We start from the raw sequence: 115,343 nt of genomic DNA on the forward strand, positions 1-115,343 counted from the left end.
ACGCTCCACGAATTTGGCTACGAATTCGTCATGAACGCCCGACTGGACGTAAAGCCGGTTGGCGGAAACGCAGGTCTGGCCGGCATTGCGAAACTTGGCCTGGATCGCACCGTCGACGGCAGCATCGACGTCGGCATCATCAAAGACAATGAAAGGCGCATTGCCACCCAACTCTAGACCGACTTTCTTTATCTGGTCCGAGCACTGGCGCATGAGCAATCGGCCGACCTCGGTCGAACCGGTGAAACTGATCTTGCGGACCTTGGCGTTCGAGCAGAGTTCGCGGCCGACCGTATTGCCTTCGGAGGCGTAGATGAGGTTGACGACGCCTTCGGGAAAGCCGGCAAGATGGGCCAGAGCAAACATTGCACCTGCCACGAGGGGCGTCTGTTCAGCAGGTTTGAGCACGATGGTGCAGCCGGCGGCGAGAGCCGGCGAGATCTTGCGCGCAACCATTGAGGCGGGGAAGTTCCAGGGCGTGATCGTTCCAACGACGCCGATCGGCTGTTTGATCACCAGCATGCGACGGTCTGTAGAGGGCGGCGAGATCGTCTCACCATAGATGCGATTAGCCTCTTCGGCGTACCATTGCAGATATGCGGCCGCATGCGCCACCTCAGACTTCGCTTCGGCTAGCGGCTTGCCCATCTCCGCAGTGAGGATCGCTGCAAGATCGTCGGTGTGGTCGACGATCAGTTGGTGCCAACGCCAGAGGATGTCGCTGCGCTCGCGCGCGGTCAGTGCGGCCCATTCAGGTTGCGCCACATGAGCTTTGTCGATCGCCGCGCGCGTCTCCTCAACACCCATGTCGGGCAGTTCCCCGAGCACCTCGCCGGTCGAAGGGTTTGATACCTCGAAGGTCCGCTCGCTTACTGGCATGCCAAGAGCCGGCACCCGGTCAATGGCTCCGAACAGCTCGCGCGATTTCAGGTGGCGAAGCATTGGCTCGTACAAGGGCAACGCGAATCCTCCTCGATGCAATTGGCGTGTCACACGACTTTTTGGTTTATCCGCTGGCCTAGGATTTCGCATAGGGCCTCAGTGAGGGGCCACTAGACCCACTCGAATCCACTCAACCGAAACTGATGTCAGTTGAGCGAAACAGTCCGACCATTTCTCGAAACAAGGAGATCGAATCCATGTCGTTGCTCGCGCACTGGAGGGCAAATCGTGTCCTGCCCCGCTGTCAAATATTCCAACTGGTTTTTGCAGTCCAACCGCCCGTGAACGCGCTGGAGCACTGCGCGTCTTTTTTGCGGAAATAGAAGTGCCGAGGTCAGATTTGAAGCTGCCGCAGCGCTCAGTTCAGCAGGGCTATCCCTGATCTATGGCCTTGCTTTGATGGTGGGAGCGCTCTTTGCGGACCATGTCGTACGACTCGATATACGCCATCTCCAGGAGGTATCCTAGGAACTGCAGCCTGTGAGACCCCGCGATCTGATTCAGTTCGCTGAGCATTGCGCTGATGAAGGCAAGCGCCTTGGCCCGGTCGGATCTCAATCCCTTGTCGATCATCGTACGTCCCCACTTCCGCAGATTGCTCCTATATGGAGCGCGCTCTATTCAGTTCAGATGCTTCTGGATGCATGCTTCGATAGGCACGTCCATGCCGATGTCGAGGATTGGCGCGCTGTGCGTGAGCCACCCAATAGAAATGAGGTCGACCCCGGTTGCCGCTACGGCTGGTGCCGTTGCCGGCGTTATGCGACCCGAGGCCTCGGTGGCCGCGCGGCCGTCGACCATTGCCACCGCTCGGGTCAGTTGCTTGACGGACATATTGTCCAGCAGGATGGCGTCGACCCCGGCGCCTAGCGCGATCTCGAGCTGGTCGAGCGTGTCGACCTCGACCTCGACCTTGACCATATGGCCGACCGCGGCGCGCGCCCGCTCAATGGCCGTGCGGATGTCGCCGGCAATGGCAATGTGTTTGTCCTTGATGAGCACGGCATCATCCAGCCCGAAGCGGTGGTTGGCGCCGCCGCCGGCGCGCACGGCGTATTTTTCCAGCGCGCGTAGGCCGGGCGTCGTCTTTCGCGTGCAGACGATCCGTGCTTTCTGACCGCGCACCGCCTCGACGATCTCGGCCGTTGCCGTTGCAATGCCGCTGAGATGGCTGAGAAAATTGAGCGCTGTACGCTCGGCCGCAAGCATTCCCCGCGCCGGTCCACTCACCCTTGCAATGGTTTCACCCGCCGCGATCCTGCTGCCGTCCAGACGTCCAAAACGTATGTCGATCGACGGATCAACAAGCATGAAAGCGTAGGCTACCAGATCAAGACCGGCAACAACGCCAGACTGCCTGGCTCTGAACGCAAAGGCGGCCTTGCAGTCAAAGGGTATAATCGCATCGCTGGTAAGGTCACCGGCTTTGCCCAGATCCTCAAGTAGAGCGCTACGCACGATCGGCTCGATCACGATCCCGGGAAGGGGTGGAGGTGACGTCATCAGGCACTCCGTTCCGCGGGCCGCAGAATAAGTTCGGCCGCAACCGTCATTGCTGAGGCGAAGGTCAAGCGCGAAGACCGGGCCTGCGCGCTGCGTGTGGGGAAGTCCGACCTGTAATGCGAGCCGCGGCTTTCCTGGCGCCGAAGCGCCGCAACCGCGATCATCAGCGCGATCAAGGCGGGATCGGAAGCGGCAGTGTTGCGAACCGCGATCGGCAGCAGCGTTTCCACGGTGTCGGATAGTGCTTGCTCGTCCCGTATAACACCGAGCCCATTGGAGACCGCGTGGCGGACGGAGGAGGGGTCGGGCCGCGGGGGTGACGTTGCAACAAGCCTTGGCCACTGCCAGCCTGCAGGAGCGGCAGCTACGCTTTGCGCGACCCACAACGGGGTCGTCACGGCCTCGGTCAGCGAGTTGCTGGCAAGCCGGTTCGCCCCGTGCAGACCGGTGCAGGCAACCTCACCGCAAGCCCACAAGCCCGGCACCGTGCTGCGGCCCGCGGCATCCACGGCCACGCCGCCCATGTGATAATGTGCCGCTGGGCGAACCGGGATGGGCTCGACTGCCGGATCGATTCCGGCGTCCCGGCAATGCCGGGCAACAGCTGGGAAGCGCTTGGCGAATCTGGGGCCAAGGGACTGCCGGGCGTCAAGGTAAACACGGTGTCCGGTGGCAAGCTGCTGCCACACGGCCCGAGCCACGACATCGCGCGATGCGAGTTCGCCGCCAGGCGTGTCGCACAGAAAGCGGTGCCCGCACTCGTCGATCAGCACTGCGCCTTCGCCGCGAACCGCTTCGCTCACCAACGGCATCGGCCGCTGCGAAACGTCGAGCGCGGTCGGGTGGAACTGGATGAATTCCAGATCGGCGAGTTCCGCACCAGCGCAGGCGGCGAGCGCCAGGCCGTGCCCGAATGAGCCGGGCGGGTTAGTCGTGTCTCTGAACAGGGCGCCTATACCGCCGGTCGCAAGAACGACGCGGCGGGTCGGAAAGACAATCGCCTGTGCACCTTTTGCCGCCAGCACGCCGCTGATGGCACCATTTTCCACAATTAGCCGGCAGGCTTCCATGCCTTCCAGAATTGTGATCAAAGGCGTTCGCCTCACAGCGGTGACGAGCGCGCGTACAAGCTCACGGCCCGTAGAGTCACCCCCGGCATGGACGATCCGGCGACGGGAATGCGCTGCCTCGAGCCCGAGCCGCAGTGTCCCGTCCGACGTGCAGTCGAAGGCGACGCCCAGGTCCATCAAATTCTCGATGGCTCGGTCCGCCGCATTCAAAACGCGTCTGGCCACACTCTCGTCGCAGAGGCCATCACCTGCAGCAAGCGTGTCTGCAAGATGCAGGCCTGGACTGTCGTCAGCGCCGAGGCTTGCCGCCAGCCCGCCTTGTGCCAGTGTGCTGGAGGCTTCGGTCCCGAGCCGCGTCGGGGACAGAAGGTAGACGGGACGCGGCGCCAGATGAAGCGCGGTCATCAGCCCGGCAACGCCAGCGCCGATGATCACGGGCGCTCCCCTGATGTCGCCGACCTCCGGCGTCATACGGCAAGCATCCGCTCGACAGCGCGCCGGGCCCGATCCACAACTGGAGGATCGATGGTGACGACGTGGCGGGTTTCTTCCAGCGCCGTGCGAATGTTGGCGAGCGTGATACGCTTCATATGCGGACAGAGATTGCAGGGGCGCACGAACTCGACGTCGGGGTGCTCGATGGCGACGTTGTCGCTCATCGAGCATTCGGTCATCAACACGACGCGCGCAGGCTTGTGCCGTCCGACATAGTCCGACATCGCCGCCGTCGAGCCGGCGAAATCCGCAACCGCGACAACTTCCGGCGGGCATTCGGGATGGGCAAGCACGGTAACGCCAGGATAGGCATCGCGCAGCTCGCGAATGTCGGCTGGCGTGAAGCGCTCATGCACTTCGCAATGACCGTTCCAGGCGATGATCTCGACCGAAGTCTGTGTCGCGATATTTCTGGCCAGGTATTCGTCGGGCAGCATGATCACCCGCTCAACGCCAAGCGACTCCACCACAGCCAACGCGTTGCCGGAGGTGCAGCAGATCTCCGACTCGGCCTTCACGGCAGCGGACGTGTTGACGTAGGTCACGACCGGCACACCAGGGTAGCGTTGCCGCATCAGCCGCACGTCGTCCGCCGTGATCGAGTCCGCCAGCGAGCAGCCGGCGCCAAGATCCGGAATGAGCACCGTCTTGTCCAGATTGAGCAGCTTCGCCGTCTCAGCCATGAAATGCACGCCGGCGAGCACGATGATGTCTGCATCGACGGTCATTGCCTTGCGGGCCAGCGCCAGGCTGTCGCCGACGATATCGGCCACGCAGTGGAAAATCTCGGGTGTTTGGTAGTTGTGGGCCAGGATGACGGCGTTGCGATCGCGCTTTAGCGCCAGAATGGCGTCGACGTCGTCGCTGAAAGCCGCCCATTCCACTGGGGGGATGATGCGCTGGACGCGCTGATACAGGGACGCGGCCGAAGGTATCGTCCCGCTCACCGGCGCCTCCCGTTTATAATCCATTCGACTATAAGGGGTATATATCTAGGTTGACTATAAGAGTGTCAACCCCGGGCCAGAGGCAATTTTGTCCCCGCCACGGCTGTTTCGTCCAGCACGGCATGGCGGAACTGATAGAGCTTGGCCGGGCGGCCGCCGGTATCCAGGGACGTCTCGCCAGTCTCCTCGACCAGCTCTTGCTGCTCGATGAGCCGGCGAAAGTTAGGCTTGTTGATCAGCCGGCCTGCCAGGGCTTCCACGGTCCGTTGCAGCTGCAGCAGCGTAAACACCGGCGGCATCAGCTCGAAGACGACTGGCCGGTATTTGATCTTCGAGCGCAAGCGCGCAAGGCCCGTGGCCAGGATGCGGCGATGGTCGGCAACCATCGTTATCCCGGCTGTTGAGTCGGATGCGATCGACCGTTCGTCGCGGGTGGCCTCTGCCACCAGACCCGCCTCGTAAAGCAGCTCATAGCGCTGGAGCGCCAACTCTTCATTCCAGGGCCGGTCCTCGAACGCGAAAGCAATGGCAGCCCGCCGCCGTCGTTCACGGACAATCGCAGCGTCCTCAACTGCAGCCGCCCAGGCAAGCAGACGCGGCGTCAGAACATCCGCAATCAGTTTCGGTGTTCCGAGGCGGTGGTCCTCCCACGGAAAATAATCGTACCAGCTCCGCCAGGCACAGGTGGATGCGCCGGTGGCATGTTCCTTCCGGGTCAAAGCGAGATAGCTGATGGAAATGACGCGCTGCTGGCGCCCGTCGGCGCGGTCGGCATCAGCGAACGTATAGAGCTGCTCAATATAGCCGAGGGGATGACCAGTCTGCTTCTCGACCCACGCCCTTAGACCTGACTGCAGCGATCGATGCTCCAGCGCGAACGGCCCCGAGGGCAGGCAATCCCCCTGTCGGATGGTGAGGACCGCTGGTTCACCATCATTGACGGACACGACAACGGCAATCAGCTCCGCTTCGACTTGCTTGGCCTTGGCGGCGGCCCTACCGTTGCGTGTTGCTTTTGGGCGATCTTCCATGGTTGCCTGGGTTGGGCAGAGTTTTCCCTGCGAAACATCCTAATCGATTTAACCAGCGTGTAACAGGCCATTTCGCCTGTCAACTCGGCTGCTCTATGAAAGGCTTAGACCTTCGGTCTACACCCGGCATGTTTCAGAAGCGACGTCCGCGGCACCTGACCCTGGGGCAGCGCAAGTAAGCCGCGCTCGGCGGTCCGAGAGGCTCTGCCATTGTGGAGTGACCGGGGCCTCAAGTAACCCTGCACGGGGGCGGGAATCCTCGAAGATAGCGGGCGCCGGCTACGTGGCTCGACCCCACGTATTATTGGCAGAGATAGAGCTTAAAATTGGACGCCGATCGAGGGTCAGTTTTGGAAACGATGACGTAATTGCTGCCGTCGCTCCTTTGAACGAAGATTCGGCTGACGGCAAAAGCCGCCAACCATTGAGATCGAGGAGGCCACAGTGAAGCAATATGTCGGGCTGGATGTGTCGCAGAGGGAGACGAGCGTCTGTGTGGTCGACCATACTGGAAGACGGTGTTCCAGGGAAAGGCGAAGTCCGATCCGGGAGCACTGACCGAGTTACTCCGCAAACGTGCGCCTCAAGCCGAGCGCATCGGATTTGAGACGGGCGCCATGTCCAGCTGGCTATGGCACGAGCTGAAAAGGGTCGGGTTGCCGGTCGTCTGCCTTGATGCTCGGCATGCAAAGGCAGCGCTTTCAGTGCGAATGAACAAGAGTGATGAGAATGATGCCCGCGGACTGGCCGAACTGGTTCGCGTCGGCTGGTATCGAGAAGTGAAGGTCAAGAGCGCAGAGAGTCAGGCCACCCGGTCCATGCTCGTCGCCCGGTCGAGACTTGTCGAGATCCGTCGCGATCTCGAAAATCAGACACGGTCCATGCTGAAGGAATATGGGCTGCAGTTCAGTCGATCGATTGGGTCACAGTTCCGGCGAAAGGTTTGGGAACTGGTTGCTGACGGCGCAGGTTGTCTACTACAATCCTGGGGTGTCTGAGAGGGGCTCAACGAACTGCCAGCGTCATCGGTACGTCGAGGACCATCGGCGCAGTCATGCCCGTCAGGCGCAATGCGCCTGTAAAAGTAGTCGTTTTCCAGTGCCCGTGCGGGATCGGAGATCGGCACCGCATGCCCCGCTTTGCCCGTCCACGCAGGCGAGCCATCTTCGTCGATGCGCCGGTCTCGTCGATAAAGACCAACCGTTCGGGATCGAGATCAGGCTGGGCCTTGAACCAGGCGCGTCGCCGCGCGAGCACGTCGGGCCGATCCTGCTCGCTGGCGTGCGCTGTTTTTTTTGAAGGTCATCGAGTGACGGTCGAGAAAGCGCCAGATCGTGCTCGGCGCGAACACGACCGCATGCTCCGCCCTGAGAAATTCAGCCAACTCGACCAGTGTGATGTCGTCCTGACCTTCGATCACCGCTAGGATCGTATCCCGGTAGGCTTCGATCCGCTGGGAGCGCTTGTCTCCGCCTTGGGGCTTTGCCCGCGTCGCGCCGCTCTCTCGCCATTCGCGGACCCAGCGGACCGCGCTTGCCGCGGCAACACCGAAACGATCCGCCGCAGCCCGCCGCGACAGGCCACTCTCAACCGCTGCGATCACTCGCGAACGAAAATCCTCCGATATGGCTCTAACCATGCCTGCTGGCCTCCATACCCAGCCGACATGATGAATCAGATATTCTCCCCGATGGGAATCCCTCGCGATTCCATCAAGTCAGATTGTGCTCTAACCGACCTCGGCAACAAATCCGACGAGGTGGTCGAGGCGGCATACCGAGGGTCTGTCGAGATCACAAAGCGCGGCAAGCGCAAATTTGTGCTCCTGACCGCCGGGCAGTTCGATCGATGGCTGGCGGTGATCGATGCGCTACGGCACCGTCGTGGTTAGCTGGATCCGGTTTGCGCCCGCCACAAGCGTGCGTAAGCACCTTCAGTTGCCAGCAGATCAGCATGCCTCCCCTCCTCAATAAGCTGTCCCTTGTCGAAGACCACGATCTTGTCGGCCCTACGAATGGTGCTGAGTCGATGAGCGATGACGATTATGGTCTTACCGGCCCGACGAAGATCTTCAATGATTCGCAGGACAAACCCCTCGGCTATCGAGTCGAGAGAGGAGGTCGCTTCGTCGAGGATCAGGATCTCCGGATCCCGGTACAGAGCCCGAGCCAACGCAAGCTGCTGCTTCTCGCCGCCGGAGAGGCGTACACCATTCTCGCCCAAATAGGTCTGGAGACCGCCGGGCCAGCGCTCGATCAGCTCTCGTAGCCCTATTTGATCGCAGATGTGCAGTATCTTCTCGATGTCCGGCTCGAACTCGCCAAGGGCGATGTTCCCGATCACCGAGCCCGAGAACACATCGACCGATTGCGGCACAGCAGCGATAGCCTTGCGCACGGACACCGTTGAGAGATCCTGGAGGGCAAAGGGACCGATCCGGATGCGTCCGCCCTCAAGCGGGTAGACATTCTGCAGCAGCGCCGCAAGGGTGCTCTTGCCCGAGCCGCTTTCCCCCACCACGGCCGTCATCTCGCCCCGGCGGAAGATGACGCTGAGATCGTGGAAAAGCTCCGGCTGCGAACCATGGCGGAACGTGACGTTCTCCAGGCGAATATCACCAAGGTCGGACTTTGTGGCATCGATGCCGCCGCCGCTTGTCTCCTGCTCCAGGTCGAAGATCTCAAACAGGCGATCCGCTGCGATGAAGCCATCCTGAACGATCCGATTAGTCTGGATCAGATTGGCGACCGGCCGGATGACATAGCCGAGTAACGTATAACAGGACAGTAACTCGCCGGGCGTGACGGTTTGATCCAGGGCAAGCGTCGTTCCGAACCACATCAGCACGATGGTGAATAGGGTCGAGAGGAAAGTCGAGGCATTATCCCCGAAGATCGAGATGAGACCGGAACTGTAGACGGAGTGCAGCAGCTTGATGAAACGGATCTCCATCTTGAAGTTGGCGAAACTCTCCACGCCGGAGGTCTTGATTGTGGAGACAGCTCCGAGGGATTCCACCAGCTCCGCCTCCAGGTTTGCGGCATCCTCCATAATCGCGCGCTGGTGCTTCCTATTCAGCCGGTTGATGGTCCAATAGACCAAGAGATACAGCGGAATGGAGACCGCCACGACCAAGGCGATCTTCCACGAGTAGATGCACATCAGCCCGAACGAAAATAGAATCATTAGCACGTCAACGAATATGCTGATCGAGACGTCGTTCAGGAAGCTCCTGATCTTCACGGCGTCGTTCATCCGGGCGATGATTTCGCCCATGCGCATGCTGTCGAAGAACTTCTGGGGCAGGTTTAGGATGTGCTTGTAGTAGCCGAGGATCAAGTGGACATCGATCTTCTGCCCCGTTTGCAGGATAAGCCGGTTCCCGAGGAGATTGATCAGAATCTGCGCCACCAGGATCACCAGCATGACGAGGCTCATCAGGTTGAGCAGGTTGCGGTTGCCCGCTGTGATCACATGATCGACGATCTTCTGGACGTAGATTGCCGTCGAGAGCCCGAGTACCGTCGTCACGAGCGCCCCGGCGAGAGCCTGGGCCATCACCGCCTTTTGTGGCGCAAGCAGACGCGCGAACCGGGCAAGCGGCGTAATGGTCTCGTCGCGGCGCTTGAAGGTGGCTGCCGGAACCAGGAGCACCAGGACGCCAGTCCATTGCGTCTTGAATTCCTCGTGCGGCAGCTTGCGGATTTCGCCATAGGCTGGGTCCATGACGGTGACCCACCTCGCGTCGATCGCCTGGATGACGACGAAGTGGTGAAGGACCCCCTTGACGACGACGTGCGCGATAGCGGGCTTGGGGATCTTGTACAGGCTGTCGAAGCCACCCTTCACTCCCTTGGCGACAAAGCCCAGCTTCCGGGCCGCTTCCGTGAGGCCCAGTACGGTAGTGCCGGAGCGGTCGGTCGAGGCATACTGGCGGATGCGCGACAATGGCAGCTTGTGACCATAGAAGGCTGCGACAGAAGCAAGACTGGCCGCTCCACAATCGGTGATGTCGTGCTGCTTGAACTTGATAACCTTGCTCGACATGGCGGCTCGCTGGCTGTTTGGATAGGGAAGGATTAGTGGCCCGCCAGGAGGGGATTGAGCCAATCGTCGGCCTCATTGTAGAGGAGTTGCAGAAGAGTGCGTTCTGCCACGAGGAAGCGGGCCCGCACGGTCATGCCCTTCTTCAGATGACCGATGACCCCGTTCTTGAGTGCGAGATGGGTGCGAGAGAGTGCGCAGCGGACCTTGAAGACCGGGCTCATGTCGTGGAGGGTGAAGTCCTGCGCTACGCCGAGCACTGTCGCATCGATGAGACCCCATTGATTGTAGTTGAAGGCATCCACTTGGAGCCGCACCGACTGGCCCTCCCGCACGAAGCCGATGTCTTTGGGGGAGACGTAGATTTCCGCCACCAGTTCGTCGTCCGGCGAAACCCAAGCAACGGTTTGCCCGGCCTGGATGTAGCTGCCGGGGGTCAGGCCGGTGAATTGCTCGAGTGCGCCTGACACGGAGGCCCGAATGTGGGTGAGATCCCGTTCCTTCTCGAGCTGATGCACGGCGGCCGTGAGTTCCTTGAGGCGCAGGGTAAGGTCGAAGAGCTGCTGGTTCCATTCGGCGGATTTGCGCCGGGCAAGGATCTCCCCCTGAACCTCAATGTTCTGGAGGGCGAAAGCCTTCTCGTCAACGGCCTTTGCGGGCGTCGCAGCAGCGGAGAGCAGTCGCTTAGCGCGGTCGAGTTCCGCCGCGGCATTACTCCTGGCATATTGGTTCTCCCGCAGCAGGTTGAGAAAATGCGCCCGCTCCGCCTTGGCGGACTCGGTCAGGAGGAGGATCGGGTCCTTGGCCTTCGTGCCGGAGGAGATCAGGGTTTCGAGGTCACGGGCAAGATCACTCTTAGCGCGAATATCGCCTTTATACGCCCTGAGCTTTTCCTCAACCACCTCATCATCAAGGGCGAGAATCTCCTGCCCCTGGGCAACCAGATCGTTCTCAACGGCAAGGATACGGGAGATGCGTCCGGAGACGGGTGCGACCAGGGGCGTCTTCTCGACGGTGGGGCGAATGATACCGGCACTTTGGACCGAGATCGCTATGGTGATGAGTGGCAGCGACACCAACGTCGCAACCACAGAGAGCAAAATCAGCCGATAGATGATCAAAGATCGTCCTGATCGTCGGGAGAGAATGCTCTCTGCAGTGTAGCTGGCAATTTCAGGAGAAAGGGTATTTAGCTTGCACACTAATGTTCTAACCGTGTCTCTTCCAGTGCCTCGCCGCTACCAGTATAGTCGCAGCCACAACGCCAATTAACCCCGCCACCGCGAAAGCTATCGCCCCAAAAAAAGCCCACCCGCCCGAAATTGTGGATGCTTCTTCTGGAGCCAATTCAGTCACACCATAATCTGACAGATCGACCTTCATTGCTATCTCCTTTCCTAGAGATCAAATAAGATGAACCAGTCTGCCATTTAGCGGCTTTTGCCGCCGTACAACCAACATCAAGAGTCGTGCCAACTGCACAGGAAGCGACCCAGAAAACTGTTCTGGATGTTATTCAATGGCTTCACTGAGAGCGCGGCGGCACGCCAGCCAGACGTCACCGTGTCGCGGATTCGACAAACCCGACACTGGTAGGGGCCAGTGCGGGTAGGTGAGCTCTGCCTGCATGGAGGATATATTTCGGCCAAGCATTCTGCCGAGAGAACCGGCCTGTCAGGAACAGCATCTGGAACACGCTGAGCAGCTTGCGGCAGTGTGGTCTTGTGTAAGCGCCCGATTGTTACCGCGGAGATTTCGCTTTGATGCGTGCGATGATGTCTGGCTCTGAGACGAAGTCTTCGAGGAAATCGTTTCCAGTCATTGGTCGCATGGGCGCCCGTGCCGTCGTAAACGCTGATGAGACTGCCGTAGCACAGATTGTCGCCGTTACAGACGATCGCCTCCAGGAGTTCGGGGTCCTCTCCGAGCATTTTCGCGAAGTGATTGATTGTGTTTCGGCGTGGAATAAGGGGTCTGACGCACTCTCGATGATATTTTCTTTCAGGCAGCACCGATCAAACGTGCTTGGAGGAGGTCGGCCGTACATCTGCCGTTTTACAAGCTTGAGCTTGGTGATCTGTCCTTCCGTCTGCCCGTCTGCCCGTCTGCCCGTCTGCCCGTTGGACCATGGCTCGGTGATCGCGGCGCGGACGGCAGCACGGTCGCGAATGATGCCATTGGCGAAAGACGCAATGAGGCTTTTGCTGGCGTCGGCGATCCACGCCTCGAGCTCATGGGCGACTTTCTTGCGGATCATGGAATGGAAACCAGCGATCAGATTGCGTGCTTCCACCAGCATGGGCACACCCGCCTCGATGACAGCGATCATCATAGTGTCGGTTTTGTTCAGTTGATCGCGCGCCGTCGTCATTAACCGTGCGATCGTTCTGGCTGATGGCACCTTGTGGAGTTGCTGATCGGATGCCTGTTCGGCGCGTCGTCGTCGCCTTGCCCATTCGCTGACGACACCCAGACGTCCCCGAAAGCCCTTTGTCTTCAGCCGTCGCCAAAGCTCGCTTGCATTGTGGCAACCAGATTTCCATTGCCCTTCCAGCAAGGGCAGCCAGGCTTCGAGTGAACTCTGGCGGGCGCGGAAAATATCGGTCCGCTGGCCACGGACCACCTGACGGACCAGCTTACGGCTGTGGCCGGTGCGACGCACGATCTCCTTGATGGGGATGTCTTCGCTGGCAAGTTTCATGATTGCCGCATTTGTCTCCTCGCGCCGCAGATAGCCTTCGTGTTGCCGCTTCTCCGCGTAGGTGAGCAGATCGGGATTGACCGTCGTAGCGCCGATCGCAGTTTGGATTGTCCGCATCCCGGACGGCGTCGAGGAAAGCCGCACTCGCATTCTTCAGGAGATGCCAGCGGTCGGCGACCTGAACCGCTTCGGGCAACGCCTTCGCAGTCGCTTCACCGTAACCGCCGCCGCGGTCGCGCGAGACGGTTTCGATCTGAGGATGGTCGGCGAGCCAGGCCTCGACGGTGGCAACCTCACGATCAGGCAACAGTGTCACGATCCGCCGCCGCTCCAGATCACAGACGATCGTGCCGTAACGATGGCCGCGACGGAAGGCCCAATCATCAATGCCGACAACTTTGAGAGGATCTGTTTGCAAACAGGCCCGTCGCCGCACCACCCGCAGCAGCGTGTCATTATTGACCGGGACCATCAGCCGCTTCGCAAAACTGGCCGGCGGCCGGCCGCCGAGCGCCAGCCCAAGATGATGAACGATACACTCCAATCGCGAGGTCCGGCGGGATCGCTCGGCGACATGCCCTCAAGCTGTCGTCGGCGGCGAAGGGTGAAAACGTTGTGATCTCGATCCTGAAGGATGAAGGGCCACTGCTTGATACAATCGAGCCGGCGCCCGGCGTCGTTTGCACAAGTCCTGTTCAAACTTAGGGGACAGGAGGCCGCTGACCATTTGCGGCAGGAGAAATTGCAATGGCTCCAGTAGTACCGCCCGATCCGCAATCGGCCGCCGACTACGACGACCGCACCACCGCGGCCGTGAAATCGGTTCTACTGGAAATTGGTCAGATACTCGGCAGTTTCAAAGGGGCGGCGATAGCCTTGTCGGGGCAGCGAGGAGCCGTAGCCGATGATGAACGCACAGGAGAAGTCTGGCGTGAATGGGGCGATGATTGTCGAGCTTTGCTCTCGAGTCATTTCGTCAACCATCTTGCGTGACCGATTGGCGACCATCTCCTCGTCCCGACCTTATATTACCCGTCGCCTGTCGCCGCCAGCGCGCAGTGACTTGTCAAGGATGGAGGCCCGCAGACCCCATCGCGCGGCGACTTGTCCTTGACGGTCACGAGCACGGCGGCAGGTTTGCCGTGGTCGGGGAGCCCTTCCTTGGGCGGAAGCCGACGACAGTTTTCGGGGGAACTCGCCATGAGCCGGGTGCGCAGAGATCGTCCGACGCTCTTGTATTTGCTGGATCCCAGCCGGCTCCGCCTCCGACTGCCTCGGTAGCTCGGTATCCTGAGCGCGTCGGCGGCATCATGCCATTATCATCCTACGAATTGCATGCTCCATCGTCCTGGACGAGACCGGTTTGGCTAGCCAAAGGACGAAGGTCTGATTACCAGATGTGATCGGCATGGGGTCGCTTCCACCAACGACGATGATGGGCACCGTCATCAGGGTGGTACGTACGGCTTCGGGCTGTCCTGGCCCGAGGAAAGTCGCTTTATCCAAAATTAGGAGGTCGGCTGCCTTCCCGCTCTCGATCCAGTCGCAAAGACTCTCGAAGGTCGCGAAGCCGACCGGCTTATAACCCAGCGCGGCGATCTTATCCTTGTAGATCTCCAACGCTGCTGGATCGGGGTCAACGACTGCAATGATTTCTCCGTTGCCAAGTGATCCATCGCATGGGCCGAAAGCGCTATCAGCTCTGACCTGCTCCTCAGCGCAGGCCGGTAAGTAGAGATCGAAGCGTGTACCTCGGCCAACAGCCGAGGTGACGTCAAGGCATCCTGCGAGCGCGCTCACATGGCGGTCCACTGCAGCAAGACCCAGTCCGGTCCCGCCGACGCGAGAGCGCGTGGTAAAAAAGGGCTCAAAGATATGCGGAAGCACCGAACTTGCGATTCCTTGGCCATCGTCGCTGATGGAGAGGAGAACGTAATCTCCCGGTTTCAAGGTGCCCTTAGCCACGGGCTTCGTTTGACAGACGTGAGCGCGAGAAACGCTAATCTCGACACGGCCCTCATTCAAGAGAGCCTCCGACGCGTTCTTGCATAGATTCATAAGGATCTGCTGTATCTCGGTCGGGCTGCCCTCGATCACCGTTTGCCACTCGTTGATCTTGAAGTTCAACTCAACATCCGCACGAAGTGTAACCCGCAGCAATGGCGCGAGATCCATTACACTTTCCGAGACGTCGAAAGGCATCGTCACGCGCTTCCGATTTCGGCTTAGTGACAAAATTTGATCAATAATCAGTTTGGCTCGGTTGCTGGCTAAGATAATTTGGCCGATGTGGCCCCGAATTCTCGAGGGGCGGCGCACAAGACCTTTAGCCATCTCTGCGTAGCCGACTATTGCTCCTAGAACATTATTGAATTCATGTGTAACGCCGCTTGCGATTGTGCCGACAGCCGTCAGCCTTTCCGCATGCTCCCATCGACTCTCAAAAAGGTTACGTTCCGTGTGTACACGTTGCATTTCAAGATGGTTGCCTAAACGCACAGTAGCGCTCGCCAGAACCAGGAGGTCGTCTGTGGAGGGTGGTGAGCGATCTCCTTCAAAAACAAGGATACAAACCGCAGCCTGCTGATCGGAGGCCCTGCAACCAACAATTTGACAAACACCGGTAGTGCCTACGGCAGTCCGAACCACTTCCGACGCCGGAACGACGCGAAACACTGGCTGTTCCGGGTGTACAAGTGAGACGACTTCATGGATTAGCGTGGCGTTCCAGACGCGCATGCGCTTGTTCGCGACAAAGTACTCGGTATTCCTGCTGATACTCGGATCCACCAGAGCAAGCGCGCATTGATCCGCATCGAAAACGCATTGAATGAGTCTAAGCGCTGCTTCGGTGGAGAAGCGCCGCGAAGCCTTCGTTGCTTGACTGTCGATGAAACAAGCTTCGATCTCACTCATCGCCGCTTCAAGCTCTAACCGCCTTTCCAACCGGTTCGTCCGCACATGCAGCGTGGAGGCTCGAATGGTCGCAAACAAGCAGAGGCATATGGACACCAAGCCAAAGAAAAGTCGTGTACGCTGCGCTTGCGCGCTGGCGAAGCTGTAGGCTTTCAGATGTTCTCGCTCCAATTCAGCAGCCTTGGCGAACGTGTCGAAGGATGGGATCCGATTGACAGCGCGGTCCAACCTCAACATTGAGGACAGGATAGCGCGGCCCTCGCGGGCAACATCCTCCGTGACTTGGTCCTGGCTAGGAGGAAGTCGGCGGAGAGACTGATCGATTTGTAATGCGAGGCTGAATCCCGGTCTGGCCGAAAATTGAAGGATCAGATTGGAAAATTCAGGCCTGTTCGACACTCCCCCCCGAAGGCGATTAGCCGAGCGAGCAAAGCGTACGAGAGAGCTTTGCAGAAGCTCATTTTGCGCGGCCGAGGCCGAGATGGCAGCTTCTGTGTTTTCGAGGGAATTTTTGAGCTGTGCAACCAACCTGGAGTGCACCCCGGAGCTCTCATTGGGCGAAATCTCAACAAGGCGTTGGTAGTTTTGGAGGTTCCTTTTTAATGCTTCCCCGGTAGAAGCAACGGAACGGAAGTCCAATACCATGTCGGCGCGGGCGACGTCTCGCTGGAGCAATGCGTAGTTGATCTGAATCGTCCGCAGTTCGCTTAGGACCGCCTCGTTGATCTGGGGGTCTTGCCACTGTATCGCGACCAAGAGCGCAACCGAGGCCACTAGGGCCATTACAGAAGCTTTGTCGGTACTGAGCCATTTTTCCCAAACGAACGGCGTTTGATCCGCGGTGCGTGCCTTGCGAAGGTCCGATTTGAATTCTAGCTCCCCATCGCGTCGGTGTGCGGCCGGATGCTGCTGGAACAGGAAAGCCAAGTGTACCTCTCCCCTCAAATAGGCGGTGTAGACGCCGTTGCACTCTGCCCCGATGGCCCGCTGACCTTCCATTGATTCGCGGGCGTTTCGACCTCGACGGCGAGGCGGCAGCACAAGGCGGGCAACTGATCGCAGTTTTCGGAACTGGTCTTCCGAGAGATCATCGAAGGGGCATACAAGCGCACGCCTGCAGCAGCCGAGGATGATACCGGTCGGTCAAACGCAACTGGCGAGGGCCGGATCTGCTGTTGGCTGGCAGCTAACACTGGCGGGGCGGCGGCCTCAACTCCGGCGTGCCTAGAGCCGGCTGCTGCGAAAGCGTCCGACACGCTTCCCTTGGGGTCATCCCGTCCAGCGGGCATCCTTGGATCGCTGAAAAAAGACGAGGCGGCTTGATGATCCTGCCCTCGCTGAAGCACCTCGCGAAACCCCTTTTCCAGTCGCAGAAGCTCCTCTGGACCGGTAGGCGGCTCGTCAGCTCGACCATCGAACAGCGGCCGGAGCGCCTCGGACACGTGCTGCTCAAAGCCCACTCGCCGGGCCTGGACCGCTTGCCCGTCTTCCAAGCCGGCGTCCTGCACCTGCGACAAAGCTGTTACACGGGATGGATTACTATTTCGCGGGTTCATACTAGCCTCACATCAAACTGTATCGTCAAAGTCCTGCGCCAATTCACACAGCGGGTCATCGAGTTGAGATTCTGCGGAGAGCGCCTCCTCTGCTCCCGTCAAGGGCGCCGGCTCCGGGAGGGCGCCTGTCTGGCTTTCAAAGATGCGTTTCAGAATGCGATCCGAAAAATATCGCACCTTCCTCAATTTTAATGGTGGCAGACCTTTGATGAGAACAATCTCGTAGTCGTCATCGAGCAGCCGAACCTGTTCGGGATGCAATAGAGGTGCACCTTGATGTGAATTCTGAATGTTCCAATCGAACGTTCGCGCCTGGCTGTAGGAAATCGATTGGGCTTGAAATGTGAATCCACCGATAGCTTTGGAAATGTAGTTCGGAGTCTCGTCATCTACCTCGATGTTCCTAGAAGCGCGCCGGCAGCCCGGGCGGGGGGCTTGGGGTTAGACTGCCAGCGCACGCCACTCATAAAGAGCGGCCTCTTTTCGCGGTTCGGACACCCATAGTCAACCCGGCAACGTCTGGATGCCCGCTGTGCTTTTTGCAGAGCGGCGATGCCGGGCATATCGGCCGATCCTGTCTAGGATGGTGTGGCCACTCTCGTCGGCCGAGTTGATGCTCCAGCCAGTATCGCCTTGCCGACCAGCATGAGTTCGCCGTTAGCAATCCATCGTTGCGAGCCGAGACCGAGGTAAAAAGCGCGTGTTGTCGACTATGTAGCTGACGCTCCCGCTGACGCAGGGTTCCCGCCATTGCCTCGAGGACTACCTCGAAATGAAATACCTCTGCACGGGCGGCATCTGAAGCATGGGCTTGCAGGGCTCGCAGACCGGTAAACCAGCGAGCCATCTCCAAACATGTGAATTGTGGATTGCTCCTAGACGGGAGCTGAGGGGCGGCTCCGCAAGCCTTACGACGCTCTTTGCGAGCCGTAGCTGCCGAGCTGGCAAAAGGCCGGGCTACGTCGCGCCAGCGCAATCGGCGCGCAGAAAATTAGGCCTACCCGCTCCGGGACCGCGGACCTCGTCAGCTTCTCGTAAGTATGCCCGAGTAGGTTGCTCAGCTGATCTGTGGACGTGAGGCTAGCGTGAACCGGCACAAATTTGACCTATCCAATGTAACAGGTTGGCGGCAGGTGCAGCCCCCGGCATCTCAAGAGCAAGCGGCACAGGCCGGGCAAGAGGGCTTTGAGCAGCGCTCGGGCGAGGCGCGCCAAGCCGCTGCCCAAATTCCCGCCCCCGGCGTTCCGGCTCTGCCAGACCCGTTCCATCCTCATCCGTCTCAGGGAGACCTGAGCCTCATCGAAGGCGCGGCCCCATGGGAAGCGCAGCCCATGATGCAAGGGAGCGGACAAGAACACGCCGCGGCGCCGTACGCCGGAGGCAGTGGGTCGATGCTAGGTGCCTCGGTGCTGCAGCCGGGTCACTCAACGGCGCGCCATCATCATGCGCCGGATTCGTCAGTGGGTGATCTGAATCCTTCCGCACCGTTCGAGTTGCGTGACCATGCTCGTTCCGCCGTGCCGGCGGCGGTGCAGCCAGATCCTCCAATAGTGGTCTCCGACGGTCGCGGCTGCAAGCGTCCTCTTTATTCCAACGATGCGACCGTTGTCGAAGGGCTGAGGTCACTCTACGCGGGTAAGGCCAAGGAGGACACGGTCAAGCGCCATGTAAATTCTCTTTACGGCTTTGGTCGTTGGCTCTTTAAAAATAACAAGCCGGGATTTGCTGCTCGGCTTCACGAGGAGTCGCTGGATGAAGATCTCAAGGAGTACGAGAGCAGTGGTGGCTCCTCGACTGTGGCTGTGGCACTGCGTCGTCTCAGAGAGTCGGCGGGCGGAGTGCCAATGGTGGGCCGCGCTGTCCTGAATCCCGACCCTGCCGACGCCGTGCTCATCAAAGAGTACAAAGCGGCTCTCATCAAAGAGTACAAGGGAGCGCCTGCGACCGGGCCGAATCGCCAAACCATTCACGACTATGGAGCTACTCTTAGACGTTTCAGTGAATACCTGGTTGAAAACAACAAGCCGGGGATTGCGGCTCGGCTTCACGAGGAGTCGCTGGATGAAGATGCCAAGCGCTATAAGGCCTCCAGTGGTGACCGGAGGATCATTGCACTAGCTCAACTCCGGAAGTTCCTGCCGTCCGCCGCACTCGGGCGCGAAATTGCCCTTGCTGCTCGTCCGGAAGACGCACTCGGCATGGAGGCTCGTGCCATTGGGGACGCCGCTGCGCAGCACAGCGGGCCGCAGAAGGCATTGGGTCGGCCAGAGAAGCTCCCTGGGGAAGCTAATGAAGACGCCGCTGTTCTGCCATCGTCTTTCGTACCAACTGGGCACCATCACCAAGCCTCGGATCCCGCAGAGTCCTTTCGTCCCCTGATCTGGCGCGACGGCGACCAGCGCGCGCCGGACGAGCGGATCGCTGCACAGGACAGGAGCAACCTGCTACCAAGCGAGGAGGTGCCACTGAGGCCACCGGAATTCGCTCCTCCCAGCTTGCGGGCGGGGAATTCCGCCTCGCCAGAGCTCTTTCCTGAGGGGATGTCCCCCGCGGTCGAAGGGTTTTTTGGTGTTTTCGGCGACCCCAGCGGGCGGGTGCTCGGCGCATTGCAATTGCTAGGCGACGAACATATCCACAGGGATTACCAGCTCCTGGAGCAGGAGTTGCAGGGGAACAATCCAGAACTCGCCGCCCGGACGCGGTTCGTGGATCCCCTCGTAGCCAATTATCATCTGCGCTTGGGCTCCGAGAGCGACAAGCTAAGCGCATTCCAGCGCATCGTCCATAATCAGAACGGTAACGACACAGCCGACTTCCTGTTCGTGCCAGTGAGCGATGGCGGTAAGACTCTTGCGGAGCGCGGCAAACATTGGTCGCTGCTGTTCGTTGATCGCAGCGACCGGGAACGGCCGGTTGCCTATCATTATGACTCCGTCAGCGGATGGCATGACAAGCTTGCAAAACACCTCGCAGAAAGGCTGGGCGCCAGCCTGGAGACCCGCGTGGACTTACCCCGCATCGCCCAGCAGAGCAACGAGTGGGATTGCGGAGTCTACGTGGTGGACGGCACGCGGGCGCTGGTTGGGCGATTGCAAAGATGGCAGCCAGACCTGCCAGACCTGAACCTCAACAACCTCGTCGTCAATCGGCAGGCACTACAAACCCGACTCATGGGTGACGATACATCTGGAACGGCAAATTATCTCACGAACTTTGAACTCATGGACCGACAGGCGCGAGACGCGGTTAAGGAAAGCCCCGTTGGGACGTTTCACCAGCGGATCAAGCGGCTCGGCCAGTCAGCGCGAGCGTTGCACGACAGAGCCCTGGCTCCAGTCGCGCCGGACCAAGGCAACCCAGACTCGGTGTTCGTACGGGACGTTGTTCCCGGGGAAACACGCCATCATCATGCGCCGGATTCGTCAGTGGTTGATCTGAATCCCCCCGCACCGTTCGAGTTGCGTGACCATGCTCGTTCTATGCCGGCGGCGGTGCAGCCAGATCCTCCAGTAGTGGTCTCCGGTCGCGACAAGCGTCCTCTTTATTCCAACGATGCGACCGTTGTCGAAGGGCTGCGGTCAGCACTCTATGCCGGTAAGGTCGGGGAGCGCACGGTCACGGACCATGTAAATTCTCTTCTCGGCTTTGGTCGTTGGCTCTTTGATAATAACAAGCCGGGATTTGCTACTCGGCTTGACGATCCGTTGCTGGATCAGGATCTCAAGGAGTACCAGCGCGAGAGTGGCTCCTCGAACGTGGCTAGAGCACTGGGTCGTCTCAAAGAGTCGGCGGGCGGAGCGCCAATGGTGGGCCGCGCTGCCCTGAATCCCGACCCTGCCGACGCCGTGCTCATCAAAGAGTACAAAGCGGCTCTCATCAAAGAGTACAAGGGAGCGCCTGCGACCGGGCCGAATCCCAAAACCACTCAGGACTATGCGGCTACTCTTAGACGTTTCAGTCAATACCTGCATGAAAACAACAGGCCGGGGATTGCGGCTCGGCTTTACGAGGGGTCGCTGGATGAAGATGCCAGGCGTTATTTGGACTCCAGTGGTAACCGGTGGATCAGTGCACTAGCTCATCTCCGGAAGTTCCCGCCGTACGCCGCACTCGGGCGCGAAATTGCCCTTGCTGCTCGTCCGGAAGACGCAGTCGGCATGGAGGCTCGTGCCATTGGGGACGCCGCTGCGCAGCACAGCGGGCCGCAGAAGGCATTGGGTCGGCCAGAGAAGCCCCCTGGGAAAGCTAAGCAGCTGAGCGAGATCGGCAATTCAGGCGCTCGCGTGCTGATGCAGGCCCCCACCCATCAAGTGGGTGCATTGGCATGGGAGGCGCAGCCCATGATGCTGGGGGACGAGCACCTGGCACCGCATACCGGAGGCAGTGGGTCGATGCTGGGTGCCTCGGTGCTGCAGCCGGGTCACTCAACGGCGCGCGATTCGTCAGTGGTTGATCTGAATCCCCCCGCACCGTTCGAGTTGCGTGACCATGCTCGTTCTGTGCCGGCGGCGCCTGCCGGGCCAGCGTTCGCCAGGGCTGAGGAGACGCCCTCCGCGGTTGGCGAGGCCGCGGAGGCCGCAAGGTGGGCTCGGTTGCAAAAGCAAATGGACGAACCAGTGCATGATCCCGGCCCTCAAGTGGATACATCGCCATGGGAGGCGCAACTCATGGTGCAAGGGAGCGGACAAGAACACGCCGCGGCGCCCGACGCCGGAGGCAGTGGGTCGATGCTGGGGGCCTCGGTGCTGCAGCCGGATCACTCAACGGCGCGCCATCATCATGCGCCGGATTCGTCAGTGGTTGATCTGAATCCCCCCTCACCGTCCGAGTTGCGTGACCCTGCTCGTTCTGTGCCGCCGGCGCCTGCCGGGCCAGCGTTCGCCAGGGCTGAGGAGACGTCCTCCGCGGTTGGCGAGGCCGCGGTGGCCGAAAGGTGGGCTCGGTTGCAAAAGCAGAAGGTCGACGCTGATTTGTCGGGATATTTCGACTCGATTCCGCACGCGGACCTTCTACGATCGCCATGGGAGGCGCAACTCATGACGCAAGGGAGCGGACAAGAACACGCCGCGGCGCCCTACGCCGGAGGCAGTGGGTCGATGCTGGGTGCCTCGGTGCTGCAGCCGGGTCACTCAACGGCGCGCGATTCGTCAGTGGTTGATCTGAATCCCCCCGCACCGTTCGAGTTGCGTGACCATGCTCGTTCTGTGCCGGCGGCGCCTGCCGGGCCAGCGTTCGCCAGGGCTGAGGAGACGCCCTCCGCGGTTGGCGAGGCCGCGGTGGCCGAAAGGTGGGCTCGGTTGCAAAAGCAAATGGACGAACCAGTGCATGATCCCGGCCCTCAAGTGGATACATCGCCATGGGAGGCGCAACTCATGGTGCAAGGGAGCGGACAAGAACACGCCGCGGCGCCCTACGCCGGAGACAGTGGGTCGAGGCTAGGTGCCTCGGTGCTGCAGCCGGGTCACTCAACGGCGCGCCATCATGATGCGCCGGATTCGTCAGTGGTTGATCTGAATCCCCCCGCACCGTCCGAGTTGCGTGACCCTGCTCGTTCTGTGCCGCCGGCGGTGCAGCCAGATCCTCCAATAGGGGTCTCCGGTCGCGACAAGGGTCCTCTCTATTCCAACGATGCGACCATTGTCGAAGGGCTGAGGTCAGCATTGGAGAGCACGGTCAAGCGCCATGTAAATTCTCTTCTCGGCTTTGGTCGTTGGCTCTTTGATAATAACAGGCCGGGATTTGCTGCTCGGCTTCACGAGGAGTCGCTGGATCCGGATCTCAAGGAGTACGAGAGCAAGAGTGGCTCCTCGGACGTGGCTAGAGCAGTGGGTCATCTCAAGACGTGGGCGGGCGGAGCGCCAGTGCTGGACCGCGCCGCTGTCCTGAATAATCCCGACCCTGCCGACGCCGCGCTCATCAGAGATTACACAGCGGCTCCCATCAAAGAGTACAAGGCAGCGCCGACCGGGCCGAATCCCGCTACCATTCAGACCTATGGATCTGCTCCTAGACGTTTCAGTGAATACCTGGTTGAAAACAAAAAGCCGGGGATTGCGGCTCGGCTTCACGAGGGGTCGCTGGATGAAGATGCCAAGCGCTATAACAACTCCGGTGGGATCAGTGCACTAGCTCATCTCCGGAAGTCCGAACTCGGGCGCGAGCTCCCTGGGAAAGCTAATGAAGACGACGCTGTTCTGCCATTGCCTTTCGTGCCAACTGGGCCCCATCACCAAGCCTCGGATCCCGCAGGGTCCTTTCGTCCCCTGATCTGGCGCGACGGCGACCAGCGCGCGCCGGACGAGCGGATCGCAGCACAGGACAGGAGCAACCAGCTACCAAGCGAGGAGGTCCTCATCAACCGTGAGCATGATACAGCGGAGTTGAGACCAGCGAAGAGGCAAAGGACCCCGAACAGTCGTCTGCAGGACGTTGCCACTGAGCCGCAGCTGAGCGAGATCGGCAATTCAGGCGCTCGCGTGCTGATGCAGGCCCCCACCCATCAAGTGGGTGCATTGCCATGGGAAGCGCAGCCCATGATGCAAGGGAGCGGACAAGAACACGCCGCGGCGCCGTACGCCGGAGGCAGTGGGTCGATGCTGGGTGCCTCGGTGCTGCAGCCGGGTCACTCAACGGCGCGCCATCATCATGCGCCGGATTCGTCAGTGGTTGATCTGAATCCCCCCGCACCGTCCGAGTTGCGTGACCATGCTCGTTCTGTGCCGGCGGCGGTGCAGCCAGATCCTCCAATAGGGGTCTCCGGTCGCGACAAGGGTCCCCTCTATTCCAACGATGCGACCGTTGTCGAAGGGCTGAGGTCAGCTTACGCGGGTAAGGTCAAGGAGAGCACGGTCAAGCGCCATGTAAATTCTCTTCTCGGCTTTGGTCGTTGGCTCTTTGACAATAACAGGCCGGGATTTGCTGCTCGGCTTGACGAATCGTCGCTGGATCAGGATCGCAAGGAGTACGAGAGCAGGGGTGGCCCCTCGGAGTACGAGAGCAGGGGTGGCCCCTCGATCGTGGCTAGAGCACTGGGTCGTCTCAAGACGTTGGCGGGCGGAGCGCCAGTGGTCGACCGCCCTGTCCGGAATCCCTACCCTGCCGACGCCGCGCTCATCAGAGATTACACAGCGGCTCTCATCAAAGAGTACAAAGAAGCGCCTGCGACCGGGCCGAATCGCGGTACCATTCAGGTCTATGGATCTACTCTTATACGTTTCAGTGAATACCTGCATGAAAACAAAAAGCCGGGGATTGCGGATCGGCTTCACGAGGGGTCGCTGGATGAAGATGCCAAGCGCTATGTGAACTCCGGTGGTAACCGGAGGATCAGTGCACTAGCTCATCTCCGGAAGTTCGCACCCGGGCGCGAAATTGCCCTTGCTGCTCGTCCGGAAGACGCAGTCGGCATGGAGGCTCGTGCCATTGGGGACGCCGCTGCGCAGCGCAGCGGGCCGCAGGAGGCATTGGGTCGGCCAGAGAGGCCCCCTGGGAAAGCTAAAGACGGGCGGGTGCTCGGCGCATTGGAATGGCTAGGCGACGAACATATCCAGAGGGATTACCAACTCCTGGAGCAGGAGTTGCAGGGGAACAATCCAGATCTCGCCGCCCGGACGCGGTTCGTGGATCCCCTCGTAGCCAATTATCATCTGCGCTTGGGCTCCAAGAGCGTCATGCTAAGCGCATTCCAGCGCATCGTCCATAAGAACGGCAACGACACAGCCGACTTCCTGTTCGTGCCAGTGAGCGATGCCGGTACGACTCGTGAGGAGCGCGGCAAACATTGGTCGCTGCTGTTCGTTGATCGCAGCGACCGGGAACGGCCGGTTGCCTATCATTATGACTCCTACAACGGATGGCATGACCCGCTTGCAAAAGAGCTCGCAGAAAATCTGGGCGCCAGCCTGGAGACCCGCGTGGGCGTATCCCGCATCGCCCAGCAGAGCAACGTGGTGGATTGCGGAGTCTACGTGGTGGACGGCACGCGGGCGCTGGTTGGGCGATTGCAATCGCAGCCAGATGACCTGAACCTCAACAACCTCGTCGTCAATCGGCAGGCACTACAAACCCGCCTCAGGGGTGACGATACATTCGGAACGGCAAATAATCTCACGAACTTTGAACTCATGGACCGACAGGCCCGAGACGCGGTTAAGGAAAGCCCCGTTGGGACGTTTCACCAGCAGATCAAGCGGCTCGGCCAGTCAGCGCCAGACGTTGCTCCCGGGGACCCATTTAAATTTCAAAGTCTTGAGAGCAAGGGGGACGCCGCTGCGCAGCACAGCGGGCCGCAGGAGGAATACAGTTGGCCAGAGTATCTCCCCCCTGGGAAAGCTAATGAAGACGACGCTGTACTGGCATCGTCTTTCGTGCCAACTGGGCCCCATCACCAAGCCTCGGATCCCGCAGGGTCCTTTCGTCCCCTGAGCTGGCGCGACGGCGACCAGCGCGCGCCGGACGAGCGGATCGCAGCACAGGACAGGAGCAACCAGCTACCAAGCGAGGAGGTCCTCATCAACCGTGAGCATGATACAGCGGAGTTGAGACCAGCGAAGAGGCAAAGGACCCCGAACAGTCGTCTGCAGGACGTTGCCACTGAGCCGCAGCTGAGCGAGATCGGCAATTCAGGCGCTCGCGTGCTGATGCAGGCCCCCACCCATCAAGTGGGTGCATTGCCATGGGAAGCGCAGCCCATGATGCAAGGGAGCGGACAAGAACACGCCGCGGCGCCGTACGCCGGAGGCAGTGGGTCGATGCTGGGTGCCTCGGTGCTGCAGCCGGGTCACTCAACGGCGCGCCATCATCATGCGCCGGATTCGTCAGTGGTTGATCTGAATCCCCCCGCACCGTCCGAGTTGCGTGACCATGCTCGTTCTGTGCCGGCGGCGGTGCAGCCAGATCGCCCAAAAGTGGTCTCCGGTCCCGACAAGGGTCCTCTTTATTCCAACGATGCGACCCTTGTCGAAGGGCTGAGGTCAGCACTCTATGCCGGTAAGGTCGGGGAGATCACGGTCAAGCGCCATGTAGATATTCTTTTCGGCTTTGGTCATTGGCTCGTTGAAAATAACAAGCCGGGGATTGCGGATCGGCTTCACGAGGAGTCGCTGGATCGGGATCGCAAGGAGTACGAGATCTGGGGTGGCGGCCCCTCGGCCGTGGCTGGGTCACTGGGTCGTCTCAAGACGTGGGCGGGCGGAGCGCCAGTGGTGGGCCGCCCGGCCCTGAATCCCCACCCTGCCGACGCCGTGCTCATCAGAGAGTACACAGCGGCTCTCATCAAAGCGTACGAGGCAGCGCCGACCGGGCCGAAACCCCGTACCGTTGAGGTCTATGGGTCTGCTCTTAGACGTTTCAGTCAATGCCTGGTTGAAAACAAAAAGCCGGGGATTGCGGATCGGCTTCACGAGCGGTCGCTGGATGAAGATGCCAAGCGCTATATGAAAACCGCTGAAATCAGTGCACTAACTCATGTCCGGAAGTTCGCACTCGGGCGCGAAATTGCCCTTGCTGCTCGTCCGGAAGACGCAGTCGGCATGGAGGCTCGTGCCATTGGGGACGCCGCTGCGCAGACCGCGGCACAAGCTCATGGCCACGCAGGAGAGCAGGGACCCATCTCTCGAGCTCAACAAGTCGCGCCAGCGCCGTTTGAACGGCACTTGGGCAAGAAGCGCGAGGCCCAGGACGGACTGACGAGTACACTTGACAGGAGCAACCTCGTGAACAGCGGGGGCGTCATCATAAACAATGAACATTCCACAGCGCTGTTGAGACCGGCGAAGAGGCAGAGGACTGATAATCCGCAAAGCCGCGCCATGGGGCGGCAACTGAGCGAAGCAACCACGACGTCCATCAGCCAAGCCTCCGATCAAGCCCGAGCGGACCTAGTGGCTTCCTTCAGAAGCAGGGAGCGCTCCGACGCGGGGCGTTGAGCTCCATGGCTGGGGTCAAGCAGAACAGCTCTCTTGACGACAGAGGCGCTGATGCGATCTCCGGACCGGTAGCTCTCGCCGTAATTGATCAGGCTGGTACTGTTGGAAGGCTTGATCAGCCTCGTCACCCCAATCTCCAGCATAGCTCACTGTCACGCGGCCAACGTGCCTCCGTAGCTAACATCTACGTCAGCGTTGAAGAAGTAGCCTGCGCCACGGGATGTTTTGACCAGGCGAGGGTTGGCCGCATCAGCCTCCAGCTTTCGGCGCAAGCGCATGATTAGGACATCGATACTTCGATCGTACACCTCTTCTCCACGCACACGGCTCGCGAGCAAAAGCCGTTCTCTGGATAGCACGTTGCGGGGGTTCTCCAGAAATGCGATCAAGAGATTGAACTCACATGCGGTAAGCTTGACCTCGCCACGCTCCGCACAGATCAGTCGCCGCTGCTTCACGCTGAGCTTCCAGGCCCCAAAGCGAAATGAGCGCTGCTCTCTGGTTCGCGGACTAGAAATGCGCTGGCGTAGCGCTACTCGAATGCGGGCCAAGAATTCGCGCATCCCGAAAGGCTTGGGAATGAAATCGGTTGCGCCGAGCTCCAGTGCAACCACTTTTTCCGCCTCATCAAGCCGGTCGCCGCTGATCACTATGATAGGAACATCCGATTTTGTCGCCAGATTGCGGACGATCGCAAGTCCATCCTCCCGGCCTAGGTTAAGGTCAACAACCACGAGATCGACTGGCTCACGTGAAAGAACATAGTCAAACTGCTTGCTATCGTGGACTGCGGTTACCTTCAGGGCATGCATCGTGAGATACTCGGCGATGAGGCGCCGCATTGCGGCATCATCGTCAATGACAAGAACATGTTTCAACGGCACACCTCGTTTTGGGGGTTGGGCCCCGATCAGGGTTGCATTACCTGAATCTGCAATCAAAAGGCATGTATTAGTGATGACATTACTTGAAATTGAACAACTGGTTCTCAAAACCCTCAACGCTCTAGTTGCCGAAAAAGTAGAGGTCTCGATGACAACCAGAATGCGGGATCTCGGCCTCGACAGCCTCGACTATAACGAGCTTGCTACGGCGATCGAGAGCCGACTTGGCTGGTTTGTCGACGATTACAAGCTCTGGCAATACGAGTCCGTAAGGCATGTCGCCGACGCCGTCGCCAGTCAGGAGTTGCGCACCGCGGAACCACCAGCAGTGCGGCAAGTGCTGGAGTAGTGCTGTAGGCACAGGTTACGGTGAGGGCAGCTTGGGCGGCGGTAGCTATGGCCATTGCTCCGCTGTGGTTTGTATCCGTGACTGGTGTGTTTGAGAACTGTTGGGTCAGCCCGGTCCATGTCGCAGTGCCGATGCCCCCTTGGTGGCGTTGCCCGCAATTGCGATCGCTGCGCCCAGGGCACCAATGCTGACGGTCGTTGTCAGGCCACCCGTTGAATTGTTGTCAGAGGCAACAGTGCCCACCACACCATCCCAATCGGTGGTCGTATAGACCGACATGTAGTCACGGAACACGCTCTCACTATACGTGGTCACGATCGTTGCCGTCGTACCGGTTGGCACGAGGGCTGACCACACTGACAGATAGACCACACCAGAATTGAAGATGCTTTCCACCTGAGCGAGAAGGGTGGCAGCCACACCCCCAATCGTCATACTGTTGACGGTCACTGCACTTTCGGTGTCAGTGGTCTCAGTTGTCACGATGACACGACGATTAGCGTGTGGCGCGACAAGAAGCGGAATGCTGGTGTGGGTGTAAACGGTCGTGGCAGTCGAGTCTTCGTGAGTGCCATTGAAGACCAGATCTATCGGGAACATTTTCTCCCAGACGCCCGAGCTGCGCACATAGACCTGTCGAGCCTTGGTCCAGAGGCTTGAGATTTTCACCCAGACGGCGCTGGCCGCCCCCCAGACCCCGGAGGCTTTGACGTAAAGGGCCATTACGGCTGCACCCAGAAATCACCGTCCACGCCGCCAGAAGGGGCAGCGGCCGAGATCGTGACGCTGCGATTTGCCATCGTGCCGACGCCGAGAAGCGCCTTGGTCTGGGCAATGGACTGCGGTCGACGATAATTGTCCCCGGTGCCGTCACTCGACACGCGACCGACGAAGCTCGTCACAGCGTCGGCACCTGTGGCGTAGGTCGAGCGGTACAAACGCGTCGTGATATCACCAGCGCCATCGCGCTGAGGCGATGAACGTGTATGGCGAGAGCAGAACGTTTGGGGCGGGGCGGGACGAAGAGGTTGCGGAGGGCTGACAAGGTCGAGACGAAGCGTTGCAGGCCTCTCGGCGATCGGACCCCTGCATCATCCGCTCCCGTTTTCGCGGCGGCACATGGGAATTCTCCGCTCCGTTGTTCAACCCCTTGTGCGACCGGTGCTTGACGTCCGGCATCACCTGTCGCTTTGCCGCTCCATACGAGCGCAGCTAGTCGGTGATCATGCGCTTCGGCGCGAGCCCCTGCTTCTTCAACAGCCGCGTCAGCAAGCGCTTGGCGGCCTTGGTGTTGCGGCGGTTTTGCACGATTTCGTCCAGCACATATCCATCCTGGTCGACGGTGCGCCACAACCAAAGCTTTTTGCCGGGCGATGGTGACGACCACTTCGTTCAGGTACCAGACGTCATTCCGGCACGGCGGCTTGCGGCGCAAGCAGCGAGCGCAGTCCAGCCCGAACTTGATGCCCCACCGGCGACTTGTCTCATACGAAACCACGATGCCGCGTTCCAGCAGCATTTCCTCAACCAGGCGCAGGCTCAGCGGAAACCGGAAATAAAGCCAGACCGCGTGGGCGATAATAGGCGGCGGAAATCGGGGGGCGTGTAGCTGACGGCGGGCGTATTCATGCCCCCCGGCGTCCATGTCGCAAATCTTGACGATTGCTTTGTGTGTCAAGCCCGCCGCAGGTCTCAACGCGTTCAATGCAGACATTGTGAAAATCGCCCTATTCCGCCTTTTTTTACCGCCCCTTAAGTCCCCCGCTCGCATGCTTGTCGATGCCATTGAACTCATAGCCATCGGCCAAGGATTTTGGAAAATATGTTTCCGCTCGCAGCAGAAAACGTGAGAGTCGCTGTAGGCCTAACGTTAAGGGGAGAGAGCGGTTTGATTGGACGAAATGGGTACCGGAGTACCGAGTCATGAAGCCACGAGGTAATCTGGTCCGACTGAAGCAATTTCAGGTGAATGAGAAGCGGCGACAGTTGCACCAGCTAGACATCATGATTGCCGATTTCGAACGCATGGCGCGAGAACTGGACTTCCAGTTAAACGCCGAGGAAACGAAGGCCGGCATCTCCGATGTCAATCATTTCGCTTATCCGACGTTCGCCAAGGCCGCTCGCCTACGTCGTGACAACGTCAAGAATTCGCAATCGGACCTTCTGCGGCAGAGAACCGCAGCCGAGCCATGCCTCGCCGAGGCTGAAGCAGAGCTCTCCAAGGCGCAAATGCTAGAATCGCGCAGCGGCAGAGGCCACGACCTCGAACCCGGCAACCGAAGCGCCATGATCGGCTGAGCCGGATGGCTTCAGCGCGCCTCATTCGCGACACCCGACTGGCCGTTGGCGCGCGAGAGGCGTGCGGGCACTGTAAAGATATCAGCGTATTGATGCAGCGATAGCTGGTCGGGACGGCTGTCATGCTGCGGCGACATACGCGATTTTGTTCCAGATTTGCATGGCGGCGTTACGCAGGTATTGGGGGAAAGTGGAACTGGTTGGCACTCGGATCATCGGTGGAAACGAACCGCTGCCGGCGGATCGGCGCCTGGCGGCAACGCCTGGCGCTTTCGGCGGCGGCGGTAACGGCAAAGCAGGCTGGCCGGTCGAGGATGAAGCGGCACCTGCGCGATGCCGTTCTGCTCACGGCCGGGAGACGGGGTCGGCCCCGCCGGCCGGATGCTGCTCGCTTGGCGCGGCATCGTAAAGTCAACCGACAGCTTATGAAGATGTGCGTACATTGGGCCATGTCAGAAGTTGCTCGTGATCCGCTCTATGGTCGCCACCGCTTTCCCGCCGAGATCATTGCGCACGCGGTATGGCTCTACTTTCGCTTTCCGCTCAGCCTGCGCATGGTTGAGGACATGCTGGCGGCCCGCGGCATCATCGTCACGCATCAGACCGTTCGAAGCTGCGCGGAGAAATTCGGACGGCATTCCGCCCAGGAGATCAATATCAGCCGGCTGCCTGGGCGATAAATGGCATCTCGACGAATGTGTCGTGGCTATCAGTGGCAAGAAGCAGTGGCTCCGGCGTGCCGTCGATCAGGACGGCTTCGTCCTCGAAGTGCTGGTACAAAGCCGCCGAAATGCCAAGGCGGCAAAGCGTCTGATGCGCAAGTTGCTGAAAGCTCAAGGGCGGACACCACGGATCATGATCACCGACAAGCTCCGATCCTATGATGCCGCCATGCGCGACCTCATGCCCGGCGTCGAACACCGGTCGCACACAGGCCTGAATAATCGAGCGGAAAATTCGCACCAGCCGACCCGACGACGCGAAAGGATCATGAAACGCTTCAAGTCGGCACGCCAGCTTCAGCGGTTCGTTTCCATCCATGATCCGATTGCCGACCTGCTCACTTTCCCTGCAATGCGCTGTCATCGGCTCAACATCGAGACCTGCGTAACGCCCCATGCAAATCTGGAACAAAATCGCGTGTGTCGCCACAGCGTGACAGCCGTCCCGGCCAGCTATCGCTGCATCAAGCCGCTGAAACTTACAGTGCCGGGCGCGCTGCTACCTGAATTTCCTTACCGCTCAATCAATGTGACAGCACCGATTCTTCTCAACCGCGGCATGCCCTAAATCGTCACTTGCGTTCCGATCTCGACGACGCGTCCGGTCGGGATCTGGAAGTACTCCGTCGCGTCGGCCGCCGTACGCGCCAGGCCGATGAACAACCGGTCCTGCCACACCGGCATGCCGGAATTGGGCGAGGCCTTGAGCGAACGCCGTGACAGGAAGAACGAGGTCGTCATGATGTCGAACTTCCAGCCTTGCTTGCGGCAGATCGCCAGCGCGCGCGGGATGTTCGGCTGCTCCATGTAGCCGAAGGTCAGCGTCACCCGCATGAACAGCTCGTTGACCGTCTCCATCTTGACCCGGTCGCTGTCGGGCACCACCGGTTGCGGCGCGGTCACCACCGAAAGGATGACGTTCTGCTCGTGCAGCACCTTGTAGTGCTTCAGGCTGTGCATCAGCGCGGTTGGCGCGCTGAGTGGATCGCTCGTCAGGAACACCGCGGTGCCGGACACCAGCTGCGGCTTTTTCTTCAGGAGATTGCCGGCGAGGAAATCGAGCGGGATTTCGTTGCGGCGGGTCTTGTCGAACAGATAGCGGCTGCCGCGCACCCAGGTCCACATAGCCAGCACAATGGTGAAGGCCACCGCCAGCGAAGCCCAGCCACCCTCGAACACTTTGACGATGTTGGAGGCAAAAAAGCCGACATCGATGAAGCCGAACAGCGCCGTCATGGCGACCGCCACCCACAGCCGCCATTTCCAGATCCGGGTCATGACGACGAACAGCAGCACCGTCGTCACCAGCATGTTGCCGGTCACCGAGATGCCATAGGCGGAGGCGAGCTTGCTCGATTCGCCGAAACCGACGACCAGCAGCATCACCGCCAGCGCCAGCAACAGATTGACGCGCGGCATGTAGATCTGGCCCGACTGCTTCTCCGAGGTGTGCAGGATTTCCAGGCGCGGCAGCATATTGAGCTGCACCGCCTGCCGGGTCAGCGAGAAGGCGCCGGAGATGACCGCCTGGCTGGCGATGACAGTCGCGGCCGTCGCCAGCACGACCATCGGGATCAGCGTCCAGCCTTCGTTCATCTCGAAGAATGGATGGCCGACGACGCCATTCTTGGCCAGCACGAAGGCGCCTTGCCCGGCATAATTGAGCAGCAGGCAGGGAAACACGATCGCCAGCCAGGCCAGCACGATCGGCTTGCGGCCGAAATGGCCGAGATCGGCATAGAGTGCTTCGGCGCCGGTGACGGCGAGGAAGATGGCGCCGATGGTCACGAAAGCGACGTCGGGCGAATTGATCAGAAACGCGACGATGTAGTGCGGGCTCACCGCCCACAGGATTTCCGGATCGGCGATGATGTGGTTGAGCCCGGAAAGGCCAATTGCCAGGAACCACACCGCCGTCACCGGGCCGAACACCAATCCTACCCCGCCCGTGCCGAAGCGCTGCACCGCAAACACCATGGTAAGAATGACCAGTGTCAGCGGCACGACATAGGGCTGGAAGGTCGGCGTGACGACATTCATGCCCTCAACCGCCGACAGCACCGATATCGCCGGTGTGATGACGGCATCACCGAAGAAAAGCGATGCCCCGACGATGCCGATGCCGAGCATCAGCGCCGAGCGCTTGGGGAAACTGCCGCGCGCCAGCGCCATCAGCGACAGCACGCCGCCCTCGCCGCCGTTATCGGCGCGCAGCACGAACATGATGTATTTGATGGTGACGATGATCGTCAGCGACCAGATGATCAATGACAAAACGCCGAGGATATCGCCGCGCTCGGCGACATTGCCGCCCGACGACGCCACCAGCGCCTCACGGAACGCGTAGATCGGGCTGGTGCCAATATCGCCATAGACAACGCCGAGCGCGCCTAGCATCAGCACCTCGGGGCTTTGCTGTTCGATTGCCGGATGGCTCGACTGTTCGACGGGTTCTGCCTCGCTACCAGTATTGGTAAGGACCATGGACGACACTCCGATAAGGGGCGGCCCTCTACCTTTGCTGCACTGCAATATCAAGTGCCGCGACGTAATGGCTCCGTATGCGGACCGCATTTGTTGCCGCACCGGCGGATTGTCTCATACGAAACCACGATCCCGCTCCCGGGCCATTTCCTCGACGAGACACAGGCCAAGGGGACCTGAAGGAGGGCCAGACCGGATGGGCGATGATCTGCGGCAGGAAACGATGGCGCTGCTTGTAGCTGACGGCATGTCTTTCTCCTTTGTGTGTCTGCCAGACGAGCGGGCGGGCACGGAAGTGGTCGCGCTCTGGCTGCCAGACATACTCGTCCAACCTGATGAAAACCTGACTTGTACACCCAGCCCAAACAGGTGCGAGGGGTCGGTCTATTACCAAAGGCTCTGAGGGCTGATTCTCTAGGGTTCGGCATTCAATACACCGAGCGCTTGCGGAGGCCGGCGTCGAACCCGCAGTGGGCAGTGTCGGCGACTCTTTCGATAATGCTCTCGCGGAAACGATCAACGGTCTTTACAAGGCCGAGGTGATCCATCGACGCGGACCCTGGCGCTCATTCGAGGCCGTCGAGTTCGCCACGCTCGAATGGGTCGACTGCTTCAACAATCGCTGGCTGCTGGAGCCCATCGGCAACATCCCGCCGGCCGAAGCCGAGGAACGCTACTACGGCATGTTGGATGAACCAGCCATAGCCGCGTGACTCAAACGAAACGGCCACCGGAATGCCCGGGGCAGTTCACATCGCATTTGATGCCAGCTTCATCGTATTTTCTTCGGCTTGGACGGGCACTTGGCAGACCCACAGAGCTGGGAACCCTTTGCCATACTACAACTGTAACATCATATCGGTTTAGCAGGTCAAGCTTTGGTGGTAACCTCATTGGGTAGAATAACTACTTTGGAGGCGAGCAATGGATCGCGATAACAAACGGGCACGTGCAGCTGCAAGATCATCTCAAGGCGTGGGGAGCAGTAGCCTCCGTGACGTTCCAGAGGGGCCATTGAGCGATGTTGCAGAACGGCTGGTAACCGCTAACCCGCGCGATACAGCGCGAAATCTTGGGGGCTTCAAAGGCCTCGGGACGCACGAGCGAACAGCCGTTCGGGGCACTCAACCCGGGCCAGAAACTGACCTCGCGAGATTTGAAAGGCGGACCAATCGTCTTGGACGATCAGCCATCGATCTGGCCGCGACATTAACAGCCGAATTGGGGTACAGCACGGATGACATAGCATTGCAGAAAGTCGGAGCGGCCAGTAATCTAGGCGATTACCTAACGCCAGGGCTGCAAGATGCTATTGTTAATCGCATTGGCAACATGGATCCGCCGTCGCAAGCTCTCGGAGCTTATTACGTTGCGCCACACTTCAGTAAGTTTACTGACGAAAACAAATCTCGCATTCTTGATCAGGCCATTGGATTGGCTTCTTCTGATCCGGATGGCAATGTCAGGATGATGGCATCCAATGCTATTCTCAACATGTATCAACAGTTAGACGCAAACCAACAGGCCCAAGCTCACTCAGTTTTTCCCGGCATGCAAGACATCTTGCCGCACATGCCGCCGCCGCAGCATGCAGCAGAGGAACGGAGTGCGAATCTGGACGGCCACATAGCAGGTATTGAGGCTGCAGTCCGTGATACAGTAGGCCCGCAAACCTCGTATGAACAGCTGCAGCGGGGTGCTCAAATCGGGCGGTCCATAAACCACGCCTTCAATCACGCCCGAGAGGACCTAATGGAGGCCACCAGAAGCAGAGATCGCTCCGGCCGTTGAGGTCTCGGCCATGGTACAGTGACGCTTTCTCTCCCGAATTCCGTTTACGGCCTTGCCGTTTCCAATTCGCTGGCCGTTGACGTACCTGCTTAGTGTAACTTTCAAAAACCACGTCTGCCGGGTGATGCGCTGCAAGCATCGCACCACCCGCTGCGGCATCGATCTGTCGAGCGGCGACATCGCGCGACGCCGGTTCGGTCTCTGAAGCACGCGCAGCATTAGCTACGGCTAATCCGGCAATGGAACAATGCTTTCAACAAAAACGACGCCCCCCAACATAGCCATTAGCATCGCGTGCTCACTCGCCGTGGGCTTCTGTGCGGCAAGTCTTTACGCAACCTTCCGCCACGGCGGCAGCGGCGAGGCTCTGATGGCGTTTGATGTCCGTGCCTTTTGGTTTGAGACGCCCTTCTATTTGGGTTTCGCAACCCCCGTTTTCTATCGGGGCGCGGCTATCGTGCTCTCGACGTCCGCGGTCGTCTTGCTGATTCAGCAGATCGTATTGCGCCGCAAGCTCGAACACCACGGGACGGCTCGTTGGGCTCGAGTGGATGAAATGCGACGCACGGGATATCTGCGACGATACCGTGGCGTGACAGGGCCGGTGTTTGGGAAGACAAGTGGCCCTTTCTGGCCTGGCTACTACCTGACCAATGGCGAGCAGCCTCACAGCCTCATCGTTGCACCGACCCGCGCTGGCAAGGGCGTCGGCATAGTCATTCCAACGCTACTTACATTCAAAGGCTCGGTGATAGCTCTGGACGTCAAGGGGGAGCTCTTTGAGCTCACCTCGAGGGCGCGCAAAGCCGCAGGTGACGACGTGTTTAAATTCGCGCCGCTGGATTCGGAGCGGCGCACAAACTGCTACAATCCGCTGTTGGATCTTATAGCGTTGCCTCCACAGCAGCAATTCACCGAAGCCCGCCGCTTGGCCGCAAACCTGATTACGGCCAAGGGGGAGGGCGCGGAAGGTTTCGTCAGCGGCGCGCGAGATATCTTTGTCGCGGGAATCCTTGCCTGCATCGAGCGGGGCACGCCAACAATCGGCGCCGTCTATGACCTCTTCGCCCAGCCGGGGGAGAAGTTTAAGCTCTTCGCGCGACTCGCCATGGAGACCCAGAACAAAGAGGCACAACGCATCTTCGACGACATGGCGGGGAACGATACGAAAATCCTAACCTCCTACACTTCCGTGCTCGGCGATGGCGGGCTCAACCTGTGGGCGGATCCCGCTGTAAAGGCGGCCACAAGTCGCTCGGACTTTTCGGTCTATGATCTTCGCCGTCGCAGAACGTGCATCTATCTTTGCGTTGGTCCGAACGACCTTGAGGTGATCGCGCCTCTGATACGCTTGTTTTTTCAGCAAATCGTTTCAATTCTGCAGCGGTCGCTGGCCCGCCGGGATGAAAAGCACGAGGTTCTCTTCCTGCTCGACGAGTTCAAGCACTTGGGTAAGCTGGAAGCGATCGAGACCGCAATCACGACTATCGCGGGCTACAAGGGGCGTTTCATGCTCATCATCCAAAGCCTTTCGGCACTGACGGGGGCTTATGGAGAGGCTGGCAAGCAGAATTTTCTCAGCAATACCGGACTGCAAGTGTTCATGGCCACGGCTGATGACGAGACTCCGAACTACATTTCCAAGGCCATCGGTGAATACACGTTTGAAGCCAAATCGATTTCCCACAGCCAGGCGCGAACGTTCGACTGGACCATTCAGAATTCACATCAAGGTGCACCGCTATTGCGTCCCGAACAGGTTCGGCTGCTCGATGACGACTACGAGATTGTTCTCATCAAAGGTCTGCCACCATTAAAATTGAGGAAGGTGCGATATTTTTCGGATCGCATTCTGAAACGCATCTTTGAAAGCCAGACAGGCGCCCTCCCGGAGCCGGCGCCCTTGACGGGAGCAGAGGAGGCGCTCTCCGCAGAATCTCAACTCGATGACCCGCTGTGTGAATTGGCGCAGGACTTTGACGATACAGTTTGATGTGAGGCTAGTATGAACCCGCGAAATAGTAATCCATCCCGTGTAACAGCTTTGTCGCAGGTGCAGGACGCCGGCTTGGAAGACGGGCAAGCGGTCCAGGCCCGGCGAGTGGGCTTTGAGCAGCACGTGTCCGAGGCGCTCCGGCCGCTGTTCGATGGTCGAGCTGACGAGCCGCCAACCAAACCAGAGGAGCTTCTGCGACTGGAACAGGGGGTTTCGCGAGGTGCTTCAGCGAGGGCAGGATCATCAAGCCGCCTCGTCTTTTTTCAGCAACCCAGGGATGCCCGCTGGACGGGATGACCTCAAGGGAAGCGTGTCGGAGGCTTTCGCAAGCTCTGGGACGCCGGAGTTCGGGCCGCCGCCCCCAGTCTTGGCTGCCAGCCAACAGCAGATCCGCCCTTCGCCGGATGAGCTTGACCAGGGCAACCACCTGCCACCCGAGTGAGTCGTCCCAACAATGAACATTCACCAGCGCTGTTGTGGCCAGCGCAGACGCAGAGGGCCCTGAATACGCCGCAAGCCGTCGCCATTCAGCAGCAGCTGAGCGAAATCGGCAATTCAGGCGGCCGCGTGCATATGCAGAGAGGGGCTGATGCGATCTCCGGACCGGTAGCTCTCGCCGTAATTGATCAGGCTGGTACTGTTGGAAGGCTTGATCAGCCTCGTCACCCCAATCTCCAGCATAGCTCACTGTCACGCGGCCAACGTGCCTCCGTAGCTAACATCTACGTCAGCGTTGAAGAAGTACCCTGCGCCACGGGATGTTTTGACCAGGCGAGGGTTGGCCGCATCAGCCTCCAGCTTTCGGCGCAAGCGCATGATTAGGACATCGATACTTCGATCGTACACCTCTTCTCCACGCACACGGCTCGCGAGCAAAAGCCGTTCTCTGGATAGCACGTTGCGGGGGTTCTCCAGAAATGCGATCAAGAGATTGAACTCACATGCGGTAAGCTTGACCTCGCCACGCTCCGCACAGATCAGTCGCCGCTGCTTCACGCTGAGCTTCCAGGCCCCAAAGCGAAATGAGCGCTGCTCTCTGGTTCGCGGACTAGAAATGCGCTGGCGTAGCGCTACTCGAATGCGGGCCAAGAATTCGCGCATCCCGAAAGGCTTGGGAATGAAATCGGTTGCGCCGAGCTCCAGTGCAACCACTTTTTCCGCCTCATCAAGCCGGTCGCCGCTGATCACTATGATAGGAACATCCGATTTTGTCGCCAGATTGCGGACGATCGCAAGTCCATCCTCCCGGCCTAGGTTAAGGTCAACAACCACGAGATCGACTGGCTCACGTGAAAGAACATAGTCAAACTGCTTGCTATCGTGGACTGCGGTTACCTTCAGGGCATGCATCGTGAGATACTCGGCGATGAGGCGCCGCATTGCGGCATCATCGTCAATGACAAGAACATGTTTCAACGGCACACCTTCAATCTTGAATCCCCTTGTCTAAACCTGTTGCCGAGCAACCCTGGGGCACCGACCCAGAACAGCTGCTCCTTGATACCACTCGCCGTTGCGTGCGGCCAATGTGAGGCCGTGCTCGTCCTGTTCTTTTCATCCCCAGCGAATTGACCGCACCAAGGCAGCCCGTGGCCACCAGACAGGTCCAAGCGCCGACATGACCCTGCCGTGTGGTCCTTCGCTTTTTCGCTTCGAGCTCCCCCGTTGGTGCAGGCCTGCCAATATCACTCAAGTTCGACCTCATGGATGCCAAGTTTCCTGCTATGCCCTTGCATCCTGGTCATCCTGGAGTTTGCGGACCTGGATCATCTCGATATCCTCCGGCTCGTGGATCCAGCTCGGACATGGTTGAGCAGCGCGGCGTTTGGCTTGATCGGAGAGGCGGTCGGCGGAAGAAGACCGTGATTCGCTGCAGCGGCCTTGTGCAAAATAGTGTGTCTCCTGCCAAGCCGGCTTCGTCCAAGGTGGCCGGCGGCCTCAAATGCTGTTCGGCGACCGGCAGGTCGCCGGTTGCGGTGAACGTCCGGGCTAACATTTCTCAGTTACTGCAACTCCTCCATCTTGAGCGTGTCACTATGCTTGTCCATTGCGCCGTCGGACTCCGTCAATGACGTGCGGTTATCTGCCGATGGGACTGTGCATGATCCACCCTTTGGCGGCGGCGGCCGAACAGCTGAACGAGGCTCGCACCAGGATGGGCTGCGCCGCCACGTCTTCCCAGTTGACCCTCGCCGCCGCGGATTTGCGCCCTCGAGCCAGCTTCGCGGACGAGCTCGCGTCTCAAGCAATGATCTGAGTGTGCAGGGCCGCGCATGGCTGCTCTTTAACGACCGGCAGCATACCGGCAAAGTTGGGCCGCTTTATCGCCTTAGTCGATTCCCCACGGTGATCCCGAGCCTGAACAAGCCCGCCAAGCTCCCCATTTTGTCCTTGGCTTGGCGCTGACAGAAGTACCATCCATGACGCCAAAGTCGCGGCCCACACTCCAGGAGCAACGGACGGCCGGGACGAGCAATCCTGTACAGGAGTCATTGTACCAAGATGCTCCGGATGTCGCTGGCTGATCGGGCCCGCGCCACTCACGCATGCGCAAGATGCTCACCCACGCTGATACGAACACGGTCTTTGCTTCAATTGAAACCGAAAAGCTGAACTTGAACATCACACAGTAACAAACCTCCCCGATAAGCGCGTGCCGGACAGGGCCAGAACCCGTCCGGCGGCTTGGAAAGGTAGGTGATAGGGAATGTTTATTGCAGCTTGGCCGCTGGCCATCGTCCTGATGACATCCATGTCACTCCCAGCCGAGCCCGCGCCACTTTCTCCGCGTGAGTTCCGCAGCCTGTCGCGCAAATGCGCCCCCTGGGTTGCGCCGTCCACCCTCGCCGCGATTGCCAAGATTGAAAGTGGCTTTGAAACGCTGGTGGCTCATGACAACACCACAGGTGAGCAGCTTCGCTGGATAGACCACCTGGAAGCCACGCGGGGCATCAAGGAACGCCTCGAAGCACAACATTCTGTCGATGTTGGATTGATGCAGATAAACAGCAAGAACTTTGCCGTGCTCAATCTCACGCCGGAAAGGGCTTTCGAGCCCTGCGCCTCGCTTTCGGCTGCCGCCCACCTGCTTGAAAGCCGGTATGCCGGCGGCACCACTGCTGTGGCACAGCAACTGGCGCTTCGCCGTGCCATCTCGGCCTATAACACGGGCGACGTCACGCATGGCTTCGCCAACGGTTATGTACGCAAGGTCGAGTCGGCCGCAAAGGACATCTCAAGTCTCCTTGAGAGAACGCTGGAGCCGACTGCTCGAGATGTGCCGCACCTTGAGGCACCCGGTCGGAAAGCCGTGCCGCCTCTGCTCCAGCAGAGCCAACAGGCCAATAGAAAGAAGCAGCCCAACCAAGATTCTTGGGACATCTGGGGCTCGTATCAGCCAGACCGCTCCGGGGCCGATCCCTCCGATCCGACAGGCAGCCAGGCTGCGAAAGCACGGGAACCCTCGAACCCGAACAAACTCGTATTCGATTGAAACATGGAGATGCAATGATGACGCCACTCAAGATACTTCGTGCGCTTAAAACGCGTGTTCCTTCGCCTTTTTTCATGCTGCGCATGGCGGCTGAATATGTACCGGCCGCTGCTGCAGGCGCGGCGTGGACGGTCTTCTACAGCGGGCCAGCCGCGGCTCAGGTGACCGGAGGGACGGATCCTGCCAAGATGGTCCAGAATATCTGCACGTTCATACTTGGGCCCTTTGGACAATCACTGGCCGTGCTCGGGCTCGTAGCCATCGGTATCTCTTGGATGTTCGGTCGTGCTTCACTTGGCCTGGTTGCGGGTGTCGTTGGAGGGATCGTCATCATGTTCGGGGCCAGCTTCCTGGGCAAGGCGCTCATAGGCGGTGGCTGATGAGCGACCGGTTGGAAGTGAGCACCCTCTATGTGGCGGCGACGCGCCCGGCACTGTTTCTGGGGGTGCCGCTGACGCTGGCCGGATTGCTCATGATGTTGGCTGGGCTTGTTATCATTATCCTTCAGAACCCGCTCTACGAAATCGTTCTCGCGCCACTCTGGTTCGGAGCACGGCTGGTTGTTGAGCGTGACTATAACGCGGCAAGCGTCGTGCTGCTCTATTTGCAGACGGCCGGCAGAAGCGTGGACGGGCCGGTCTGGGGAGGCGCAAGCGTCAGCGCCAATCCGATCAGAGTGCCGAAACGCGGAAGAGGAATGGTGTAATGTTCGGCGCCAGCGGCCGGACCGAGAGGTCTGGCGAGATCTACCTTCCGTATGTTGGTCACGTAAGCGATCAGGTTGTCCTTCTGGAAGACGGATCGATCATGGCCATGGCACATGTGAACGGTGTGCCCTTTGATTTGGAAGACGCTGAGATGCGCAACTCGCGCTGCCGCGCGTTCAACACTCTCTTGCGCAACATCGCCGATGACAATGTCTCGATATACGCTCATCTTGTGAGACACAACGATGTGCCGGCGCCGGCGCCGCGCCGGTTTCAAAGTGCATTCGCTGGCAGTCTGAGCGAGGCCTACGAGCGTCGTGTGCTGTCGGGAAAGCTCTTTCGCAACGATCACTTCCTCACTTTGATCGTGTCCCCCCGCACCGCAATCGGCAAGATCGGCTTGCGGATTGCCAAGTCCCGCAGACGGAATGAGCACGATCTAGCCACCCAAATGCGGAGCCTGGAAGACCTCTGGCACATCATTGCTGGCGCACTCGGCGGTTACGGTCTGCGCCGGTTGGGCATTCGTGAGAAAGGCAACGTGCTCTTCACGGAAATCGGCGAGGCGCTTCGGCTCATGATGACTTGCCGGTTTCTTCCGGTTCCGATGGTTACCGGCTCACTTGGCGCCTCGATCTACACTGACCAGGTCATCTGCGGGAAGCGGGCGCTTGAGATTCGAAGGCCCGGGGATAGCTCCGTCGGATCATTGTTTTCGTTCCGTGAATATCCGGCGACGACGCGGCCGGGCATGCTAAATTCCTTGCTGTCCGCCAACTTCCCGCTTGTCCTGAGCCAGAGCTTTTCCTTCCTCACTCGCCCGCAAGCTCATGCCAAACTAAGCCTTAAGTCCAGCCAGATGACGAGTGCCGGCGACAAGGCTCTCACCCAGATCAATGAACTTGCCGAGGCAGAGGACGCACTGGCAAGCAACGAATTCGTGATGGGTTCGCATCATCTGAGCCTGTGCGTCTATGCCGACAGCCTCAATAGCCTTGCAGATCGCGCAGCAAGTGCCCGCGCACGGCTGGCCGACGCGGGCGCCGTTATCGTCCAAGAGGGCATCGGCATGGAGGCCGCATATTGGTCCCAACTTCCGGGGAACAACAGGTGGCGCACGCGCCCGGGGGCGATCACCTCACACAATTTTGCCGGGCTCGTCTCATTTGAGAACTTCCCAAGCGGTTCCAGTTCCGGCCACTGGGGCAATGCTGTTGCGCGCTTTCGCACAAACGGTGGAACTTCTTTCGACTACATCCCCCATGAGAATGACGTCGGCATGACGGCAATATTCGGGCCCGTTGGCAAAGGCAAGACGACGCTGATGACCTTTGTCCTCGCGATGCTTGAGCAAAGCTTGGTCGATCGCAATGGTGCGATCGTCTTCTTCGACAAGGATCGGGGTGGTGAACTGCTGGTGCGAGCCACGGGAGGGACATATCTTGCGTTGCGCAGAGGCGCTCCGAGCGGCTTGGCCCCTCTGCGTGGACTGGACAACACCTCCGCCTCTCGGGACTTTCTGCGCGAGTGGTTGATGGCCCTGATCGAGAGTGACGGCCGTGGTCCGATCTCGCCGGAGGAAAGCCGTCGGCTGGAACGCGGCATTGTTCGTCAGCTTTCGTTCGAACCCCCTATGCGCTCACTTGCGGGCCTGCGCGAGTTCCTATTGCACAGCCCCTCCGAGGGCGCAGGAGCACGGCTGCAGCGGTGGTGTAGAGGGGGGGCGCTTGGATGGGCCTTTGACGGCGACGTGGACGAAGTAAGGCTGGATGCCTCCATTACGGGCTTCGACATGACGCAGCTCCTGGAATATGAGGAGGTCTGTGCACCGGCCGCCGCATACCTTCTGCATCGAGTGGGCGCTATCGTCGATGGTCGTCGGTTCGTGATGAGCTGCGACGAATTTCGATTCTATCTACTCAACCCCCAATTCTCGGCCGTTATCGACAAGTTCTTGCTCACGGTCCGCAAAAACAACGGCATGTTGATACTCGCAACGCAGCAGCCTGAACACGTTCTGGAATCGCCTCTCGGAGCTAGTCTCGTTGCGCAATGTATGACGAAAATTTTCTACCCATCACCGACGGCGGACCGCTCTGCGTATGTCGATGGCTTGAAGTGCACTGCGCAGGAGTTCGAGGCAATCCGCCAGGGAATGGCAATCGGCAGCCGCAAGTTTTTGCTCAAGCGCGATAGCGGGAGTATTGTTTGCGAATTCGATCTTGGGCAGATGCGCGAGTACGTAGCCGTACTCTCGGGGCGGGCCAACACAGTGCGCTTTGCCGACCAGCTTCGCAACCAGCACGGAGACGCCCCAAGTGGGTGGCTCGACAAGTTCATGGCCCGGTACCATGAAGTTCAAGACTGACGGAGGAATATTCATGAAACTTGCCAAACTTGCAGTAACGACCCTTGCTGCTTCCCTTCTGCTTCACGGACAGGCCCGGTCGCAATGGATCGTCACCGACCCTGTAACAGAAACACAATCGACCTTAACAGCGATTTCCAATGCGGCGATCCTTGAGAGGTCAATCGAGACGCTCGCTACGACGATCGAAATGGTGACAATGCTAACCTCGTCATTCGCTGTCACGGGAGTGCTAAGCTCACTGAACCAAGGAAATCATTACCCGTCGAGCAATAAGCTGGAGGAGCAGATGTTTGATGCTCGGGCGCCAGCTTCGATTATCGCCCGTAACATTGCGGAGGACCCAAATCGGATAGTCACGGGCGACGATTCAGAAGCGAAACTGTTAAAGGGACAAATCGCTGGGGCCGCCAATGCCGCAGCTATTGCAGCCGACACTTTGGGCATGATGGACAAGCGCCTTAAGGATAACGCCGGCACGCTTGGTCAGCTTTCCCGCTCGGGAAATATTATGCAGGCCACCGTGACCAACGGTCTGGTCCTCAAGCAGATTCACGATGCGATGATCCAAAATGCCCAGGCCACGAGTCTGCTGACTATGGCCACTGCACAAGGGAGCCTTCACGCCGCTGAGGAGGCCGCCACGCAGCGTCGCGAACATCGGGACACCGCTCGCATTTTTGGCCCCCTCCCGTGAACGCTGAGTTCATCAGGCTCAGCTGCGCTGATCAGGGACACATCAGGCTCACGCCATGAATTTCAAAATTCCCGCGCCATTCACGACTATACACACGATCTTTCATGGGGCCTTCACGTCCGGGCTGCACAAAGTGCTTGAAAACGTCCAAGCGGCGGTCAGTGCGCCTCTGGTTGCGTGTGTCACGCTCTGGATAATAATCCAAGGCTGTCTGGTCATGCGTGGTCAAGTCGATGCGCGCGGGGGTATCTCGCGCGTAATCATGGTGTCGATTGTCGTCGCCCTTATCTTAGGGCAGGCCAACTATCAGCAGTACATTGAAGCGCTTTTCGACGAAACGATTCCGAGGTTGGCTCACGACATCAGTGGCAGCGACTTGCCCTTCATCGGAATCGCCCAGAAGCTCGACATCATGTTTGCTTCAAGCCAGTATGTCTTTCAGCTGATTGCTTCCGAAATTGGGCCTATGAACGGCCAGGACATACTTGCTTTCGAGGGAGCGCAATGGATTTTCTACGGCGCGCTGTGGACAGCGTTCGAGATCTACGATGCCGTTGGAATTCTGACGAAGGTGCTCTTGACGATCGGCCCCCTGGTCCTTGTAGGCTACCTTTTTGATCACACTCGAGACATAGCCACCAGATGGATCGGCCAACTGCTCTCGTACGGGCTGCTGCTTCTCCTCCTCAACATCGTTGCAACGATAGTAATCGCTGCCGAAGCAGTCTCGCTGGCAGCCATGCTTTTGATGATCAAATTCTCGGGCACGACAGCAGCCAAGATCATCGGGCTTTACGAGCTCGACATGCTTTTCCTAGCTGGTGACGCTCTGATCGTCGCGCTTCCGACGATCGCCAGCAGCATCGCCGGCGGCTCTTGGGGAGGTGCGAACCGACCTCTTAACAGCCTCAATCGCCACTTTGCCAAAACGGCGGGTGGTTAATCAATCGACAAGTTCGGTGCCAAAAACATGAAATATTGCCTACTTCTGTCAATCCTCGCTTTGGCCGCCTGCAAGACGAGCCATGGGCTTGCGACGTGCGCGGGTGCCCCATTCCAACTGAACGTGGGACAATGGGAAACCACCCCTGAGGATCTTCAGGTCGAATGCGCGGAAGAGCCAAAGTGAAATTTCCTGAACATGCCCTTCTGGTGGAGAGAGAAACGCTAGCCGCCCACTATAAGAAGGTGGAAGCGTTTCAAACGTCACGAGCGAAGTCTGCGCGGCGCCTGTCAAAGGCCCTGATCGCCTTTGCCGCAGCGGCGGTCCTAGGAAATGTTGCCCAGGCATTTACCATCGCTGCCATGGTCCCGTTGGCCAAGCTCGTACCTGTGTTCCTCTGGGTCCGGCCGGATGGGACCGTCGACAGCGAAGTGTCAGTGTCTCGACTGCCGGCAACCCAAGACCGAGCCGTCATAAATGCTTCGCTGTGGGAATATGTACGCCTGCGCGAGGGGTACACAGCAGATACAGCCCAATACGCCTATGACCTCGTATCCAGTTTCAGCGCGCCGACTGTGCGACAGCAATATCAAGATTTCTTCAACTATCCGAATCCCACCTCGCCGCAAGTCACGGTCGGCAAGCGCGGCAAGCTCGAGGTCGGGCATATTTCTTCAAACGACATCAGTCCGGACGTTCAACAGATCCGTTACAAACGTACGCTTGTTGTCGATGGGCAGATGCCGATAGTGACCACCTGGACAGCTACCATCCGCTACGAGCGCTTGACGGGTCTGCCTGGGCAATCGAGGCTCACCAATCCGGGAGGTCTACTCATCACTTCCTATCAAAGCTCGGAAGATAGCGTATCGAACCTGGGCTATGTGCAGCCATGACAAAAAGAGCGTTTCTCGCGCTGGTCTGTTCACTCTTCTTAACGATGGAAGCGTCCGCGGAAGACACACCACTTGCCGGCAAGCATGATGCGCGCATGCGCTACCTGGCTTACCGTCCTGACGAAGTGGTGCGCCTGTCTACCGCAGTGGGGGCAACGCTGGTTGTCACATTCGCGGCCAACGAGACAGTCGCAGCCGTGGCCGTTTCCAATAGCAAAGACCTGGCTGCGCTCCCGCGCGCCAACTATCTCTTTTTTAAGGCTAGCCGGATGCTCCCGCCGCAGCCGGTCATCGTGCTGGCCGAGAGTGAGTCCGGTACACGGAGATACGTCTTCAGTATTTCAACGAGAGCGATGCCAAAACTCGATGAGCAGCAACCTGACCTATACTACAGTGTGCAGTTCACCTATCCTGCTGATGAGGCTGCTGCTCGGAGAAAGGACGCAGAAAGGCGCTCGATTCTTGGTCAGGCCCGGGCGAAAGTGCTGCACGACGAGAGAGTTCAGGATTTGTTGAATCGGCCCGCCGCAACTACCAGTCCGGACGAAAGCAATTTTCACTACGTCGCAAAGGGCGATCGATCGCTGTCGCCGCTGCAAGTTTTCGATAATGGCTTTACCACCGTATTTGGCTTCGCAAGCAATTCCCGCATACCCTCTCTCTACATTATCAATCCCGACGGCAAGGAAGCCGCTGCCAATTACACGGTCAAAGGAGACTATGTTGAAGTATCCGCAGTCGCCCGGGAATGGCGTCTGAGAGATGGCAATACGGTCTTGTCCATTTTCAACAGGGCTTATGACCCTGTGGGACGAGCGCCAGGGACCGGTACAGTGACACCCGACGTGTGGCGCGTTTTGAAAGGCTCGGCCGATGAATGAAACCGGCCCACAGTCGGGACATGATGTCCATGCCTCCGGATCGATGGTCTCGGAGCCGGCCCGCCGGCATGTTTCGGGATTGCAGAAGTTGGCCGTCGCTGCTCTTGTTCTCATCTCATCTCTATCACTCATCTGGCTCGGAGGTCGTCCCAGCACACAAGACGAACCAACTCAGCCAAAACCTCCAATTGTCGCCGACGCCGAACCATTCCGCCCCGTGCCGATTGAGATTGCTCCCGAAGCTCCAGCAGCCGTACAGGCGGCGCAGGCAGGAGATCCTGCGCCATCCACGCCGACTTCAGCTGATCCGCCGCCGGAGGAAACACCAATTTTCGCCTACAGTGGCAGCAGTAAAATGCCCAACGACGGTCAGCGGAGCGAAGACAACCATAGGGATGCTCCCGCGACCTCGGATGAGATTTCAGACGCTGGCGATCTGTCGGCGCGATTGAAGCCAGATATACAGGAGCCAAGCCGGGCCACACTTTTGCCGCACCCTGATCTCGTGATTACTCAAGGAACGATCATCCCCTGCATTTTGCAAACGGCAGTCGACACAAATTTACCGGGTTATGTGAAGTGCGTCTTACCTAAAGACGTCCGCGGCGCCACCAACAACGTGGTGCTTTTGGATCGCGGGACGACCGTGATTGGCGAGATCCAGCGTGGTCTCCAACAGGGGGATGCGCGTGTCTTCGTGCTGTGGACGCGCATGGAAACGCCTGACCATGCCCTCGTTTCGCTAGCATCGCCGGGCGCTGACGAGCTCGGCCGCTCCGGAATGCCTGGCACGGTGGATAATCACTTCTGGCAGCGCTTTGGCGGAGCAATGCTCATGAGCGTCATTCAAGGCGCGTTTCAGGCCGCCGGTCAATACGCTGGCAGCTCAGGTGGAGGAAGCGGTATCAACAGCTTCCAGAGCAACGCCGGACAAGCCGTTGAGACGACCCTTAGAGCAACGATCAACGTTCCGCCAACTCTGAAGAAAAACCAGGGAGATGCTGTATCCATCTTTGTGGCTCGGGACCTCGATTTCTCAGATGTATACGATCTTAGAGCGACCGCCGTGGCGCCAGCCCCCCCCCAACATCGCCAACGCCGGAGAGACAACAATGCGACCGGAGGCTGACCCTCAATTGCGTTTGCTTCTCAACCCTGTTCTGAAATGGCTTGAGGAGCCAAGGACCGAAGAGGTCGCTATCAACCGGCCTGGGGAAGCCTTTGTCCGACAGGCCGGCGTTTTCACGAAACATCCGCTACCGCTATCTTATGACGATCTGGAGGACATCGCGATCCTCGCTGGAGCGCTGCGCAAGCAAGATGTCGGACCGCAAAGCCCCCTCTGTGCGACTGAGCTGCCGAACGGAGAGCGGCTGCAGATCTGTTTGCCGCCCGCTGTTCCCTCAGGAACAATAAGCCTGACGATACGGCGTCCCTCAAGTCGTGTGACCGAACTCAAGGAAGTTTCTTCTCGCTACGAATACTCGCGTTGGAATCAATGGCGGTCACGAAAGGAGCGCCAAGAGCGGCAGGACGAAACGATTCTTCAGCACTACGACCATGGTGACTTGGAGCAATTTTTGCGAGCGTGCGTTTGCGGGCGGCTCACGATGCTGCTTTGCGGACCTACTGGTAGCGGCAAAACGACAATGAGCAAGACTTTGATCAACGCTATACCCCCGCAAGAGAGGCTGATAAGTATCGAGGACACGCTCGAACTTGCAATCCCGCACGAGAATCATGTCCGGTTACTCTATCCGAAGGACCGAGCAGGCGTAGGTGCGGTGACAGCCGAGCAACTGTTGCAAGCCAGCTTGCGCATGCGCCCTGATCGAATATTGCTTGGCGAGATGCGCGATGATGCTGCTTGGGCCTACCTTAGCGAAGTCGTCTCCGGCCATGCGGGATCAATATCGACGATTCATGGGGCGGATCCGGTCCAAGGCTTTAAAAAGCTCTTTTCACTCGTCAAGAGCAGCCCGCAAGGAGCTGCTGTGGAAGACCACACGCTTCTTGACCTGCTGTCGGCTGCCATTGACGTCATTGTGCCGTTTCGTACCCACGGCGACGTGTATGAGGTGGGGGAGGTGTGGCTCGCCGCCGATGCCCGGCGACGCGGAGAGACAGTAGCCGATCTTCTCAATAAGCACTAAGGCTCGAGCACGTCGGGGATCGGTAAGTCGTTTGTGATATGATGGCGCAACTTGTTCAGATTCAACGTCACTTTGATTTGACCGAGGTTGATTATGGGAGGACGACTGGGCGTAGCCCTTCGGTCACAAGCCTGAACTCTTCGGCCGCCCTGTCGGCGCGGCAAGCTGCGGCACGATTCGACTGGGTGTATCGAGCGCGTCCGCTGAATTGCGCGGGCGACGCTCAGCGAGCTGGTGCCGATGCCTGCTTCAAAAGCGGCATCGACACCCGGCAGGTCGTACCCTTGATTTACCTAGCCGCGCTCAAATGAGCGTCTTCAAAGCCGCCGAACGTGGTTCGGAATGACCGGTTGGTAAATCGGGAAGTGCTATACAGGGAATCCTCCCGGTATTGCCTCCAGGGGGTCCTCTCAATGAACAAAGCCGCAACCTGCCCTTGCGACCTCAGCTGGAGTTTGCGACGCAACCCATATAGGAGGATCGATGCGCAGAGAAATCGCAGGCAGAGTCGGTGGCATTGTGGGCTGGCCGACCGACGGTTTCAGCCCGTCAACAGGTCTTCACGTGTTCCATCCCCGACTATTGCAGGCGTGCGGATTGCATTCTCCCGCGATCACCCATCGGAAAGAGCGTTACGAACACTACGAAGAGTTGCGCGACTTCTGCTGTCGCCCCGGTCTTACAGCGGACGGTGACCTGTCCTACCTTGATAGGACGTGAAATGCGAACGCTGCTCATTGATCATCACGTGGATCTTACGCGCGCCGTGCGAGCTGCGCTCGGGGATAGCGGTTTTGCCGTTGATGTAGTTGGCAACCTGGAACAGGCGTCGAGGGCATTCTGTTGCGCAACCTATGAAATTCTCCTGCTGGAGTTGGCTCTGCCAGATGGCGATGGCTTGGGCTGGCTGAGACAGCTAAGGAGCGACGGGCATTCAGTTCCAACCCTCATTATGAGTAGCATCAACGATCTCGAGAAGCGAATTGCAATTTTCAACGGTGGCGCGGACGATTTTCTGCTCAAGCCCGTCTCTTTCGATGAGCTCATCGCCAGAATGAGAGCCATTCTGCGCCGGTCGACACAGGTGACCGACCCCATCGTTGTATTTGGCAATCTCAATTTCGATCCGATCGGCCGACAGGTTTCCGTCTCGGGTCATCCTCTGAAGATCGCACGCCGCGAACTATGTATTTTAGAGCATCTGCTTATCCGTGCAGGCCGCATCGTGCCTCGTGCGCAGTTGGAAGATCACCTCTATTCGTTCAACGACGAGGTATCTGCCAACGCGCTTGAAGTCGGAATCTATCGCTTACGTGGACACCTGAGTAGGTCAGGTGCAACGCCACGGATCACGACCGTGCGCGGCATTGGTTACCTTCTTGAATTGACTGAGGCGGCATCCGCATAGTTGGTCTAAATTGAAAGAACAGACTGCGTATCAAGCGCCGCATTCGATCCATCGGCTTCAAGTCGCAGGCGAGCGCCGTGGTTATCCTCTCCGGCATCGAGATGATCCACATGATTGGCAAGCGACAGGCGAGGTATGACTACAAGTCTGTCGATCGCTGTTTCGATATCCTCGCTGCCTGACGGACAGGCCGAAATGGCCGTTCACACCCCCATTTCCAGGTTTGCGACAGAGCCTTTTGTCGGCGTTGCCGGCTTCGAAGGGCCGGTGCGCGCCGAGCGCATCAAGATCATCCCCGGCCACCTTGCTGCGGCCACTCGCCGAGTACGAAGCGGTGGTCGGAGGGAGCTGGTGATGACGACGCTAGATCATGACCTGCTGATCGCAATCCTGGATCGGCTGAAGTTGACGGCCATCCGCGACCAGCTCGACACGCTCATGTCGAGCAAGATCGCGCAGTTCCCGTTTGTCCGCGAACTCGACGGCTTCGGCTTCGACGCGCAGCCATCGGTCTGCTTCAGCCAAACGTATTCATAGGTATGGGACAGGCCTTGCTATGTCCGAACGTCACTGCGCGGCAAAAACGTTGGATTTCTCAAGAAATAAAGTATTGGACAGTGCCCAATTTACCGTTGGAAAAGCTGGATATGGCGTTTCAGCGTTTCAGCGAAATAACCGAAATCAATCACTCCTAACAGCAAAGGCAACCGGAACTCGATCGCTTCCGTTGCCCGCGACTTAGCGAAACGCTTGTTCGCGATTTACTAAAACGGCTGTCCCAATTTAGTGAAATCCGCAGACAAGCCGCTGGAGGTGGCCAAAGGCCACCCACGCCTGCTCCGAGGCCCTCCAGGGCAATGGTCTGAGACCTGGGCTCAAGCAGGATGAGACGCCGCTGGAGCTCAGGTGCAAGCGCTGCCACGCCCGCTCCGAGGCCCCACAAGGCCGAAGCGCAGTCGTCGGGGTCACGAGGCCTCTCGGCCACGACGACGAGCCTGAACCTGGATCCGCCTTTCTTGAGGCGTTGCGACTATCATCGCGGCGACACGCAGCTCTTGATTTGTGTGCGACACCTCAGCAGATCCATCGGGCTGAGCCGCTCAGCAATATCAACGAGAATGTCCAGCGGCAGATCAAGGATACTCAGAGGAGGAAACGCTTGATCTTGAGGCTCAGAGCGCGTCTGCTCCACTATAGAACAGGATGATTCACCGGGTCCTTCAACGCCAGCCGCCGGTCCGATGAGAGAATTGTCTCGGATATCACGCTCGATGGGGTTAAATGCCGAGATGGGCGCCTTGCCACGCTCCTCAATGCCCCTCATGATTCACCGCCTATAGCTACCAACTGAATGAATCATCGTGATTGTCGCGCAGCGGAATCCTCAAGGATCGGGCAGTTCGTAGGGGGCGCCGGTTTGACCAGGTTGAGCCCGCGAATTGCTCGATCGGACAAGATCCTAATTCTGACGAGATCCTCGGGACGCACTCCAAGTTGTCGATCATGTTCGGCACACAAGGAAAGGGCGGCATTGCTGCCGCCCTTTCCGCTGTAGGTTGATAGGGGCTGGATTAGAAATCCATGCCGCCCATGCCGCCCATGCCGCCCATACCGCCGCCGCCCATGCCGCCAGGCATGCCGCCGCCGCCAGCCGACTCCTTCTTCGGAGCCTCCGCGATCATGGCTTCGGTGGTGACCAGCAGGCCGGCGACCGAGGCCGCGTCCTGGAGAGCCGTACGGACAACCTTGACCGGATCGACGATACCCATGGCGATCATGTCGCCATATTCGCCGGTCTGGGCGTTGTAGCCGAAGGTCGCGCCCTTGTTCTCAAGGATCTTGCCGGCAACGATCGATGCTTCCGCACCGGCGTTGGCCGCGATCTGGCGGGCCGGAGCCTGCAGCGCACGACGAACGATGTTGATGCCGGCGGCCTGGTCGGCATTGACGCCGGTGACCTTGATGTCGGCCGAAGCGCGCAGGAGAGCGACGCCGCCGCCTGCAACGATGCCTTCTTCGACGGCCGCGCGGGTCGCGTTGAGGGCGTCATCGACGCGGTCCTTCTTTTCCTTGACTTCGACTTCCGTGGCACCGCCGACGCGGATCACCGCAACGCCGCCGGCGAGCTTCGCCAGACGTTCCTGCAGCTTCTCCTTGTCGTAGTCCGAAGTGGTCTCTTCGATCTGCTGCTTGATCTGGGCAACGCGGCCCTGGATCTCGGCCTTCTTGCCGGCGCCGTCGACGATGGTGGTGTTCTCCTTGGAGATCGACACCTTCTTGGCGCGGCCGAGCATGTTGAGGCCGACGTTCTCGAGCTTGATGCCGAGGTCTTCCGAGATGACCTGGCCACCGGTGAGGATGGCGATGTCTTCCAGCATGGCCTTGCGGCGATCACCGAAGCCCGGCGCCTTGACGGCGGCGATCTTCAGGCCGCCACGCAGCTTGTTGACGACCAGCGTGGCCAGGGCCTCGCCTTCGACGTCTTCCGAGATGATGAGCAGCGGCTTCGAGGTCTGCACGACGGCTTCGAGAACCGGCAGCATCGCCTGCAGGTTGGACAGCTTCTTCTCGTGCAGGAGGATGTAGACGTCCTCGAGCTCGGCAACCATCTTGTCGGCGTTGGTGACGAAGTAGGGCGAGAGATAGCCGCGGTCGAACTGCATGCCTTCGACGACCTCGAGTTCAGTCTCGGCGGTCTTGGCTTCCTCAACCGTGATGACGCCTTCGTTGCCGACCTTCTGCATCGCTTCGGCGATCATCTTGCCGACCGACTCGTCGCCATTGCCGGCGATCGTGCCGACCTGGGCAACTTCCTCGGAGGTCTTGATCTTCTTGGCAGCCTTGCCGAGCGCCGCGACGACTTCGGTCACGGCCAGATCGATGCCGCGCTTCAGGTCCATCGGGTTCATGCCGGCGGCAACGGCCTTGTTGCCTTCCTGGACGATCGACTGCGCCAGAACGGTCGCGGTTGTGGTGCCGTCACCGGCGATGTCGTTGGTCTTCGAAGCAACTTCGCGGATCATCTGCGCGCCCATGTTTTCGAACTTGTCGGAAAGTTCGATTTCCTTGGCGACGGTGACCCCGTCCTTGGTGATGCGCGGTGCGCCGAACGACTTGTCGATGACGACGTTGCGGCCCTTGGGGCCGAGGGTGACCTTCACCGCGTCGGCGAGGATGTTGATGCCGTGAAGCATGCGCTCACGGGCATCGCGGGAGAATTTTACGTCTTTGGCAGCCATTTTTTTACTCCTGGGCATCTCGCCCGAAATTCAGATTTGATCGCGAAGGAAAGGCGGCGGCGTGTCAGCCGATGATGCCCATGATGTCGGATTCCTTCATGATCAGAAGGTCTTCGCCATTGAGCTTGACTTCGGTGCCCGACCACTTGCCGAACAGGATGCGGTCGCCGGCCTTGACGTCCAGCGGGACCAGCTTGCCAGCTTCGTCACGAGCGCCGGAGCCGACGGCGATGATCTCGCCTTCCTGCGGCTTTTCCTTCGCCGTGTCCGGGATGATGATCCCGCCGGCGGTCTTGGATTCGGATTCGACCCGGCGTACGACCACGCGGTCATGCAGCGGCCGGAAATTCGACTTTGCCATTTTTGGATGTCCTTGGTGCGGATGTTGAACGGTTCTCCGTTGCCGGAGCGTGCTTAGCACTCAGCCGAAGCGAGTGCTAACGCGGCAATGAGATAAGCCGCAGGCTCCTGCTAGTCAAGACGGAAGAGCAAAGAGCAAAGAGAAAAAGAGCAGGCAGCAAAGAGAAGAGAGCAAAGAGCGTGTAAGCATCGAGCCTTTTATGTGAACAATGTCGGGTGTCGGACATATATGGGGCGGCTCACCCTCAGTAATTGAGCTTTATTCAGATGGCACGATTGGTGCAACGGGTGATGCATTTGAACTCATCCAGAGGCTCGCACGCGTCGTGCTGCGTCAGCTCGGTCATGTCGAGCTTCAGAAGGCCATTTTGGCATTGGTTCTGTTGCCCTATCGCCATTCATGACCAGTCCTGCGCGCGTGAGCCGGCCGGCTAGATTCCAACCACGAGAGCGCCGCCGTTGAGACCCGCACCCGCCGCCGCCGGAAGGATTTTCTCTCCAGGCTGGAATGGCTCCGTCTGGTTGGCGAGCGAGAGCGACAGCGGGATCGTCGCGGCCGAAGAGTTGCCGTAATCGGCAATCGTCTTGACAATTGCCTGGTCCGCGATGCCGAGGTTCCTCCCGACCGCATCGAAAATCCGAGTATTGGCCTGATGCGGCACGAGCCGGCCGACATCGTGTGGCCGCACTCCGGCAGCGGCTAGCGCGCTTATCGAGCAATCGGTCATCATCTCGACGGCCTTTGCGAACACTTCGCGGCCGTCGGTCATTGTCATTCGGGCTTGCGCGAGATCGAGGTCACCGTGGAACGGCTTGTTGCTTCCTCCTGCGGGAATCTGGATCAGCCCGTATCGCGAGCCGTCCGAATCCACCGCGGCACCGAGAATGCCCCGATCAGCATCATCGCACTGACCGATCACCAGGGCGCCGGCGGCATCGGCGAACAAGACCGAGCTCGCGCGCTCGGCTGGATTGATGCGGCGGCTGAGGATGTTGGCGGCGATGACCAGCGCTGGTTTGCCATGCAGGCGGGTGAACCCGTCCGCAAACATGAGCGCATAGATGAAGCCGGCGCAGGCGCCGGTCAGATCCACCGCGCCTGCGCGGCCAAGGCCAAGCTTGTGTGCGACCAGCGGCGCGCTGGGCGGCAGAAGATGGTCGGGCGTCGAGGTGGCAAGCAGCAGCAGACCGATGTCGTGGCGCGCAATGCCGGCGTTCGCCAGCGCCATGTCGCCGGCCTGCGTAGCAAGACCAGACAGCGTGTCTTCGTCGGTTGCCCAGAAGCGCGACCGTATCCCGGTACGCCTTTCGATCCAGCCTGGATCAAGACCGAGATTGCTCTCGATTTCGGCATTCGCCACCTTTCGCCGAGGCGCATGATGGCCAAACCCGAGAATGCGCGACGACTTGCTCATGGCCTGGACCCGAAGCGTTCGCCCGCCTCCTCAATGGCGTCATAGAGTCGCTCGAGCTCGTCGCCGGTGATGCAATAGGGTGGCAGAAGGTAGAGGACATTGCCGAGCGGGCGCACAAGTAGTCCTCGCTCGAGGAAGAAAGCGCGCAGTTTCGGTCCGATCTCGGCGAGATAACCTGCGGAACCGGTTCGCAGGTCGAGCGCCGCGATCGTGCCGGTCGCCCGGCAGTCGGTGAAGAAGCTGTTGTCGCGAAAGCGTCGAAGCCCGGTGGCCTGCATTGCGCTCAAGGCCGCAATGCGCTCGGCCACCGGCTCGTCCCGCCAGATCTCGACATTGGCAAGTGCTGCCGCGCAGGCAATCGGGTTGGCAGTGTAGGAGCTCGAATGGAAAAACGTCTTCTTCCGGTCCTCGGAATAATGAGCCTGGAAGATGGCATCGGTGGCAAGCGTTACGGCCAGCGGGATGGCGCCGCCGGTCAGGCCTTTCGAGGTGCACAGGATATCTGGAGAGATCGATGCCTGCTCGCAGGCGAACATGGTTCCGGTCCGCCCCCAGCCGGTCATCACTTCGTCGGCGATCAGCAGCGTGCCGGAGGCCTCAGTGATCTTCTTCAATTCGGCCAGAACTGAAGCCGGATACATCAGCATGCCGCCGGCGCCCAGCACCAGCGGCTCGACGATTAAGGCTGCGGCTCGTTGATCGCGGGTCACAGCCTCTAAACGATCCAGCGTCTCCTGCTCGCGCCCCGCTGCCGGAAAGGGGATGGTGTCGACCTCGAACAGCAAGGGTTCGTAGGCGGCGTTGAACACGCCACGCGCACCGACGCTCATCGTGCCGATCGTGTCGCCATGATAGCTGTGATCCATGACGACGATGCACGAGCGTGGGGCGCCGATGTTGCGGAAAGAACTGAGTGCCATCTTCAGCGCTACTTCGACCGAGGTCGAGCCACTGTCGGAATAGAACACCCAGTCGAGTCCAGCGGGAGCGAGGCCGACAAGCGCCTTGGCCAAGCGCTCTGCCGGCTCGTGCGTGAAGCCCGCAAAGATAATCTGGTCGAGGCTCGACGCGGTTGTCTCGATTGCCTTCATGATGCGGGGATGGCGGTGGCCATGTGTGACGACCCACCAGGAGGAGATGGCGTCCAGGATGCGGGCGCCGTCGGCCCTGCGGAGATAGGCGCCTTCAGTCCAAACGATTTCTGGGATCGCATGCTCGAGCGCGTGCTGGGTGAAGGGATGCCAGACATGGGACTGCGACATCAGTCACCTCCAGTAATCGAGGCGAAGGCGAAGCCGGCAATCATTGCGTCCCTCAGTGTTTTGCCCGTCAGCACATCGAGGTGCGGCAGCCTGCCGAGCTGCGGCGCACCGCTGAATTCCACGATGGTCCGTTGCGTATCGGCCATCTCATCGCCGATGAAAGCGATGCCCGCCAACGGGATGGAGCGGGCGCGGAGCGCCTCGACCGAGAGCAAGGTGTGGTTGATGGTGCCGAGCGTGGTGCGGGCGCACAGAATAACGGGCAGCCGCCATTCAGCGAAGATGTCGATGAACTTTGTGCGCCGGTTGAGCGGCACCATCAGGCCGCCGGAGCCTTCGATGACGAGCGGCGTCGGTAGGACGGGAAAGTTAAGATCGTCAGCCTTGATCGCGACGCTGTCGATCTCGGCCGAACGATGCGGCGACAGCGGGCTCCGCAAGCGGTAGGCTTCCGGCAGCACGCGCTCTGAGGGCAAGCCGGCAAGCCGCGCGACCACCTCGCTGTCGGTCTCGCCGTCGAGGCCCGATTGCACCGGTTTCCAGTAAAAGCCGTCGAGCAGACCGGCGAGCCCAGCCGCAAACACGGTCTTGCCAACTCCGGTATCCGTTCCGGTGATGACGATGCGTTGGGTCATATCGCCTCCGGTGATGTTTGAGCCAACACCTCGACCAGCGCCTCGACCATGGCGGAAATGTCGGCTTCGCCAATATTGAGCGTCAGTGAGATGCGCAGCCTAGACGTGCCCTCGGGCACGGTCGGAGGACGAATACCGCGTATGTCGAAGCCGCGGGCCTGCAGGCGCGCCGCCACTGCCATGGTGCGCCTGACATCGCCGATTACTAAGGGCTGGATCTGCGAGCCACTTGGTGTCACACCCCAGCGATTGACCAACTGGCCGGCGCTGGCGACGCGTTCATGCAGCTGAACACGCCGCATAGGCTCGTCGGCGAGCATTGCGAGTGCCTCGCGCGCCACGACCGCCATCAGTGGCGATGGCGCGGTCGCGTAGATGAATGGCCGGCAACGGTTGATCAGATACTCGCACAGTGTCCTCGGCCCGGTCACGAGCCCACCAGATGCGCCGAGCGCCTTGCCGCAGGTGTGGAGCGCGACGATGTTGTCGCGGCCCTCGAAAGCGGCGGCAAGCCCCCGGCCGTCCGGTCCCCAGACGCCGGTCGAATGCGCCTCGTCAATGACGATGAATGCGCCGTGCCGATCGGCAAGCGCGACCAGGCTCTCCAAAGGCGCGCAGTCGCCATCCATGCTGTAAAGGCTTTCCACCGCGATCCAGACGCATCCCATGCCGCCTGCGGCGCGCCAACGTGTGATCGCATCCTCAACAGCGGTGGCATCGTTGTGCGCGGCCAGCACGAACTGTGCGCGCCCGGCCTGCGCACCCTCATGCATGCTGGCATGGGCGAGCTCATCGAGAACCAAAAGATCGCCCTTCTGCGGCAGGGCACTCAGCAGAGCGAAGTTGGCGATGTAGCCGCTGCCGAAGAACAGCGCGCGGTCGGCTCCAAAGAATGCCGCCGCGTCTGCCTCGAGCTGCTCGTGTTCCGGTGCATTGCCGCGCAACAGCCGCGACCCGGTGGCGCCAACCGGCGTGCCCCGCGCAATCGCCGTCACAACAGCATCGCCAAGTCTCCTGGACGAGGCCAGCCCGAGATAGTCGTTCGACGAGAAGTCCAGCCCGGCGCGGGGCGAAAGCGTCCGCAGCCGGTCCTTGCGCGCCAGCCTCTTCAAGGTCGCATCATAACTGGCAAGCGGCGCCCCGTTCATTGCGCTTCGAGTCCCATCGGCTCGATGCCAAGGCGCCGGAACAGCAGGGTATCCTTGTCCTCACCGGGATTGTCCGCCGTCAGCAGCGTGTCGCCGACGAAAATCGAGTTGGCGCCGGCAAAAAAGCACAGCGCCTGCATCTCGTCGGTCATGGCCATACGGCCGGCGGAGAGACGGATATGCGATTTCGGCATCATGATGCGCGCCAGCGCGATCACGCGCACGAATTCGATCGGCTCAATGGGCTTGGCATCGGCAAGCGGCGTGCCGGCGATCGGAATCAGCATGTTGATCGGAACGCTTTGCGGATGTTCCGGCAGATTGGCCAGCGTCACCAGCATGTAGATCCGGTCCACCGGCTCCTCGCCCATGCCGATAATGCCGCCGCAGCAGACCTTGATGCCAGATTGGCGAACGTGCTCGAGTGTCTCGAGCCGCTCGGCGAAACTCCGCGTGCTGATGACCTCGCTGTAGTAGCGTTCCGACGTATCGATGTTGTGGTTGTAATAGTCGAGACCCGCCTGCTTCAGACGAGCGGCTTGCTCAAGATCGAGCATGCCCAGCGTCATGCAGGTCTCCATGCCCAGCGCCTTGACGCCCTCGACCATCGCCACCATCGCATCCATGTCGCGCGCTTTGGGGTTACGCCAGGCGGCTCCCATGCAATAACGCGTGGCGCCGGCGTCACGCGCTTTCTTCGCCTCGGCGACGACGCGCCTGACCTCCATCAGCTTCGACGCCTTCAGGCCGGTCTCGTGATGCGCCGACTGGCTGCAATAGCCGCAATCCTCCGGGCATCCGCCCGTCTTGATGCTGAGCAGCCGGCTGAGCTGGACCTTGTTTGGATCGAAATTCTGGCGGTGCACGGTCTGCGCCAGGAAGAGGAGATTGTTGAAGGGGGCATGGTAAAGTGCCTGAGCCTTTTCCAGGGTCCACGCTCCAGGGTCAGGGGATTGAGCCAGTGGCGATGTCTGCGTTGAACTTGCCGTTTGCATGTCCATGCTGTTCCTCCGGTCTGTCTTGCGGGGTCTTGCTATCTGACTGTCGACGATCGGAGAGGACAGTTGACCAAATCCTGTTCGTTACTCAGACAATCATGAGCCCCGATGGTCGAGGCCGATATCCAGGATCGGCGCGCTGTGGATGAGTCGGCCGACCGAAATCAGATCAACGCCGGTCGCGGCAACCGCTCGCGCTGTATGGGACGTGATCCCGCCAGAAGCCTCGGTGATAGCGCGGCCACCGACGATTGCGACGGCGCGGCGAAGATCGGGGAGGGACATGTTGTCGAGCAGAACCGCATCGGGAGCGAAGCCAAGTACCTCCTCCAACTGGGCCAGAGTATCGACCTCGACTTCGATCTTGACGAGATGACCGGCCGCTCTTCGTGCTCGCTCGAGCGCTGGGCGGACGCCGCCTGCGATGGCGATGTGGTTGTCCTTGATCAAAATTGCATCGTCCAGGCCGAAGCGGTGATTGGACCCGCCACCTGCGCGCACGGCATATTTTTCGACTGCCCGCAATCCGGGCGTCGTCTTGCGGGTGCAGACGATCTTCGCGCCATATCCACGAACCGCAGCGACGATCGATGCCGTTGCTGTGGCGATGCCGCTCAGATGGCACAAAAAATTGAGTGCCGTCCTTTCGGCTGTGAGAATGGCCCGGGCCGGGCCAACCACTGATGCAATGATCTCTCCATCCACGACATTGCAGCCGTCTCCCCGCTCCACGGAGATTTCGACACCAGGATCAATCAAGCCGAAAGCGAGCATCGCCAGATCGATGCCGGCGACAACTCCGGACTGTCGCGCCACCAACACGGTTCCCGCTTGGTATTCCTTCGGGACGATGGCGTTCGTGGTCAAGTCGCCGGCTCTGCCAAGGTCTTCAAGAAGAGATGCCCGTACAAGCGGCTCAAGCAGGACCGTGGGGAGCGGTGAGAGCATCATCACTTTGCACCTTCGGAGCTTGGCGAGTGTCCGAGTTCCCGCGCAGCCGCCAAGGCGGCTTCGAGGGTGATTTCGGACCGTCGGGCGGCAGTCGCATGATGAGGAAAATCTGTCCGGTAGTGAGCGCCGCGGCTTTCTTCGCGCAACAAGGCGGCAACCGCGATCATTAGCCCGACAGCCGCCGGATCCGAGACCCCGTCCTTGCTTTCGGCGAGCGGCAATAAGGCACGCGCGGCTGCTTTCAACCCTTCACCGTCCCGGACGATGCCGAGAGCGCGCGACAGGAAAACACGCACGGGTATCGGAGCGGGCGGTGGGTAAACGTTCGCAAACGCAGGTCTTGTTCTGCGAGCAGGCGTTCCGGCGACACTTTCAGCGACCCAGCGGGCGCACACGATTGCCTCGGTCAAGGAATTGCTGGCGAGCCTGTTGGCGCCATGCAGTCCTGTCGAAGCGACTTCGCCGCAGGCCCACAGCCCCTCGACGGAGGTCCTGCCAAAGCTGTCCACGGCAACGCCACCCATATGGTAGTGTTGGGCCGGACGAATGGGGATGAGATCGCGCGCGGGATTGATGCCCGCTCCACGACAGGCTGATGCGATTGTCGGGAAATGTCGAGCGAATGCCGGGCCTGGCCGTTGTCGGGCATCGAGAAAAACATGGTGGCCGTCCGCAAGATGGTTCCACACGGCGCGGGCCAAGACATCGCGAGGCGCAAGTTCCGCCCCGGGCACGCTCTGGAGAAAAGCCTGGCCGGTTTCATCGATCAGGGCAGCACCTTCGCCTCGCACCGCCTCGCTGACCAGCGCCATAGGGCGTTCTGGGCCGTCAAGGGCGGTCGGGTGGAACTGGATGAATTCGAGGTCGGCTAGGACAGCTCCAGCGCGGGCCGCAAGTGCAAGGCCTTGTCCGCAACTGCCCCAAGGGTTCGTGGTATCGAGAAACAATCCCCCGATGCCACCGGTGGCGAGGACGACCCGCCGTGAGCCGAAGAAGAAAGGTCCGATCGAACAGCTAGCCCAGACGCCTCGAATCGCATTCTCTCCCACGGCCAGCCGGCGCGCTTCCACGCCCTCCACGACAACTATCGACGGAGTGGAACGCACAGCCGCGATTAGGGCACGCATGATCTCACGCCCGGTGCCGTCCCCATGCGCATGAACGATGCGACGCCGGCTGTGTGCGGCCTCCAATCCGAGGCTCAGTGATCCTTTCGGCGTGCGGTCAAAGGGAACCCCAAAGCCCGCAAGCCCCTCTATCGCCTTGGGCGCGGCTTGGAGGATGCGGCTCGCCACGTCTCTGTCGCAGAGACCATCCCCGGCGGCAAGCGTATCGGCCAGGTGCATTGCCGGATCGTCGTCTTCGCCGAAACTTGCAGCCAGACCCCCCTGTGCCCAGGTGCTCGAATTGTCAGCTCCCAGCAGCGACCTTGACAGAAGAAGCACCGGCTCCGGCGACAGTTGAAGCGCGGTCATCAGTCCGGCGATGCCGCCGCCGATGATGATCGGCCGCCCGAAGAAGCTGCGGAGGTCGGCGCTCAAACTGCCAGCATCCGTTCGACCGCAAGCCGCGCGCGCCCGGCGATCCCGGGTTCGATGGTTACGACATGGTGGTTCTGCTCGAGCGCCGTGCGGATGTTGGCAAGCGTGATCCGCTTCATGTGCGGGCACAAATTGCAGGGCCGGATGAACTCGACCTCTGGGTGCGCTAACGCGACGTTGTCGCTCATCGAGCATTCCGTCATCAGCACGACACGTGGCGGCCTTTGCCTTTCGACATAGTCGGACATGGCAGCCGTCGAGCCGGAAAAATCTGCTTCAGCCACGACGCCGGGCGGGCATTCGGGATGGGCGAGCACGACCAGGCCGGGATGGCTTTCGCGCAACTCGCGGATGTCGGCCGGTGTAAAGCGCTCATGCACCTCGCAATGCCCTTTCCAGGCGATGATCTGCACATCGGTCTGGGCGGCGATATTCTGGGCCAGATATTCGTCCGGCAACATGATCACCCGGAGAACCCCCAGGGATTCGACGACCGCCTTGGCGTTGCCGGATGTACAGCAGATATCCGACTCGGCTTTCACTTCGGCCGACGTGTTTACATAAGTGATGATCGGAACGCCGGGATAACGCTGGCGCATCAAGCGCACGTCTTCTGCCGTGATTGATTCCGCCAACGAGCAACCGGCGCGGAGATCCGGAATGAGCACGGTCTTGTCCGGATTAAGGAGCTTGGCCGTTTCGGCCATGAAATGGACGCCGGCCAGCACGATGACTTGCGCCTCGATCGTCGCAGCCGTGCGGGCTAATGCCAAGCTGTCGCCGACGATGTCGGCCACGCAATGGAAGATCTCGGGCGTCTGATAGTTGTGGGCCAGGATGATGGCGTTGCGCTCGCGCTTCAGTGCAAGGATCGCCTCGATATCCTCGGCGAAAGCCGGCCATTCGATCGGCGGGATCACTCGTCGGACGTGCTCGTAGAGCAACGCGGCCGTAGGCAGCATGGCGCTCATCGACCCCCTCCCGCTTATACTCTAATTGAAAATAACCAGCATATACTTGCTGTGAGTATAAGGGATGTCAACCCCGCGCCAGCGGCAATTTTGTCCCGGCGATGAGCCTATCGTCCAGAACGGCGTGGCGGAAACGGAAAAGCTTCGCTGGCCGGCCGCCGGTCTCAGTGGTGGCCTCTCCGGTCTCCTCGACCAGCTCCTGCTGTTCGATCAGTCGGCGAAAGTTCGGCTTGTGGATGAGCCTGCCGGCGAGCGCCTCCACGGTTCGCTGCAGCTGCAAAAGCGTGAAGACCGGCGGCATCAGCTCGAAGACGACCGGCCGGTATTTGATCTTGGAGCGCAGCCGCGCAATGCCGGTCGCCACGATGCGGCGATGATCGGCGACCATGGACTTGCTGGGCACCAGCGGAGGGGGCGCCGCGTCCCGCCCTCTTACGGCCTCTTGGACCAGGCCTGCTTCGTAGACTAACTCATAGCGTTGCAGCGTGAGTTCCTCGTTCCAAAGGCGGTCGTCGAAGCCAAAGGCTATCGTCGCCCGCTGCCAGCGTTCACGTCGCGTGGCCGCATCGCGGACGCCGTTTGCCCATTCAATCAGGCGTGGTCGCAGAACGTCCAGCACGACCGGAGGCGTGCCGGAGCGGTGGTCCTCCCATGGAAAATATTCATACCAACTCTGCCATCCGCACTTGGGCGAGCCCGCTGCCTGTTCCTTGCGGGTCAATGCAAGATAGCTGATGGAGATGACGCGCTGCTGGCGCTCGGCGCCGATGCGATCCCGATCAGCGAACGTGTAAAGTTGCTCAATATACCCCAGCCGATGGCCGGTCTGCTGCTCGACCCACCCCCTCAAGCCGGATTGCAGCGATCGGTGCTCAAGCGCAAAGGGACCGGAGGGCAAGGTGTCTGCCTGGCCGATGGTGAGGACACAGGGTTCACTGTCGTTTACGGCGACGACAAGGGCGATCAGGTCCACTTTGACGTCGTCGGCCTTGAAGGCGGCTCTGTCTTTCCTGAGTCGTATTGCCTGATCGTCCATGTTAGCGAATTACTTGGCCAGCTCGGGGGACCTTAATCGATTTAGTGTAAGCGCGCCTGTCGGCACGTCAACACCCCACAGCTGCACGGGCATTTTTAGCTCTTCGCACCTGCACAAAAATGTGCCAAAGGCGACACCCGCGGTTGGTAACGTAGGGGAAGGAGGATCCATTGAGCGCGTTTGGTGACACCAAGGCGATCACACCGCCGGATATTCGTTCGCGCAAAGGTGGGACGCCGCTCGTCTGCCTTACCGCCTACACCACCCCAGTCGCCCGGCTTGTCGATCCCCATTGTGATGTGGTGCTCGTCGGCGACAGCGTCGGCATGGTTCTCCACGGCCTGCCCTCGACGCTCGGTGTCACGCTGGAGATGATGATCACGCACGGCCAGGCGGTGCGCCGTGGCATCAAGCAGGCGCTGATGGTGATCGACCTGCCGTTCGGTTCCTACGAGGAAAGCCCAGAGCAGGCTTTCCGAAATGCTGCGCGCGTCATGTCGGAGACCGGCTGCACGGCCGTCAAGCTCGAAGGCGGCGAAACGATGGCAGAGACCATCGGCTTCCTCGCCGCACGCGGCGTGCCCGTCATGGCTCATGTCGGCTTGACGCCGCAGGCCATCAACGCCATCGGTGGCTACCGCGTGCAGGGCAGGGGCGGGGATGCCGAGCGCATCAGGCGCGACGCAATTGCGGTGAGCGAAGCGGGCGCCTTTGCGGTCGTCCTGGAGAAGGTTCCTGAAGCGCTCGCCCGCCGGATCACCGGGGAGGTGGCGGCCCCGACCATTGGCATCGGTGCCTCGGCAGCCTGTGACGGCCAGATTCTCGTCGCCGACGACATGCTGGGCCTCTTCGGCGACTTCCGACCCAAATTCGTCAAGCGCTATGCTGAACTGGGGGAGGCGGCTGCGGCTGCGATCGCTTCCTATGCGCACGAGGTGAAGGAGCGCCAGTTTCCGGCCGCCGAGCACGTGTTTGCCGATGCGCCCAAGCCCGCCTGCACGCAAGCCACCAAGGGCGGAGAAGCAGCGTGAGCGTGCCTATCGTCAGGAGCGTTGACCAGCTTCGCGAAATCGTCGCCGCATGGCGCCGCGAGGGCGTGAGGATTGCCGTGGTGCCAACCATGGGCGTCCTGCATGAGGGCCATCTCAGCCTGGTGCGCGCTGCACTCGAGAAGGCAGACCGTGTGATCGTGACGCTCTTCGTAAACCCGAAGCAATTCAACAGCCAGGCCGATCTTGCCGCGTATCCGCGCACCGAGGACGAGGATGCCGCCAAGTTGGCACCGCTTGGAGCGCACCTGCTTTATGCGCCAGATGCAGAGGAGATGTATCCGGCGGGCTTCGCCACCACCGTTTCGGTGTCCGGTGTCCGGTGTCAGCGAGGGCCTGTGCGGTGCCTTCCGGCCGGGACATTTCGATGGCGTGGCGACCGTCGTCGCCAAGCTCTTCCTGCAGACCAGCGCTGACTTCGGCTTCTTCGGCGAAAAGGACTTTCAGCAAGTTCACCTGGTCAGGCGCATGGCCCGGGATCTGGATATTCCAATCACCATTGTTGCCTGTCCGACAGTCCGTGAAGCCGACGGTCTTGCGCTATCATCGCGCAATGTGCGGCTCTCGCCAGCGCAACGCGCTGTTGCTCCCAAGCTATCATCGGTCCTGCTCAAGACGGCTGAGTGGCTTGGGCGCGGCTCACCCGTCCTGCCAACGCTTGCAGAATCTCGCGCAGCAATTCTGGCTGCAGGCTATCGCGCGGTCGAATACCTGGAACTTCGCGAGGAGGCAGATCTGCACCCGATGACAAGCCTCGATCGACCGGCACGGTTGCTTGCCGCCGCCTGGCTCGGCGGCACACGTCTCATAGACAACGTCAGACTATTTCGGATTGGTTCAACAGATTAGCCACGTTCTCGGCGCGCGCTGTATTCGTCCGCGTTCGTCTAAAACAAGATCTCTGCTTGGCATCGGGCGATTACGGAGGTTGCGCATAGGGCAAATGCATCGCGTGTTTGAGAACTTCGTCGAGCAACTGTCTGCAAGTGTTGATGCTGCCGATCTCAGTGAGGCAATGGCTTCCGCTGCAGCCGGCTTCGACTTTCCGCTATTCGCCTATTTCACTTACCCGTCGGCCTCCGGCGACGCCCCCCAATTGATCTCAAACTATCCTTCATCCTGGACATCACGTTACCTGCAACAGCGGTACCACAGTCTTGATCCGGTCATCCTGCGCGGGCTGCAAGGCTGGGATACATTCGATTGGGGTGTGAATCGCGCTCGGCACTGTCTGCCGAATTCGCAGCAACAAATTCTGGAGAGTGCGGCTGAGTTTGGCATCTGCGGCGGCCTGACGATGTCCATGCATGATCATCTCGGCCGGTTTGCTGCCTTGACCTTTGCTTCCGACGAGTCCCGTCCGCCTCTGTTGCGGTCACTGGCACGTTACGAAAAAGCATTGCAGCTGGTGGCCATCAACTTTCATATCCATGTCCGGCGCAGGCTCGCCGATGATCGCGTGGTGGATGGTGTAACGCTCACCCCGCGGGAGTTCGAGTGCCTGAAATGGGCGGCGCGCGGCAAGTCGGCTTGGGATATCAGCCAGCTTCTCGGCGTCTCAAAGCGCACCGTGACTTTTCACTTGGAAAACGCCAAGGCAAAGTTTGGCGTTCGAACGATCAACCAGGCCGTTGCACGCATGGCTGCCTCCGGCCAGACGAGATCCTGATTCTTCAGCCACGATACCTGTAAACCTCTACAGGCTGCATCGCTGTCAGCTTTGCCCTTCGATGGCGGGAACACATCCCACATGGAGGCGACCATGATGCAACTGATAACACCAGACTTTTACAACGAGTTTGCAGGCGAACTCAAAGAGATGCACGGGCTCAGGTTTCGGGTGTTCAAGGAAAGGCTCGATTGGGAAGTTGATACCGAAGACCAGATGGAATCCGATTCGTTTGATGCTCTGAAGCCCGTCTATCTGCTGCTCAAAGGATCCGACTGGCGAATTCGCGGTTGCGTGCGTCTTCTGCCCAGCACCGGACCCACAATGTTGCGCGACACGTTCCCGGTGCTTCTGGGTGCTGACGTCGTGCCTTCGACCACCGACATATGGGAGAGCAGTCGTTTCGCGCTCGATCTTCCTCCGTCGACGCCCAAGGCTGCGGGCGGGCTGGCCCAGGCGACCTACGAGCTCTTCGCGGCCATGATCGAGTTCGGCTTGGCCAAGGATCTGACCCGGATAGTAACGGTGACGGATACGCGCATGGAGCGGATCCTCCGCCTGGCTACGTGGCCATTGTCACGCATCGGACAACCCAAGTCCGTCGGCAAAACGGAGGCGGTGGCTGGATTTCTCGAGATTTCTCACGCGAGCCTTTTGCGCATCCGCAGCAGGGGACGTCTGAGTGGACCGGTACTGTGGCAACCGGTTCTGGGCCCGTCAGCATAGCGCCATAGTGGACACCTGAGCCATGAAGGATGCTAGTCTGTCCAAGGAAGCGACGGTCGGTCTTGTATGCTGGCCGGACTGGCGGCGCCAGGACGCTTACCACTACGCCAGACGATTGCCACGCACTGGCTGGGCCTGGGAGTTTCTTCGGCGCAATCCACAATTCCAGCGCGACCACGCCAAAATGGCACCGTCCGCCTGCATTGTCGGACCCCAAGGCGACATGCAGATAATCGAGTTGACGACAGGATCAGCTTTCCTAAGACAATGGAGCCTTCTTTTTCGCGGACGCGCCACAGTCGGACGCTACAACGGCAAGGGTCTTTTGGGATCCGCGCGATTGCGCCTGTATTCTACGAGCGGCCGCGGAGCCGCTTGGGCTCGACCACGATTTTGAACCGCTTCAACTTTCTTCGCTCTCATGCTGCAAGGACATCCTGCTGACAGCTGCGGGCGTGCAGCACGTGCTGCTGAGAGAGAACTGCCGGAGTCTGCAGATCGCCGTTTCCGGTGCGTCCGTCCTCGGCCCGTTGCGGCTATATGTCGACGCAATCGTTCAGCCGCAGCACTTCAAGTTCCATGTCGCTGCCCTTCAGTTCCTCAATGACGTCAACGGTTGCGGCCGCCTGTCAGTTGCATGCTTTCCGCCGGAACACCGCGGAGCGCGTCTGCGCATCGTACTCCAGGCCTTGGATGGCTCGCTTGCGGGAGCATCTCATCAGGAGGTCGCCATTGCTTTGTTCGGGAGATGCCGTGTCGAAGAAGATTGGCGTCATCCAGGTGGCCATCTTCGCGATCAGGTACGTCGCGCCATCCAACGTGGCCGCTACCTAATGGGCGGCGGCTACAGACAGTTCCTAAGGTAATTGGGGTGGTTGTGATTGTCTTACGCGCGCGCAACCTCCATTGCTCACTGCAATTGTGCGTTGCACAAAACGTGGCAAGCGCCTAGTTCTTCCGCGGCGAATCGGGTTTCGGCGAAGCACTGAGACCCAACGCTTCGTCGATAAGTGCATTCATGCCCTGAGGATCCCGATGACCGTTATGAACCCCGACAAAGCCGGCGCTGCAAGCCTTGAGACAATCGCGCGAAACGGCAGCATGCTGCGTCGCATAGCTGTACGCATTCCGACCTACCTGTCGGATCTTCGCGAGAACCCGGCGTGGCTTCCCATGTTCATGTTGGCGCGCACCATGCCGGCACGGAGAATGCACTGGCGTGGTGCAAAGCCGGTCCGAAGGTCGCAAAGAGCCCTGGGCACGATGTTTGCCGGTGTCAATTGCCACGACGTTGTCGACGCGCTGCGGATGGATGGGCTTTTTCCCGGCCTCGTCCTGCCAACAATGGTGGCTGAAGATGTAGCCGCATTCGCCAGGTGCACACCTTGTTTCGGGAATTTCGATCGCCGACTCGAATTCATGCCGGCGGAGCATGTGGAGGCTGAGGCGCGGTTTGGCCGTCCGTTGCTCAGCGGCCATTATTTCGAGCGCATTCTGGGCTGTAAGTCGGCCGTTGCCATCCAAAACGATCCGCTGCTCATGGATGTCGCCGCGCACTATCTCGGCGGCCAGGCGACGCTGATCACTACGCGCGTCTGGTGGAGCTTCCCGACCGGCCAGGCCTCCGACGCCGACAAGAACCTGGCTTCGCTCGGCAAATACCACTTCGACCTGGACGACTGGCGGATGCTGAAGTTCTTTTTCTATCTGGTGCCCGTCGACGAGGGGACCGGCCCGCATGTCTATGTTCGCGGCAGCCATAATCGCCGCGCCCTCAAGCACCAACTTACGCTTGTCGTCGGCCATCCCGCGCAAGAGATTCTGGACGTCTACGGCAAGCAGAGCCCGGTCACGCTGACCGGCGAGGCCGGTTTCGGTTTCGCCGAGGATCCGTTCGGTTTCCATATGGGCACCGTGCCGGCGCACAGGCCACGGCTGATGATGGAAGTTGGCTTCGGCGTTTCTCCTCCATCGCGCCGCCGCTTCCATGGCGAGCCTGTGATCCGCTGATTTCCAAAAGTCCCGAAACAGCCTTCCCGCTGTGAGGCAAGATAAGGCTATGCGGCTGGCGCAATGAGTCTCGCCATTGCTCCAGCCAGCGCATCAGTGCCTGTTTAATCGAGGTTAGATGGCAGTGCGCCCAAGAGATCCTCCTCGGGATCGCCTGCCGCGCGAAGCCTCAGATCCTCTTCGAAAACCTCCTCTACGGACCGAGTCGTCTCGGGTCTCCTTTGGAGTGGCCGGAAGGTGGTGCACAGCCGTATCGTGCTTCGGGATCCTGAACGAATGCGAGCGGCGGTTTGTTCCTCGCGCGGCGCATGCAGCGGTGCCGGCATGACAGCTTCGTCTTGGATCCCGATGCTCGGCAACGTCGGCGGTGAAGGCTCTGTCTAGGCGGCTTACCCGGACATGACTCCAATGCAGGAGATCGACCATCTCCTGTTCGAGCACATTCGTTGGCGATCACCGTCGCGGCGCCTGCGATCAATGCAGTTGGCTGATTAGCCGACCGTATTCGGCTTCAGCCCTGCCATATGACCCATCTGCCAGCGCAATTAGACGCGCGCGATCAAGAATGACTACCTCTCCTCGCATTGAGCGTATCAGACCTTGGCCCTCCAAGGTTTGCAGCGCTATGGTGACGCCGGGCCGCCTGACACCGAGCATAACTGATAAGAACTCGTGCGTAATCGCAAAGCTGTTCCCCTCGACGCGATCATCACACATCACCAGCCATCTTGAGAGCCTGTCGACTATGTTCATCCGGGCATTGCTGAGCGCGGTGAAGCTAGCCTGGAGGTGAAAGTAGTGAACGTAGCGGAGCAGAAAGGTTCGCAGGGTTGGGCTTGTCAGAAGCGCCTTGGTGAAGAGGCCCGCGTCGATAACAAAGGCTCGGGCTTCTAATTGGACGTAACAATCGTGCGTTGACCGGTCATCGCCCATGATAAGCGCTGAGCCGGTCATACCCTCACAACCTATGATTCCGATCTCAGCTTCAATACCAGGCCGCAGTTCGCCCACCACTGACCCGAGACCGCTCTCGAAGAAGTACACGGTTCTGATTGGAGACCCCGCCACTTCGAGATGCGTCTGCAGTCCAAGGGAGACGCTTTCCAAATGAGGTTGCAGCAAGGCCAAATCTGCCGAGCACATTCGAAGCAGCAGCGAATTGCGATAGATGGAATTTTGGCGGGTGTCGCATTGCGCGGCAGTGTGAGTTTGTGAACTGGAGTCTGTCATAGCTCCCTCTCCCTATTGGGGCGGAAGCATGTTGATCGCTCACAGCCGACGGACGCCCTTAGAGTTGCCGTCGATGGCACACTGTATGCCTGCGGACCGCGGATGTCCCATTTTTAATCAATTACGTTAATCGGCCCGAGCCAAGCTTTGGCGCGCCCGCGCTAACGCGGCATTCAGATACTCCAGAAATTCGTCATCGCTTTTCGTTGACAAGCCGACTTGTCGAGCGCGAGTCACAATGCGCTCCTGGAGTGAAACCGCTGTCTCATAGTGGTCCACAATCATCTGAAATGAAGCCCTCATTGGGGCGGACTCAAAGAGCTGTGCCATTGTGGCAATGTAGTTCCACGAAGATGAGAGTCCATGCGGCCGCCGCTTGGGTAACAATCGTACAATATACCTAAGACTGGCCGCGCTCTTTGGTTATCCTCCCAGAAATCCGTAGCCTCGCGAGGCGCAGCTTCTCTTCGCCCTTCGACCTCGTGACACGGCCGACCAGTCCCGGCTTCAGCCATTCGGCCTTGTTCTTCTTATGCTCCTTCGGGACCGGGCCGCCGACCTCGCCCTGCACACGATTCCACAGCGTTTGCCTCTTGTCGGCCTTGAAGGCTACTACCGCCCGCCCTTGTAGGGCCGCTTTCAGCCATGATCACCTCGGGGCGCTGAACGAAGCGCGTGATTGTCGACTCTGTCGGTCGTCGCAGACGCTTACGGAGGCCTCACCGCAGAGGGCGATGCGCACTCCGGCTCGACGTCGTCGTCTAAGCGCGGTCGCTCTGGGTCTGGCGTTATTCATCAGCAGCGCTCATGGCCAAGAATCCTGCGACCCTAACTACACAGGCGCCTGTGTTCCAATCGCCAGCGATGTCGACTGTTCCTCCGGAAAGGGCAATGGTCCCGCATACGTACCCGGGCCGGTCTCTGCGTAGGCACCGATATCTATGATCTTGACCGAGACGGCGACGGGATAGGTTGCGAAAACGGCTAGAGGAGGCAAGTCGCCTTCCAACTTAATGACGGCACCAGCCCATCCGCTGTTTATGGTAACGGTCACCTCCGAGTTGAGGGTGAGCAACGTTCCCAGCCATCTGCATCAAACATTAGGATCTCCTAAATGCGACTTATGGCTGTGGTACGACGGTCGAACACCGTCCACGTCTCATCCGTCTCCTGCCTTACGTTTGTCAATTGGTAGCTGATGTAGAATGTGCCAGTAACTGGGGTTGGTGATCAGGCGGTAGTGGGGCTGCCCATCATTTCGCCTCTTCCCTGGCGATGAGCTTGACGCGGATCGGGTCGCCCCCCTTCGCCACATTGCCATTCCGACCGAAGTTCGTGTTCTTGCAAAGGCCAGGAAAGAGCAGCATGAGAAGCGCGACCGCAGCGAAGATGGCGCTTGCGACAACCGGGCTGAAGCCGGGAAGGGAGGTGGTCGACCTCTGTTGCGGGGCGGCTGTGCCGATCGCCACGATCGCCCGCCATGTCGTCGCACTACGCCGACCAGCTGGAGGCCGCGCAGCGCCGGCTGACCGGCGCCGGCGCGACCAATTGCGAATTCGTCGCCGGCTACGCGCTATGAACTCGCTACTCTGGTGTCACGCCCCGCCGACTACGTCTTCACGGCCAACGCCTTCGACGGCGTCCCGGACCGACCGCGGCTGGCACGTGCCGTGCGCGAGGCGCTCGCCCCCGGCGGACATTTTGTTATCGTCAACTGACACCGGCAGCCGCGCGAGACGACGACGGTCCTGAAGCGAACTCAGGCTGTCGCCAAGACAAACCATCGCCGATGCCCAAGTCGGCGGCACAATGCTCCTACATGCCGACTGCCTGACAAGGGTCGCAGGCCCGTCGTCCGTCCACTGTCCAAGGCCTGCCTCCTGGCCTTTCTGAGGCCGTGATCCTGCCGCAGGTGTGAGTTTGCGATCCTCATAAGAGCGTCAGGCGCGAATAGAAGTTTGGGTCGTCGCTCCACAGCGGCCGACCTATCCGTCGGGTGGATGGTAGTTATCACAACAATCAATTTTACCAATATTATGGAATACTACTACTACAAGGCCGCCACTTAAAGCGGCCGGACGGGTATCCGTCTCGCGTGGGCTGGTGCTGCCCGCAAAGATGCGGAGACGAACATGTGCGGGATTGTTGGCATCGTTGGGCAACAGCCGGTGTCGGATCGGTTGATCGGCGCGTTGAAGGGTTTGGAATATCGCGGCTATGATTCCGCCGGCGTTGCGACGATCATCGAGGGTGCCTTGCACCGCCGGCGCGCCGAGGGCAAGCTCGTCAATCTCGAGAGGCGACTGAAGGAAGAGCCGCTGAGCGGCAACGTCGGCATCGGCCACACGCGTTGGGCAACCCACGGGGCCTCGACCGAACGCAATGCGCACCCGCACTTTAGCGACGGTGTCGCCGTAGTCCATAATGGCATCATCGAGAATTTCACCGAGCTGAAGGACGAATTGGCGGCGGATGGCGCCGAGTTCCAGACCGACACCGACACCGAGGTCGTTGGGCATCTCTTGACAAGATACCGCCGAGAGGGCATGAGGCCGCAAGAGGCCACGCGTGCCATGCTGAAACGCGTCAAGGGCGCCTATGCGCTTGCCATCCTCTTCGAAGATGAACCGTCGACCATCACGGCGGCGCGCAACGGACCACCGCTCGCGATCGGTCACGGCGACGGCGAGATGTTCCTGGGCTCCGACGCGATCGCCCTTGCTCCCTTCACCAATGAAATTACCTATCTCATCGACGGCGACTGGGCCGTTGTCGGCAATTCGGGCGCCCATATCTTCGATATCGACGGCCGTCCCGTCGAGCGTCCGCGCCATATCTCCACGGCCGCGGCCGATCTGGCCAACAAGGGCAACCATCGCCACTTCATGGAGAAGGAGATTTACGAGCAGCCCGAGGTCATCGCCCATGCTCTCCGTCATTACATTAACATCATAGACAGTCGCGACATGGTTCCTGGCATTGATTTCGCCAAGGTCCCGAGCTTGGCGATCTCTGCCTGCGGGACCGCCTATTTCGCCGGACTGATCGGAAAATACTGGTTCGAGCGCTATGCGCGCCTGACGGTTGAAATCGACGTTGCGTCCGAATTCCGTTACCGCGAGATCCCGTTGCCGCCGCAATCGGCGGCTCTTTTCATCTCGCAGTCCGGCGAAACCGCCGATACGCTTGCGTCATTGAGGTACTGCAAGGAGCGTGGGCTGAAAATTGGCGCTATCGTCAATGCCTGCGAATCGACCATCGCTCGGGAGGCCGATACGGTTTTCCCGATCCTTGCCGGACCGGAAATCGGCGTCGCCTCTACTAAGGCTTTTACCTGCCAGCTTGCCGTTCTAGCAGCACTCGCCATCGGCGCCGCCAGAGCCCGCGGGACCGTCCCCGAAGACGAGCTGCAGGCGCTCGTCAGGAGCCTCGCCGAATTGCCGCGCGTGATGGGCCACGTACTCGCGAGCATCCAGCCGGAAATCGAGTTCTTGTCGCGCGAATTGTCAAAGTGTCGTGACGTCCTGTATCTCGGCCGTGGCACTAGTTTCCCGCTAGCGATGGAAGGTGCGCTGAAGCTCAAGGAGATCTCCTACATCCATGCCGAGGGCTATGCAGCGGGTGAATTGAAGCACGGGCCGATCGCATTGATAGACGAGAACATGCCAGTGATCGTCATCGCGCCCTATGACCGTCTTTTCGACAAGACCGTTTCCAACATGCAGGAAGTGGCTGCCCGTGGAGGGCGGATTATCCTCATCACCGATGAAAAAGGGGCAGCCGTATCGAAACTCGAAACCATGCACACGCTCGTGCTGCCGGTTGTCGACGAGATTATCGCGCCAATGATCTTCTCGCTCCCGATGCAGCTTCTAGCCTACCACACGGCGCTCTTCATGGGGACGGATGTAGACCAGCCGCGCAATCTCGCAAAATCGGTCACGGTCGAATGATTGTGAACCCGTACAGGTGGCGATGCGCCTCCAGGAAAGCGGTACCCCTTGTCTGGATCCGAAGCCCGGATGAAACCAGATGACCATTGTTTGCTGCAATTGCGAAACTCGGTAGCGGTTACGAGCGGGTCTTTCGCTGCCTCGCGGTGGAGATTGCCGAAGGAAGCAGTGTCCGTGCCGAAAGGTTCGAGTTGCTGTTCAAGAAAGCCATCGGCGAGAATGGTCCACGAAGGATCGCAGGTCGCATGCGCTACGCCTACCAGGCTCTCAGCAGGGGCAGCCTTGGTACTTGATCAGAAGGAGGTGAGCCGCCATATTCCGGCACGGCCAATTCAGCGGCCCATCCCATGCATGAGGCCGGTTCGGCCGAATGGACGACCATTTTTTTTATTTGCTAGGTGTGCGCCTCGGGGAGGAATCTCCGAGGGAGCTCCCATGTTCTTGGAGATCTTTATGAATGATTCGCGCATTCCCGAACCAGTCTTGACGGCTATGTCCCAGGGAACCCACATCGTCCGCGCTTTTCGCGAGCACCTTGGGTATTCGATCGAGGACCTGGCGGTCGCGTGCGGGCTGGCCGCTGAGGAAATCCAAAACATCGAGCGAGGTCTGAGGTACAGCAAGGGCTATCGGGATCGGATAGCGAAATCGCTTTCCATACCTGTGGGAATTCTTGAGTCGGAGTTGGACATTTCGGACGCCGCCTGAACAGATCGGATGATCTGCAATGGGTGGATTAGCTGTTGTGATGTGAAGCTTGCGGCTGATGTCGACGCTTGATCCGATTGGATGCGATGCCTTCTGGCGCAGCTCGAACAACAAAGCGATATAGCCGCCCGGAGTGCTACAAAACGTGCACGACGGCATCGGCTCGCGACGAAGGATTGTAACGGCGAACTCTTCCTAGTTCGGCAAGGCGATGCTGGCTTGAGCATCAACTCGGCCTACGAGAGTGGCTACTCCTAGGCTGAATCGTCCACCATGGCGAAGTCGCGCCGCTCTGAAAGTAACATGGCGGGCATCCTGACGTTTCCGGGTTGACTATGGGCGTTCGAACCACGAAAAGGGGCCGCTCTTCGTGAGTGGCGTGCGCCGGCAGTCTGACCCCCAAGCCCCCCGCCCAGGCTGCCGGCGCGCTTCTAGAAAGATCGAAGTAGGCACTCGCTTGCGCTCTGCCCGCTGACACCTTGTGGTTCCTCCTGCGGGTCCAGCGGACCACCATGGGTGTCGCCAGTTCTGGTTACGCGCGTCCATTTGCGATCTCGTTCAGTGAGTGCACCGCAAGCACCCTCTCTGCTAGCCTGAAAAATTCATGGGGGTTGGTGGATGTGGCGCAACCCGTTGAAATGACCTAGGATTTTGGTTGCTTAAGCCGATCCGAAAATTTCCCGGAGACCACACCCACCATGAACGATCTTGCGCTGCCGCTGAGCGGTTTGTCATCAGTCGGCGGCAAGTCCGTCGTCGCCCGTTTCGACGGCGGCATGCTGTCGTCCAACAGCGGCATTCTGGCCTTGGCCGAGGTGGAAGTTGGGGGTGGCCGAGCGTCTGGCGCGTTGCATCGACGATCCGCGCTGCCCGGACCAGGTCGTCCACAGCCTGGCGGACATGATCGGCTTTCGCATGAAGATGATCGCCGCCGGCTACGAGACGGCAACGACGCCAACCGGCTGCGCCGCGATCCGGTCTTCAAGATGGCCCAGGATGCGCTGCCGTCGGGTCGGGATCTGGCGTCGCAATCGACGCTGTGCCGGCTGGAGAACCTACCCGGCGTGCGGGAGTTGGTCGCGATGGGACGGGGGATGGTCGATCTCTATTGCGCCTCGTTCCGGCAGGTGCCGAAGCGGATCGTACTCGACATTGACGACACCTTCGACGCTGTGCACGGAGGCCAACAGCCTCGCCTGTTCAATGCCCACCATGACGAGTACGGCTTCCAGCCGATCGTCGTGTTCGATGGTGCGGGACGGTTCGTCAGCGCGATCCTGCGAGCGGCCAAGCGGCCGAGTGGGGCTGAGATCCGCCCCGACCTGCGCCGTCTGGTGCGGGCGATCCGGATCAACTGGCCGAACATTCGAATCCTGCTCCGCGGCGATAGCCATTATTGCAACCCGCAGGTCATCGACTGGTGCCGCGCCAACGACGTCGACTTCATCTTTGGCCTCGCGCCCACCACGACCCTGCGCAAGCATGTCGCGGATCTGGAGGCCAGCACGACGGCGCGCTTCGAAGCGTCGGCCAAGACAGGCAAGGTCCGCAGGTTCAAGGAGTTCGTTGACGGCGCCCGCGGCGCGGCCGGGCCGGCAGCACTCAGGCGACTATAACCGGCGCAGAGCCGACCCTGCGACTTCCAGACATTGTCGTGTACAGCTTCAGGCCCTCAAGGCGAGCCCGCAGGGCCTCGCTTACCTTTTACGGGGCGGCGGTACGTCCAAGCCGCTTCAACAGTTAAGAATTTCGCAAAGACGATACCCCGGATCGTCGAGCTTCCGCTGCACTTCCCGCATTCGCCGAGCCGGTCAATGACCCGCCCTTCACAATAGTTATCCGGCAAGCATCTGGATGCGAGAGATAATGTTGCCGGAGGCATCTCTCATGGCTTCTACACCTGCCTGAACGCCAGAACCGCGTTCGTGCCGCCAAAGGCGAAGGAGTTGCTCAGTGCCACCCGCACCTTGCGCTCGCGTGCCACATTGGGCGTGACGTCGAGATCGCAATCGGGGTCCAGCTCACGATAATTGGCAGTCGGCGGCACGACGCTCTCGCGGATAGCCATCACGCAGGCGATCAACTCGAGCGCGCCGGACGCGCCGAGGCAATGCGCGTGCATGGACTTGGTAGAAGAAATGGACATTGAGAAGGCGTGCTGACCGAAGACGCGCTTGATCGCCGCCGTCTCGATCTGGTCGTTGGCCTTTGTGCCGGTGCCGTGCGCGTTGAGATAGTCGACATCCTCGGCGTCCAGCCTGGCATCGGCAAGGCAGGCCCGCATTGCTGCCTCCGGCCCCTCGACAGTCGGCGCGACGATGTCGGACGCATCGGCGGAAAGGCCGGCACCGGCAATTTCGGCAAGGATGGTGGCGCCCCGAGCCAGGGCATGCTCGTAGCTTTCCAGCACCGCCATGCCGGCGCCTTCACCAAGCGATAGGCCCTGGCGATCGGCCGAGAATGGCCGGCAAGCATCGGGCGAAAGCACGCGGATCGCTTCCCATGCCTTCAGCACACCCCATATGAGCGGCGCTTCGCTGCCGCCGGCAAGCATCACGTCGGCCCGGCCGTGCCTGATCTGGTCCACCGCGCAGGCAATCGCATGGTTTGCCGAGGAACAGGCGGACGTGACGCCGAAGACCGGCCCGCGCAGGCCGAGACTCATGCTGACCTGGCCGGCAGCGGCACCCGGCATCGCCTTGGGTACAGTCAAGAGAGCGGCACGCTTACCGCCCAGAAGGATGGCGCGGTAGGTTTGCTCGATCGCATCCCACCCGCAGCCGCCAACGCCCACCGTCGCACCGAAGCGATAGCTATTTCCCTCTTTGGAGGAAAGTCCGGCCTGACGCATGGCTTCGCGCGCCGCAAGCACAGCGAGCAGGCTGAAGCGGTCCATGGAGATGAGTTGCTTGCCGTCGATGTCATGCTCCGGCAGCGCCTTGATCTCGGCACCGATCCTGACCCTCAATTCATGGAGCTCGGAGTTGACGATTGGGCCGATGGCGGAGCGGCCTTCTCGCATCTCTGTCCAAATGGCGGCGGCGTTGGTCCCAAGCCCGCAAATCCCGCCAATCCCAGTAATCACGACGCGCCTGTCCATTCACACCCCCTTAGCGAGCAAGGTGCGCACGGCTTCCACCATGTCCCCAACATTCTGGAGATCCGACCATGCGTCGGCCGTATTCATCTCGATCTCGATGCCGTAGGCCTGCTCCAGGTCCCAGAGAACGTCCGCCAATCCCAGTGAATCGATACCGAGCGAAGTCAGTTTCGTGGCAGCCGTTATTTCGTCGCCTGTGGCAGGCGCTATGCCGCCCTCCGACGCGGCGCGCTTCTTGATCATGTCGACTATTTCGTTGGCGAGTTGATCTGCCATCTTGTTCCTTTCCAGCTTGCGTTTTCGGCGTCGTTCAAAACCCGAGTCGCGTCGCGTTGCCAAGATTGCCCCTCATAGAGCCTGTGCGACCGACCAAGCCCAATGCCCATAGGAACCGGACGAGTTCCGGCTTCTGCGGCGTCAGCCCGATGACGAAGAAAAGTCGCCGGCCTCCCGCTTTTGCGCCAGCACATCAAGAATCTGCGTGTAAATGGACAGGAACCGTCGTCAAACGTCAGCTAAACGCTGCGACGGTGGGTGCTGTCAGCGTATTCACTCGGCACCTCATATGTAATCGAGATGTTTCATAGCTCCGGACCAGCTGCGATCAACTATTGTACCGGTCCGCCATTCGTCGGAGAGTTCGACATGATCGGAGCGCTGCCTCTCATTCCCAGTACAATCCCCACCGCACGCGACAGATTTCCTATTTCGGGCTCTTCTCAAGGGACTCGCCACGCGATAGAGGCAGTGATCGGCGCACGTGAGGTCCTGCCAGGTCCATGCGACATTCCGGAAAATTGGTAAAATCGTTTGTTTCAATCGAATTCATCCACGCCATGGATAGCTAAGACATGCGTTTCAAAGGGCTCGATCTCGTCGTTCTCGACGCGCTGCTGAGCGAGCGCGGCCTCGCGGCGGCGGCACGCCGCATCAACCTAACCAAATTCATGGGGGTTGGTGGATGTGGCGCAACCCGTTGAAATGACCTAGGATTTTGGTTGCTTAAGCCGATCCGAAAATTTCCCGGAGACCACACCCACCATGAACGATCTTGCGCTGCCGCTGAGCGGTTTGTCATCAGTCGGCGGCAAGTCCGTCGTCGCCCGTTTCGACGGCGGCATGCTGTCGTCCAACAGCGGCATTCTGGCCTTGGCCGAGGTGGAAGTTGGGGGTGGCCGAGCGTCTGGCGCGTTGCATCGACGATCCGCGCTGCCCGGACCAGGTCGTCCACAGCCTGGCGGACATGATCGGCTTTCGCATGAAGATGATCGCCGCCGGCTACGAGACGGCAACGACGCCAACCGGCTGCGCCGCGATCCGGTCTTCAAGATGGCCCAGGATGCGCTGCCGTCGGGTCGGGATCTGGCGTCGCAATCGACGCTGTGCCGGCTGGAGAACCTACCCGGCGTGCGGGAGTTGGTCGCGATGGGACGGGGGATGGTCGATCTCTATTGCGCCTCGTTCCGGCAGGTGCCGAAGCGGATCGTACTCGACATTGACGACACCTTCGACGCTGTGCACGGAGGCCAACAGCCTCGCCTGTTCAATGCCCACCATGACGAGTACGGCTTCCAGCCGATCGTCGTGTTCGATGGTGCGGGACGGTTCGTCAGCGCGATCCTGCGAGCGGCCAAGCGGCCGAGTGGGGCTGAGATCCGCCCCGACCTGCGCCGTCTGGTGCGGGCGATCCGGATCAGGCCGAACATTTGAATCCTGCTCCGCGGCGATAGCCATTATTGCAACCCGCAGGTCATCGACTGGTGCTGCGCCAACGACGTCGACTTCATCTTTGGCTTCGCGCCCACCACGACCCTGCGCAAGCATGTCGCGGATCTGGAGGCCAGCACGACAGCACGCTTCGAAGCGTCGGCCAAGACAGGAGGTCCGCATGTTCAAGGAGCTCGTTGACGGCCCCGCCAGCTGGAGCCGGGTCGAGCGCATCATCGCGCGGGTCGAGGTCGGGCCCAAGGTGGCGATACCCGCTTCATCGTCACCAACCTTGCAGGTGGCAAGGCCAAGGCGCTCTACGAGAATGTCTACTATCGGCGCGGCGCGGCCGAGAACCACGTCAAGCCGTAGAAGACGCATCTCGCCGCCAGCCGCACCTCCTGCACAGAGCGACGGCTTCCGGCTGTTTCTGCATGCCGGCGCCTACTGGCTCATGTGGGCTTGCGCGCCGCGATGCCGAAAGCCTCGAGCTTTGCAGTCGCCCAATTCGAGATGCTGCGACTGCGCCTCATCAAGATCGCCGCGCGTGGTCGAGATGAAAACCCAAATCCGCCTGCACCTGCCGACATCCTGCCCGGACCAGCGCATCCTGCGCATCGTCCTCAGTCGCATCCCGCGACTCGCGACATGAACGGTGGGGCGCAGACCTCCCGAAACAAACCCGCTGATCGCAACCTGCAAACCCCCGCCTGCCATCACGACGGAGCAATCCCGGCGCCTGACGAGGCGCGTGGAAAAGCACCGCAACGGCGACCACAGCGTCGCTTCAGGCCGTCAAAAGCTTATCGCCCTGCATCAAGGCGGCTAGACTAGATGGCAACGAGGCTTATGCCGCCCGTGCATCGCAGCCAACATATGCATGAGGGGTCGTCCCTTCAAAATACTTGATACATTTGCGCTTGCGTAGCTCCTTGCATGCGCTCGATGCCAGGAGGAGACCTCTGTTCTAAACGCTCGCATCGATGCAACGCCGTTGACACCATCATCGCGGCGACCGCTTTGCCGCGGCCGCCGCAGCCCTTTTCGAGCATGACGATCATGCCGGCGCCATCGCAGTGATGCACTTGCAAATTCAGAGATGCATTCTGGCCAAATGCTAGGTGCCCAGCATATGTCCGGCATCCCGCAACGCCGCTACGAAGAGACGGGCATTGCCGTTGGCATCCATCTTGGCCTGCATCGACAGGGGCATCCTGTGCCAGCTCTCCAAGGCCGCAATGTAATGTGAGAACATACCGTTAACGATGCAATAGTGGGTAACTAGGCCGTGTCCGTCTAACGCCAGCACGCCGAATTGGCCGCCGTGATATCGGATGGCTGAGACCCGCTGGACCTGCGCGTCACCGTCGATCCGCACGTCGAAAAGCAGGATGCCGCGGCTCCTGGTGGCTATCTCGGCGGCTTTTTCAGCGAAGCTCAATGAGAGCGAGCGGACGCTTTCGACTGCCATCTGTAAAACCATCAAGTTCAGTTCATCCACTGCCATAAGGTACCTGTGCGCAAGACATGGGTGATTGCAATCGACCACACCGCTTGTTCACAGATGTCGGCTCACGATATTCAGGGTTCGCCGGTCATCCATTGAGGGCGTGCTCATCAAAATGATCCTGAAGTGGAATGCGCTGCATCTACGAAACGCGAGGAGCAGGCCAGCCAAAGCTGTCGCGACAATTGATCTCATGATCCATCCCGATATCTGGATTTCGGCATCGCTGAACATCCCTGGTAAGTGAGCTGTTTGCGGCAAGCCCATCTCGGCTTTGTACCCCGAAACCGTTGCAATGGCGTCGCTCGGCGCTCGGGACCGCCGGGCTCTGCTCGTCGAGAACTTTGCCCCGAGAAGCGTTCGACTTTGAGCATTCCGCTCAAGGGTGACGTCTCGCCAGTCCGTGTCCTTGCAGCTCACCGCGAAGGCTTTTTGCGCATCGCACGCAAGCGCACGAATTGGTCTCCGTTCACTTCACAAAATGGTTTTCCTGAAGTACTGGAGCGCAGAGAAATCTCCGGTCGCAGCCTACCCGGTTAAAACAAGGACCCAACGATGAAGACTCTCGTCGTCTGCTCCGGCGGATTGGATTCCGTTACTCTTGCCCACAAGGTGGCAGCGGAGCACCAGCTTACCGGCCTGCTATCGTTCGATTACGGCCAACGGCATAGGAAGGAATTGGGCTTCGCCACCCTTTGCGCGGAGCGCCTGAGTGTTCCGCAGCGAATCATCGATATCCACGAGATCGGCGGCGGCCTTTCCGGCTCCGCGCTGACCGACAATGTGGACGTGCCCGACGGGCACTATGCCGAAGACACGATGAAGATAACGGTGGTGCCCAACCGGAACGCCATCATGTTGGCCATTGCCTTCGGCCTCGCCGCAGCGCAAGACGCTGACGCAGTGGCGACGGCCGTGCATGGTGGGGATCACGTTGTCTATCCCGATTGCCGTCCGGCCTTCATCGACGCTTTCCAGATGATGCAGGACCACGCGCTCGACGGCTACGCGCAGATTCGCCTTTATGCACCCTATGTGAACCTGACGAAGGCGGACATTGTTACGGATGGAGCCACATACGGCACGCCGTTTGCGCAGACCTGGTCCTGTTACAAGGGCGCCGAGCGTCATTGCGGGAGGTGCGGGACCTGCGTCGAGCGGCGTGAGGCGTTTCACATCGCTGGGCACCCGGACCCAACCGAGTATGAGGACTCCGACTTCTGGCTCGGAGCGCTGCGAAGGACCACCGCGTAATGTTCCGCATCACCAAGGAATTCCACTTCTCAGCCTCGCATCAGCTCACCTCATTGCCACCCGATCACCAATGCGCGCGCCTGCACGGACATAACTACATCGTCGAAGTGGAGCTTTCAGCGGATGGACTGGACGATCACGGCTTCGTGCGCGACTACCACGACTTGGCGCCATTCAAACGCTACATCGACGAGAGCTTCGACCACCGACATCTCAACGACGTGCTGGGACACGAGCAAGTCACGGCGGAATATCTGACCAGACATTTCTACGACTGGTGCAAGGCACGCCTGAGCGAAACCGCGGCCGTGCGGGTGAGCGAAACGCCGAAAACCTGGGCGGAATACCGGCCATGACGAATACTCATCCCGCAATCCGCGTTAGCGAGATTTTCGGGCCGACGATCCAGGGCGAGGGCGTGCTCATAGGTTTGCCGACGATCTTCGTCAGAACCGGCGGGTGTGACTATCGCTGTTCCTGGTGCGACAGCCTCCATGCTGTGGACAATCAATTCCGCCATGAATGGGAGATGATGTCCGTTGGCGCGGTGTGGAAAAATGTGCTTGCCCTTTCCGGTGGCCGCCCGCTGATGGTGTCGCTATCAGGCGGCAATCCGGCCATCCAGCCGCTCGGCGCGCTCATCGACCGGGGCCATGGTGACGGTTACCGTTTTGCCCTGGAAACCCAAGGGTCGCTTGCCAGGGACTGGTTTGCGCGGCTTGACGTGCTGATCCTCAGCCCAAAGCCGCCGTCAAGCCAAATGACGACAGATTGGGCCGCTGTCGAGGCGTGCCTCCAGGCGGCACAAGGCAAGCCCCAAGTCGTGCTCAAGCTCATTGTTTTCGACGAAAGGGACTACACCTACGCGAAAGACGCGGCTGCGCAATTTCCGCAACTTCCGATCTATCTGCAGCCCGGCAATCACACGCCGCCACACCCCACAAATGATGACGCGCCTGTCGACCTTGACGGAATATTGAAGCGCATGGAGTGGCTGGTTGACAGCGTGACCCGCGACAGATGGTTCGAGGCCCGCGTGCTACCGCAGCTGCACGTTCTGCTCTGGGGTAACAAGAGAGCCGTCTAAGCCAGGCCCTTTCCACTGGAACTGCGCCGGCAGAATTCGGGTGAACGGGTGGTTCAGGTCGAAGGGAGCTGTCGCCGACAACCATGATCTGACAGGCAGGGCTCGAGCGGACGATATCGTCGCTGCGCCAAGACGCGTCTGGTCCGCTCCGAATCTTGTCTCGATACGACGGTCGCCGATCAACAAACGTACCGCGGTCCATGATCGACTGAGAGGCATGACCGTTCCTCTGAGTGCTCAGACTGCCGCCGAGTGCCTGGCCGTTCCAGCTTCGAAATATTTGTCGAACCTGGCCGCGATGCTTCGGACGAAAGGGCGACTTTCAGCCGGCACAACGAATCTGTCGCCATCAAGTTCAAGCAATCGAACCGGATCGTGGAGGGCCATGGAACTTGACTGAAGGAGGAGCCTCTGGCCGGCCTCGCCGAAGCGTTCCACCAGATCGATGGCCGAGAAGGCGAAGTCGCACATCAAACGTTCGATGATCCAGCCGCGAACGCGGTCGTCGTTGGAAAGTGCGATACCCCGAACAGCGGCCAGCCCGCCGTCATCAACCGTGCATCGATATTCGCTGGTCGAAGGCATGTTCTGCGCATAGCCCTGCCGAAACTGGCTGATGGACGATGGGCCTAGCCCAATCAAGGTTTCGCAGCAATCGTCGGTGTAACCCTGAAAGTTCCGGTGCAGTGTTCCGGCGCGGGCTGCAAGGGCCAGGGCATCGCCGGGTTTGGCGAAATGGTCGAGGCCGATTGCTTCGTACCCCTGGTCCACGATCGCCCGCGCCGCCAGTTGCGATTGAGCAAATCTCTCCGCGGGACCGGGCAGCCATGCCTCGTCTATCATCGTCTGATGTTTCTTGAACCACGGTACATGGGCGTAGCCAAAAAGCGCTATCCTGTCCGGCTCCAGGGTCAGTGCCTGCGCGACCGTTGAGGAAACGCTCGCCTTGGTCTGGTGCGGCAGGCCGTAGAGCAGGTCTAGATTGACGGATTCGACGCCGCGCGAACGAACACCGTCGACTACCGCTTTGGTCTGCAAAAAGCTCTGCTCGCGGTTGATTGCCTTCTGAACCTTCGGATCGAAGTCCTGGACGCCGAGGCTCGCACGAGTCATGCCGATTTCGGCAAGCGCATCGAGGCGGGCTTCATCCATATCGTTGGGTTCGATTTCAACGCTGATCTTGGCGCCGGGAAGAAAGCCGAAGCTGTTGCGCAGGGCGGTTCCCAGCGCCACCATATCTTCGGGTTTGAGCATGGTCGGCGAACCGCCACCGAAATGGACGGCACGGACGCGACCCTTGCCTGCGACAAGACTGGCGACGGTGGCGATCTCGGCATGCAGTGAGCGCAGATATGTGGTCACCGGTTCGTAATGGCGTGTCTGCTTGGTATGGCAGGCACAGAACCAGCAAAGCTTGTCGCAGTAAGGGATGTGCAGATAGAGCGAGATCTCGTCACCACCGCCGAGCGCTTGCAGCCAGCCACGACAAACGGCAGCATCAACGCCTGGATGGAAATGCGGCGCGGTCGGGTAGCTCGTGTAGCGCGGGACGTTCTCGCCAAATCTGGCAACTAGCTTTTGTCGCATGTCGTGGTCCACCGTGTTTGCGTCGCCCGAACTGTGGATGTTTGGATGAGCCTAAGCCCTGATTTCGATCAACCTTCAGCACGGACAAACTGCCGCAAGGATTTTTCTACCGTGGATTGCTATCCTGCCAGCACTGGACCGGTAGAGCGATCGAATGACATTAAGGCAGGATATTCACAGTTCCGGCATTCCCGTTCTTTGCCTGCCTTGCGAGGCACGGCGCCGCGGTGTCTGTGGCGCGCTCGAGCCAGACGATTTGGCTCAGCTCGCCAAGACGTCGTCGCGGCACAATATCGAGCCGGGGGTCGAACTGATCGGCGACGCCGAGGCGGTCGACTGTTATTCAAACGTGCTTTCAGGCGTGGTGAAGCTCACGAAGAGCCTTTCGGACGGCCGCCAGCAGATCGTCGGTCTGCAGTTCGCGCCGGATTTTCTGGGACGGCCCTTCAAGATAAAAAGTGTGATCAATGCGGAAGCGGCAACAGCTGTCTCGCTATGCTCGTTTCCGAGAGCGGCCATTGAACGGATGATGAAGCAGTCACCGGAATTTGTGCATCGTCTGCTCAAGCAGGCGCTGAACGAACTCGACGAGGCACGCGAATGGATGGTGACTCTGGGGCGCAAGACCGCACCAGAGAAGGTGGCGAGCTTTCTCCTCATGATTGCCCGGAACATCGACTCCAATGTTGACCCGGCGGCTAGGTCGGCGTGCTTCGAGCTGCCGATGACGCGTGCCGACATTTCTGATTTCCTTGGAATCACAAACGAGACCGTGAGCCGTCAGCTGACCAGCCTGAGAATGGACGGCGTGATTCGGATCGAGAACAACCGCCGTGTCACCGTGGACAGCATGAGCCGGCTGGAACGGCGCTGCGGCGGCCGAGGCGCAACTGCCGTTGAATGACACGAAGCTGCATGGCCCCCGTCACTTACTTCGTTCCGGGCAGGGCATGCTCGCGTTGGGCTCAGAAGAAGTCGCGTAGCGACAGCCCGTTCTCCATCCGATCTATGCGCCAGTTGCGTTTCGGCTCGTCGGCGAAGCATCCACACTTGGCCGAAGTCAATACGCCTCATACGCAGGGGAAAATCGCCGTCTCCCCAAACCATGAATGTCACGAAGGCAGCGCAACTCTGGCGCTGGCTGTTCCAAGGCATTGAAACGATCGACGTTCGGTAAGGCATCGGCCTGCTTTCCAGCGTCGCAGAAGGTGCGCTCCCCCACACGCCCGCGATCGCCTCCGTACCCGGGGCCCGACCGGGGACGCCGGGCCTGTCCATAAACGGGCGGCCGGTGCTGCGCTGCCACATTCGATCGCCACAGTCTGATCGCACCGAACTCGATGCTGCTCGAGCAAAATGGTGCGGCTCTGACATGGATCAGGGCGAGCAGGCCACGGCTGCGCAATAAGGCACCGCAGTTTGGCGTCCGCCGGAATTGGAAATCGGGGCTTGCGATGAAATTCGGCAAAGAAATTGTGCTTCTAAGCCTGTTCGCATTCGCGGCTTTGGTGGCGGCTGGCGCTGGGGTGGATGAACCCTTTCGCCAGCACATGTGGGTCTTGTTCCTCGCCTTGGCTGGCTTCACTGCGATCCTACTGCGCAGCACTGAGTTCAAGCCTGCCGCGCCGATCGACCCGTCCGCTTACATGGACGGGCCAATCCGCTATGGCGCCATCGCCACCATGTTCTGGGGTGTCATCGGCATGCTTGTCGGCGTGGTCATCGCGCTGCAGCTTGCCTATCCCGACCTCAACATCCAGCCCTGGTTCAACTTTGGCCGTTTGCGGCCTCTGCACACCTCGGGCGTCGTCTTCGCCTTCGGCGGCAACGCATTGCTTTGCACGTCTCTCTATGTCGTCCAACGCACCTGCCGCGCTCGGCTGTTCGGTGGCGACCTCGCTTGGTTCGTATTCTGGGGCTACCAGCTCTTCATCGTCATGGCCGCGACCGGTTACCTGCTCGGCATCACCGAGAGCCGCGAATACGCGGAACCCGAATGGTATGTGGACATCTGGCTGACCATCGTCTGGGTCGCCTATCTCATCCTGTTCCTCGGCACCATCCTGAAGCGCAAGGAACCCCACATCTACGTCGCCAACTGGTTCTACCTGTCCTTCATCGTCACCATCGCGATGCTGCATGTGATCAACAACCTGTCGATGCCGGCTTCATTTCGGGGTTCCAAGAGTTACTCCGCGTTTTCCGGGGTCCAGGATGCCCTGACGCAATGGTGGTATGGCCACAACGCCGTGGGCTTCTTCCTCACAGCCGGCTTTCTCGGCATGATGTATTATTTCGTGCCCAAGCAGGCCAACCGGCCCGTCTATTCCTACCGCCTGTCGATCGTCCATTTCTGGGCAATCATCTTTCTCTACATCTGGGCTGGACCCCATCATTTGCACTACACCGCCTTGCCCGATTGGGCGCAGACGCTCGGCATGGTGTTCTCGATCATGCTGTGGATGCCGTCATGGGGCGGCATGATCAACGGCCTGATGACGCTGTCGGGCGCCTGGGACAAGCTGCGCACCGATCCCGTCATCCGCATGATGGTGATGGCCATCGCCTTCTACGGCATGTCGACCTTCGAAGGCCCGATGATGTCGATCAAGACGGTCAACTCGTTGTCGCACTACACCGACTGGACCATCGGACACGTCCATTCGGGCGCACTCGGCTGGGTCGGCATGATCTCGTTTGGCGCAATCTACTTCATGGTGCCGAGACTCTGGAACCGTGAACGCCTCTATTCGCTCAGGCTCGTCACCTGGCACTTCTGGCTGGCGACGCTCGGCATCGTCGTCTACGCCGCGGTGATGTGGGTGTCCGGCATCATGCAGGGCCTGATGTGGCGCGAATACGACGAACAGGGCTTCCTGGTCTACTCCTTCGCCGAAACCGTGGCAGCCATGCACCCCTACTATGTCATGCGTGCCATCGGCGGAGCCATGTACCTCTCCGGCGCCCTCATCATGGCCTGGAACATCACAATGACCATCCTCGGCTACCGGCGCGAGGAGGATCCGATGCCGCGCTCCACTCCCGCCCTCCAGCTTGCGCGATGATGAGACAGAAAATGAGGTTGATGAACAGACACGCACTGATCGAGAAGAACGCTACACTTCTTCTCCTCGGGTCGCTGCTGGTCGTGACAATCGGCGGCATCGTCGAGATCGCACCGCTCTTCTATCTCGACAACACGATCGAGAAGGTCGAAGGCATGCGACCTTACTCACCGCTCGAACTTGCCGGGCGCAACATCTATGTCCGCGAGGGTTGCTACCTCTGCCACAGCCAGATGATCAGGCCGTTCCGTGACGAGGTTGAGCGCTACGGCCACTACAGCCTGGCGGCCGAGTCGATGTACGATCATCCCTTCCAGTGGGGATCGAAGCGTACCGGACCGGACCTCGCTCGTGTGGGCGACCGCTATTCCAACCTGTGGCACGTGGATCACCTGACAGATCCACGGTCCGTGGTGCCGGAATCGATCATGCCGAGCTATGCCTTCCTGAAGGACAAGCCGATCGCGGTGAAGGACTTCTCGACGCATCTGGTCGCAAACAGGCGTGTCGGTGCCCCTTACACCGATGACATGATCGCGCATGCTAACGCCGATCTGATGACGCAGGCTGATCCCAACGCTGACACGTCCGGCCTCGAGGCGCGCTATCGCAAGGCCAAGATCGGGGATTTCGACGGCAATCCGCAGCAGGTGACGGAGATGGACGCGCTGGTAGCGTATCTCCAGATGCTGGGCACGCTCGTCGATTTCAAGAACTACGATGAGACCGCCGGTTACCGCTGAGGACAATGGCGATGACGTACAATTTCATGCGGGAGTTTGCCGACAGCTGGGGCCTACTTGCCATGGCTCTTTTCTTCATCGGATCCGTTGCCTTTGCACTTCGTCCCGGCAGCCGCAGGCAAGCCGGCGAAGCAGCTCAAATTCCTCTGAAGGAGGACTGATCATGAGCAGCGATCACATTGACGAGGTTTCCGGCATCTCGACGACCGGTCATGAGTGGGACGGCATTCGCGAGCTCAACAACCCGCTTCCGCGCTGGTGGGTCTGGACGTTCTACATCACCATAGTCTGGGCGATCGGCTACACCATCGCCTATCCGGCATGGCCTCTGCTGCACACGGCAACCAAGGGTGTGCTCGGCTATTCCAGCCGCAACGATGTCGGGAACGAGTTGTCCAAGGCTGAAGCCGCCAAGGGCAAATATGTCGCCGCGATAGAAGCGAAAAGTGTTTCGGAGATCGCGGCGGACGACACGCTGCGCGAATTTGCCGTCGCCGCCGGCGGTGCCGCGTTCAAGCTCAATTGCGTGCAGTGCCATGGTTCCGGCGCCCAAGGCTCAAAGGGCTTCCCCAACCTCAATGACGACGACTGGCTGTGGGGCGGCAAGGCGGAGCAGATTCAGCAGACGATCACGCATGGCATCCGCTTCGCCTCCGATCCGGATACGCGCCTGTCGGAAATGCCGGCCTTTGCCGACATCATCACCGCCGACCAGATCCAACAGGTCAGCGCCTACGCCGCCAGTCTGTCGGGGGCCGTCAGCGATCAGGCATTGGTCGCGTCGGGCGCAAGGGTCTTTGCCGAAAATTGCGTCGCCTGTCATGGCGACAATGCAAAAGGCAACAAGGAACTCGGCGCTCCAGATCTGACCGACGCCATCTGGCTCTACGGGTCAGGCGAAGCGGCCATCGCCGCCCAGGTAACCGCACCGAAACACGGCGTGATGCCGGCTTGGGGCGCGCGCCTCGGCGAGATCAAGGTCAAGGAACTGGCGGTCTACATCCATTCGCTTGGCGGCGGAGAATAGGAAAGAAGCCTATTCTCGTCCTCCCCCTCCCGCCAAGCGACGAGGCCCGGCGCAAGCCGGGCCTCGGCATCATCCAGAACCGATGAGTCGGCTTCCGGCGAAATCGTCGCTGGTGACTGGAGCTTCTCGTGCTTGATAACACGCAAATAGAACGGATCGAACCTACGCCGGTCAACTCCGCCAAGGTGCGCCAGCCAATGTATGCCGCGCGCAAGAAGATCTTCCCAAAGCGGGCTTCGGGCAGCTTTCGCCAGTTCAAATGGCTGGTGATGGCGGTCACGCTTGGCATCTACTATCTGACGCCGTGGCTGCGCTGGGACCGTGGCCCTTTTGCTCCGGATCAGGCGGTGCTGCTGGATGTCGCCAACCGGCGCTTCTATTTCTTCTTCATCGAGATATGGCCGCAGGAATTTTACTATGTGGCAGGCCTTCTGGTCATGGCCGGCGTTGGACTCTTCCTGATCACATCGACTGTCGGCCGTGCCTGGTGCGGCTACACATGCCCACAGACCGTATGGGTCGATCTGTTCCTGGTGTTGGAGCGGGCCATCGAAGGCGATCGTAATGCTCGTATCAAGCTCGATGCCAGTCCCTGGACCGCCCGCAAGCTGGCGCTACGGGTGTCGAAACACGCCATCTGGCTGGTCATAGGCGCGCTGACCGGTGGCGCCTGGATCTTTTATTTCGCCGATGCGCCAACGCTGCTCGGCCAACTCTTCACGGGCACGGCAGCGCCTGTCGCCTACATCACCGTCGCCGTGCTGACGGCGACGACCTACACGTTCGGCGGACTGATGCGCGAGCAGGTCTGCACCTATATGTGCCCCTGGCCGCGCATCCAGGCAGCCATGCTCGACGAGAATTCCCTGACAGTCACCTACAATGACTGGCGCGGCGAACCGCGCACGCGTCATGCCAAGAAGGTCCAGGCCGCAGGGCAGCCAGTTGGCGATTGCGTCGACTGCAATGCCTGCGTCGCTGTCTGTCCGATGGGGATCGACATTCGCGATGGCCAGCAGCTCGAATGCATCACCTGCGCGCTCTGCATCGACGCTTGCGACGGCGTCATGGACAAGCTCGGCAAGGAGCGCGGGCTGATCTCCTATGCGACGCTCTCCGACTATAACGCCAACATGATGCTGGCGACCGCGGGCGGCGCCAGTCCGGTCAATCCGTCGCTGGTCAGAACGGACGACGGCCTGTTTTCCGAAAAGGTGGCGCATTTCCATATCCGCAAGATCTTTCGGCCGCGCACCTACGTGTACATGGCTATGTGGTCGCTGATCGGCCTGGGCCTGCTCTATTCGCTGCTGACGCGCGATCGGCTCGAGATCAATGTCTTGCACGACCGCAACCCGCAATTCGTGAAGCTGTCCGACGGCTCCATCCGCAATGGCTACACCGTCAAGCTGCTGAACATGATCCCCGAACCAAGAACGATCATCGTCACTATAGGGGGCTTGCCAGGCGCAGAGATGAGCATCGTTGGTGTCGACCTCCCCGCCGATCGCTCTTTTGCGATCCAGGTCGAACCCGACCGGCTGAAGATGTTGAAGGTTTTCGTGCGCCTGCCTGCCGATCAGATTCATGGCCAGGCGCAGACCTTCACACTCCGTGTCGAGGACAAAGCGAGTTTCGAATCGAACGAATACACCGCCACATTCAACGCGCCGGAGATCGCCAGATGAACGCCACCACGCGAAAATCCCGGGAATTCACCGGCAGGCACATGTTGGCCATCATCCTTGCCTTCTTCGGCGTGGTCATCGCGGTCAATCTGACGATGGCGACGCTCGCCAACACAAGCTGGACCGGCCTCGTTGTCGAAAACACCTATGTGGCGAGCCAGCAATTCAACAGGAAGGCCGAGGAAGGGCGCGCGCAGGCAGCCCTCGGCTGGACCGGCAAGCTGACCATCGCAGGGGGCGAAGTCCGCTACAGCCTCACCGACGCCGCCGGCAAGCCGGTTTCTTTGCATGGCGTGAAGGTGCTGTTTCGCCATCCCGCTTACGAGAAAGAGGATGAGTCCATCAAGCTCGCCCTCGCCTCGGGCCAGGAGTTTGCAGCCCAACACATGCCAAGGGATGGAGTGTGGATCGTTGAAATCGACGCCGATGCCGGCCTGGCAAGATCTTATCGCGATGTGCGCAGGATCATGATCTCCCATGGAGCGCTCAAATGAGTTGTTGTGCACCTGGTGCTGAAATGGCGTTGGATCTGGACACGGGCACATCCGTCCTGCCTTCCAGCCAGGAAGTCAGGCTTGCAAGCCGATCGCTTGGCGATGGTCTCCATCAAACTGATCTTTCGGTCCCGACGGTTCATTGCGGCGCCTGCATCCAGACGATTGAGACGGCGTTGGGAAAACTTGATCATGTCGAGGCCGCACGCGTCAACCTGTCAACGAAGCGGGTCTCGGTCCGATGGCGCGGGGGCGAGGTTCCGCCATTGGTCGCCGTGCTGGGGCGGCTCGGCTACCAGGCGCATTTGTTCGAAGCCGACACCGATACAAAGGACAAGACGCTGTCGGAGCTCATCCGCGCCGTCGCTGTTGCCGGCTTTGCGGCAGGCAACATCATGCTGCTCTCGGTATCGGTCTGGTCCGGCGCCGAAGGTGCGACCCGCGACCTGTTCCACTGGGTCTCGGCGCTGATCGCCATACCCGCACTCGCCTTCGCCGGCGGCATCTTCTTCAAGTCGGCCTGGAATGCACTGCGCCACGGCCGCATGAACATGGACGTGCCGATCGCGGTCGGCGTGTCGCTGGCCTACGCCATGAGCCTATATGAGACGATCACCCATGGCGACCACGCCTATTTCGACGCATCGGTGTCGCTGCTGTTCTTCCTTCTGATCGGCCGCACGCTGGATCACGTGATGCGCGAACGCGCCCGCACCGCCGTCAAGGGCCTCTCACAGCTCGCCGCGCGTGGCGCCATGGTGCTGCGCGGCGATGGCGCACGCGACTATCTGCCGGTGGGCGAGATCGAACAGGGCATGCTGCTGCTGATTGCGGCCGGCGAAAGGATCCCCGTCGATGGCAAGATCGCGCGCGGGACATCGGACGTGGACTGCTCTCTGGTCTCGGGCGAGAGCAAGCCCAGAAGCGTGGCGCCAGATGATACCGTGCAGGCCGGCGTACTCAACCTCACCGGCCCGCTGACGATCAAAGCCACAGCTGCCGCAAAGGATTCGTTCCTGGCGGAAATGGTTCGGCTGATGGAAGCCGCGGAGGGCGGCCGCGCGCATTACCGCCGGATCGCCGATCGCGTGTCGGCACTCTACGCGCCCGTGGTTCATCTCACCGCCTTCGTGACGTTCCTGGGCTGGATGGCGGTGACTGGCGACTGGCACCGGGCGATGACGATCGCCATCGCTGTTCTCATCATCACGTGCCCCTGCGCGCTTGGCCTCGCCGTTCCAATCGTTCAGGTGGTGGCCGCACGGCGCCTGTTTGAAAGCGGCATCATGGTCAAGGACGGCTCGGCCATGGAGCGCCTGGCAACGATCGATACAGCCGTGTTCGACAAGACCGGAACGCTCACGCTTGGCCAGCCCAGGCTCGTCAACACGTCGTCGATCAATCCCGCCATGCTGGCAATCGCTGCCGACTTGGCCGCGCATTCGCGTCATCCATATTCAAAGGCCATTGCCAGCTTTGCCGTCAGCAGCAGCCAGCACAAATTCGACGCGGTGACCGAGCACCCGGGTTTCGGGATCGAAGCCACAGCCGCCGGTAGCACCTGGCGGCTGGGTAGACGCGGATGGGCTGGCTGGAAGGCACGAACCGGCGGCGAAGGCAAACATGGCTACGGCGGGACGGTTCTGACGAAAGACGGGATCATCGTCGCGACCTTCCATTTCGAGGATGCGCTGCGCGTCGATACCAGGGCAGCCATCGATCAACTGCACAACGCTGGTATGAGCGTGGAGATGCTGTCGGGCGACACCGCGAAAGCCTGCGCAGAGGTTGCGGACGCGCTTGGTGTCGATCACTTCGTTCCCTGCCTGCTGCCGTCCGGCAAGGTTGAACGCATCGAGAGCCTGGCGAGAGACGGGCACAAGGTTGTGATGGTTGGCGATGGGCTCAACGACACACCAGCGCTGAGCGCCGCGCATGTCTCGATCGCACCCGCCACGGCCGCCGACATTGGCCGCAATAGAGCCGACTTCGTTTTTCTGCGCGAAAGCCTCTTGGCGATCCCGCTGGCGCTGGACGTGTCGCGCAAGGCGGGAAGCCTGATCCGACAGAACATAACAATTGCGACCGTTTACAATGCTGTGGCCGTGCCGATCGCCATTCTGGGTCATGTTACGCCTCTGATCGCGGCGGTCGCGATGTCTGCCTCGTCATTGCTTGTGATTGGAAATGCGATGCGTCTGCAAGGCATCGCAACGGGTGCGTCGTCCGAAACTGCGCGGCAGGACAGGCCCGCGCGGGCCGGCGCCTTGGCCCGATCCTCATGACGACGCTCGCCTATCTCATTCCGGTGGCGCTGTTCCTTGGCGCACTCGGCCTGTCCGGCTTCCTGTGGGCGTTGAGAAGCGGCCAGTACGAGGATCTCGATGGCGCGGCGGAGCGCATTCTCACCGACAGCGACGACGGCGCGGAGAATGCCACTCGTTCCAAGTGACTCAGATCAACGCGCCGCGGGTCGGGATGTCCTATCGTCGTCCGACGAAAGATCAGGAGGGTGAGGATGCAAGCCGAAGCCATCATGACGAAGTCAGTCATCACGACGGATACGAACGCGACGATCGCCGAAGCGGCCGAGCTCATGATTTCAAACAAAGTCAGCTGCCTCCCGGTAACGGACAGCGACGGTGCCCTGGTTGGCATTGTAAGCAAAAGCGACTTCTTGCGCCGAGAGGAACTTGGGACCCAGCGTGTGCGTCCGCGCTGGCTGGAGTTTGATCTTGGCCCGGGCACAGTCGCCGAAGACTATGCGCGCTCGAACGGACGGATCATCCATCAGGTGATGACCACACCCGTAATCTCGGCGCCTCCTGGCGCCTCGATTGCAGATATTGTCGACCTGATGATGCAACATCGCATCAACAATGTGCCGATTGTCGATCGGGACAGGGTCGTCGGCATCATCACGCGAACTGATTTGCTGCTTGTCCTGATCCGCGCCATGCCGAAACAGGGCACCACTCCACCCGATGACGACCGTATCCGCAAGGCTATCCTTGCCGAACTGCAGTCACAAACCTGGAGCGGTGGTGACTTGATCGATGTGAGGGTCAGCGACGGCGTCGTCGAACTGAAGGGGACGATTGTCGACGAGCGTCAACGGAAGGCAGCGATCGTTGCGGCTGAGAAGGTTGCCGGCGTCGGGCAAGTCAAGGACGGCCTCCTCCTCAGTACGGATCCGTTCTCGGTGAGCGTTTCGTAGCTGCGAAAAAAGCGGGCACGCGGAGCAGAGTCCCTTTGGTTCTGCTCCCTTCCACATCACTTTACATGAGGCCTTCGGCGAGTTCCTCCGGCGTATAGCGCCGTCATGGTTGGCGAGCACGCTGTCGGCAGCAAGACGCCCGTCCTGACGGAAATGCGATGGCCGCTGCCTGTTTTGGTGGGGCTTGGACCGGGGCTTCCTGTGGACCTTGAAGAGCGGCCAATACGAAGATCTTGACGGCTCCGCCGAGCGGGTCCTTACCGATCGGGAAGATCCGCGAGGCTGAACCGGCTGGCGACGCCAACGACTGTGCGGATGCTGGTCGTCAGTCGACCTAGTCTTCGCTGGCGATTGCCCGCGTCATGACGATACGGCGCGCGTGCGAAGAACGGATCAGCCAATATACGTTGCCGAACCTTTGGCCAGGAGGGGCACGCCGGTTCGGAAGCCGACCATTCAGAATGCCCAGACATGCAGACCTTTTCACGGCAATCGACCACTCGACCGTGAACCTCGAGCCTGGTTGATCCAGATCAGCGTCATCTCTTCAACGGCGTGGTTTCATTGACCCGTCTCTGAACGGAGAACGCATGTCTATCGACGCTGGGGAGATGAGCGGCAAACCGTGGGTGATTGCGATGCTTCAAGAGCGCTTCGTATCGCAGATAGCCGCTATGGCGGCACGCTGATGGCCGGCTCTGTGGAAACATTCGACATCATTGTCGTCGGAGCTGGGCCGGTCGGGCTTGCCTTCGCAGCATCGCTCGCCCGGAGCCAACTCAAGGTGGCAGTGGTTGAACGGCAGTCGCTCGACAGCCTGGCGAATCCGGCTTTCGACGGTCGCGAGATCGCGCTGACCCACGCATCAGTGAGAATCCTGCGCGAGCTCGGCGCCTGGGACGCCATCCCCGCATCGGACAAATCACCGCTTCATGGCGCGCGCGTGCTCAACGGATCGAGCCCTTTCGCCCTGTGCTTCGATGCTCTCAGCCGATCTGGGGAACCACTCGGATTTCTGGTCCCAAATTGTCAGATCCGCGATGCCCTGTTCAAAATTGTCTACTTCCAGGACCATGCCCGGCTGCTGTGCGGCAACTCGGTCGTCAATGCAACAAATAGCGAAGACGAGGCGGTCATAACGCTTTCTGATGGCAGGCAATTGGCCGCTCGGCTGCTCGTCGCAGCGGATTCGCGTTTGTCCGCGATGCGCGACCTGCTCGGCATTGGCGCAAACATCCATCCGCTTGGCCACTCCATGCTGATTTGCCGAGTGAGGCACGAGCGCTTCCATCACCAGATCGCGGTCGAATGGTTCGACCACCATCAGACCATCGCGATGTTGCCGCTCATGGGAGGCGTGTCGTCGCTGCTTCTGACTTTGCGCTCAAGTGAGGCCGACAGACTGTTTGCTCTCGATGACGAATTGTTCCTCATGGAATTGATGAACCGGTGTCGAGGACGTCTCGGAGAGATGACCCTGGCAAGCACCCGCCATGCCTATCCGCTGGTCACGACCTGGGCGCACAAGTTCTCGGCTCCGAGTGCGGCACTGATCGGAGACGCTGCCATCGGCATGCACCCGGTGACCGCGCATGGCTTCAACATCGGCCTCAGCGGCCAGAAGCAACTCGCTCATAAAATACTGACAGCATGTCGCACCCGCCGCGACATTGCCGATCCCGACATGCTCGGCAGATACGAAAGCCGGCTGCGGCTGTCGGCGGCGCCGCTCTATCACGCCACCAACATGCTTGTGGGTCTTTACTCAAGCGAGCACCCGGCGGCACGGCTTGCAAGAGATGCTGGGCTCCGCTTTGCCCAACATCTTCCCTTTGTCCGCCGTGGCATTTCGGCCATGCTCAGGCGGTGAATCGCACAGAGCGCTGCCGCTCTGGAACGCTGTCTCGGCGAAGCTTCCTTGTCTTGCTGGCGCGCGTCGTCGCGGGGCAAGGCTGTCTCCTGGTGACGTTGCCGATCATGGCATGATTCGGATCAAGGCACGCGCGCGGGCGAAGCCTTGATGATTCGGCAATGCTAAGCCAAAGGTGTGACCCGAAGCATGGTGAGCGCACTGGTTACCCTCGCTGGGTAGTTAACCCGTCCTTCAGTGGGCTTGCATAGGTTTGGTCCTCGCGAACAACGACGCAAGCAAGCTGGTCCATTCATGGCACCCCTAAAGGAAGAAGAATCGCTGGAGGCCAAAATCCGTCAGGATCAGCTTGCTGACCTGAGGGCCGGGCTCTTCGTGTCGATGCCGATAAGCGCGATCCTGTCAGGCCTGATTTGCGCGGTGCAGGCCCTTTCTGGCGGCGGCTTTGCCGCTGCAAGCTGGTTCCTGGTCGTCAATGCGCTAAATGCCGCCCGGCTTGCACTCGCCCGTTTTCAGCTAAAGGAAACGGGGCGCCATCAGGATTTGCTTGGCGTTTTGCCGCGCCTTCGCATGTTTGGCGTCCTTGCCCTTCTGGCAGGGTTTGCCTGGTCCTTCCCGGCCGTGCTGACTGTTGGATACACAACACCACAAGCACCGATGCATCTGGTCATACTGGCCGGCATTTCAGCTGGTGCGGTTACATATGGCAGTTCGTATGCCGCGGCGGCGACCAGCTTCATCACACCTCCACTCCTCATCACGGTGGCGTGCCTTTTGGCGAAAGGCAATTTTGAACGCTACATTCTGGCTTCCACCGTTCTGCTCTTCATGGGCGGCTTGGTCCGAGCTTCGTTTGTTGGGCAGGCGCGCTTCCGCGAAGCAAGCCGCCTGAGACATGAGGCAGAGCGATTTGCGTCGGAAATGGAGCGCAACTCCAGGGAGGACCATCTGACCGCCCTTCTCAACAGGCGGGGCCTCGAACACGCCATCGGTCGGTTCAAGACCGCGGATGGCCCCTTCGTGGCAATGCTGATTGATCTGGACGGCTTTAAATCTGTCAACGACACCTACGGTCACAGGACCGGTGATGAACTGCTTGTCATGATCGCCCGCCGCATAGAGCAGGAAGCACCCGAAGGCTCAACGCTCGCTCGTATCGGCGGCGATGAATTCGTGCTGGTTTTTCCCTCAACGAGAGCTTCGCTTTCTGCCAGTGATCTCGCCTCCAATATCATAGCCAAAATTGCTCGCCCCTATATCGAGGTCGCGTCCGTGCGGGTCGGGGCATCGATAGGGATATACTTGGCGCAGACGCCGAGCCTGACTGAAATGTTGTTGCGGGCGGATATCGCCCTGTATACGGCCAAGCGCCATGGCAGGAACGAATTTTGCCTGTTCGATGCCGAACTCGACAGGGAACTGCAACGTCGCCAGTCCATCGAACGGGATCTTCATTCGGCGATAAAGACGGGACAATTGCAACCTTGGTTCCAGCCGATCGTGAAACTCGAAACCGAGACCGTGGTCGGTTTTGAAGCCTTGCTGAGATGGTGCCATCCGACGCATGGTGCCATCTCTCCACCCGAAATAATCACAGCCGCACGCGAAACCGGAATGCTTCAGCTGCTGACGCAAACCGTATTCGCCGACTGTTGTGCTTTTATCGACGGCTTGGTGAAGGCTGACTGTCGTAACATTCGTGTGGCGATGAATGTTTCCCCTCGCGAACTGGAAGCCGGCGATATCGACGACATGGTTCTGCATGGTCTGGCGGCAAGAGGCCTGCCTGCGACGATGTTCGAAATCGAGATTACCGAAGAATCGCCGGTGGACCCGGACAGAGTGGATGAAAAGCTCGGACGGCTTTCACATGCCGGTATTTCCATCGCGCTCGATGACTTCGGCACCGGCTTTTCTACCTTGGCATCTCTGAAGGACCGTCGGATACGCAAGGTGAAAATAGACCAGGGCTTCATTCGCGGCTTGGCCAAGTCCCGAGAGGACCGACTGCTTGTCAAATCGGTCATCGAACTCGGTGAGATGCTCGGGATCGAGGTCATGGCCGAGGGCGTCGAAACAGAGGCGGATCGGCAAACCCTGCACAAGCTTGGCTGCCGAACCGCTCAAGGCTTCCTCTTCTCCAAGGCTGTGCCTTTGATGCAAGCACTGGAAATGGCAGTCAAACAGCACGCGAACCAGTTGTGACCGCTCCCGCCGCGCCGGCTGTCGCGGCCGTGCGCTGCCGAATTTGGCTACAGAGACTTGCCTGCTCGAAACACGTGGCAGTGGGCGTTGTGCATCAGCCGGCGAACAGTTCCTTGTAGCCGGTCGTCACCATCCAGTTCGCACGGTCGATATGGCTGCGAAGAGCTTTGCGGGCGCGGACCGGGTCAATGGACGGGTCGATGCCGAGAATGCGCTCGGCCATCTCCTTTTCGCTGGCATTGTCGGCGCAGGCATCCAGGATCCGCAGGTAGATTGTGAAATGCTCCCTGTCGTAGCTCGTGAGGTTCTCCGACCAGGGGACTTCATCGCTCAAAGTTGAGCTTCGAGTCTCATCTGTTCCCATTGGTCCATTCATGCCTGCGAACCTCGCCTGTGAGCGCACGCAGTATATCCCAAAATGGGATAATCCGAAACCGGGATTAGTCGCTGATCCGGTCTTTACCCGACCGGTTCGCCTCCATGCCCAAATCCCTTCGATCGCCCCGCCACCAGCGGTTTCTGGCCCAGCTGGTTTCGCTGCGCAAGGCCAAAGGCCTGACCCAGGAGCAGCTGGCTGACAAGCTTGGTCGTCCCCAATCCTTCGTGGCCAAGTACGAGGGCGCAGAGCGGCGTCTGGACGTCATCGAGTTTCTCGACATAACTGCGGCCATTGACGCTGATCCGTGCGAGATTCTGTCCAGCCTCCGGTCCTAGCGGGCGCGCCGCATCTATCATGATCCGGACAGGAATATTGTCTAGGACAATGCCAAGCGCTGGTTTTCGGAGGAAGCCGCGCGCACGGCGGCGGTGCCTGTGGGTTCTCGACGTAACTGCGCCGCCTGACCATGTGCGAAAAAAATGGCTGCGCCCGCGCGCCTGACGACGCGCACCAGGTGCTCGTGAACCGAGCCCGCTTTTCTTCGGCAAGCTCAGGCGGTCTCGGCCATTCGGCTTCGCCCCTTGGCGTGGGCAGCCCTTCGGGCTGTGACGGCCGCCGCCCTTGCGGGCGGCGCGGTTTGTCTGTTGGCCTTTCCCGGCGGCGCGGGGTGGGCGGCACTCCCTTCTAGGCCCGCTGCGGCAGCCCGCAACCCTTCGCGTGCCGGTCAGGGTCCTCCTCTTCGTTCCGGTCCTTCGGATGCGGTCCGCCTACCACGGCGGGCCTTTCCGGTCGCGACTCGCCGCCCACCCCGCTTCCGGGGAAAGGCGCGGCGATTGGTGAGCGGAGGATGAAACGATGCATGCAAACAGCAAGCGTACCACCAGCGGAGAGGCTGGCGCAGGCAAGGGCAGGCGCCCGGGCGCCAGCCTCTATCAGGAGATCACAGACCGCATCATTGCCGAGCTGGAGCGCGGTACCGTGCCATGGGTCAAGCCATGGGGCAGCGCAAAAGCAGGCCTTGGCCAGCCGAGGAATGCGTCCACGGGGCGCAGCTATTCCGGCATCAATATCCTCATCCTGTGGGGCGCCGTCATCGAGCGCAGCTATCCCAGCCAGAATTGGCTGACCTTCCGGCAGGCGCTTGCCCTGGGCGGCAATGTCAGGAAAGGCGAGCGCGGCACGACCATCGTGCATGCCGACCGCTTTGTCCCCAAGGACGAGAAGGAGCGCGCACGCCACGAGGGCGATGCACCACAGGCCGTGCCTTTTCTGAAGCGCTTCACCGTCTTCAATGTCGCGCAGTGCGACAGTCTTCCGGAACCCCTCCATGCCCCCGCCGAGCCGCTGCCTCAGTGCGAGATCGTGCCGCAGGCCGAAACCCTGATTCGCGCCAGCGGTGCGGATTTCAGGGTCGGCGGCGATCGCGCTTTCTACATGCCGGGCAGCGACCACATTCAGGTGCCGCCGCAGCCAGCGTTCCATCAGCAGATCGACTATTACCGGACCTGCTTTCACGAGCTTGGCCACTGGACCGGCCACCCGACGCGGCTTGCTCGCGACCTCTCCGGCTCGTTCGGCTCCAAGGCCTACGCGCGTGAAGAATTGGTCGCCGAAATCACTGCCGCCTTCGTCTGCAGCAATCTCGGCATCGAGCCGACCGTGCGTCACGCCGATTACATCGGCTCATGGCTGAAGGTGCTGCGCGAGGACAACCGCGCTATATTCCGTGCCGCCAGCCTCGCTTCGAAGGCCGCCGATTTCCTGCTTGGCCTTCAGGCCGATGCCGAAGGCGAGGCGCAAGAAGGGATTGCGGCATGACGATGCACCATGCTCAACTGGCCGACGCCGCAAAGCGAGCAGATGCCCATTTCTGACGGCGCCGGAACTCACCGGCCCGATGCTGAACTATGCCGATCTGCATCGCCAAGGTGCGCCCCGAGCCGCAGCGCGCAGCCAACGAGACAGTGACTGCCAGCCTTGCCGGCTGCAAGGCTGACGCCGCATTCGGCAATATGCGGCACAAGCTGTTGGCCTGCCCGGTGGTGGCCAGCGGCAATCGCGATCCCTTGCTGCCGCCGGCATGTTCGCGCGCAAGGTGGGCGCTTGGCGACGACAATATCGTGCGCGTCGTCGGCATATGGCGGCAACCGGACAATGGCGTTTCGATCGCTTGCGCGACAAGGAAATCGCCGATTCGATGCTCGCCGAAATCGGCGGCAAGCATGGCGCGGACAGCAGTTTCGCCTGGAAGGTCCGCGGCTTCCTGGTGGCGAGAATGGCCGCCGCCTCAAGTTGAGGCCTGGCTGCCGCGCTGGATCAAATTCCCGGCCGAAAGCTGCCCAGCCGCGTGGCCTTCCTATTCGCCGATCTGTGCGCAAGGAAGCAGTCGCTGTTCGTGGCGAATAGTCGATCAGGGCCCGAGCGGCGTTTTCTCGAGTACTGCCGCTAAGGACGCGCGCCGCTCCGGGCCGCGCCGGCTCCGATTGATCGTCTTGCCGAGCTAGTGCCGCGTGCGAGAAATTCCAACGCCAATTCGCCCCCATTTCGGCAGCCCGCACCGGCCCGAATTGCTTGCTGAGGCGCCAGGCGCGTGGGTCCAATTGCCAATCCGATTGCCGAGAGAGCCCGCGCCGCCGGCCCCCCGCATATTGCCGCCTGCTCGTTGTGCCCCCGATCGCGCAACCTGTCTCCATTGTGTCTCAGGGACCATTCCCCTGCGCCTGGCTTGACGACCTATGGGCGGATCCGGCCCGCCCGAAACCCTCGCCGGCAGCTTTTTTCCCCGCCGCCTGCGGCGGCTTCCTCGCGCCGCTTCGCTTCAAAAAAACTCCCCGCTCGGGTCCTCCGCTATCGCTGCGGCCGTGCCGGTTCCGGCGGTCCGGACGCGCCCATCACGGTCCGCCATCGCAGGGGAATGGTCCCCTGCGAGCACCAAGAGGAGACTGAAAATGACCGCAATCGGATACGTCACCAAACAGGAAAACGGCGGCTACAAGGGCCAGCTCAAGACGCTCAGCGTCCGCGCCGACATCGACATCGTGCCCAATCAGGCAAAGAGCGCCGACACCCATCCCGACTTCCGGGTGCTGACGCAAGGGGTCGAAGTGGGTGCGGCCTGGATCCGCACCGGCGAGACCTCCGGCAAGGACTATGTGAGCCTGTCGATTGCGGCCCCCGAGTTTGGCCCGCGAAAGCTCTACGCCAATCTGGGCCGCGCCGCCGGCCAGGATGACGAGGACACTTACGCCATCATCTGGAACCCGGTCGACTGACCGGCCGACCCGCAAAGCCCTGCGCCGCCAACCGGCGCAGGGCCTCTCTCAGGACCCGTGAGGCCGCCGAAGGGGCGGCGAAAACTCACCCCCCACTCTTCGCCCGTCCCCAAAACGATCTCGCTCGCCGATCCTCGCCTCGCTTGCCCGTAACGAACCGAGGATCATCATGGACGACGAAAACGAACGCGCAGCCCGCGCCAAGAAGGGCAGTCCGTTTCTCAACACCGCGCAGGCGGCCTTCTATATCGGGCTGTCCCAGCGCACGCTGGAGAAGATGCGCCTCAAAGGCGGTGGCCCACAATTCCGCAAGCACGGCCGCTATGTCCGCTATCACATCGACGAACTCGACGACTGGTCGAAGGGGCACGCGCAGGAGACCGCGCCCGAGGATGGCGCGCACGAATCCGGCTCGTCCGGTGAGGGAGGCCGCTCATGAGCCGGCGTCCCACCATCCGTCTGATCGGCAGCCATCTGCGGCGCATTCGAGCCCGCAAGACGATCGTCGTTGCCACAATCGGCCTTGGCCTGATTGGCTTCGCCGCCTTCGGCAAACCATCGCCCTGGCTGGTCTGGAACGCCTCGGCGAGTGCGCCGGTGGGCCTCTATCGCGCCGCATCCGGATCGCCCGCTCTTGGTGATCTCGTACTCGTCCGCCCACCAAGACCGGTCGCCGATCTCGCCGCCGAACGCTTCTATCTGCCCAGCAACGTGCCGCTGGTCAAGCGCCTTGCGGCGCTGCCCGGCGAGCATGTCTGCACCTTTAGCGACGCCATCATCATCGGCGGCGAGATAGCCGCGCGCCGGCTTGCAACCGACACGCAGCACCGTCCGCTGCCTTGGTGGAATGCATGCCGAAAACTCGCCGCCGACGAGATTTTCCTGCTCGGCAGCGATAAAGATCGCTCGTTCGACAGCCGCTATTTCGGGCCGGTGCCGACCGAAAATATCATCGGGAGGCTCGTGCCGCTATGGACCGAGTGACCCTCCTTATGCTGAGCATGGCGTGTCTCGCACCATGCTCCTGTTCCGCCGCGACCAACACGAAGCCGGTCGTCATCTCCCATAGTCCGCAGCTTGCAAGATGGCAGCCCTTCGTAGCCGAAGCAAGCCGGCGTTTCAGCATTCCACAGACCTGGATTTATGCCGTCATGGATGCCGAAAGCCGGGGGCAGACGACGCTCAATGGGCGGCCGGTCACGTCGAGCGCCGGCGCCATTGGCCTCATGCAGGTGATGCCAGCCACCTACGAGGAGTTGCGCGCAGAGCTTGGCCTGGGAGCCGTCCCACACGACCCTCGCGACAACATTCTGGCAGGCACTGCCTATCTGCGCGCCATGTATGACCGCTTCGGATTTCCAGGCCTGTTTGCAGCCTATAACGCCGGGCCGAAGCGCTACGAGCAGCATTTGCAGCGCGGGCGACCGCTGCCCAGCGAGACGGTTTCGTATCTGGAAGAGATCAAGGCGGCGGGCATTTCGGCCGCCGATATGGACGCGCTCACCGGCAAATCCCGTTCCAAAAGCGCGCCGGGAATCCCGTCCGGGCAGTCGCTGTTTTTTCTCCGAAACGGTGTTTCCGTGACCGGCCCGAATGGCCAACTCCTGGTGCCGCTCGGATCGGAGCGAGCAAGGTCAGGCCGGCCGGATCGCAGGTGAGGGCAGCGGCTACCGTGGTTCGGGCGGGGCAGGGAGGCAGGTGCGCGGAAGGCAAGATAAAGGCAGCGCCTCCTGGAGGCGGCGAAGTGTCTGTCTGCACATCGTTTTCCCCGGAGGTTGCCTCCGAGTCCAGGAGGGTGTGGCGGGCAAGCTTCTGATTTTGCTGCTGGTTCATCGGAGGCCGCATGCAGGATAACGAATTTACGCCGAAGCTCGGCAAAATTGGCTCGCTCGGCTCGAAGGCGGGCAAACGCTACGCTGGCCAGGTGCAGGCCGCGGTCAACCGAGCAGGCGGCAGGAGCGGACGTGGCAGCCGCTTCATCGGAAGCCGGGTGGGGCGCGGCGGGGCCGCTGCCGCCGTTCTTAGAGCGCGCGACCGCCACGCGGCGTTTCGGCAGCGGCGCGCAGTCGTCAAGGCACGCATCGTCAAGCTGGCCGGCAAGGGAGTCGACGGGGCTCGTGCGCACCTCCGCTACCTCCAGCGCGACGGCGTCACCCGGGAAGGCGAGCGTGGCGAGCTCTACGCTGCCGACAATGACCGCGCGGACGGCAGGGCCTTTCTCGATCGCGCGAACGGTGACCGTCATCAGTTCCGCTTCATCGTCGCCCCTGAAGACGGTATCGAGTATGATGACCTGAAGCCGCTCACCCGTCGCCTCATGGCGCAAATGGAAGAAGACCTCGGCACCAGGCTAGACTGGGTGGCCGTCGACCATTTCAACACCGGCCATCCCCACACCCACATCATCGTGCGCGGCAGGGACAATCACGGCGAAAACCTCGTCATAGCGCGGGACTACATCTCCTCTGGCTTGCGCGAGCGCGCAGCCGAACTGGTTAGCCTCGACCTTGGCCCGCGCACCGACCGCGAGATCGAGCATCGCTTGCGCCGGGAGATGGAGCAGGAACGCTTCACCAGCATCGACCGGCAGCTGATGCGCATGCGCGACGATGAGGGGTGTGTCTCACTGGCCAGCCGAGACACCTTTCGCCAGACGCTGCACCAGGGCCGCCTGCGCAAGCTCGAGCGGATGGGCCTCGCCGAGGAGATGCCTGCCGGTCGCTGGCGCCTGGAGGATGAGCTCGAAGCCACGCTACGCCGCATCGGCGCGCGCGGCGACATCGTCAAGACCATCCATCGCGAGCTGACCGGCAAGGGGCTCGTCCGCAGTGCCGCCGACCATCTTATCCACGATCGATGCGACGGGTCGGCTCAAACCGTGGTCGGACGTGTCGTCGGGCGCGGGCTGGCCGACGAAATCACTGACCGCCATTACCTCGTCGTCGACGGCGTGGACGGCAAAAGCCACTATTTTGATATCGGCAAAGGCGAGGCCACCCAACCGACACCAGAGGGCTGCATAGTGCGGGTCAGGCCGAGGGACACCGGGCCAAGAAAAGTCGACCGCACAATTGCCGGCATCGCCACGGTCAACGACGGGCGCTACAGCATCGATATACATCTCAAGCATGACCCCTCGGCCACCGAACGCTTTGCCGAAACGCACGTGCGGCGACTGGAGGCGATCCGCCGTGCGACCGGTGGCGTCGAGCGCGAGCCGGACGGCACATGGACAGTCGCGCCCGACCATCTCAACCGCGTCGCGGATTACGAGCGTCAGCGAGCGAGGGCCCAGCCTGTTGTCGTTGACAAGCTCTCATCAATGCCGCTGGAGAGCCAAGTAGGCTTCGACGGCGCCACCTGGATCGACCAGGAGCTGGTATCAGCCCACCCTGAGTCCTTGGGCGACTCTGGCTTCGGTCGCGAAGTACGTCAGGTCCAGGCCCGCCGACAGCAGTGGCTGATCGCGCAAGGTCTTGCCCATGATGCGCAGGATCGGGTCATCTATCGCGCCAACATGCTTTCAATGCTGCGCCAACGAGAGCTGAACCGTGTTGCCAGTCAGCTCTCGGACGAACTCGGGCTCTCGTATTCTGAAGCGCGGCATGGCAATCGAATAGACGGAACGCTGCGCCGCTGCGTCGAGCTCGCCGGCGGAAAATACGGTGTCATCGAGAAATCGCGCGAGTTCACGCTGGTGCCTTGGCGGCCGGTGCTTGAGCATCATATCGGTAAGGAGGTGTCTGGCGTGGTGCGCGCAGAGGGGATTTCCTGGACGATCGGACGCCAGAGGAGCGGGCCCGGCGTTTCGTGAACTGGCTACAATTTATTTGTCCGCGTTGAAACACATACTCAGCCCACACGGAGTTCCTCCGCCTGCTGCTTGCTCGCAGCATTCATTTGGCGGAGAGTCTGTGTTCTGCATTTTGTAGTTCGCTCTGTCAAAAAGCGCTGGGAATATGCATCATGTTCTGCGTTGACACGGAAGGCGCGCCGACAGGTGCTGCGGATCGGCTCCCGATGGCTGCCAGCTAGAAAGGTGGGCTGACTCGTGACAGCGCAAGGGGCTCTGGCGGCCGCGGTACGGCGACGCGAGCTCTGGCATCGAGGATGAAGCCGCACTTCCCGATCTCATTCTACTCGCAGGACCGGCAGACGCGGCGGTCGCCCGTGCGAGCAACCATGCTGTTGGCCCCGGCGTGAACTGGCAGTCCGTCCCGGGGGGACTTTGTAACGGAGAAAACTAAGCGGAAAGAGGCGCGCGGCCCGTCTCCCCAGCAACCCGCCTTGCGGATTCCTCCTCTGCCCGCTTCGCAGAGGGGGATACCCTCCGCCCCCTTGCTATTCGTTGCCCGCCGCTATGCAAAGGACAGGCGACCTGAATCCGTGCTCAAGCCGATCTGGCGGCAGAGAGGGGGGTCTCGGGCTGAACATGGGACCCGTGATGGACATAATTGCCACGCGAATCCTCATGCTCGCCTAACCGGCCGGAACGATTTGCAATCCGGGCAGGCTCAACAAATTAAGGAGTAGCTCGTTCCGTGTCCAAGCCCAGACAAGTCTTGGTTTTCTCACGGGCGCGATACAAAAGGCACAGGCTGGACTTGGCTGCCGGGGGCGGGGCTTGTCGACCGCTCGATTGAAAGTGAGATGCGAGGCGGAGAATCACCCATGTGCAGAGCGGCAAGGCGCTCGCCTATGTCCCTGTCATTCACCGTTAGCCGATGGTTTAGACGAAGATAGTCCGTCCATGTCGGCGTGCGGAAGGTCTCGGTCCAAAGCGTCGACTTCTGAAGGTCGCGCTGGAGGGTCCAGTCCCGCGCACCGGCGCGGCTCTGAACGCGCCGCCTTTCGCGCATGCAGCTCAGAAATTCATCGATACTCTCCTCGAGTATCGAGTACTCCATCTTGATCACGATCGGACCGCTCCTGGGCTTCAAAGGGAGGGCCAGTTCTGGTGGCCTGAAGTCGACGGCCGCTTGATCCGATTCCTCCCATAGCCGCACCGGCAATAGCTTTCCCACAGCCGCGACCAGCAACAGTGCCGCTGCAGCACCTTCCAAAGCCCACGTCAGCGAATAGTACTGCGCGACAGCACCCCAGATCCAGCTACCCGCTGCCATGCCGCCGTAGGTCAGGGCGTAATAGATGGACAGGGTGCGACCAACGACCCACCTTGGGCTTGCCAACTGCACACACACGTCGGTTCCGGTCCAGGTGACAACCCAGCCAGCGCCACCGATTGCAAGCGCGATCGCCGCCACAGCCACCGACGATGTGAGGGCCATGAAAAGGCAGCACGTTGCGCAAGCAACGGATGCGAGCGTGATCAATCGGTTCTGGGACGTGATGCGTCTCAAGTAGCTGCTGCCAATGCCGGCGATGAAGGCGCCTGTGCCGAAGCCGGCCAATAGCACGCCGTACACAATTGGCCCTCCCGCCAGTTGGTCGCGAACCAGGAGGGGGAGCAGAGCAAGGATCGAGATGCTTGACAACCCGAACAGGGTTGCACGCACGATCGCCACTCTGATCTCTGAGGATATTGCCGTGAATCGCATGCCATCATGAATGGCCGTAGTCATCCGCTCGCGCGGAAGAGGCGAAGAGCGAACTTGCCACTGTGAGCGCAGAACAGCGCTCAACGGGACCAGGTCACTTAGCGCAGCGAGGGCGAAAGCCGTAAGGGGGCCCAGCAAAGCTAAGATTACACCGCCCAGCGCCGGTCCTATGCTCCGAACCACGTTGTACCCCACCGACATCAGCGTCACTGCAGCGGGTATGTCGCGCTTTTCCAGGATATCGCCGACCGAGGCGTGCCAGGCTGGATCGTTCAAGGCAAAGCCGCATCCGGCCAAGAAACTCAGTCCCAGGATTAGCCATGGACTAGCAAAGCCCAGTCCCACAGAGAGTGCCAGCGCCGTGGATGCCAGTGCGATCAGGCAGTGTCCGGCAAGCATCACGCCACGGCGGCTGAAGCTGTCTGCAATGGCTCCAGCAAGGATCGACAAGAAGAACGCGGGCAGTGTCGATGCAGCCTGTACGAGCGCAACCATCAGATCGGAGGCTGAAATCGTGGCCATGAGCCAGCTTATAGCCACGCTCTGCACCAGCCAGCCAAGGCTGGATATCTGCGTGGCTGTCCAGATAGAACGAAAGACCGGGTTGTGAAGAGGGATCAGTGTGTTTGCCGCAAAGCGCGGAGGATCTTGACGCCGCATCACTTCTTCACCTCCACTGGGAGTCGTTCTTCCGCTCATTTGATTAGAGCGGTGCGCTCTCTGCACTGACTGCGTCACAACGAAGTTCCGAGATCGCGCTCGCAACAAGGACAATGTCGCATCCACGGTGCTGATGCGCGTTGAGGTACCAACCTGGCCGTTAGCTGATGGGTCCCGCAGCCCGCTTGGTGCGGTCAGTTCTGCCCTGCGACTCTTGGCTTTGGACGGTGCTAGCGCCCCGATGGCCGGCTTGTCAAAGTGCCGTAGTGCCAGCACATCCATCCCATCTGTTGACCGCGATCTCCGACGAGGTCGAGCAGCAGGAGGTCAACGGCAAATCTGGGTATTTCCGCTTCCGGTCGAGCGCGTGGCCATCGTCCAGAAGCCCGAAGACGTTCATCACCCATGCGACCACGCGCCCGAGACGATGCGACACGGCGGTAGCGGTTCACCAGAGGACGTGCGTTCTACTCAGCAGGAACATTGTTCTGCCGATCGTCGGCTGCGCCAGCCGCCACATAAAGCGGCGCCAGAGTTCTTGCACCCGTCATTGGACTCCCGCTTTGCAGGTTTCGCCTAGGGCCTGCATCAGGTCATCGATGATGTCCTGAGGATGTTCAAGCCCTACAGAAATTCGCAGCAATCCGCCTGGCGCTTTGGACTTCGCACCTTCAACGGATGCGCGATGCTCTATCAGAGAATGCGTCCCGCCAAGGCTTGTCGCCCGGACAACAATCTTCAGGCGGCCGGCCACGGCCATTGCAGCATCGGCTCCGCCCTCGACGATAAAGGATAGCATCGCTCCGTAATGGCTCATTTGCCGCGTAGCAAGATCGTGTCCCGGGTCAGTTTGCAGACCAGGAAAGAGCACTTTTTCGACGCGCGGATGAGACGCCAGGGCCTCGGCCACTTTCTGGGCGCCTTCGCAATGGGCGCGCATGCGGACCGGCAATGTCTGCAGGCCCCGCAACGCCAGCCAACAGTCGAAGGGCGCTGCGACGCTGCCCTTGTGTTTCTGGACCATCCGCAATGGGCGACCGAGGGGTGACGCGTTTGGGACAATGACGACACCGGCCATCAAATCCGAGTGGCCGCCAATGTACTTTGTCGCCGAGTGCATCACTGCGTCTGCCCCGATTTCGAGCGGCAGTTGAAGCACTGGGGTGGCCCACGTATTGTCCACCACCGCCAAGGCGTCTGCCTCGTGCGCGATTGCGCAGATGGCCGCAATGTCGACAACGCGGATCATCGGGTTTGACGGCGTCTCGATCCAGACGAGGCCAGTCCGCTTCGATGTCACCGCGGCGCGCAAAGCGTCCAAATCGCGCATGTCGACTGGGGCAAAGTCGAAGCGAGACCCAATGTCGGTCTCTTCGATCAGCGAACGAATGCCGAAATACATGTCATCCGGCAGAACGATCCGACCCGCCGACGGATGGCTCTCGAAAACTGCAGCGATTGCGGCCATGCCCGAAGCGAAGGCGATGCCGTCTTCCCCTCCCTCAAGCGTCGCCATGGCCGCCTCGAACGCATTGCGTGTAGGATTTCCATCCCTTGTGTATTCGAAGCCGGACGGAAATGACCCGTTGACACCGCGTTCGAACGTCGTGCTGGTGTGCAGCGGCATGGATACGGCCCCCGTGGACGCGTCGACCCCTCGGCCGCAGTGGATCGCCTTCGTCTCAAAACGCATCGGTTATTTCCTTCCTAACGGGCAGTTGCAATTTCGCCCCGGTCATTATACTGACCGCAATAGGTGAGCCGAGGTCCTAAGTCAATATAATGACCGATGTTACGACAGCCTTTGATGCCGAGCAGGTCCTTGGGCAAGCGATAGCGGCCCGGATCCGAGACTTGAGGCGTGACCAAAACCTGACCCTGGATCGACTGGCTAAACTAAGCGGCCTGTCCAAGGGAACCGTGGTCGCGCTGGAGCAGGGTAGGGCGAACCCCAGTATCGGCATACTGTGTCGGCTGGCGGCGGCGTTTTCGCTCTCGGTGGCCGATTTGTTGAACGAGCACCCTTCCACGGTGTGCCTTCCCATCGAGCGGACAGAGACCAGGAGGCTTTGGACGAGCGCCAAGGGAAGCTCTGCACAACTGCATTCGTCGACCTCGGGACGCACGATGTTCGAATTGTGGAGCTGGGTCATTATGCCGGGCGACGTGTTTTCCGCGGATGCTCATAGTCCGGATACGCGCGAGTTGATCTCGGTCAGTCAGGGTGCCCTGAGCGTTGTGGTAGGTACCCATGTGGTCATTTTAAGCGAAGGCGAGAGTGCGCGGCTTGTCACTGACCAACCGCACTCATACGCGGCGGCATCTGATGTGCCCGCCCATTTCTCGATGGCGGTTCTTGAGCGTGGTGGACACCGAGATCCGGGGCACTCGTCGACGGCAGCGAAGATTCAGGAGCCCGTTCCGTAAGGCTCCGCCGATTACTAGCAACCGCACATTCGCGACAGGAGATAAACCGTTGTACGTTCCGCCTCATTTTGCCGTCCCTGATCAGAACGCCCTGTTCGAGCTTATCGAGAAACACCCGCTTGGTATCCTCGTCACCCAAAGCAAAGGCACACTGGACGCGAACCACCTCCCCTTCGAGCTTGACCGCTCGAAGGGAGACAAGGGCGTTCTCAATTGCCATGTCGCTCGCAAGAACCCAGTCTGGGAGGAAGTCGCCAATGGCGATGAGGTTCTCGTAATCTTCCGTGCCGCCGACGCTTACATCTCGCCGAACTGGTATCCAAGCAAGCACGAACTCCACAAGCAGGTGCCGACGTGGAACTATCTCGTCGTCCACGCCCACGGACGCATCACTGTCCGGGATGATGAGCGATATGTACGCCGTAACGTGGCGAAGCTCACTCATATGCAAGAAGCCTCGCAGCCTGCCCCGTGGAAGATGGGCGACGCGCCGAAGGACTTCATCGACACGATGGTTAAGGCAATCGTCGCCCTGGAGATCGAGATCACCGGCCTGGTTGGAAAATCAAAACTCAGCCAGAACAAAGACTTGCGCGACATTCAGAACCCTGGTGAAATGCTGCGTGCCCAAGGGGCCATTGCGATGGGAGAAGCGATGCTCGCGGCTGCGGCGGCCAAATCCCAATAGCATGTGTCTTGTCCCGACAAAGCCGCTGGTGCCGGCTTCTGACGGGTCACCTAGCCCGCCTTGACGCACGGCAATAGCTTTTGACGGCCTGAAGCGACGCTGTGGTCACCGTTGTGATACTTTTCCACGCGCCTGGTCAGGCGGCAGGATTGCTCCGTCGTGACCGACGGGTTCGTTTCAGGCGCCTGCGCCCCTCGTATGTCCGCGACCAGCCACGCAGCGGTTTATGAGGCGCAATCGCACGCGTTTCGAAGCCACGTACCTTGGGCGGCAAGCTCGACCATGCGCTCGACGCAGCTCCAAGTGCGGCGCCGTCAACGATCTCCTTGAACCTGCGGAACTTGCCCGAAAGCACTTCTCTTACGGGAGATGATTGGCTTTGTCGCCGAACCGACTGATGGAGATGGTGGCGGCGCCGCCGTAGCGATCAGACCCGCCTTGCAGCGCAATGGCTACCCGGGCGCGACTGGGAGATGCGGGCGGGACTGTGGAACTGCGGAAACGGAGCGGATCGGCATGGAGCCGTGACCGCTTGCGATCTGGCTCTGGCACGAGTTAACGAGCGCGGACTTCCGATCGTGTCAAGCGCCGCCCTCTCGATGATGCCGGACAAATCGGGCCGCCACGAGCGGCGGGCCTTGCTCAGATCGGACGGACCGGATGGTTTAAGCAGGTTCGCATCAAGAGCCACGGCACCTGTGTCGTGCGGGTGCTGCTGTCGGCACGTGACCTTCTCGTCAGCGAACAGATGCCTGGGCTTCTTAAGGCCTTCGGCGTCATATTCGGCAAGAAGATCGATGCCCAGGTGATCCTACACATGCTCAGGATACCAGGCGACGCAGGTCTACCATGATCCGCTGCGAGCCGGCATCAACGAAGTGCAGGAACTGTCGAAGACACATGAAGCGATCGCCAGGGCCAAGACCGAGATCCAGCACCGCAGGCTGACACACTACCAGCCGCTGTATTTTCCCGAGATCGATCGCTTCCGGGGGAACAGCCGCAGCGATTGGTTCTTTGCCTTCCTCCATGCCTTTCCGACCCCAGCAAGCATCACGGCGCTGACGAAGGAGGAGTTTGTGGCAGCAGCTTGGGATGTCGTCGGCCGCAAGGTCAGCAAGACACAGATTCTGACGGCAATATTTTCGAGACGGCGCGCCCATCGATCGGATTGCCGCTGCCACTGGATGACTTGATGCGCCTGCCATTCGCATGTTCCAGATGGTCATTGACGAAGCACGCAGCCTGGTCCGGCAACATAATGAGATCGAAGCACAGGCCGACGATCTGCTGCGGCACAGCCAGGATTATCAGCTCCTGCGACAAATCCCGGGCATCGGACCGATCGAGGCATTGACCGTCATTGCCGAAGCCGGCGATCTTCGCCGCTTAGGTCATCATCGCCAGTTTCTAAAGTTTTGCGGGCTGGACCTCTCGACACAGAAGTCCGGTGAGGCCAGACCCGCCTTTCCAACCCAGGCACACGACCCATTCAATAGCATTCCTAAGCATACTGACCAGGGCGACCTCGACCCCTCTAATCACAGCGGTGAGCTCGCAGGCGGGGTCGATGAACACTATTGATTGGCCGAGCTTGAGCGGCATCTCTATCACATTGATAGCCTATTAGGCTGGTCCGGCGTTTTATCGGACCCATGATCCATCCGAGCAGCTTGTGAGGGATGCAGCCGAACCAGGCGCTG

General features: G+C 60.3%; 90 protein-coding genes and 19 pseudogenes (2 of these 109 cut by a window edge). 66 read left to right on the forward strand and 43 right to left on the reverse strand.

Going from position 1 to position 115,343, the window contains the following annotated elements:
* The 6 genes from AC3CB8_RS10535 to AC3CB8_RS10560 all read right to left on the reverse strand — a co-directional run.
* A protein-coding gene (locus AC3CB8_RS10535; RefSeq protein ID WP_435053109.1) for an NAD-dependent succinate-semialdehyde dehydrogenase crosses the window boundary here: on the reverse strand, nucleotides 1-942 show its 5' portion. Its footprint begins 516 nt before the window's first position; the window shows 942 of its 1,458 coding nt (coding positions 1-942); it begins with the start codon at nucleotides 940-942; the stop codon falls past the left edge of the window.
* 372 nt (nucleotides 943-1,314) lie between these two features.
* Complete coding sequence (locus AC3CB8_RS10540; RefSeq protein WP_023693535.1) at nucleotides 1,315-1,515, reverse strand: hypothetical protein; 201 nt, start codon at nucleotides 1,513-1,515, stop codon at nucleotides 1,315-1,317.
* A gap of 48 nt (nucleotides 1,516-1,563) precedes the next feature.
* On the reverse strand, nucleotides 1,564-2,445 hold the full coding sequence (nadC, locus tag AC3CB8_RS10545; RefSeq protein WP_031246739.1) for a carboxylating nicotinate-nucleotide diphosphorylase: 882 nt from the start codon (nucleotides 2,443-2,445) through the stop codon (nucleotides 1,564-1,566).
* Nucleotides 2,445-3,986 carry an L-aspartate oxidase gene (locus AC3CB8_RS10550; RefSeq protein WP_352727045.1) on the reverse strand — a complete coding sequence of 514 codons (1,542 nt, stop codon included), beginning with the start codon at nucleotides 3,984-3,986 and terminating at the stop codon, nucleotides 2,445-2,447. The genes nadC (AC3CB8_RS10545) and AC3CB8_RS10550 overlap by 1 nt, the downstream gene beginning before the upstream one ends.
* Nucleotides 3,983-4,957, reverse strand: coding sequence for a quinolinate synthase NadA (nadA, locus tag AC3CB8_RS10555; protein WP_352727043.1), 975 nt, complete (start codon nucleotides 4,955-4,957; stop codon nucleotides 3,983-3,985). The genes AC3CB8_RS10550 and nadA (AC3CB8_RS10555) overlap by 4 nt, the downstream gene beginning before the upstream one ends.
* A 65-nt stretch (nucleotides 4,958-5,022) precedes the next feature.
* Nucleotides 5,023-5,988, reverse strand: a complete 966-nt coding sequence (locus AC3CB8_RS10560; RefSeq protein ID WP_352727041.1) for an NUDIX hydrolase — start codon at nucleotides 5,986-5,988, stop codon at nucleotides 5,023-5,025.
* A gap of 444 nt (nucleotides 5,989-6,432) precedes the next feature.
* On the opposite strand from AC3CB8_RS10560, the pseudogene AC3CB8_RS10565 reads away from it, so the two are divergent.
* Nucleotides 6,433-6,950 (forward strand): annotated as a pseudogene (locus tag AC3CB8_RS10565) (IS110 family transposase); the annotation flags it as partial.
* A gap of 61 nt (nucleotides 6,951-7,011) precedes the next feature.
* Here the strand turns inward: AC3CB8_RS10565 and AC3CB8_RS10570 are convergent.
* Nucleotides 7,012-7,291, reverse strand: a pseudogene (locus AC3CB8_RS10570) (IS630 family transposase); the annotation flags it as partial.
* 198 nt (nucleotides 7,292-7,489) lie between these two features.
* Nucleotides 7,490-7,627: pseudogene (locus AC3CB8_RS10575) on the reverse strand (IS630 family transposase); the annotation flags it as partial.
* Between the two features lie 27 nt (nucleotides 7,628-7,654).
* Here AC3CB8_RS10575 and AC3CB8_RS10580 point away from each other — a divergent pair.
* A complete protein-coding gene (locus AC3CB8_RS10580) occupies nucleotides 7,655-7,879 on the forward strand; it encodes a type II toxin-antitoxin system prevent-host-death family antitoxin (protein WP_488377304.1) in 225 nt (74 codons plus the stop codon).
* On the opposite strand, the gene AC3CB8_RS10585 is transcribed toward AC3CB8_RS10580, so the two are convergent.
* The 5 genes and pseudogenes from AC3CB8_RS10585 to AC3CB8_RS10605 all read right to left on the reverse strand — a co-directional run.
* Complete coding sequence (locus AC3CB8_RS10585; RefSeq protein ID WP_352727358.1) at nucleotides 7,876-10,035, reverse strand: peptidase domain-containing ABC transporter; 2,160 nt, start codon at nucleotides 10,033-10,035, stop codon at nucleotides 7,876-7,878. The two genes, AC3CB8_RS10580 and AC3CB8_RS10585, sit on opposite strands and share 4 nt — an antisense overlap.
* A 32-nt stretch (nucleotides 10,036-10,067) precedes the next feature.
* Nucleotides 10,068-11,153, reverse strand: coding sequence for an HlyD family secretion protein (locus AC3CB8_RS10590; protein WP_352727360.1), 1,086 nt, complete (start codon nucleotides 11,151-11,153; stop codon nucleotides 10,068-10,070).
* Nucleotides 11,154-11,241: 88 nt separating this feature from the next.
* Complete coding sequence (locus AC3CB8_RS10595; protein WP_156940073.1) at nucleotides 11,242-11,415, reverse strand: hypothetical protein; 174 nt, start codon at nucleotides 11,413-11,415, stop codon at nucleotides 11,242-11,244.
* A gap of 358 nt (nucleotides 11,416-11,773) precedes the next feature.
* Nucleotides 11,774-11,963: pseudogene (locus tag AC3CB8_RS10600) on the reverse strand (hypothetical protein).
* Nucleotides 11,964-12,033: 70 nt separating this feature from the next.
* Nucleotides 12,034-13,304 (reverse strand): annotated as a pseudogene (locus AC3CB8_RS10605) (ISL3 family transposase); the annotation flags it as partial.
* Nucleotides 13,305-13,480: 176 nt separating this feature from the next.
* Between AC3CB8_RS10605 and AC3CB8_RS10610 the strand changes: the two are divergent.
* Complete coding sequence (locus AC3CB8_RS10610; RefSeq protein ID WP_084567634.1) at nucleotides 13,481-13,726, forward strand: hypothetical protein; 246 nt, start codon at nucleotides 13,481-13,483, stop codon at nucleotides 13,724-13,726.
* A gap of 315 nt (nucleotides 13,727-14,041) precedes the next feature.
* On the opposite strand, the gene AC3CB8_RS10615 is transcribed toward AC3CB8_RS10610, so the two are convergent.
* Both AC3CB8_RS10615 and AC3CB8_RS10620 read right to left on the reverse strand, forming a co-directional pair.
* Nucleotides 14,042-16,576, reverse strand: a complete 2,535-nt coding sequence (locus tag AC3CB8_RS10615) for a two-component system VirA-like sensor kinase (RefSeq protein ID WP_352727362.1) — start codon at nucleotides 16,574-16,576, stop codon at nucleotides 14,042-14,044.
* A gap of 641 nt (nucleotides 16,577-17,217) precedes the next feature.
* Nucleotides 17,218-17,595 (reverse strand): annotated as a pseudogene (locus AC3CB8_RS10620) (type IV secretory system conjugative DNA transfer family protein); the annotation flags it as partial.
* A gap of 941 nt (nucleotides 17,596-18,536) precedes the next feature.
* Between AC3CB8_RS10620 and AC3CB8_RS10625 the strand changes: the two are divergent.
* Nucleotides 18,537-27,131: a Ulp1 family isopeptidase gene (locus AC3CB8_RS10625; RefSeq protein WP_488377305.1), complete on the forward strand. Its 8,595-nt coding sequence runs from the start codon at nucleotides 18,537-18,539 to the stop codon at nucleotides 27,129-27,131.
* A 152-nt stretch (nucleotides 27,132-27,283) separates the two neighbouring features.
* Here AC3CB8_RS10625 and virG (AC3CB8_RS10630) read toward each other — a convergent pair whose 3' ends face one another.
* Nucleotides 27,284-28,009 (reverse strand): two-component system response regulator VirG, encoded by a 726-nt coding sequence (virG, locus tag AC3CB8_RS10630; protein ID WP_023685159.1) that lies wholly within the window; start codon nucleotides 28,007-28,009, stop codon nucleotides 27,284-27,286.
* Between the two features lie 79 nt (nucleotides 28,010-28,088).
* Here virG (AC3CB8_RS10630) and AC3CB8_RS10635 point away from each other — a divergent pair, with 79 nt between their 5' ends.
* Nucleotides 28,089-28,364: an acyl carrier protein gene (locus AC3CB8_RS10635; RefSeq protein WP_023679571.1), complete on the forward strand. Its 276-nt coding sequence runs from the start codon at nucleotides 28,089-28,091 to the stop codon at nucleotides 28,362-28,364.
* A 105-nt stretch (nucleotides 28,365-28,469) separates the two neighbouring features.
* Here the strand turns inward: AC3CB8_RS10635 and AC3CB8_RS10640 are convergent, their stop codons facing one another.
* The 3 genes and pseudogenes from AC3CB8_RS10640 to AC3CB8_RS10650 form a co-directional block, all read right to left on the reverse strand.
* Complete coding sequence (locus tag AC3CB8_RS10640; protein WP_023737119.1) at nucleotides 28,470-29,087, reverse strand: hypothetical protein; 618 nt, start codon at nucleotides 29,085-29,087, stop codon at nucleotides 28,470-28,472.
* Entirely contained in the window at nucleotides 29,087-29,266 is a 180-nt protein-coding gene (locus AC3CB8_RS10645) for a hypothetical protein (RefSeq protein WP_031194388.1), read from the reverse strand. Before AC3CB8_RS10645 ends, AC3CB8_RS10640 begins: the two co-directional genes overlap by 1 nt.
* Nucleotides 29,263-29,993, reverse strand: a pseudogene (locus AC3CB8_RS10650) (IS6 family transposase). The gene AC3CB8_RS10645 and the pseudogene AC3CB8_RS10650 overlap by 4 nt, the downstream one beginning before the upstream one ends.
* A gap of 294 nt (nucleotides 29,994-30,287) precedes the next feature.
* On the opposite strand from AC3CB8_RS10650, the gene AC3CB8_RS10655 reads away from it, so the two are divergent.
* The 3 genes and pseudogenes from AC3CB8_RS10655 (at nucleotide 30,288) to AC3CB8_RS10665 (ending at nucleotide 31,824) form a co-directional block, all read left to right on the forward strand.
* Nucleotides 30,288-30,665: a hypothetical protein gene (locus tag AC3CB8_RS10655; protein ID WP_023679574.1), complete on the forward strand. Its 378-nt coding sequence runs from the start codon at nucleotides 30,288-30,290 to the stop codon at nucleotides 30,663-30,665.
* A gap of 122 nt (nucleotides 30,666-30,787) precedes the next feature.
* Nucleotides 30,788-31,039, forward strand: a pseudogene (locus AC3CB8_RS10660) (DUF1403 family protein); the annotation flags it as partial.
* Between the two features lie 75 nt (nucleotides 31,040-31,114).
* A pseudogene (locus AC3CB8_RS10665) lies at nucleotides 31,115-31,824 on the forward strand (IS6 family transposase).
* Nucleotides 31,825-31,951: 127 nt separating this feature from the next.
* Here AC3CB8_RS10665 and AC3CB8_RS10670 read toward each other — a convergent pair.
* Entirely contained in the window at nucleotides 31,952-33,871 is a 1,920-nt protein-coding gene (locus AC3CB8_RS10670; protein WP_023766567.1) for a potassium transporter Kup, read from the reverse strand.
* A gap of 443 nt (nucleotides 33,872-34,314) precedes the next feature.
* Between AC3CB8_RS10670 and AC3CB8_RS10675 the strand changes: the two are divergent.
* The 3 genes and pseudogenes from AC3CB8_RS10675 to virD4 all read left to right on the forward strand — a co-directional run.
* A pseudogene (locus tag AC3CB8_RS10675) lies at nucleotides 34,315-34,584 on the forward strand (integrase core domain-containing protein); the annotation flags it as partial.
* A gap of 211 nt (nucleotides 34,585-34,795) precedes the next feature.
* Nucleotides 34,796-35,662 (forward strand): hypothetical protein, encoded by an 867-nt coding sequence (locus AC3CB8_RS10680; RefSeq protein ID WP_023766568.1) that lies wholly within the window; start codon nucleotides 34,796-34,798, stop codon nucleotides 35,660-35,662.
* A gap of 247 nt (nucleotides 35,663-35,909) precedes the next feature.
* Nucleotides 35,910-37,655, forward strand: coding sequence for a type IV secretion system ATPase VirD4 (gene virD4 / locus AC3CB8_RS10685; protein ID WP_023766569.1), 1,746 nt, complete (start codon nucleotides 35,910-35,912; stop codon nucleotides 37,653-37,655).
* A 693-nt stretch (nucleotides 37,656-38,348) separates the two neighbouring features.
* Here virD4 and virG (AC3CB8_RS10690) read toward each other — a convergent pair.
* On the reverse strand, nucleotides 38,349-39,074 hold the full coding sequence (gene virG, locus AC3CB8_RS10690; RefSeq protein ID WP_023685159.1) for a two-component system response regulator VirG: 726 nt from the start codon (nucleotides 39,072-39,074) through the stop codon (nucleotides 38,349-38,351).
* Between the two features lie 1,291 nt (nucleotides 39,075-40,365).
* Here virG (AC3CB8_RS10690) and AC3CB8_RS10695 point away from each other — a divergent pair.
* The 14 genes and pseudogenes from AC3CB8_RS10695 to AC3CB8_RS10760 all read left to right on the forward strand — a co-directional run.
* Nucleotides 40,366-41,151, forward strand: a complete 786-nt coding sequence (locus tag AC3CB8_RS10695) for a type IV secretion system lytic transglycosylase VirB1 (RefSeq protein ID WP_023766572.1) — start codon at nucleotides 40,366-40,368, stop codon at nucleotides 41,149-41,151.
* Between the two features lie 14 nt (nucleotides 41,152-41,165).
* A complete protein-coding gene (gene virB2, locus AC3CB8_RS10700; protein WP_031257862.1) occupies nucleotides 41,166-41,531 on the forward strand; it encodes a pilin major subunit VirB2 in 366 nt (121 codons plus the stop codon).
* The gene (locus AC3CB8_RS10705; RefSeq protein WP_023679584.1) at nucleotides 41,531-41,857 is read left to right on the forward strand and encodes a type IV secretion system protein VirB3; all 327 of its coding nucleotides are present in this window, start codon (nucleotides 41,531-41,533) and stop codon (nucleotides 41,855-41,857) included. Before virB2 ends, AC3CB8_RS10705 begins: the two co-directional genes overlap by 1 nt.
* Entirely contained in the window at nucleotides 41,857-44,226 is a 2,370-nt protein-coding gene (gene virB4, locus AC3CB8_RS10710; RefSeq protein ID WP_023737137.1) for a type IV secretion/conjugal transfer ATPase VirB4, read from the forward strand. Before AC3CB8_RS10705 ends, virB4 begins: the two co-directional genes overlap by 1 nt.
* A gap of 13 nt (nucleotides 44,227-44,239) precedes the next feature.
* Entirely contained in the window at nucleotides 44,240-44,923 is a 684-nt protein-coding gene (locus AC3CB8_RS10715) for a TrbJ/VirB5 family protein (protein WP_023766574.1), read from the forward strand.
* A gap of 55 nt (nucleotides 44,924-44,978) precedes the next feature.
* Nucleotides 44,979-45,866, forward strand: coding sequence for a type IV secretion system protein (locus tag AC3CB8_RS10720; protein WP_023766575.1), 888 nt, complete (start codon nucleotides 44,979-44,981; stop codon nucleotides 45,864-45,866).
* A gap of 27 nt (nucleotides 45,867-45,893) precedes the next feature.
* Nucleotides 45,894-46,052, forward strand: a complete 159-nt coding sequence (locus tag AC3CB8_RS10725) for a type IV secretion system lipoprotein VirB7 (protein WP_081731114.1) — start codon at nucleotides 45,894-45,896, stop codon at nucleotides 46,050-46,052.
* On the forward strand, nucleotides 46,049-46,762 hold the full coding sequence (locus AC3CB8_RS10730; RefSeq protein WP_023766576.1) for a type IV secretion system protein VirB8: 714 nt from the start codon (nucleotides 46,049-46,051) through the stop codon (nucleotides 46,760-46,762). Before AC3CB8_RS10725 ends, AC3CB8_RS10730 begins: the two co-directional genes overlap by 4 nt.
* On the forward strand, nucleotides 46,759-47,643 hold the full coding sequence (locus tag AC3CB8_RS10735; RefSeq protein WP_023766577.1) for a TrbG/VirB9 family P-type conjugative transfer protein: 885 nt from the start codon (nucleotides 46,759-46,761) through the stop codon (nucleotides 47,641-47,643). The genes AC3CB8_RS10730 and AC3CB8_RS10735 overlap by 4 nt, the downstream gene beginning before the upstream one ends.
* Complete coding sequence (gene virB10, locus AC3CB8_RS10740; RefSeq protein ID WP_023766578.1) at nucleotides 47,636-48,772, forward strand: type IV secretion system protein VirB10; 1,137 nt, start codon at nucleotides 47,636-47,638, stop codon at nucleotides 48,770-48,772. The genes AC3CB8_RS10735 and virB10 overlap by 8 nt, the downstream gene beginning before the upstream one ends.
* The gene (gene virB11 / locus AC3CB8_RS10745; RefSeq protein WP_023737143.1) at nucleotides 48,756-49,796 is read left to right on the forward strand and encodes a P-type DNA transfer ATPase VirB11; all 1,041 of its coding nucleotides are present in this window, start codon (nucleotides 48,756-48,758) and stop codon (nucleotides 49,794-49,796) included. Before virB10 ends, virB11 begins: the two co-directional genes overlap by 17 nt.
* Before the next feature lie 721 nt (nucleotides 49,797-50,517).
* The gene (locus AC3CB8_RS10750) at nucleotides 50,518-51,204 is read left to right on the forward strand and encodes a response regulator (protein WP_023814396.1); all 687 of its coding nucleotides are present in this window, start codon (nucleotides 50,518-50,520) and stop codon (nucleotides 51,202-51,204) included.
* A 26-nt stretch (nucleotides 51,205-51,230) separates the two neighbouring features.
* Nucleotides 51,231-51,386, forward strand: a pseudogene (locus AC3CB8_RS10755) (IS6 family transposase); the annotation flags it as partial.
* A 172-nt stretch (nucleotides 51,387-51,558) separates the two neighbouring features.
* Nucleotides 51,559-51,717, forward strand: a pseudogene (locus tag AC3CB8_RS10760) (ATP-binding protein); the annotation flags it as partial.
* Between the two features lie 1,058 nt (nucleotides 51,718-52,775).
* Here AC3CB8_RS10760 and groL read toward each other — a convergent pair.
* The 11 genes from groL to AC3CB8_RS10815 all read right to left on the reverse strand — a co-directional run bounded on the left by groL (nucleotide 52,776) and on the right by AC3CB8_RS10815 (nucleotide 64,760).
* Nucleotides 52,776-54,443: a chaperonin GroEL gene (gene groL / locus AC3CB8_RS10765; RefSeq protein ID WP_023766583.1), complete on the reverse strand. Its 1,668-nt coding sequence runs from the start codon at nucleotides 54,441-54,443 to the stop codon at nucleotides 52,776-52,778.
* Nucleotides 54,444-54,507: 64 nt separating this feature from the next.
* Complete coding sequence (gene groES, locus AC3CB8_RS10770; RefSeq protein ID WP_019863563.1) at nucleotides 54,508-54,804, reverse strand: co-chaperone GroES; 297 nt, start codon at nucleotides 54,802-54,804, stop codon at nucleotides 54,508-54,510.
* A 430-nt stretch (nucleotides 54,805-55,234) separates the two neighbouring features.
* The gene (locus AC3CB8_RS10775) at nucleotides 55,235-56,218 is read right to left on the reverse strand and encodes a beta-ketoacyl-ACP synthase III (protein ID WP_352727008.1); all 984 of its coding nucleotides are present in this window, start codon (nucleotides 56,216-56,218) and stop codon (nucleotides 55,235-55,237) included.
* On the reverse strand, nucleotides 56,215-57,480 hold the full coding sequence (locus tag AC3CB8_RS10780; RefSeq protein ID WP_352727010.1) for an adenosylmethionine--8-amino-7-oxononanoate transaminase: 1,266 nt from the start codon (nucleotides 57,478-57,480) through the stop codon (nucleotides 56,215-56,217). The genes AC3CB8_RS10775 and AC3CB8_RS10780 overlap by 4 nt, the downstream gene beginning before the upstream one ends.
* A complete protein-coding gene (bioD, locus tag AC3CB8_RS10785) occupies nucleotides 57,480-58,115 on the reverse strand; it encodes a dethiobiotin synthase (protein ID WP_352550907.1) in 636 nt (211 codons plus the stop codon). Before bioD ends, AC3CB8_RS10780 begins: the two co-directional genes overlap by 1 nt.
* Nucleotides 58,112-59,263, reverse strand: coding sequence for an 8-amino-7-oxononanoate synthase (locus AC3CB8_RS10790; protein ID WP_352550905.1), 1,152 nt, complete (start codon nucleotides 59,261-59,263; stop codon nucleotides 58,112-58,114). Before AC3CB8_RS10790 ends, bioD begins: the two co-directional genes overlap by 4 nt.
* On the reverse strand, nucleotides 59,260-60,258 hold the full coding sequence (gene bioB, locus AC3CB8_RS10795; protein ID WP_352727021.1) for a biotin synthase BioB: 999 nt from the start codon (nucleotides 60,256-60,258) through the stop codon (nucleotides 59,260-59,262). The genes AC3CB8_RS10790 and bioB overlap by 4 nt, the downstream gene beginning before the upstream one ends.
* Before the next feature lie 99 nt (nucleotides 60,259-60,357).
* On the reverse strand, nucleotides 60,358-61,212 hold the full coding sequence (gene nadC / locus AC3CB8_RS10800; protein ID WP_352550903.1) for a carboxylating nicotinate-nucleotide diphosphorylase: 855 nt from the start codon (nucleotides 61,210-61,212) through the stop codon (nucleotides 60,358-60,360).
* On the reverse strand, nucleotides 61,212-62,753 hold the full coding sequence (locus AC3CB8_RS10805) for an L-aspartate oxidase (protein ID WP_352727023.1): 1,542 nt from the start codon (nucleotides 62,751-62,753) through the stop codon (nucleotides 61,212-61,214). Before AC3CB8_RS10805 ends, nadC (AC3CB8_RS10800) begins: the two co-directional genes overlap by 1 nt.
* Complete coding sequence (nadA, locus tag AC3CB8_RS10810) at nucleotides 62,750-63,724, reverse strand: quinolinate synthase NadA (protein WP_352679324.1); 975 nt, start codon at nucleotides 63,722-63,724, stop codon at nucleotides 62,750-62,752. Before nadA (AC3CB8_RS10810) ends, AC3CB8_RS10805 begins: the two co-directional genes overlap by 4 nt.
* 67 nt (nucleotides 63,725-63,791) lie before the next feature.
* The gene (locus tag AC3CB8_RS10815) at nucleotides 63,792-64,760 is read right to left on the reverse strand and encodes an NUDIX hydrolase (RefSeq protein ID WP_352550898.1); all 969 of its coding nucleotides are present in this window, start codon (nucleotides 64,758-64,760) and stop codon (nucleotides 63,792-63,794) included.
* A gap of 170 nt (nucleotides 64,761-64,930) precedes the next feature.
* Between AC3CB8_RS10815 and panB the strand changes: the two genes are divergently transcribed.
* From panB to AC3CB8_RS10850, 7 genes and pseudogenes are all read left to right on the forward strand, one after another.
* On the forward strand, nucleotides 64,931-65,791 hold the full coding sequence (gene panB / locus AC3CB8_RS10820; RefSeq protein WP_352727013.1) for a 3-methyl-2-oxobutanoate hydroxymethyltransferase: 861 nt from the start codon (nucleotides 64,931-64,933) through the stop codon (nucleotides 65,789-65,791).
* Nucleotides 65,788-66,658 (forward strand): annotated as a pseudogene (panC, locus tag AC3CB8_RS10825) (pantoate--beta-alanine ligase). The gene panB and the pseudogene panC overlap by 4 nt, the downstream one beginning before the upstream one ends.
* Before the next feature lie 94 nt (nucleotides 66,659-66,752).
* The gene (locus tag AC3CB8_RS10830) at nucleotides 66,753-67,478 is read left to right on the forward strand and encodes a LuxR family transcriptional regulator (protein WP_352550892.1); all 726 of its coding nucleotides are present in this window, start codon (nucleotides 66,753-66,755) and stop codon (nucleotides 67,476-67,478) included.
* Between the two features lie 93 nt (nucleotides 67,479-67,571).
* Nucleotides 67,572-68,204, forward strand: coding sequence for an acyl-homoserine-lactone synthase (locus AC3CB8_RS10835; RefSeq protein WP_352550890.1), 633 nt, complete (start codon nucleotides 67,572-67,574; stop codon nucleotides 68,202-68,204).
* A gap of 22 nt (nucleotides 68,205-68,226) precedes the next feature.
* Entirely contained in the window at nucleotides 68,227-68,601 is a 375-nt protein-coding gene (locus AC3CB8_RS10840) for a transcriptional regulator domain-containing protein (protein ID WP_352679316.1), read from the forward strand.
* 67 nt (nucleotides 68,602-68,668) lie between these two features.
* Complete coding sequence (locus AC3CB8_RS10845) at nucleotides 68,669-69,070, forward strand: DUF2285 domain-containing protein (protein WP_352550887.1); 402 nt, start codon at nucleotides 68,669-68,671, stop codon at nucleotides 69,068-69,070.
* Between the two features lie 169 nt (nucleotides 69,071-69,239).
* Complete coding sequence (locus AC3CB8_RS10850; RefSeq protein WP_352679348.1) at nucleotides 69,240-70,214, forward strand: hypothetical protein; 975 nt, start codon at nucleotides 69,240-69,242, stop codon at nucleotides 70,212-70,214.
* A 474-nt stretch (nucleotides 70,215-70,688) separates the two neighbouring features.
* Here the strand turns inward: AC3CB8_RS10850 and AC3CB8_RS10855 are convergent, their stop codons facing one another.
* Together AC3CB8_RS10855 and AC3CB8_RS10860 are read right to left on the reverse strand one after the other, a co-directional pair.
* Nucleotides 70,689-71,444, reverse strand: coding sequence for a Crp/Fnr family transcriptional regulator (locus AC3CB8_RS10855; RefSeq protein WP_352550883.1), 756 nt, complete (start codon nucleotides 71,442-71,444; stop codon nucleotides 70,689-70,691).
* 1,253 nt (nucleotides 71,445-72,697) lie between these two features.
* Nucleotides 72,698-72,913 carry a hypothetical protein gene (locus AC3CB8_RS10860; protein WP_352727015.1) on the reverse strand — a complete coding sequence of 72 codons (216 nt, stop codon included), beginning with the start codon at nucleotides 72,911-72,913 and terminating at the stop codon, nucleotides 72,698-72,700.
* 123 nt (nucleotides 72,914-73,036) lie between these two features.
* Here AC3CB8_RS10860 and AC3CB8_RS10865 point away from each other — a divergent pair, with 123 nt between their 5' ends.
* From AC3CB8_RS10865 to AC3CB8_RS10885, 5 genes and pseudogenes are all read left to right on the forward strand, one after another.
* Nucleotides 73,037-73,162, forward strand: coding sequence for a class I SAM-dependent methyltransferase (locus AC3CB8_RS10865; RefSeq protein ID WP_352727017.1), 126 nt, complete (start codon nucleotides 73,037-73,039; stop codon nucleotides 73,160-73,162).
* A 414-nt stretch (nucleotides 73,163-73,576) separates the two neighbouring features.
* Nucleotides 73,577-75,397 (forward strand): glutamine--fructose-6-phosphate transaminase (isomerizing), encoded by a 1,821-nt coding sequence (gene glmS / locus AC3CB8_RS10870; RefSeq protein WP_352727019.1) that lies wholly within the window; start codon nucleotides 73,577-73,579, stop codon nucleotides 75,395-75,397.
* A 435-nt stretch (nucleotides 75,398-75,832) separates the two neighbouring features.
* Nucleotides 75,833-76,105 (forward strand): helix-turn-helix domain-containing protein, encoded by a 273-nt coding sequence (locus AC3CB8_RS10875; RefSeq protein WP_352550880.1) that lies wholly within the window; start codon nucleotides 75,833-75,835, stop codon nucleotides 76,103-76,105.
* A gap of 698 nt (nucleotides 76,106-76,803) precedes the next feature.
* Nucleotides 76,804-77,682, forward strand: a pseudogene (locus AC3CB8_RS10880) (IS1380 family transposase); the annotation flags it as partial.
* A gap of 168 nt (nucleotides 77,683-77,850) precedes the next feature.
* Nucleotides 77,851-78,013, forward strand: a pseudogene (locus tag AC3CB8_RS10885) (LysR family transcriptional regulator); the annotation flags it as partial.
* On the opposite strand, the gene AC3CB8_RS10890 reads toward AC3CB8_RS10885, so the two are convergent.
* Both AC3CB8_RS10890 and AC3CB8_RS10895 read right to left on the reverse strand, forming a co-directional pair.
* The gene (locus AC3CB8_RS10890) at nucleotides 78,000-79,205 is read right to left on the reverse strand and encodes a beta-ketoacyl-[acyl-carrier-protein] synthase family protein (RefSeq protein ID WP_352553917.1); all 1,206 of its coding nucleotides are present in this window, start codon (nucleotides 79,203-79,205) and stop codon (nucleotides 78,000-78,002) included. The pseudogene AC3CB8_RS10885 and the gene AC3CB8_RS10890 overlap by 14 nt on opposite strands.
* A complete protein-coding gene (locus AC3CB8_RS10895; protein ID WP_352553915.1) occupies nucleotides 79,206-79,481 on the reverse strand; it encodes an acyl carrier protein in 276 nt (91 codons plus the stop codon).
* 575 nt (nucleotides 79,482-80,056) lie between these two features.
* Here AC3CB8_RS10895 and AC3CB8_RS10900 point away from each other — a divergent pair.
* Together AC3CB8_RS10900 and AC3CB8_RS10905 are read left to right on the forward strand one after the other, a co-directional pair.
* Nucleotides 80,057-80,149 (forward strand): annotated as a pseudogene (locus AC3CB8_RS10900) (LysR family transcriptional regulator); the annotation flags it as partial.
* Nucleotides 80,150-80,246: 97 nt separating this feature from the next.
* Nucleotides 80,247-81,564 (forward strand): annotated as a pseudogene (locus AC3CB8_RS10905) (IS1380 family transposase).
* Nucleotides 81,565-81,808: 244 nt separating this feature from the next.
* On the opposite strand, the gene AC3CB8_RS10910 reads toward AC3CB8_RS10905, so the two are convergent.
* Both AC3CB8_RS10910 and AC3CB8_RS10915 read right to left on the reverse strand, forming a co-directional pair.
* On the reverse strand, nucleotides 81,809-81,973 hold the full coding sequence (locus tag AC3CB8_RS10910) for a hypothetical protein (protein WP_023685557.1): 165 nt from the start codon (nucleotides 81,971-81,973) through the stop codon (nucleotides 81,809-81,811).
* A gap of 56 nt (nucleotides 81,974-82,029) precedes the next feature.
* On the reverse strand, nucleotides 82,030-82,419 hold the full coding sequence (locus AC3CB8_RS10915) for a hypothetical protein (protein ID WP_352596231.1): 390 nt from the start codon (nucleotides 82,417-82,419) through the stop codon (nucleotides 82,030-82,032).
* A gap of 555 nt (nucleotides 82,420-82,974) precedes the next feature.
* Between AC3CB8_RS10915 and queC the strand changes: the two genes are divergently transcribed.
* Genes queC through queE form a run of 3 tightly spaced genes read left to right on the forward strand, consistent with a single transcriptional unit; the run spans nucleotide 82,975 to nucleotide 84,760 of the window.
* Nucleotides 82,975-83,673 (forward strand): 7-cyano-7-deazaguanine synthase QueC, encoded by a 699-nt coding sequence (gene queC / locus AC3CB8_RS10920; RefSeq protein WP_352515443.1) that lies wholly within the window; start codon nucleotides 82,975-82,977, stop codon nucleotides 83,671-83,673.
* Nucleotides 83,673-84,029 carry a 6-carboxytetrahydropterin synthase QueD gene (gene queD, locus AC3CB8_RS10925; protein WP_352726726.1) on the forward strand — a complete coding sequence of 119 codons (357 nt, stop codon included), beginning with the start codon at nucleotides 83,673-83,675 and terminating at the stop codon, nucleotides 84,027-84,029. Before queC ends, queD begins: the two co-directional genes overlap by 1 nt.
* Nucleotides 84,026-84,760, forward strand: coding sequence for a 7-carboxy-7-deazaguanine synthase QueE (queE, locus tag AC3CB8_RS10930; protein ID WP_352726733.1), 735 nt, complete (start codon nucleotides 84,026-84,028; stop codon nucleotides 84,758-84,760). Before queD ends, queE begins: the two co-directional genes overlap by 4 nt.
* A 237-nt stretch (nucleotides 84,761-84,997) precedes the next feature.
* Here queE and hemN read toward each other — a convergent pair whose 3' ends face one another.
* Nucleotides 84,998-86,347, reverse strand: coding sequence for an oxygen-independent coproporphyrinogen III oxidase (hemN, locus tag AC3CB8_RS10935; protein WP_352676399.1), 1,350 nt, complete (start codon nucleotides 86,345-86,347; stop codon nucleotides 84,998-85,000).
* A 154-nt stretch (nucleotides 86,348-86,501) separates the two neighbouring features.
* Here hemN and AC3CB8_RS10940 point away from each other — a divergent pair, with 154 nt between their 5' ends.
* The 13 genes and pseudogenes from AC3CB8_RS10940 to AC3CB8_RS11000 all read left to right on the forward strand — a co-directional run bounded on the left by AC3CB8_RS10940 (nucleotide 86,502) and on the right by AC3CB8_RS11000 (nucleotide 100,656).
* Nucleotides 86,502-87,251, forward strand: a complete 750-nt coding sequence (locus AC3CB8_RS10940) for a Crp/Fnr family transcriptional regulator (protein ID WP_352596226.1) — start codon at nucleotides 86,502-86,504, stop codon at nucleotides 87,249-87,251.
* A 550-nt stretch (nucleotides 87,252-87,801) separates the two neighbouring features.
* A complete protein-coding gene (gene ccoN, locus AC3CB8_RS10945; RefSeq protein ID WP_352550292.1) occupies nucleotides 87,802-89,412 on the forward strand; it encodes a cytochrome-c oxidase, cbb3-type subunit I in 1,611 nt (536 codons plus the stop codon).
* A gap of 11 nt (nucleotides 89,413-89,423) precedes the next feature.
* Nucleotides 89,424-90,155: a cytochrome-c oxidase, cbb3-type subunit II gene (gene ccoO, locus AC3CB8_RS10950; RefSeq protein WP_352515440.1), complete on the forward strand. Its 732-nt coding sequence runs from the start codon at nucleotides 89,424-89,426 to the stop codon at nucleotides 90,153-90,155.
* 11 nt (nucleotides 90,156-90,166) lie between these two features.
* Complete coding sequence (locus AC3CB8_RS10955; RefSeq protein WP_023766610.1) at nucleotides 90,167-90,316, forward strand: CcoQ/FixQ family Cbb3-type cytochrome c oxidase assembly chaperone; 150 nt, start codon at nucleotides 90,167-90,169, stop codon at nucleotides 90,314-90,316.
* A 2-nt stretch (nucleotides 90,317-90,318) separates the two neighbouring features.
* On the forward strand, nucleotides 90,319-91,182 hold the full coding sequence (gene ccoP, locus AC3CB8_RS10960) for a cytochrome-c oxidase, cbb3-type subunit III (RefSeq protein WP_352596220.1): 864 nt from the start codon (nucleotides 90,319-90,321) through the stop codon (nucleotides 91,180-91,182).
* 128 nt (nucleotides 91,183-91,310) lie between these two features.
* Nucleotides 91,311-92,870: a cytochrome c oxidase accessory protein CcoG gene (gene ccoG, locus AC3CB8_RS10965; protein ID WP_352596217.1), complete on the forward strand. Its 1,560-nt coding sequence runs from the start codon at nucleotides 91,311-91,313 to the stop codon at nucleotides 92,868-92,870.
* Entirely contained in the window at nucleotides 92,867-93,364 is a 498-nt protein-coding gene (locus AC3CB8_RS10970; protein WP_352550295.1) for a FixH family protein, read from the forward strand. Before ccoG ends, AC3CB8_RS10970 begins: the two co-directional genes overlap by 4 nt.
* Complete coding sequence (locus AC3CB8_RS10975; RefSeq protein ID WP_352679289.1) at nucleotides 93,361-95,649, forward strand: cation-translocating P-type ATPase; 2,289 nt, start codon at nucleotides 93,361-93,363, stop codon at nucleotides 95,647-95,649. The genes AC3CB8_RS10970 and AC3CB8_RS10975 overlap by 4 nt, the downstream gene beginning before the upstream one ends.
* The gene (ccoS, locus tag AC3CB8_RS10980; protein WP_352550297.1) at nucleotides 95,646-95,816 is read left to right on the forward strand and encodes a cbb3-type cytochrome oxidase assembly protein CcoS; all 171 of its coding nucleotides are present in this window, start codon (nucleotides 95,646-95,648) and stop codon (nucleotides 95,814-95,816) included. The genes AC3CB8_RS10975 and ccoS (AC3CB8_RS10980) overlap by 4 nt, the downstream gene beginning before the upstream one ends.
* 66 nt (nucleotides 95,817-95,882) lie before the next feature.
* A complete protein-coding gene (locus AC3CB8_RS10985) occupies nucleotides 95,883-96,581 on the forward strand; it encodes a CBS domain-containing protein (protein WP_352676382.1) in 699 nt (232 codons plus the stop codon).
* Nucleotides 96,582-96,774: 193 nt separating this feature from the next.
* Nucleotides 96,775-96,867, forward strand: a pseudogene (gene ccoS, locus AC3CB8_RS10990) (cbb3-type cytochrome oxidase assembly protein CcoS); the annotation flags it as partial.
* 402 nt (nucleotides 96,868-97,269) lie between these two features.
* The gene (ubiM, locus tag AC3CB8_RS10995; RefSeq protein WP_352550299.1) at nucleotides 97,270-98,451 is read left to right on the forward strand and encodes a 5-demethoxyubiquinol-8 5-hydroxylase UbiM; all 1,182 of its coding nucleotides are present in this window, start codon (nucleotides 97,270-97,272) and stop codon (nucleotides 98,449-98,451) included.
* 294 nt (nucleotides 98,452-98,745) lie between these two features.
* On the forward strand, nucleotides 98,746-100,656 hold the full coding sequence (locus AC3CB8_RS11000) for a putative bifunctional diguanylate cyclase/phosphodiesterase (protein WP_352550300.1): 1,911 nt from the start codon (nucleotides 98,746-98,748) through the stop codon (nucleotides 100,654-100,656).
* 94 nt (nucleotides 100,657-100,750) lie between these two features.
* On the opposite strand, the gene AC3CB8_RS11005 is transcribed toward AC3CB8_RS11000, so the two are convergent.
* On the reverse strand, nucleotides 100,751-101,032 hold the full coding sequence (locus AC3CB8_RS11005; RefSeq protein WP_081731037.1) for a DNA -binding domain-containing protein: 282 nt from the start codon (nucleotides 101,030-101,032) through the stop codon (nucleotides 100,751-100,753).
* Between the two features lie 104 nt (nucleotides 101,033-101,136).
* On the opposite strand from AC3CB8_RS11005, the gene AC3CB8_RS11010 reads away from it, so the two are divergent.
* The 8 genes from AC3CB8_RS11010 to rlxS all read left to right on the forward strand — a co-directional run bounded on the left by AC3CB8_RS11010 (nucleotide 101,137) and on the right by rlxS (nucleotide 108,121).
* Nucleotides 101,137-101,370, forward strand: coding sequence for a helix-turn-helix domain-containing protein (locus AC3CB8_RS11010; protein WP_023735803.1), 234 nt, complete (start codon nucleotides 101,137-101,139; stop codon nucleotides 101,368-101,370).
* A 520-nt stretch (nucleotides 101,371-101,890) separates the two neighbouring features.
* Nucleotides 101,891-102,853 (forward strand): ArdC family protein, encoded by a 963-nt coding sequence (locus AC3CB8_RS11015; RefSeq protein WP_352726724.1) that lies wholly within the window; start codon nucleotides 101,891-101,893, stop codon nucleotides 102,851-102,853.
* Between the two features lie 262 nt (nucleotides 102,854-103,115).
* Nucleotides 103,116-103,331, forward strand: coding sequence for a hypothetical protein (locus AC3CB8_RS11020; RefSeq protein WP_352550302.1), 216 nt, complete (start codon nucleotides 103,116-103,118; stop codon nucleotides 103,329-103,331).
* A 652-nt stretch (nucleotides 103,332-103,983) separates the two neighbouring features.
* A complete protein-coding gene (locus AC3CB8_RS11025) occupies nucleotides 103,984-104,307 on the forward strand; it encodes a DUF736 domain-containing protein (protein ID WP_352726722.1) in 324 nt (107 codons plus the stop codon).
* Between the two features lie 169 nt (nucleotides 104,308-104,476).
* Nucleotides 104,477-104,746, forward strand: coding sequence for a helix-turn-helix transcriptional regulator (locus AC3CB8_RS11030; protein ID WP_352550303.1), 270 nt, complete (start codon nucleotides 104,477-104,479; stop codon nucleotides 104,744-104,746).
* Complete coding sequence (locus AC3CB8_RS11035) at nucleotides 104,743-105,291, forward strand: S26 family signal peptidase (protein WP_352550304.1); 549 nt, start codon at nucleotides 104,743-104,745, stop codon at nucleotides 105,289-105,291. Before AC3CB8_RS11030 ends, AC3CB8_RS11035 begins: the two co-directional genes overlap by 4 nt.
* 17 nt (nucleotides 105,292-105,308) lie before the next feature.
* Complete coding sequence (locus AC3CB8_RS11040) at nucleotides 105,309-105,965, forward strand: lytic transglycosylase domain-containing protein (protein ID WP_488377371.1); 657 nt, start codon at nucleotides 105,309-105,311, stop codon at nucleotides 105,963-105,965.
* 185 nt (nucleotides 105,966-106,150) lie between these two features.
* Nucleotides 106,151-108,121 (forward strand): relaxase/mobilization nuclease RlxS, encoded by a 1,971-nt coding sequence (gene rlxS, locus AC3CB8_RS11045; protein WP_352726719.1) that lies wholly within the window; start codon nucleotides 106,151-106,153, stop codon nucleotides 108,119-108,121.
* A 757-nt stretch (nucleotides 108,122-108,878) separates the two neighbouring features.
* Here rlxS and AC3CB8_RS11050 read toward each other — a convergent pair.
* Nucleotides 108,879-110,525, reverse strand: coding sequence for an MFS transporter (locus tag AC3CB8_RS11050; protein WP_352676372.1), 1,647 nt, complete (start codon nucleotides 110,523-110,525; stop codon nucleotides 108,879-108,881).
* Nucleotides 110,526-111,072: 547 nt separating this feature from the next.
* Nucleotides 111,073-112,218 carry a trans-sulfuration enzyme family protein gene (locus tag AC3CB8_RS11055; RefSeq protein WP_352550307.1) on the reverse strand — a complete coding sequence of 382 codons (1,146 nt, stop codon included), beginning with the start codon at nucleotides 112,216-112,218 and terminating at the stop codon, nucleotides 111,073-111,075.
* A gap of 89 nt (nucleotides 112,219-112,307) precedes the next feature.
* Here AC3CB8_RS11055 and AC3CB8_RS11060 point away from each other — a divergent pair, with 89 nt between their 5' ends.
* From AC3CB8_RS11060 to AC3CB8_RS11070, 3 genes and pseudogenes are all read left to right on the forward strand, one after another.
* Entirely contained in the window at nucleotides 112,308-112,952 is a 645-nt protein-coding gene (locus tag AC3CB8_RS11060) for a helix-turn-helix domain-containing protein (protein WP_023776436.1), read from the forward strand.
* Between the two features lie 49 nt (nucleotides 112,953-113,001).
* A complete protein-coding gene (locus AC3CB8_RS11065; RefSeq protein ID WP_023783766.1) occupies nucleotides 113,002-113,640 on the forward strand; it encodes an FMN-binding negative transcriptional regulator in 639 nt (212 codons plus the stop codon).
* Nucleotides 113,641-114,436: 796 nt separating this feature from the next.
* A pseudogene (locus AC3CB8_RS11070) lies at nucleotides 114,437-115,101 on the forward strand (transposase); the annotation flags it as partial.
* Nucleotides 115,102-115,250: 149 nt separating this feature from the next.
* On the opposite strand, the gene AC3CB8_RS11075 reads toward AC3CB8_RS11070, so the two are convergent.
* Nucleotides 115,251-115,343: the 3' end of a carbamoyltransferase family protein gene (locus tag AC3CB8_RS11075; RefSeq protein ID WP_023796259.1), read on the reverse strand. 1,971 nt of this gene lie beyond the right edge of the window; only the last 93 of its 2,064 coding nucleotides appear in the window; its start codon lies beyond the right edge, outside the window — the gene reads right to left on this strand; the stop codon is at nucleotides 115,251-115,253.

This window comes from Mesorhizobium sp. P160927, assembly GCF_057766385.1.

Coding starts and splice junctions, on each gene's coding strand:
- AC3CB8_RS10670 (WP_023766567.1), bottom strand. CDS start 33,871: ATGGTCCTTACCAATACTGGTAGCGAGGCAGAACCCGTCGAACAGTCG.
- AC3CB8_RS10560 (WP_352727041.1), bottom strand. CDS start 5,988: ATGGAAGATCGCCCAAAAGCAACACGCAACGGTAGGGCCGCCGCCAAG.
- nadC (WP_031246739.1), bottom strand. CDS start 2,445: ATGACGTCACCTCCACCCCTTCCCGGGATCGTGATCGAGCCGATCGTG.
- AC3CB8_RS10910 (WP_023685557.1), bottom strand. CDS start 81,973: ATGATCGTCATGCTCGAAAAGGGCTGCGGCGGCCGCGGCAAAGCGGTC.
- AC3CB8_RS10830 (WP_352550892.1), top strand. CDS start 66,753: ATGCATCGCGTGTTTGAGAACTTCGTCGAGCAACTGTCTGCAAGTGTT.
- virB2 (WP_031257862.1), top strand. CDS start 41,166: ATGATGACGCCACTCAAGATACTTCGTGCGCTTAAAACGCGTGTTCCT.
- AC3CB8_RS10735 (WP_023766577.1), top strand. CDS start 46,759: ATGACAAAAAGAGCGTTTCTCGCGCTGGTCTGTTCACTCTTCTTAACG.
- AC3CB8_RS10940 (WP_352596226.1), top strand. CDS start 86,502: ATGACATTAAGGCAGGATATTCACAGTTCCGGCATTCCCGTTCTTTGC.
- AC3CB8_RS11025 (WP_352726722.1), top strand. CDS start 103,984: ATGACCGCAATCGGATACGTCACCAAACAGGAAAACGGCGGCTACAAG.
- AC3CB8_RS11005 (WP_081731037.1), bottom strand. CDS start 101,032: ATGAATGGACCAATGGGAACAGATGAGACTCGAAGCTCAACTTTGAGC.
- AC3CB8_RS11060 (WP_023776436.1), top strand. CDS start 112,308: ATGACCGATGTTACGACAGCCTTTGATGCCGAGCAGGTCCTTGGGCAA.
- AC3CB8_RS10890 (WP_352553917.1), bottom strand. CDS start 79,205: ATGGACAGGCGCGTCGTGATTACTGGGATTGGCGGGATTTGCGGGCTT.
- AC3CB8_RS10635 (WP_023679571.1), top strand. CDS start 28,089: ATGACATTACTTGAAATTGAACAACTGGTTCTCAAAACCCTCAACGCT.
- AC3CB8_RS11015 (WP_352726724.1), top strand. CDS start 101,891: ATGCATGCAAACAGCAAGCGTACCACCAGCGGAGAGGCTGGCGCAGGC.
- queD (WP_352726726.1), top strand. CDS start 83,673: ATGTTCCGCATCACCAAGGAATTCCACTTCTCAGCCTCGCATCAGCTC.
- AC3CB8_RS10750 (WP_023814396.1), top strand. CDS start 50,518: ATGCGAACGCTGCTCATTGATCATCACGTGGATCTTACGCGCGCCGTG.
- AC3CB8_RS10715 (WP_023766574.1), top strand. CDS start 44,240: ATGAAACTTGCCAAACTTGCAGTAACGACCCTTGCTGCTTCCCTTCTG.
- AC3CB8_RS10840 (WP_352679316.1), top strand. CDS start 68,227: ATGAAGGATGCTAGTCTGTCCAAGGAAGCGACGGTCGGTCTTGTATGC.
- queE (WP_352726733.1), top strand. CDS start 84,026: ATGACGAATACTCATCCCGCAATCCGCGTTAGCGAGATTTTCGGGCCG.
- AC3CB8_RS10855 (WP_352550883.1), bottom strand. CDS start 71,444: ATGACAGACTCCAGTTCACAAACTCACACTGCCGCGCAATGCGACACC.
- AC3CB8_RS10955 (WP_023766610.1), top strand. CDS start 90,167: ATGACGTACAATTTCATGCGGGAGTTTGCCGACAGCTGGGGCCTACTT.
- AC3CB8_RS11050 (WP_352676372.1), bottom strand. CDS start 110,525: ATGCGGCGTCAAGATCCTCCGCGCTTTGCGGCAAACACACTGATCCCT.
- AC3CB8_RS10895 (WP_352553915.1), bottom strand. CDS start 79,481: ATGGCAGATCAACTCGCCAACGAAATAGTCGACATGATCAAGAAGCGC.
- AC3CB8_RS10655 (WP_023679574.1), top strand. CDS start 30,288: ATGAAGCCACGAGGTAATCTGGTCCGACTGAAGCAATTTCAGGTGAAT.
- AC3CB8_RS10970 (WP_352550295.1), top strand. CDS start 92,867: ATGAACGCCACCACGCGAAAATCCCGGGAATTCACCGGCAGGCACATG.
- AC3CB8_RS10695 (WP_023766572.1), top strand. CDS start 40,366: ATGTTTATTGCAGCTTGGCCGCTGGCCATCGTCCTGATGACATCCATG.
- virB4 (WP_023737137.1), top strand. CDS start 41,857: ATGTTCGGCGCCAGCGGCCGGACCGAGAGGTCTGGCGAGATCTACCTT.
- AC3CB8_RS10780 (WP_352727010.1), bottom strand. CDS start 57,480: ATGTCGCAGTCCCATGTCTGGCATCCCTTCACCCAGCACGCGCTCGAG.
- virB11 (WP_023737143.1), top strand. CDS start 48,756: ATGCGACCGGAGGCTGACCCTCAATTGCGTTTGCTTCTCAACCCTGTT.
- nadA (WP_352679324.1), bottom strand. CDS start 63,724: ATGAGCGCCATGCTGCCTACGGCCGCGTTGCTCTACGAGCACGTCCGA.
- AC3CB8_RS10985 (WP_352676382.1), top strand. CDS start 95,883: ATGCAAGCCGAAGCCATCATGACGAAGTCAGTCATCACGACGGATACG.
- AC3CB8_RS10915 (WP_352596231.1), bottom strand. CDS start 82,419: ATGGCAGTGGATGAACTGAACTTGATGGTTTTACAGATGGCAGTCGAA.
- glmS (WP_352727019.1), top strand. CDS start 73,577: ATGTGCGGGATTGTTGGCATCGTTGGGCAACAGCCGGTGTCGGATCGG.
- AC3CB8_RS11035 (WP_352550304.1), top strand. CDS start 104,743: ATGAGCCGGCGTCCCACCATCCGTCTGATCGGCAGCCATCTGCGGCGC.
- ccoS (WP_352550297.1), top strand. CDS start 95,646: ATGACGACGCTCGCCTATCTCATTCCGGTGGCGCTGTTCCTTGGCGCA.
- bioD (WP_352550907.1), bottom strand. CDS start 58,115: ATGACCCAACGCATCGTCATCACCGGAACGGATACCGGAGTTGGCAAG.
- AC3CB8_RS11020 (WP_352550302.1), top strand. CDS start 103,116: ATGTTCGCGCGCAAGGTGGGCGCTTGGCGACGACAATATCGTGCGCGT.
- ccoP (WP_352596220.1), top strand. CDS start 90,319: ATGAGCAGCGATCACATTGACGAGGTTTCCGGCATCTCGACGACCGGT.
- AC3CB8_RS10550 (WP_352727045.1), bottom strand. CDS start 3,986: ATGACGCCGGAGGTCGGCGACATCAGGGGAGCGCCCGTGATCATCGGC.
- ubiM (WP_352550299.1), top strand. CDS start 97,270: ATGGCCGGCTCTGTGGAAACATTCGACATCATTGTCGTCGGAGCTGGG.
- AC3CB8_RS11030 (WP_352550303.1), top strand. CDS start 104,477: ATGGACGACGAAAACGAACGCGCAGCCCGCGCCAAGAAGGGCAGTCCG.
- bioB (WP_352727021.1), bottom strand. CDS start 60,258: ATGCAAACGGCAAGTTCAACGCAGACATCGCCACTGGCTCAATCCCCT.
- AC3CB8_RS10720 (WP_023766575.1), top strand. CDS start 44,979: ATGAATTTCAAAATTCCCGCGCCATTCACGACTATACACACGATCTTT.
- queC (WP_352515443.1), top strand. CDS start 82,975: ATGAAGACTCTCGTCGTCTGCTCCGGCGGATTGGATTCCGTTACTCTT.
- AC3CB8_RS11055 (WP_352550307.1), bottom strand. CDS start 112,218: ATGCGTTTTGAGACGAAGGCGATCCACTGCGGCCGAGGGGTCGACGCG.
- AC3CB8_RS10540 (WP_023693535.1), bottom strand. CDS start 1,515: ATGATCGACAAGGGATTGAGATCCGACCGGGCCAAGGCGCTTGCCTTC.
- AC3CB8_RS11000 (WP_352550300.1), top strand. CDS start 98,746: ATGGCACCCCTAAAGGAAGAAGAATCGCTGGAGGCCAAAATCCGTCAG.
- AC3CB8_RS10705 (WP_023679584.1), top strand. CDS start 41,531: ATGAGCGACCGGTTGGAAGTGAGCACCCTCTATGTGGCGGCGACGCGC.
- AC3CB8_RS10775 (WP_352727008.1), bottom strand. CDS start 56,218: ATGAGCAAGTCGTCGCGCATTCTCGGGTTTGGCCATCATGCGCCTCGG.
- AC3CB8_RS11010 (WP_023735803.1), top strand. CDS start 101,137: ATGCCCAAATCCCTTCGATCGCCCCGCCACCAGCGGTTTCTGGCCCAG.
- ccoN (WP_352550292.1), top strand. CDS start 87,802: ATGAAATTCGGCAAAGAAATTGTGCTTCTAAGCCTGTTCGCATTCGCG.
- groES (WP_019863563.1), bottom strand. CDS start 54,804: ATGGCAAAGTCGAATTTCCGGCCGCTGCATGACCGCGTGGTCGTACGC.
- virD4 (WP_023766569.1), top strand. CDS start 35,910: ATGCTTTCAACAAAAACGACGCCCCCCAACATAGCCATTAGCATCGCG.
- virB10 (WP_023766578.1), top strand. CDS start 47,636: ATGAATGAAACCGGCCCACAGTCGGGACATGATGTCCATGCCTCCGGA.
- AC3CB8_RS11040 (WP_488377371.1), top strand. CDS start 105,309: ATGGCGTGTCTCGCACCATGCTCCTGTTCCGCCGCGACCAACACGAAG.
- AC3CB8_RS10595 (WP_156940073.1), bottom strand. CDS start 11,415: ATGAAGGTCGATCTGTCAGATTATGGTGTGACTGAATTGGCTCCAGAA.
- AC3CB8_RS10640 (WP_023737119.1), bottom strand. CDS start 29,087: ATGGCCCTTTACGTCAAAGCCTCCGGGGTCTGGGGGGCGGCCAGCGCC.
- AC3CB8_RS10975 (WP_352679289.1), top strand. CDS start 93,361: ATGAGTTGTTGTGCACCTGGTGCTGAAATGGCGTTGGATCTGGACACG.
- AC3CB8_RS10680 (WP_023766568.1), top strand. CDS start 34,796: ATGGATCGCGATAACAAACGGGCACGTGCAGCTGCAAGATCATCTCAA.
- hemN (WP_352676399.1), bottom strand. CDS start 86,347: ATGCGACAAAAGCTAGTTGCCAGATTTGGCGAGAACGTCCCGCGCTAC.
- ccoO (WP_352515440.1), top strand. CDS start 89,424: ATGAGGTTGATGAACAGACACGCACTGATCGAGAAGAACGCTACACTT.
- nadC (WP_352550903.1), bottom strand. CDS start 61,212: ATGATGCTCTCACCGCTCCCCACGGTCCTGCTTGAGCCGCTTGTACGG.
- rlxS (WP_352726719.1), top strand. CDS start 106,151: ATGCAGGATAACGAATTTACGCCGAAGCTCGGCAAAATTGGCTCGCTC.
- AC3CB8_RS10850 (WP_352679348.1), top strand. CDS start 69,240: ATGACCGTTATGAACCCCGACAAAGCCGGCGCTGCAAGCCTTGAGACA.
- AC3CB8_RS10875 (WP_352550880.1), top strand. CDS start 75,833: ATGTTCTTGGAGATCTTTATGAATGATTCGCGCATTCCCGAACCAGTC.
- AC3CB8_RS10835 (WP_352550890.1), top strand. CDS start 67,572: ATGATGCAACTGATAACACCAGACTTTTACAACGAGTTTGCAGGCGAA.
- AC3CB8_RS10585 (WP_352727358.1), bottom strand. CDS start 10,035: ATGTCGAGCAAGGTTATCAAGTTCAAGCAGCACGACATCACCGATTGT.
- AC3CB8_RS10725 (WP_081731114.1), top strand. CDS start 45,894: ATGAAATATTGCCTACTTCTGTCAATCCTCGCTTTGGCCGCCTGCAAG.
- groL (WP_023766583.1), bottom strand. CDS start 54,443: ATGGCTGCCAAAGACGTAAAATTCTCCCGCGATGCCCGTGAGCGCATG.
- AC3CB8_RS10610 (WP_084567634.1), top strand. CDS start 13,481: ATGGCTCCAGTAGTACCGCCCGATCCGCAATCGGCCGCCGACTACGAC.
- AC3CB8_RS10580 (WP_488377304.1), top strand. CDS start 7,655: ATGATGAATCAGATATTCTCCCCGATGGGAATCCCTCGCGATTCCATC.
- AC3CB8_RS10790 (WP_352550905.1), bottom strand. CDS start 59,263: ATGAACGGGGCGCCGCTTGCCAGTTATGATGCGACCTTGAAGAGGCTG.
- AC3CB8_RS10625 (WP_488377305.1), top strand. CDS start 18,537: ATGATGCAAGGGAGCGGACAAGAACACGCCGCGGCGCCGTACGCCGGA.
- AC3CB8_RS10815 (WP_352550898.1), bottom strand. CDS start 64,760: ATGGACGATCAGGCAATACGACTCAGGAAAGACAGAGCCGCCTTCAAG.